The sequence below is a fragment of the Wenxinia saemankumensis genome (assembly GCF_900141735.1).
Lineage (GTDB): Bacteria > Pseudomonadota > Alphaproteobacteria > Rhodobacterales > Rhodobacteraceae > Wenxinia > Wenxinia saemankumensis.
The window spans coordinates 560,902-672,831 of the sequence record NZ_FQYO01000001.1 but is presented as its reverse complement, the minus strand read 5'-3'; the positions used below and the strand labels follow the sequence as shown (position 1 = coordinate 672,831).

Below are 111,930 nucleotides of genomic sequence, written 5' to 3'. Positions count from 1 at the left end.
CGGGCGCGGTGGCCGGGTCTCCTCCCCCTTGGCCGCGCCCCGTCGCATGCGGGGCGGACCCCGCGCGGATCCAGCATCGGGGCAGGCGGGGTCGTTCTCAACAAGCGGTTCCCCCGTCACGGTTTTTCTGTAAATCTGTCGACAAGTGTAGCGGTAAATCCGTCAATCCGTTTTCCCGCACCTGCAGCATTCGCGAGGCTCCGCCCAATGGTCGCTAGGGATCGAACCTCTGCCGCATCGCCGCGCAACCGGCTCGCCGGAACGCGGATCCGCGCGCGGCGGATCGACCGCGGCATGACCCAGGCGGCCCTGGCCGAGGCGGCGGGCATCTCGCCCTCCTATCTGAACCTGATCGAGCACAATCGCCGCCGCATCGGCGGCCGGCTGCTGCTGCGGATCGCGGCCCTGCTCGAGGCGCCCCCCGCCGCCCTGACCGAAGGGGTGGGCACGCAGCTGCTCGACGCCCTCGTCGCAGCCGGGGCCGGGACAGGGGACGGGACGGGGGCCGGGACCGGGGCCGGGACGGGGGCCGGAACGGAGGGCGGAGCGGGCGGCGACACGGGCGAGGCCCCCGAGATCGACCGGGCCGAGGAGCTGGCCCAGGCCTGGCCGGGCTGGGCCGGGCTGATCGTCGCCCAGGCAGAGCGGATCGCCGCGCTCCGGGCCGAGATCGCCGCCCTCACCGATCGGCTGGGCCACGACCCCCGGCTCGCCGCCTCGCTGCACGAGGTGGTCTCGACCGTGACCGCGATCCGCTCCACCGCCGCAATCCTCGACGGGGGAGAGCCGCTGGACGGCGACTGGCTGCGCCGTTTCCATCGCAACATCCATGCCGACAGCGTGCGCCTGGCCGAGGCGAGCCGGACGCTCGCCGAGGCGGTCGCGCCGGAGGGCGGCGACGCGGGGACCAGCGGGGCCGACGCCTTCGCCGTCCATCTTGACCGGATCGGGCATCACGTCGCCGAACTCGAAGGGGACCGGCCCGCCGCGCCGGAGGCCCTGGCCGCGGCCGTGCCCGGCCTCGGTCCGCGGGCGCGCCCGCTCGCCGCCGCCTGGTTCGCCCGCTACCGGGCGGACGCGGCCTCGCTGCCGCTCGGCCCCTTCGCGGCGGCCGCGCGGGACTGCGGTCACGATCCCGCCGCGCTCGCCCGCCGCTTCGACGCGCCGCTGGCGCGGGTGCTGCGGCGTCTGGGCGCCCTGCCGCCATCGGCGGGGCACCCGGCCTTCGGCCTCGCCCTCTGCGACGGGGCGGGGGCGCTGCTGTCGCTGCGCGCGCTGCCGGGGCTGGCGCTGCCCCGGACCGGGGCCGGATGCCCGGTCTGGCCGCTCTACGCCGCGCTCGCCGCGCCGGGCCGGGGGATCGCCGGCATCGTCGATCTGCCGACCCACGGCACGCCCCGCTTCGCCGTCCACGCCGTCGCCGAGCGGTCGGGGCCCGCCGGGTTCGGCGGCCCCGAACTGCTGCTCTCGACCATGCTGGTGCGCGCCGCGCCGGCGGGCGCCGCCCCGACCCATCCCGCCGGGCCCGGCTGCCGGATCTGTCCCCGGGCGGACTGCCCGGCCCGGCGCGAGGCTTCGGTCCTGCCCGAGGCGTGAGCGGCGGCTTTCCCAGCCCGGACCCCCGTGCTAGGGGGCGCGCGCAAACCGCAGGCGGCGGCCCGACCGGCCGGCCCCGATCCACCATCCGAGGAGCCCAACATGGCCACCGAACGCACCCTGTCGATCATCAAGCCCGACGCCACCCGCCGCAACCTGACCGGCGCCGTCGTCAAGAAATTCGAGGATGCGGGCCTGCGCGTCGTCGCCTCCAAGCGCATCCACCTGAGCAAGGCGCAGGCCGGCGAGTTCTACAAGGTCCATGCCGAGCGTCCCTTCTACGACGAGCTGACCACCTTCATGGCCTCCGAGCCGGTCGTGGTGCAGGTCCTCGAGGGCGAGGGCGCGATCCAGAAGAACCGTGACGTGATGGGCGCGACCAACCCCGCCGATGCCGCGCCGGGTACGATCCGCGCCGAATTCGCCGAGAGCGTGGGCGAGAACTCGGTCCACGGCTCCGACTCGCCCGAGGCCGCGAAGGAGGAGATCGCGTTCTTCTTCTCGGGGCTCGAGCTGGTCGGCTGAGCGCCGCCCCGACCGCCGGAACGTGAAAGGGGCCCCGCGGGGCCTCTTTTTCGTCGTCACGAGGTGTCTGCGCGGGATCAGCCGCGGCGACGCCGGCCGCCCGTGCGCCGCGCGGGGCCCGGATCGTCGCCCGTCCCGTCGCTGGCCGAGGAGAACGCGCCGAGCGCCTGCGTGATGCGGTCCAGCGTCGGGCGCTCGCCCTTCGGCCGCGTCTCGAGCGCCTCGCGCATCTTCACCAGGTGCTCGGGCGTGGTGCCGCAGCAGCCGCCGATGATCGTCGCGCCCGCATCCCGCGCCATCGCCGCGTAATCGGCCATCAGCTCGGGCGTGCCGTCGTAATGGATGTGCCCGCCCTGGTATTTCGGGATGCCCGCATTGCCCTTCGAGATGATGGGCCAGTCCGGCCCGGCGGCGGCGAAGCCGAGCACGGTGCGCAGGATGTCCGAGGCGCCGGTGCCGCAATTGGCGCCGAAGGCGAGGGGGGCCTGCCCCTTCGCGGCCAGCTTGCCGACCAGCTTGACCATGTCGGTCGAGGTGACGCCCATCATCGTGCGGCCCGCCGTGTCGAAGCTCATCGTGCCGCACCAGGGCATCCCGGCGAGGGAGAAGGCCTCGGCCGCGGCGCGGAATTCCTCGGGCGCGCTGATCGTCTCGACCCAGAGCACGTCGGCGCCGCCCTCCTTCAGGCCCTCGGCCTGTTCGTGGAACATCTCGACCGCCGCCTCGTGGGTCAGCGGGCCCATCGGGGCGAAGATCTCGCCCGTCGGCCCGACCGAGCCCGCGACGATCACGTCGCGGCCCGAGGCGTCGGCCACCTCGCGGCCGAGCGCGGCCCCGACGCGGTTGAGGTCGCGCACGCGGTCCTGCGCGTCGTGCAGCTTCAGCCGCGCGGCGTTCCCGCCGAAGGTGTTGGTGAGGAACAGGTCGCTCCCCGCCTCGACCGAGCCGTGGTAGAGGGCGCGGATCTTGTCGGGCTCGTCGACGTTCCACAGCTCGGGCGCGTCGCCCGATTGCAGGCCCATGTTGAAGAGGTTGGTCCCCGTCGCCCCGTCGGCGAGGAGCCAGCCGCGGGTCGCGAGCAGGCGGCTGAGGGCGTCGTCGGACATGGGCGTCGCTTTCTGCGGCAAGGGGCGGACACGGCGCGGGCCATGCCATGAGGGCGGGCCAAGATCAAACCGAAACGCGCCGGTGCACTTTGTCCCCGGCAATGTCGCTGGCGGGGCCGCCCCCCTTCGCGCCGGCTCGCCCGAGCCGGTGGGGCGACGCTTCTGCAGGGGGGCACCGCGCCGGAAGGGGCGCGACGGGCCCTGCCGCGCCTCCGGATCGCATCGCGAGGGTCGTGACCGCCCCGGGGGGCAGCCGGCCCGGCCAGCGGATCGCCTGGGTCAGCCGCGCGAGCCCGAGGGCGAGGGCGATCCGGTTCGGCGCGGCGGCATGGACCGGCCGCCAGTCGGGGCCGAAGGACGCCTTGAACTGGTGCAGGCCCGTGCGTGTCCGCCGGGTGAGGGCGCGGACCAGGCGCCCCTCGGGATCGGGGAGGGTCGAGAGGGACATCGTCCGCGCCCCGGCCCGCCCCGCCGCCTCGATCGCGGCGACGACGAGGCCCTGCATCGTGCCGGGGGGAACGTCCGCGCGCTGCCGCATGAGGTCGAGACCCCAGATCACGTCGGTGACGAGGAAGCTGGCGAAGGCGACGAGGCGTTCGTCCTGCCAGCCGAGCGCGACGCTCTGCGTGGTGAAGAGATCGGGGGCGAAGCGGCCCATGACCAGCCCGCGCTCGAACCGGCGGCCGGCCTCCCATTCCCGGTGGATGGCCTCCATCGCCTCCAGCGGAAGGGGCGCGCCGGGGGGGCGGATCTCGACCCGCAGGCCGGCCTTGCGCGCGGCGGCGACCTTGCGGCGCAGCTGCCGGCGCTCGGGGCCGTCGAGACGCCATGCGGGCAGGTCGATCCGCGCCTCGCGCCCGACCCGCACGACCGCCCAGCCCAGCTGTCGTATCCGGGCCGCCGCGCGCGGCGGCAGGCGGTAGAGCAGCGGCGTGGTCCCCTCGTCCTCGGCCGCGCGCCGGAGGGCGGCGAGGTCCGCGGGGCCCGGCAGACGCGACGGCGCGCCGAGGGTCATCAGCAGGCCCGCGCAGACCCGGCGATGCCACGCGATGCCTCCGCCCGGGGCGACGATGCCGCCGCCCTGCGCGATCAGGGCCCAGTCGGGATCGTCCATCCGCCGCGAGAGGGCGCGGGCGGCCGAAGCGGGCAGGGGGGCGAGGTCCTCCCCGGGGCGCGGGCGGATCAGGGCGAGCGGCGCGAGGATGGCGGGCAGCGCGAAGAGGACCAGCCGCCAGACCAGCAGCGCCGCGACGAGGTCGGCCGTCGCGCCCCCCGGCAGCATCGCGATCATCGCGGCCTCGAACACGCCGAGCCCGCCGGGCGACTGGCTGACGAGTCCGGTCCAGAAGGCGAGCACGAAGATCGCGTAGAAGGCGGTGAAGGACAGCCCGCTGGCCGGGCCGCCCCCCCAGAGCAGCCAGAGCGCGGCCGCCGCCAGCGCCGTGTCGAGCGCGGTGGTCCAGAGCGCGGCCCAGGCCGGCCGGACGAGACCGGCGCGCAGCAGGGCGCCCCCGACCAGCGCCAGCCCGACCAGCGGCAGCACCTCGCCCGCGCCGAGCGCCCGCGCGGCGAGCGCGAGTGCCGCGGCCGCGGCGAGGAAGGAGAGCGAGGCGAAGGCGGTGACGTGCCCGACGGCGAGCGGTGCCGCCCCCGGCAAAGCGCGCCACCGGGCGAGGCCGCCGGTGACCAGGCCGAATCCCGCAGTCTGGCTGATCGCGACCGCCACGGTCGCCGCCCGCGCGGCGCGGGCCGGCGCGATCCCGGTTCCCAGCGCCCGGTGCATCGCGGCGTCGAGCCGCCCCATCGCCCAGAGCCCGGCGGCGGCGGCCAGCAGCGCCATGCCGTAACCGGCGGGCGGCACCCGACCGAGCGCCCCGCGCAGGTCGCCGAGATCGAGGTCCTGCCCGATGCGCCCCAGCAACCACAGGCCCAGCGCGAGACCCGCGAGCCCCGCCGCCATGCGCCATGACCCGCGCCGCGCGCCGCCTGCCGCGATCCCGACCGCCATCATCCGACCCTTCCCGGTTGTCCCGGGGGGCGGTCTAGGGGCGGGGTCTCAACGGCGCGTTAAGGCGGGGCGGGTCGCGATCAGTTCTCGTCGGCGAGCTGGCCCTTCGCCTCGACCAGGCATTCGTCGAGCTTGGCGCGGACCTCGTCCTCGGTCGCCTTGCCTTGCAGGTCGGCGGCGACCTTGCGCACCACGTCCTCGGACCCCGCCTCCTCGAAATCGGCGCGGATGACCTCCTTGACGTAGGCCTCGGCCTCGTCGCCGGTCTTGCCCAGCTTTCCGGCGGCCCATTGGCCGAGCAGGCGGTTGCGCCGCGCCTCGGCCTTGAACTGCATCTCGGAATCGTGGGCGAACTTCGCCTCGAAGCCTTTCTGACGGTCGTCGAACTGGGCCATCTGCATTCTCCTCGGCAAGCTGCTGTCTCCGGGGGAGGATATGACCAGCGCCCGGCTTGCCCGCAAGGGGGCCTTGCCGTAAGAGGCCGCAAGGCCCTGCCCCTCCCGGCGGGGCAGCGGAGTATTGTCGATGGCGCGTCGCAAGAAAGTCTACGAGGGCAAGGCGAAGATCCTCTACGAAGGGCCGGAGCCGGGCACGCTCGTGCAGTACTTCAAGGACGACGCGACCGCCGGAAACGGCGCCAAGAAGGACGTGATCGACGGCAAGGGCGTGCTGAACAACCGCCTGAGCGAGTTCTTCATGACCGGCCTCGGCGCGATCGGCGTGCCGACCCATTTCATCCGCCGCCTCAACATGCGCGAGCAGCTGATCCGCCAGGTCGAGATCATCCCGCTCGAGGTGATCGTGCGCAACTTCGCCGCCGGATCCATGGCCAAGCGGCTGGGGCTGGAGGAGGGCACGGCGCTGCCCCGCCCGATCGTCGAGTTCTGCTACAAGGACGACGCGCTGGGCGATCCGCTCGTCCCCGAGGAATACGTCATCGCCTTCGGCTGGGCGTCGCAGCAGGACATGGACGACATGGTCGCCCTCGCGCTGCGGGTGAACGACTTCATGGCCGGGGTGATGCACGGTGTCGGGATCAAGCTGGTCGATTTCAAGATCGAGATCGGCCGGATCTGGGAGAACGACTATCCCCGACTCGTCGTCGCCGACGAGATCAGCCCCGACAGCTGCCGCCTGTGGGACATCGAGAGCGGGCAGAAGCTGGACAAGGACGTGTTCCGCCGCGATCTCGGCAGCCTCGCCGATGCCTATACCGAGGTCGCCCGGCGGCTGGGCGTCCTGCCGTCCAACGTCACCCACCGGCCCAAGCCGACGCTCATCAACTGAAGCGTCCGGCCGAGGTATTTGTGATCCCTGCGAAGAGGGAAGGGGAGCGCCCATGAAAGCCCGTGTCACCGTGATGCTGAAGGACGGCGTGCTCGACCCGCAGGGAGAGGCGATCCGCCACGCGCTGGGCGCGCTGGGCTTCGACGGGGTCGGCGGCGTGCGGCAGGGCAAGGTGATCGAGCTCGACCTCGCCGACGGCACCGGCGAGGCGGAGGTGCGCGCCATGTGCGAGCGGCTCCTCGCCAACACCGTGATCGAGAGCTACCGGGTCGAGCTGGCCTGATGCGGGCGGCGATCCTGCGGGAATACCGCGCGCCGCTGCAGATCGAGACCGCGCCGGACCCGGCGTGCCCCGAGGACGGGGTGGTGCTGAAGGTGCTGGCCTGCGGCGTCTGCCGGTCGGACTGGCATGCCTGGACGGGAGAGCATCCGCGGGTGAAGCCCGGCGCGATCCTCGGCCACGAATATTGCGGCGAGGTGGTGGAGGCGGGGCCCCGCGCCGGCTGGGCCGCGGGCGAGGTGGTGGTCGCGCCGTTCCTGGTGTCCTGCGGGCAATGCCCGGCCTGCCGTGCGGGGCAGGAGCATACCTGCCCCGACATGGTCTATCCCGGCCTCGGCGCGCCGGGCGCGTTCGCCGACTACGTGGCGGTGCCGCGGGCGGCGCAGAACCTGCACCGGCTGCCGGACTTCCTCGACCCCGTCACCGCGGCCGGCCTCGGCTGCCGGGTGATGACGGCCTACCACGCGCTGACGGACCGCGCCGCCCTCGCCCCCGGCGAATGGCTGGCGATCCACGGCACGGGGGGCGTCGGCCTTGCCGCGCTGCTGATCGGCCGGGCGATGGGGGCGCGGGTCGTGGCCGTGGACGTGGTGGACGAGAAGCTGGACTTCGCCCGCGCGCACGGCGCCGAGGCGGCGGTGAACGCGCGGGGTCCGGACGCGGTCGAGCGGATCCGCGAGATCACCGGCGGCGGCGCCCATGTCAGCGTCGAGGCGGTGGGGATCGAGCCCACGCTCAACGCCTCGCTCGCCTGTCTGCGGCCGCTGGGTCGGCACGTGCAATGCGGCATGCCGATCGGCCATACCGCGCGGATGGAGATCGATCTCAACGCCGTCTTCATGAAGAACCTCGCCCTCTACGGCTCGAAGGGGATGCCGGCGCATCGCTATCCCTCGCTCTTCTCGCTGATCGCGGGCGGCGCGGTGGATTTCGCGCCGATGATCGGGCAGCGGATCGACCTCGCGGGCGTCTCGGACGCGCTCGCCGCCTTCGACGGACCGACGGCTCCGGGCGTGCCCGTGATGACGGGGACCGGGGCATGAGGATCGCGGTCGACATGGACGAGGTGATCGCCGACACCCTGGCCGGCAAGCGCGAGGCGATCCGCCGCGCCTGCGGGGTCGAGGTGGTCGACGCCGAGATGGACGGGCGGAAGTTCAAGGACGTGATCCCGCCCGAGGCGGCCGAGGCGCTGGAGGAGGAGCTGCGGCGCGGGGCGATCTACGGCACCTTCGCCGTGATGCCGGGCGCGGCCGAGGCGCTGCGCGCGCTGCATGCGCGGCACGATCTCTTCATCGCGACGGCCGCGATGGACTACCCGATGTCGCTGGCCCACAAGTTCGAGTGGCTGAGGGATCACTTTCCCTTCCTCGACGTGCAGAACTTCGTCTTCTGCGGCGACAAGAGCGTGATCGCCGCCGACCTGCTCATCGACGATTCGCTCCGCCATTTCGCCAGGTTCGCCGGGCGCGGCATCCTGTTCGACGCGCCGCACAACCGCCTGTCGGACTGGCCCTTCCGCCTGACCGGCTGGACCGGGGACGAGGACGGCGACGCGGTCGAGGCGATCGAGCGCATGGCCCGCGCGCCCGGTCCCGGCGCGGGGCGGATCGCGGCCCGGTGATGGGCCCGCGCCGCCCCAGCCGCCGGCCGTCCGGGGGCGCCGCGGCGTGGCGCCCGACCTGGCGGGGACGGATGGCGATCGTGATCTGGGCGGGGCCGGTCCTGTTCGCGCTGGCGACGCTGGGCTTCCTCGCCGCGGACGGGCTCTGGTACCTGCGCTCGGTCCCGGTGAACGGCACGGTGGCCGAACTCCACGAACGTCCGGGCGAGACGCTCTTCGACGCGGGCGTCACGAATTACGAGCCGATCTTCACTTACCAGCTGGGGGGCGAGACCCGCCGGGCCAGCATCGGCCCGGCCCATGGCGCGTCCGACCTGGCGGTCGGCGAGACCGCCCCGATCCGCGCGCTCCCCGGCGGGACCGGCGACGTGCGGATGGACACGTGGCGGGGGCTGTGGTTCATCCCCGCCATGCTGGCGCTGTTCACGCTGGGCTTCACAATCGTCGCGTTGCCGACCTGGGCCGCGCTCGACCGCTTCGTCTTCGGAAAGGGACGCACATGAAAGCCGCCGTCACCGTCTTTCCCGGCTCGAACTGCGACCGCGACATCGCCGTGGCGCTGCGCCGCGCAGGGGCAGAGGTCACGATGGTCTGGCACAAGGAGGATCGCCTGCCGGACGGGATCGACCTCGTCGCGGTGCCGGGCGGCTTCTCCTACGGGGATTACCTGCGCTGCGGCGCCATCGCGGCGCAATCGCCGATCGCGCGGGCCGTGTCGGACCACGCGGTGCGGGGCGGCTACGTGCTGGGCGTGTGCAACGGCTTCCAGGTGCTGACAGAGCTCAAGCTTCTGCCGGGCGCGCTGCTGCGGAACGCGGGGCTGAAATACATCTGCCGGACCGTCACCCTGCGGGTGGAGTCGCAGGACAACCTCTTCGCGCGCGGTTACGCGCTGGGGCAGCGGATCGAGATCCCCATCGCCCATCACGACGGCAATTACTACGCCGACGGCGCCACGCTGGACCGGCTGGAAGGGGAGGGGCGCGTCGCGTTCCGCTACCTCGGCAATCCGAACGGCTCGCAGCGGGACATCGCCGGTATCCTGTCCGAGAACGGGCGCGTCCTGGGGATGATGCCGCATCCCGAGCGCGCCGCCGATCCGGGCCATGGCGGCACCGATGGCGCCGCCTTCTTCGACGGGATGGTGACCGCGCTGGCCCACGCGTGACTTGAGCGCGGGGCGAGGCGGCCCTAACTTGCCGGAATGGCGGAGGACCCCATCGATGGCGGCGCCCGGGCCGAGGCCTGGCGGACCTGGATCGCGCGCGGCGCGACCCTCGCCTTCTGCGTGCTCGCCGTCGCTGTCGTCTGGTTCACCAACCAGTACCTCACCGAACGCTTCACCGAGACGACGCGCAACCGCGCCGAGGTCCGGCTGACCCTCAACGTGGGCACGCTGGTGGCCGAGCTGCAGCGCAGCTCGACCGTGCCGCAGCTGCTGGCCCGCGACCCCGAGCTGATCGGGGCGCTCAACAGCGCCGATTACTCGCGCTCCACCCAGCGGCTGCTGACATTCGTGGACGAGATCGGCGCCGCCTCGATCGTGCTCTACGACCGGCAGGGGCGCATCGTCGCCGCGACCGACCGCTCGCGGCTGGGCGAGACGCACCGGCAGGGCGCGTTCTTCGTCGACGCGCTGCGCGCCTCGACCACCGTCTTCACCAGCTGGCGGCGGGAATCGGGGGCCTACGCCTTCTCCTATTCCCGCAAGATCGAGAGCGGAGGCAACGTGCTCGGCGTGATCTCGGTCGAGGTCGACCTCGCCAAGCTGGAGCGGAGCTGGGCCGGGACGTCGGACGCGGTGATCGTGACCGACAGCGAGGGGACGATCATCCTGTCGACCGAGCCGCGCTGGCGCGGCCTGACCGAGACCGAGGCGCTCGCCGTGACCGATCCCCCCTCGGCGATCGAGCGCGCCTTCCGCCAGAGCCGCGACTGGACCGCGCTGCCCTTCGAGGCCTATTTCCGCGGCGAGGCGGTGATGCGGCAGGAACTGCGCGTGCCGTTCCAGGGGTGGAAGATCGTCGGCTACACGACCTACACCTCGGTCCGCGAGCGCGTGAACGGAGTTCTCGCGCTCGAGATCATGGGCTTTGCCATCCTGCTCGCGGCGGGCTTCTGGCTGTCCTCGCGCAAGACGGCGTCGCGGCTGGTCCTCTTCCAGCGGGAATCGGCCGAGCTGCGGGCCCTGAACGCGCGCCTGCAGAGCGAGATCGCCGAACGCGAACGGGCGGAGGCGAACCTGCAGGTGGCCGAGCAGTCGCTGCAGCAATCCTCGAAACTGGCGGTGCTGGGCGAGATGTCGGCGAGCGTGAGCCACGAGCTGAACCAGCCGCTCGCCGCGATGAAGACCTATCTGGCCGGCGCGCGGCTGCTGCTGCAGCGCAAGCGCCCGGACGAGGCGCTGTCGAGCTTCCAGCGGATCGACGACCTGATCGACCGGATGGGAGCGATCACGCGGCAGCTGAAATCCTATGCCCGCAAGGGGCAGGATGCCTTTGCCCCGGTCGATGCGCGGGCGGCCGTGTCCAGCGCGCTGTCGATGATGGAGCCGCAGCTCAAGACCCGGACGATCCGGATCGACCGCACGCTGCCCGCCCATTCGGTGATGATCCTCGGCGACCGGCTGCGGCTGGAACAGGTGATCATCAATCTTCTGCGAAACGCGATCGACGCGACCAAGGACGTCGCGGCACCGCGGATTGAAATCCTTCTGGCGGCAGGCGAGACGATGCGCCTGACCGTGCGCGACAACGGCCCCGGGATCGACGATCTCGAGAAGCTGTTCGAGCCGTTCTACACCACCAAGGAGGCGGGCGAGGGCGTCGGCCTCGGACTCGCGATCTCCTCGGGGATCGTCGCCGATCTCGGCGGGCGGCTCACCGCCCGGAACTCGCCCGACGGGGGGGCCGTTTTCGAACTGCAATTGCCGATCATGGAGGTGTCCCGTCAGGCCGCGGAATAGCGGGGCGGGCCCTTCCGGCACCAAGGAGGGCAATCGATGGCCAAGACGATGAAGGTCGCGATCGTCGACGACGAGAAGGACATGCGCCAGTCCATAGGACAATGGCTGGCCCTATCGGGCTTCGACACCGAGGTCTTCGCCTCGGCCGAGGACGCGCTCAAGGGCGTGGGCCCGGATTATCCCGGCATCGTGGTGACCGACATCCGCATGCCCGGCATGGACGGGATGCAGCTGCTCAAGAAGCTCAAGGGCGTCGACAGCTCGCTGCCGGTCATCATGATCACCGGCCACGGCGACGTGCCGATGGCGGTGGAGGCGATGCGGATCGGCGCCTTCGACTTCCTCGAGAAGCCGTTCAATCCGGACCGGATGACCGAACTGGCGAAGAAGGCCACCAATGCCCGCCGCCTCGCCCTCGACAACCGGGCGCTGCGGCGCGAGCTCTCGGACGGCTCGGCCCTGATGAAGAAGCTGATCGGCTCCTCCCCGGCGATGGAGCGGCTCAAGGAGGACATCCTCGACCTCGGCCAGGCCGACGGCCACGTCCTCATCGAGGGCGAGACGGGGACCGGCAAGACGCTCGTCGCCCACGCCCTGCATGCCGTCGGTGCCCGGGCATCCAAGAAGTTCGTCATCGTCTCCTGCGGGGCCTATTCCGAAGAGGCGCTGACCACCCGCCTCTTCGGCCCCGCCGGCGAGGACGACCCGATCCCGGCGATCGAGGAAGCGCGGGGCGGCACGCTCGTCCTCGAGGACATCGAGACGCTGTCGACCCAGACCCAGGCCCGCCTGCTGACGGCGATCAACGACCAGGGCACCCCGGCAGAGACCCGGATCGTCGCGATCTGCAACCTCCAGGACGAGGGCAAGACCTGCGAGAGCCAGATGCGGCCCGACGTCTACTACCGCCTCGCCGCCCTTCGGATCGTCGTGCCGCCGCTGCGCCAGCGGGGCGAGGACATCCTCACGCTCTTCACCCGGCTGGGCGAGCAATATGCCGACGAATACGGCTGCGAGCCGCCCGAGGTCACCGCGCAGGAGGCGGCGCAACTGCTGCAGGCGCCCTGGCCCGGCAACGTGCGCCAGCTCATCAACGTGGCCGAGCGCGCGGTGCTGCAGAACCGGCGCGGCACGGGGTCGATCGCCTCGCTCCTGATGGCCGATACCGAGGAGGCCCGGCCCGCCATGACGACCGAGGGCAAGCCCCTCAAGGAATTCGTCGAGGCCTTCGAGCGCATGCTGATCGACAACACGATGCGCCGGCACAAGGGCTCGATCGTGAGCGTGATGGAGGAACTCCAGCTGCCGCGCCGGACGCTGAACGAGAAGATGGCGAAATACGGCCTGCAGCGGGCGGATTACCTCTGAAAGGTCATCGTTTCGCCATCTGCGTGCGAACCTGTCTTCGGAATTATCGAGCGTAAACATGGGATTAGTGCAAAAAGGTCACGCCGGCTGACGTTCCGTGCCCGATACGGTTGGCCTCTCGGGAGTCATCCGGTCAGGGTCCGCTCACGATCATGTGAGTAAGGAATATCGAATGAACAGCTTGGTTTGCCGCACGACCCTCATGCTTGCGCTCGCGGCCCTCACGGCCTGCGGCGGGATCGAGGGGATGGCCGGGGGCGGCGTCGGCGACGGCGAATTCGGCCGCGCCCAGGGCCGCCTCTACGATCTCGACGTCGCCGCCCGGCAGCTGGCGCCGACCGACCCCTCCGCCCTCCCGGCCGCGGGAACCGCGACCTACGAGGGCGCGGCGGGCTTCTCGACGGTCGAGGACATCCGCAGCAACCATTTCAATGACGACATTTCGGTCTATTCCGATCTGCGCGTCGATGTCGGGTTCGACGACGGCTCGGTGACCGGACGGCTGGACAACTTCGTCTATGGCGACCCCGACGAGGAGGTCTACGAGTCCGGCTCCGGCGGGATCGCGATCACCAACGGGACACTCGCGGACGGCGCGCTCGACGGGGATGTGACGGGCACCGTCGCCTTCGAGTCGGGCGACGCGCAGCTCGACCTCGACATGGCCGGGTTCTTCCGGGGTGCCGATGCGGGCACCGCCGAGCTCCAGTTCGACGGAACGGCGATCATGGGCGGCGAGACCGAGCAGGTCTACGGCTTCGGCATCGCGGAGCGGTAGCGGTCCGTCATGCACTGGCGGGGCAGGGATCCGCCCCGACCGGCCCCGACCGGCCCCAACCGGCCGCCACCGGCCCCGGGGGCCCGCCTTCGCAGGCGGGCCCCCTTCGTGTCGGAAGGGGCGTCCGTCCTCGCGGGCCGGGCCTGCGACCCCCGGCCGGAGTTTTCCGATTGTCAATTCGGCATCTCTTCCCGTATACCCGTCTCACGGATCGAAGGGCGAATGCGCCCTTGCCGATGCGGATGGAATTTCTGAACGGGACGATCGCCGGCCGCACCATTGCCGGTGCCCGTTCAGACTGGTTCGGCCCAGCGATGGGCCGCTGAACTGCCCCGGTGCAGGCGTGCCGCATTCCCCCAGGGGACCGGCGCCGCGACGGGGATTGGAACGGGCGCGGGCCCGACCAGCCGCCCAGGGCGGCATGAGCGATCCCCCGCGTCGGAGAAGAAACGCGATGCTTCGCGCGCCGACAGTGACAGAGCGGTCAGGGCCCCTGAGGGGCCTCGCTCCGGTCGCGCCGGACCTCGCCCCTGACAGTCACGCCCCCGTGCCCCGCCGGTCCCCGGACCCGCGGGCATGCGCGCGTGCGAATGGTTCAAATGGCAAAGAAAATGCTTATCGATGCCACCCACCCGGAAGAGACCCGGGTCGTGGTGGTGGACGGAAACAAGGTCGAGGAGTTTGATTTCGAGAGCGCCGCGAAGCGGCAGCTCGCCGGGAACATCTACCTCGCCAAGGTGACGCGGGTCGAACCGTCGCTGCAGGCGGCCTTTGTCGATTACGGCGGCAACCGCCACGGCTTCCTGGCCTTCTCGGAGATCCACCCCGACTACTACCAGATCCCGGTCGCCGACCGCGAGGCGCTGCTCGCCGAGGAACGCGCCTACGCCGAGAACCAGCGTTCGGAAGAGGGCGAGGACGAGGGCGAGGACAAGCCGCGCGGCCGCAGCCGCTCGCGCTCGCGCTCGGCCCGCGCGAAGACCGACGAGACCGCGACGAAATCCCCCGAGGGGATGGAGACGATCGACCTCGACGAGGACGAGGGGGCCGAGGAAGGCGCCTCTCCGATGGAGACCGTGGCCGAGACCCCGGTCGACACGCCCGCCGCGGACGAGGACGACCACGACGAGGGCGAGGGCGATGCCCGCGACGAGATCGAATCCGTCGCCGACGAGGACGACACCGAGGAGGTGCGCCCGGTCCGCAAGCCGCGCCTGCGCAAGTACAAGATCCAGGAAGTGGTGAAGGTCCGGCAGATCATGCTGGTCCAGGTCGTCAAGGAAGAGCGCGGCAACAAGGGCGCCGCCCTGACCACCTATCTCTCGCTCGCCGGTCGCTACTGCGTCCTGATGCCGAACACCGCCCGGGGCGGCGGCATCTCCCGCAAGATCACGAACGCGGCCGACCGCAAGAAGCTCAAGGAGATCGCGGGCGCGATGGAGGTGCCGCTGGGCGCGGGGCTCATCATTCGCACCGCTGGCTCCCAGCGGACCCGGACCGAGATCAAGCGCGACTACGAATACCTGCAGCGCATGTGGGAGCAGATCCGCGAGCTGACGCTCAAGAGCATCGCTCCGGCCAAGATCTACGAGGAGGGCGACCTCATCAAGCGGTCGATCCGTGACCTCTACAGCCGCGAGATCGACGAGGTCATCGTCGAGGGGGCCGAGGGCTACCGGACGGCCAAGGACTTCATGAAGATGATCATGCCGTCCCACGCCAAGAACGTGAAACCCTATACCGACCCGATGCCGCTCTATGCCCGCCACCAGGTGGAGAGCACGCTGGGCGCGATGTTCAACCCGGTCGTGCAGCTGCCCTCCGGCGGCTACATCGTGATCGGCGTGACCGAGGCGCTGGTCGCGATCGACGTGAACTCCGGCCGGGCCACCAAGGAGGGCTCGATCGAGCAGACGGCGCTCAAGACCAATCTCGAGGCCGCCGACGAGGTGGCCCGCCAGCTGCGGCTGCGCGATCTCGCCGGTCTGATCGTCATCGACTTCATCGACATGGACGAGCGGCGCAACAACACCGCCGTCGAGAAGCGCCTGAAGGACAAGCTCAAGACCGACCGCGCCCGGATCCAGGTCGGCCGCATCTCGGGCTTCGGCCTGATGGAGATGTCGCGCCAGCGCCTGCGGCCGGGCATGCTCGAGGCGACGACCCAGCCCTGTCCGCATTGCCACGGCACGGGCCTGCTGCGGTCCGACGACAACGTCGCGCTCGGCATCCTGCGCCAGCTGGAAGAGGAGGGGACGCGCGGCCGCACCCGCGAGGTGCTCGTCCGCGCCCCGGTCGGGATCGTGAACTACATCTTCAATCACAAGCGCGAGCATCTCGCCCAGATCGAGATGCGCTTCGGCATGGCGGTGCGGATGGAGGCGGACCTGACGCTCGTCTCGCCCGATTTCGCGATCGAGAAGTTCAAGACCGCGACCCGCGCCGTGCCCGAGGCGACCGCCTTCATCCAGGCCGATCCCAAGCTGATGCCCGTCGAGGAGGAGGAGGACGACGTCGCCGACCTGCCCGACGAGGACGAGGACGAGGATCGGGACGAGGCGCCCGCCGCCGCCGAGGCGCGGAGCGAGCCCCGGTCCGGGGCGTCGGAGGACGACGACAAGCCCAAGAAGCGCCGTCGGCGCCGCCGCCGCCGGGGCAAGGGCCGCGGCGAGGACGAGGGGCAGGAGAACGGGCAGGATTCGGGCGACGGCTCGCCCGAGGACGAGGGCGAGACCGAGGAGGCCCCGGCCGACGAGGCGCCCGTCGCCGCCTCCGCTTCGCCGGACGAGACTGCCGGCGACGACGCGGCCGAGAAGCCCAAGCGCCGCCGCCGCTCGCGCCGCAAGTCCGGCGACGACACCGCGTCGGAGGCCGCACCGGAGGCCGGGGAGGCCGCGCCCGCGGACGCGGCCGCGTCCAAGGAGGAGGCGCCCAAGCCGCGTCGCCGCCGCCGGTCGCGCAAGGCCGAGGAGGCCGCCGCCGAGGACGCGCCGGCCACCCCGGCGACCGAGCCGGAGGCCGAGGCCGCGCCCGAACCCGCCCCGGAGCCGACCCTGATGCCGCAGGCCGTCCCGGCCGAGGAGGCTGCCGCCGATACGCCGGCCGCCCCCGAAGTGCCCGCCGCCGAGTCGGCGGAGCAGGCGGCTCCGGCCCCGGAGGCCGGGCCGGCGGAGCAGGCCGAGACGCCCGTCGAGCCGGCCGCCGATCCCGCGACCGACGAGGCGCCGGCCGAGCCGGAGCCCGAGGAGGCGGACGAGCCCGCCATGGCCGAGGCCGACGAGCCGTCGAAGCCGAAGCGCCGGGGCTGGTGGTCCATCGGCCGCTGAGCGGAAAGTCCGATCGTGATGTGACGAGGGAAAGGCCGGGCGCGGAGCCCGGCCTTTCCCGTTCCGGGGCCGGGCACCGCACCGGGCAGGACCGGCCGGCAAGGTGCGGAATGGCGGGGGGCGGCCTCACCCGGGGCGCGCGGTCACCCCGCGCCGCGGCGCAGTCGGTAGAGCGTCGCCCCGTCCCCGTCCTCGCGGCTCTCGACCAGCGCGTGCCCGGCCTCGCGAGCGAAGACCGGCAGGTCGATCGCGGCCATCGGGTCGTCGGCGACGATCTCCAGCTCCGCCCCCGGCGCCATATCGCCCAGCAGCTTGCGCGCGCGCAGGACGGGCAGGGGACAGCGCAGGCCGCGCGCGTCGTAGCGGTGCGTCGTCACCTGCCGCCCCCGGGCGGAATGTCGAAGCCCGGCGGCGCCAGCTCGAACCCGTCGAACCGGAAGGCGGGCGAGACGGTGCAGCCGACCAGGGTCCAGTCCCCCGTGCTCTCGGCCGCCTGCCACCACCCGGCGGGGACGATGCGCTGCGGCATCTCCGCGCCGTCCAGGCCCGGCCCGAGGGGCAGGGCTTCCGCGGGGCCGTCCGCGCTTTCGGCCAGCTGCAGGATCAGCGGGGCGCCGGCATAGAAATGCCAGATCTCCGTCGCGTCGACCCGGTGCCAGTGGCTCCGCTCCCCCGCCCGCAGAAGGAAGTAGATGCAGGTCCCGGCCGGGCGCGTCCCGTCCTTCGCCGCGGCTATCCAGGTCTGGCAGAACCAGCCGCCCTCGGGATGCGGGGCGAGGTCGAGGCGGTCGATCAGGGTCTCGGCGTCCATGGCGCGGCACGCTACCGGCCGCGGCAGGCTACGTCCAGCGCGGGGCCGGAACCGCGCCACGCGGCGGGACGTTCGCCCCTCGACGTGTCACGCTCACGAAAGGTTCATCCATGCCCCGCATGCCCCTCGTCGCCTTCATCGCCCTCATGCCCGGCGCCGCCCTCGCGCAGGATGCCGTCTCGGTCGATCCGGCCGAACTCGACGCCACCGAAGTCGCGCCCGAGACGATGCCGGCGGCCGGCCCCTATATCGAGGCGGACGACGTGCAGGACGCGCGCGTCTACACGATCGGCGACGCCTACGATTCCTCGTTCTGGGACAGCGGCCAGCCCCTCGGCCCGATCGCGGCGGACTGGGGCGATATCGGCGAGGTCGAGGACCTGCTGATCGACAACCAGGGCGCGGTGATCGGTGTCACGGTCGAGGTCGGCGGGTTTCTCGGTCTCGGCGAGAAGACCGTGCTGATCCCGCTGGAGGACATGCGTCTGGTCCAGCGTCCGGACGACGACGACGACTTCTACGTCGTCACGCGCATGTCGGCGGAGCAGCTCGAAGAAGCCGAGGAGATCGAGAACGTCGTCGGCGACGATTGACGCCGCGATCCGGGCCGAACGACGAGGGCCGCCCCGAGGGGCGGCCCTTCCTGTTCCGCAGCGGCCGGATCAGCCGCGCAGGATCGAGCGGCCGGCATATTCGGCCGTCTCGCCCAGCATCTCCTCGATGCGGATCAGCTGATTGTACTTCGCCAGCCGGTCCGACCGGGCGAGCGAGCCGGTCTTGATCTGCCCGCAATTCGTCGCGACGGCGAGGTCGGCAATGGTCGCGTCCTCGGTCTCGCCCGAGCGGTGGGACATGACGCAGGTATAGCGGGCGCGATGCGCCATATCGACCGCCTGCAGCGTCTCGGTCAGGGTGCCGATCTGGTTGACCTTGACCAGCAGCGAGTTGGCGGTGCCCTTCTCGATCCCGGTCCTGAGCCGCGCGGGATTGGTGACGAAGAGATCGTCGCCCACCAGCTGGACCCTGTTGCCCAGCTTGGCCGTCAGCGCGGCCCAGCCCTCCCAGTCGTCCTCGCTCATGCCGTCCTCGATCGAGATGATCGGGTAGGCGTCGACCAGCGCGGCGAGGTAATCGGCATTCTCGGCCGAGGACAGCTTCTTGCCCTCGCCCTTCATGTCGTAGATTCCGTCCTTGAAGTATTCGGTCGCGGCGCAGTCGAGGGCGAGGAAGATGTCCTCGCCGGGCTTGTAGCCGGCCTTCTCGATCGACTTGAGGATGAAGTCGAGCGCGTCGCGGGTCGAGCCGAGGTTCGGCGCGAAGCCGCCCTCGTCGCCGAGGCCCGTCGCCATGCCGGCGTCGCTCAGCTCCTTCTTCAGCGTGTGGAACACTTCCGAGCCCATGCGGACCGCCTCGCGGATGTTCTCCGCGGCGACCGGCATGATCATGAATTCCTGGATGTCGATCGGATTGTCGGCATGTTCGCCGCCATTGATGATATTCATCATCGGCACCGGCAGGACCCGGGCCGAGGTGCCCCCGACATAGCGGTAGAGCGGCTGGCCGCAGAAATCGGCCGCCGCCTTGGCGACCGCCATGCTGACGCCGAGGATCGCGTTGGCGCCGAGCCGGCCCTTGTTCTCGGTGCCGTCGAGCTCGATCATCATGCGGTCGATCTCGACCTGCTCGGTCGCGTCCATGCCGACGACGTTCTCGCCCAGCTCGCCGTTGACGGCCGCGACCGCCTCGAGCACGCCCTTGCCCTTGTAACGGGACTTGTCGCCGTCGCGCTTCTCCACCGCTTCGTAGGCGCCGGTCGACGCGCCGGAAGGAACGGCGGCGCGGCCCATCGTGCCGTCCTCGAGCGTCACGTCGACCTCGACCGTGGGATTGCCGCGGCTGTCGAGGATCTCGCGCGCGTGGATGTCGATGATGGTGCTCATGGGGGTCTCCCTTGGCGTTGTTAGCGCAAACGTCGCTTGTATCGGGCCCGTCTTAGCGCGGCGGCGGAGGCCGGGGAAGGGCGGTCGGGCCCGGCGGCGGGCGCCGGCGTCGTTGCCAAGCCGGGCCCGCAGCCGCTATTGCCCTGTCGACGCGACCAGCCGGAGCACGGACATGAACCAGACCCGCACTGAAACAGACAGCTTCGGCCCGCTCGAGGTCGCCGCCGACCGCTACTGGGGCGCGCAGACGCAGCGCAGCCTGATGAACTTCCCCATCGGATGGGAGAAGCAGCCGGTCGCCATCGTCCGCGCCCTCGGCGTGATCAAGCAGGCCTGCGCCGAGGCCAACGTCGCGCGGGGCAAGCTGGACGGAATCGGCGAGGCGATGATCGCCGCGGCGGCCGAGGTGGTCGAGGGCAAGCTCGACGACCACTTCCCGCTGGTCGTCTGGCAGACGGGGTCGGGCACGCAGTCCAACATGAACGCGAACGAGGTCATCTCGAACCGCGCGATCGAGTTGCTGGGCGGCGAGATGGGGTCGAAGTCCCCGGTCCACCCGAACGATCACGTCAACATGGGGCAGAGCTCCAACGACACCTTCCCCACGGCGATGCATATCGCGGTTGCGATGACCGCCCGCGACGTGACCCTGCCGGGGCTGCGGCACCTCGCCGAGGCGCTGGAGACGAAGGCGCGGGCCTGGGAGGGGATCATCAAGATCGGCCGCACCCACACGATGGACGCCACCCCCCTGACGCTAGGGCAGGAATTCGGCGGCTATGCCTGGCAGGTCCGCAAGGCGATCGAGCGGATCGAGCACGCGCTGAACGACATCCACGAGCTTGCGCAGGGCGGCACCGCCGTGGGCACCGGCCTCAACTCGCCCGAGGGCTGGGGCGAGACGGTCGCGGCCAACATGGCCCGGATCACGGGCCTGCCCTTCGTCACCGCCCCGAACAAGTTCGAGGCGCTGGCCGCGCATGACGCGATGGTCGCGATGTCGGGGGCGCTCAAGGCGGCGGCGGCCGGGATCTTCAAGATCGCGAACGATATCCGCCTGCTGGGGTCCGGTCCGCGCTGCGGCCTGGGCGAGCTGAAGCTGCCCGAGAACGAACCCGGCTCGTCGATCATGCCCGGCAAGGTGAACCCGACCCAGGTCGAGGCGATCACCCAGGTCTGCGCCCATGTCATCGGCAACGACGCCGCCGTCGGCTTCGCCGGATCGCAGGGACATTTCGAGCTGAACGTCTACAAGCCGATGATCGCCTACAACGTGCTGCAATCCATGCAGCTGCTGGGCGACGCGGCCGTGGCCTTCACCGACAATTGCGTCGCCGGGATCGAGGCCGACGAGGAGCGCATCGGCCGGCTGATGCGCGAGAGCCTGATGCTCGTCACCGCGCTCGCGCCCACGATCGGCTACGACAACGCCACCACGGTCGCCAAGACGGCGCACAAGAACGGCACCACGCTGAAGGAGGAGGCCGTCAATCTCGGCTTCGTGGACGAGGCGACCTTCGACAGGGTCGTGCGCCCCGAGGAGATGATCGGGCCGAAGTGATGCGCGGGCGGGCGCGCATCGCCGCGCCCCTCGCCCCCGGGGCTGGAACATCGGCCGGGCCCCCCGTGTTTTCGAGCACCTGATCCGAAAGGAGTTCGATCATGACGTCCACCGATGTCGATACCGGGGGCCGCGCGCCCAACTCGCTCGTCCCGTCGACCGCCGTCGACGGAACAGATGTCTATTCGCCGAATGGCGACAAGGTCGGCCACATCGACCACCTGATGATCGACAAGCAGTCGGGCAACGTGGCCTATGCCGTCATGCATTTCGGCGGTTTCCTGGGGATGGGCGAGGAGGAGCAGACGATTCCCTGGCGCAAGCTTAGCTACGACACCTCGCGCGACGGGTTCGTGACCGACATCACGAAGGAGCAGCTCGACACCGCGCCGGCCCGCGGCGATTCCGGGGTGGCCGACCGGGATTACGAGATGCGGCTCCACGACTATTACGGGATGAATCCCTACTGGATCTGAGAATCCCGTCCGGGGGGCGAGGAACGGGCCGGCAGCGTCGCTGCCGGCCCTTCTCGTCGGGCGGCGCCCGCCCCGGGGCCATGGACCGCCCTTGCCGGCCCCCGCGCCGGCATCGCAACATGGGACCGACGCTGCAGAAGGGGGACGACATGGCCGACGCGCCGATCAACCTGAACAAGGCCCGCAAGGCGCGGGCCCGGGCCGAGGACCGCGCGCGGGCGGACGCCAATGCCGCCCGGTTCGGCAGGACCAGATCGCAGAAGGCGCGCGACGAGGAGGATGCCGCGAAGGCCGTCGCCCGGCTGGAGGCCCATCGCCGCGACCCCGACGCGCCGTGAAGGGCCCCGAGAAGCATTCCCTGACCCTGCGCGGGCATCGCACCAGCGTCACGCTCGAGCCGGAATTCTGGGCGGCCTTCCGTGCCCTGGCGGCCCGTCGCGGTGTGGCGGTGAACGAGCTCGCCGCGCAGGTCGACGAGGGGCGGGGCGAGGTCGGCCTCGCCTCGGCGATCCGCGTCTTCGTCCTGGGCGAGATGCAGGCCGCCGCGGCCGGCCGCGCCGCCGGCGGCTGAGCCCCCGTCGGGCCAGCGCCTCCGGCCCCATGCCCCCTTGGGGGCCGACCGATGGCAGGGGCGGCTCGGCCCGATTTCCGGAACGTCCCCCGCGTCTGTCCGCCACGATGAGGCGGGCCGGCCTGCGGTCCGAAGGCGGCCCGGAAGTGGCCCGCTCACGGGATCCTGTCCCGGGGCGCCCCGATGCCGGGGGGCAGGGGCACGGTCGGCCCTATACAGCGCCGCCGCGTTGCGATAGGTGCCCGCGCTTCCCCCTCTCCCGCGGGCGGGACGCGCGCCGCCGGCGCCGCGTCGCCATCCGCCCACAGAACGGCTCCCACAGATGATCCAGGCCCTTTCCGATGCGCTCGCCGAGCGCGGTTACGACACGCTCACCCCCGTGCAGGAGGCGGTGACGGCCGAGGGGCTGGAGGCATCCGATCTCCTCGTCTCGGCCCAGACCGGCTCGGGCAAGACGGTGGGCTTCGGTCTCGCCATCGCGCCGACGATCCTCGGCGAGGGCGGCGCCTTCGGCCCGGCCGCCGCGCCGCTCGCCCTCGTCGTCGCGCCGACGCGCGAGCTGGCCTTCCAGGTGAAGCGCGAGCTCGACTGGCTCTATGCCGGAGCGGGGGCGCGGATCGCGTCCTGCGTGGGTGGCATGGACATGCGGGACGAGCGGCGCACGCTCGAGCGCGGGGCGCATGTCGTCGTCGGCACGCCGGGGCGCCTGCGCGACCACATCCAGCGGGGCTCGCTCGATCTCGGCGACGTGCGGGCCGTGGTGCTGGACGAGGCGGACGAGATGCTGGACCTCGGCTTCCGCGAGGATCTGGAATTCATGCTGGATGCCGCGCCCGAGGGGCGGCGCACGCTGATGTTCTCGGCCACGGTGCCGCCGATGATCGTGACGCTGGCGAAGCGCTACCAGCGCGACGCGGTCCGCGTGACCACGCTGTCCGAGCGCAGCCAGCACACCGACATCGCCTACCAGGCGCTGCGGGTCTCCCAGCAGGATGCCGAGACGGCGATCATCAACGTCCTGCGCTTCCACGAGGCGCAGAACGCCATCGTCTTCGCCAATACCCGCGCGGCGGTGAACCGGCTGACCGCCCGCTTCGCCAATCGCGGCTTCTCGGTCGTCTCGCTCTCGGGCGAGCTCAGCCAGGCCGAGCGGACCCACGCCCTGCAGGCGATGCGGGACGGACGCGCGCGGGTCTGCGTGGCGACCGATGTCGCGGCCCGGGGGATCGACCTGCCGAATCTCGAGCTCGTCGTCCATGCCGAGCTGCCGAGCAATGCCGAGACGCTGCTGCACCGGTCGGGTCGCACCGGCCGGGCCGGGCGCAAGGGCACCTCGGCCCTGATCGTTCCGCCCAAGGCCGCGAAGAAGGCCGAGCGCCTGCTGAAGACCGCGCGCGTCACCGCCGAATGGATGGCCGCGCCCGGCGCGGACGAGATCCTGCGCCGCGACGAGGAACGGCTGCTGGCCGATCCGGTCTGGGACGAGGCGCCCGGCGGCGACGAGGCGGCCTTCGCCGCGCGCCTGCTGGCCGAGAAATCGCCCGAGCAGATCGCCGCCGCCTATCTGCGTCTCTACCGGCAGTCCCATTCCGCGCCCGAGGACCTCGCCGATCCCGAAATGCGCCCCGCCCCCAAGGAGCGGGCGCCCTTCGGACCCAGCGTATGGTTCGCCCTGTCCGTCGGCCGGGCCGAGCGGGCCGAGCCGCGCTGGCTGCTGCCGCTGCTGTGCCGGGCGGGCGACCTGACCCCGGACGCGATCGGCGCGATCCGGGTCCAGGGGGCCGAGACCTACGTGCAGATCGCCGAGGGGCGGGCGGCCGGGTTCGAGGCGGCGCTCGGCGCGGGCGGTCAGCTCGAGGAAGGGGTCAATGCCCGCCGGATGGAGGGAGAGCCCGATCTCGGCCCCGCGTCGCGCGGCGGCCCGCCGCGCCGCCCCGGCGGCAAGCCCCCGCACCGGGGCGACCGGCCGGCCCCGCAGGGGGCGGCCCCTGAGGGGGACCGTCCGCGGGGCAAGGGTCCTGGAAAGGGACGCCCGGGGCGGGCCAATGACGCGGAAGCGGATCGGGACGGGGCGACCCGCCCCTACAAGCCCCGGGGGCCCAAATCCGGGGGCCCAAAGCACGCGGGACCGAAGGTCGGGGGCCCGAAGGCGGGCGGCAAGCCGGGCCGCGACGGCGGGCCGAAACGCGGCCCGGGCGGCCCCCGCAGGCCGAAGGGCTGAGGCGGGCGCGCCGTCCCCGGACGGCGCGTCGGGGCGGACCGCACAGCCGCGGCGCGGGACCGCCCATATGCCGGGCGACCCGCACGGGCCGGGGGCAGGGACGCTGCCCCTTCCTCTTCCTGTCCCGAGCGGATCACCCGCCGGATCAGGGCGCCCGGGGGCGACTACGGCGGAAGCGGCAGCCGCCGGGCTCGCTCCGAGCCGGATCCGCGGACGCGGGGCCCGATGGCCGCCCTCGTCACGCCCCTCCCGTCACGGTTGTCGCGGCGTGAGCACCAGCCGGATGCCGTCGGCCGAGCGGACCGTCAGATGCGCCACCGGACGCGGCGGCGGGCCGGGGGCGGGGGCGATCCGGTAGGCGCCGACGATGGCGGAGAGCAGGATGACCCCCTCGGCCATCGCGAAACCCGCCCCGGTGCAGACGCGCGGCCCGGCGGAGAAGGGCATATAGGCACGGCGCCGGCTCTCGGCGCTGGCGGGATCGGCCCAGCGACCGGGATCGAAGGCGTCGGGATCGTCCCAGAGGCGCTCGTGCCGGTGCAGGTGCCAGGGCGAGAGCACGACCTGCGCCCCGGGCGGCGCGGCGCGGCCGCGGAAGGTCTCGGCGCGCGCCGTCTGGCGCACCATCATCGGCACCGGCGGGTAGAGCCGCAGCGTCTCGCGGAAGACGTCGCGGGTGATCCGCAGCCGCGACAGCGAGGCGAACTGGTCCGTCAGGTCCGGCGCCTCGGCCGCGACCCGGTCCTGCCATTCGGGATGCGTCGCCAGCAGCCACAGCGCCCAGCCGAGGGCGGAGGCCGAGGTTTCGTGTCCGGCGAGGAAGAAGATCGCCACCTGGTCGACCATCTCGGCCGGGGCGAAGGTCCGGCCCGTCACGGGATCGCGCGTCGTCATGATCTTGGTCGCGAGATCGTCCGGCGCGGTGCCGGCCGCGATCTCGGCCGCCCGCGCCTCGGTCATCGCGGCGATCAGCGCCCGGATCCGCCGCGCGGTGGCCCGCGTCCGGCGCGAATGCAGCCGCGGCAGACCGCGTAGCGGCAGGAAGGCGGCGAGGTTCAGGATCGGCTGGCCGCGCTGATGGTCGCGAAAGGCGGCGAAGGTCTCGGCCGCGACGCGGTCCTCGATGGTGCGCGAGAAGAGCGTGCGGAAGATCACGTCCGCGGCGGCGTGGCTCGTCTCGGCCTCGATCTCGACCGGCCGCCCGGTCCGCGACGCGAGGCGCCCCACCGCCGCCGCGGCCGCGCCGCGTATCGCGGGGTAGGTGTTGCGCAGCCGTCCCCCCTCGAAGGCGGGGTCGATGATCCGCCGCTGACGCTCCCACGTGGCGCCGTTGGTGAGGAAGACGGACTCGCCCAGCAGCGGGCGGAGCCCGGCGCCGATCCGGTCCGACTTGGGAAAGTCGCGCGGCCGCTCCTTCAGGACGAGATCGAGCAGCGCCGGGTCGTTCACCAGGTAGGACCGGAAGAACGGCGTGCGGAACTCGGCCATCCAGGCGCGGTAGAGCCGCTCGGGCTGGGCCGAGAGGATGTCGGCCCGGAACAGGCGCAGGTAGCGCCAGAGCGAGACCCGGCCCGGCCGCGAGGCGGGTTTCGGCGGCAGGGGACGGTCGGGCGGCAGGGCGCTCACGCGGCGACGGAGGTGTATTTGGACGCGGGCACGTCGATGCGGCTGACGCTCTGCGGGCGGCCCTCGAACCGTTCGGCCAGGGTGCGCGGCCCGGCCGTGACGCGGAAATAGTCGTAATCGGACGGGCTGCCCGGCAGCGCGTCGAAGGCGCAGAGATACTGGAAATGCAGCCGGAAGAAGCGCCAGCGCAGCGCCTTCCAGGTCTCGGGCCGCAGGGTCTGCGTGAAGGCGGCCGAGTAGACGCGCGGCCAGCGCGCGCCTGCGGGCTGCACGCCCGACACCGCGACGGGATCGCAGAGCGCAAAGGCGCAGCCGTCGCCGGGCGCGGTCACGTCGATCCAGGCGAGTTCGGCGCGCATGGAGAGGAAGGCGAGGTCGGCCCGCAGGCGATGCGCGTCCGGCAGGAAGGACATCATCGGCACCACCTGTCCCAGCGAGAGGAAGGACAGGGCCGGCCCGTTGGCGGGCACGCGGCCCGCCCGGATCAGGTCGGCGAGGACCGAGATGCCCAGATGCGCGCCCGAGGAATGGCCGACGACCAGCACCTCGTCGTAGGCCTCGCCCAGCGCCGCCGCGACCTGCGCGCCGAACGCGTCCATCCGCGCCTCGAGCGCGGGCGGGTTCGCCCCCCGCCAGCGGGCGGAGAAGGCGTAGTCGTGCATCAGGTAATAGGCGTAGAACCGTCCGTCCCGGCGCTTGAACCAGCGCAGGACCAGAGCGGCGAGCGCCGCGCCCGCGGCGAGGCCGGCCAGCGCGGGAACCGGGCCGCCGGCCGGTCCGGCCAGTCCGGCGAGGGCGAACGCCGCCGCCACGGCCGCGGTCAGCGCCCACCAGGCGGCGGCCCCGGCGGCGCAGGCCAGCGCCAGTTGCAGCAGCAGCGCCCCCACCGGATAGAGCGCGGCGATCACCGGCCCCTTGCGCAGCCACATCAGCCGCCGCAGCGCACCGGTCGAGATGTAGGTCCAGGCGGTGCGGACGAGCTGCGCGTAGGTCGCGGGGATGGAGCCCGGCATCGAGCCGCGGACGATGTCGGACCAGACCAGCACCTCGACATCGGTCTCGCAGCTTCGCCCCTCCATCCGGCCGGTGACGTGCCAGCCATAGGCCCCGCTGCCCGGCGCCTTGGGCGCCAGAGCGATCCCGTAGCCCGACAGGGCGGCCTGCGCGGCGCCTTCCTTGCGGTAGAGCTCGCGGTAGCGGCGCGGATGGATCGGGTCGTAGCCGGGGATGTAGAACACCTTGCGCCGGAACGGGGCGGGATCTGTCGTCATGGCGGGCTCTCGGCGGTCGGTCCTCCGCCGCAGGCTAGCGGAGGATTCGGGCCGGATTAAGCCGCCGCGCGCCCCGTTCCGGGACGGGGCGTCAGTAGAGCGCGCCGAGCCGCCCCTCCGCCAGCGAGGGCAGGACGCGCACCGTGGCGCCGTGGGGCGTGCGCTCCTCGAGGTCGATCACGTCCTGATCGAGCATCCGGATGCAGCCCGACGAGACGGCACGGCCCAGATATTGCGGCTCGCAGGCGCCGTGGATGCGGTAGAGCGTATCCTCGCCGTTCTGGAAGAGATAGAGCGCCCGCGCGCCGAGCGGGTTGTCGGGGCCGGGCGGCATGCCGCCATTGGCGACGCTGTAGGGCTCCAGCTCGGGGCGGCGGGCGATCATCTCGTCGGGCACGCGCCAGGTCGGCCAGGCCCGGGTGAACTGCACGCGCGCATCGCCGTTCCAGGCGAAGCCCGCCCCGCCCACGCCGACACCGTAGCGCAGGGCGCGTCCGCCGGGCTCGATCAGGAACAGGTAGCCGCGATCGGGATCGACGAGGATGCTGCCGGCCGCGAGCGTCGGATCGGGCGTCTCGACCTCCTGCCGCCAGAGGCGCGGATCGACCACCCCCTCCGGCACGGCGGGGACGGGGAAGGGCTCGTCCGGGATCGCGCCGTAGCGGGCGGGCAGGGGCGGCGCGTCCGGCACCGCGGGGGCGGGGTCGGTCGGGCGCAGGGCGGGGGCGGGCGCCGGCGTCACGGGGGCGAAGGCCATCTCGGCGGCGGGCCGGGCACAGGCGGCGAGCGGGGCCGCGGCCAGCGCGGCGAGGAATCGGCGACGGATCATCATCGGATCGTCCTCCAGGGCATGAGAAGGGGGGCCGCCCGGTCGGGGCGGTCGCGGGGTCTCAGGCCGGAAGACGGGGCGGGCGGCGCGGGCCCGGCGGGGCGCGCCCGTCGGCCCAGGACCGGCCGGCCTGCAGCGAGAGCCGCGTTCCCGGCGAGGCGGGCCTATGGGCCGCCTCGGGCAGGACGGCGTGGTCGGGATGACAGACCTGGCCGGGCAGTGCCGGGCCGCGGCAGGGCAGCGCCCGCGAGACGCTGGCCGGCGCGGGCGCCAGCGCCGGACCGGTCGCCGCCTCGACCGCGATCACCACCCGGGCGGCCTGCAGGGCCGCCAGGTCCGCCGCCTGATGCGCGCGCACGGCCGTGCCCCACGGCAGCACCGCGACGGCGAGCAGAAGGGCGAGGAGGGCACGGGGCGACATCGGGCGGGCCTGTTCGGGCGACGGTTTCCTGCGACGGCACGACCCTGCGGTCGGGAGGGCCCGCGGGCAACGCCGCGCGGGTCACGCTTGCGCGAGGCGGCAGCGGCCGCCGCGCCGCGTCCGGCGGAAATCCGCTTGTCCTCAGGCGCATGTGCGATATCTGGCCGGAATGCGTCGCTTTCGGCGCATCCAGTGCCGCCCGCGGTTCCCGCCCACGGGCGTGAGGTTGCGAGGCTCACCCTGCGGCAAGCTGTCCGCGGACCAGAAGCCGGCCCGACCCCAACCTGGCCGGCGACCCGAAGAAGAAGAACGGAGGGACGATGACCGACCAGACACAGGAAACCTCGCCGGGGATCCCGGAGCCGGACGGACGGGCCGGCCTGATCGAGACGGATTACGAGATCGGCCAGCAGAACATCGACGGATCGCTCGGCCGGTTCGCCTTTGACATCCATAACCCGGTCTTCGTGATCTCGGGCATCGCGATCGTGCTCTTCGTGTTCTACACGCTGGCCCTGCCGGACCAGGCGGCGAGCTTCTTCGCGTCGATGTTCGCCTTCACCACGACGACATTCGACTGGTTCCTGATCGGCGCGGCCGACATCGTGGTGATCTTCGCCCTGTTCCTCGTCGTCTCGCCCTACGGCAAGATCCGCCTCGGCGGGCAGGACGCGACGCCGGACTACACCTATACCGGCTGGTTCGCGATGCTCTTCGCCGCCGGGATGGGCATCGGCCTGATGTTCTACGGCGTGTCCGAACCGCTGACCCACTTCTCCACCGCCACGACCGGCCCCGGCTATTCGGTCGTCTATACCGGCCCGGAGGTCGGCGAGGACGAGGTTCCCCCGGGCTTCGAGAGCCGGGCCCAATGGGACAACGTGAACGGGTTGACGGCGCCGAATGCAGGCGCCCTGACGGCGCAGCTCGACGAGGCGGTGCAGGGCGATGCGCGCGCATTGTTCGGACCCTCCGAGGGCCGCAGCGACTGGTCCCCGCTCGGCGGGGCGACGGCAAACGAGCGGGCGGCGATCGAACTGGGCATGGCGGCGACCATCTTCCACTGGGCGCTGCATCCCTGGGCGGTCTACGGGGTCGTGGCCCTCGCGCTGGCGCTGTTCAGCTACAACAAGGGCCTGCCGCTGACGATCCGCTCGGCCTTCTATCCGATCCTCGGGGACCGGATCTGGGGCTGGCCGGGGCACATCGTCGACATCATCGCGGTCTTCGCGACGCTGTTCGGCCTCGCCACCTCGCTCGGCCTCGGCGCGACCCAGGCCAATGCCGGTCTGAACGCGCTGTTCGGGATCCCGGTCGGCACCACGACCGAGATCGTGCTGATCTCGCTCATCACCGCCGTGGCGCTCGTCTCGGTGGTGCGCGGCCTCGACGGCGGCGTGAAGGTGCTGTCGGAGGTCAACATGGGCCTCGCCGCCCTGCTGGCGCTGTTCGTGCTGATCGTCGGCCCGACCGTGTTCCTGCTGAAGTTCTTCGGCGAGAGCCTGCTTTCCTATGCGGTGCACCTGCCGGCGCTGTCGAACCCGTTCGGCCGCGAGGACGTGAACTTCAGCCAGGGCTGGACGGCGTTCTACTGGGCGTGGTGGATTTCCTGGTCGCCCTTCGTAGGCATGTTCATCGCCCGCGTCAGCCGGGGCCGGTCGGTGCGTGAGTTCATCACCTGCGTGCTGATCATTCCCAGCTTCGTCTGCGTGTTCTGGATGTCGATCTTCGGCGGCACCGCGATCAACCAGGTCGTGGCCGACGGCTATACCGCCGCGCAGGACGCGCCGCTGGAACTCCAGCTCTTCTCGATGCTCGACGCGCTGCCGCTGGCCGCGATCACGTCCTTCGTCGGGATCGTGCTGGTGATCGTGTTCTTCGTCACCTCGTCGGACAGCGGCTCCCTCGTGATCGACACGATCACGGCGGGCGGCAAGGTCGACGCCCCGGTGCCGCAGCGGGTCTTCTGGTGCGTCTTCGAGGGTGCGGTCGCGATCGCCCTGCTGATCGGCGGCGGGCTGGGATCGCTGCAATCGATGGTCATCTCGACCGGGCTGCTCTTCACGCTGGTGCTGCTCGCAATGTGCTGGGCCATCTTCAAGGGGCTCCAGTCCGAGCGCGCGATCCTGCGCTAGGCGCAGGGCGCAAGCCGGAATCAGGGGGGCCGGGCCGAAAGGTCCGGCCCCTTTCGCGTGGGCGCGCGACATGCACCGCGCCCGGGAGGGATGCGCAGAGGATCGGCTCGCGGGCCCCGGGTTCAGGGGGGCGCGCGACGCCGGTGGCTGGACCCGGCCCCGTGCGCCCTAGATTGCCGGCCACACGACCGCCGGAGGCCAGATGACCGATCCCGACAAGACCCCGATCCTGCTCTGGCTGCGGCGCGACCTGCGCCTCTCCGACCATCCCGCCCTGGCAGAGGCCTGCGGGGCGGGGCGCCCGGTGATCCCGGTCTTCGTCCATGACGAGATGGTGGCCGCGGCCGGCGCCGCGCCGCGCTGGCGCTGGGCCCGGTCCGTCGCCTCTCTCGCCGCCGCGCTGGAGGACAAGGGCTCGCGCCTGATCCTGCGCCGCGGGGACGCGCTGCCGACGCTCCGCAAGCTGGTGAAGGAGACCGGCGCCGGCGCCGTCTGGTGGACCCGGCTCTACGATGCCGAGGCGCGCCGGATCGCCGAGGGCGTCAAGGCGGGCCTGCGCGAGGACGGGACCGAGGCCAGGAGCTTTCCCGGCCATGTCCTCTTCGAGCCCTGGACGGTCGAGACCGGCTCGGGCGGCTATTACAAGGTCTATACCCCCTTCTGGAAGAACGTGCGCAGCCGCGACCCCGGCTCGACCTGTCCCACGCCGGGCAAGGTGCCGGCGCCGGAGAGCTGGCCGGCCTCCGACAAGCTCGAGGAGTGGGGCATGGGCGACGCGATGGATCGCGGCGCCGCCGTGATCGAGCCGCACGCCACCGTGGGAGAGAGCGCGGCCTCGCACCGGCTCGGCGCCTTCATGGCGCATGGGGTGCAGGATTACGCGACCGCCCGCGACCTGCCGGGGCAGGAGGGCACGTCGGGCCTGAGCGAGAACCTGACCTACGGAGAGATCTCGATCCGCTCCTGCTGGGACAGCGGCCGGCGCGCGATGGAGGAGGGCAAGAAAGGCGCCGAGACCTGGGTGGGCGAGCTGGTCTGGCGCGACTTCGCCCATCATCTCGCCTTCCACACGCCGCGCCTGACGACCGCGAACTGGCGGCAGGACTGGGACGCCTTCCCCTGGAACGAGGATGCCCGGCTCAAGGAGGTGCGCGACTGGAAGCGGGGCGTGACCGGCATGACCTTCGTCGACGCCGCCATGCGCGAGATGTACGTCACCGGCCGGATGCACAATCGCGGCCGGATGATCGTCGCCAGCTACCTGACGAAGCATCTCATGACCCATTGGCGGATCGGCTGCGACTGGTTCGCCGACTGCCTGATCGACTGGGATCCGGCCAACAACGCGATGGGCTGGCAATGGTCGGCCGGGTCCGGGCCGGACGCGACCCCGTTCTTCCGCGTCTTCAACCCCGAGACGCAGGTCGAGAAGTTCGACAAGGACGGCGCCTATCGCCGCGCCTGGATCGCCGAGCTGTCGGACGATCCGCCGGATACCGCGCTGTCCTATTTCGACGCGATCCCCCGCCACTGGGCGATGGACCCGGGCGACGCCTACCCGGACGAGCCGCTGGTGCCCGCCGGCGAGGGGCGCAGGCGCGCGTTGGAGGCCTACGAGAAGCGCGACTTCTGACGCAGCGGCAACAGGGAGGCGCCCATCGTCAACCATTCCCCGCGGGGGCGTCGAATGGCCCCGATCCGGCCACAATGGACTGGCAGGGCGATCGGACGTCCCATCGAAGAGTCCGCCGATGCCCACAGCAGCCCGCCTCTCCGGCGCCGTCACGTTCCTGATCCTCGCCTTTCTCGCGACGCAGGCGATGCTGCCGCTCTTCCCCGAGAATGCCGCGCCGCGCAACTTTCTCGCGGTGAACCTAGGGGCGGCCGCGATCGCGGGGTGGGTGACCGTCGGCAGCCGGGCCGGACGCGGCTACATCCCCGCCTTCGGATTGGGGGTGACGGGGCTGTCCGTCTTCCTGTTCTGGATGCTTCTGGTCCACGGCTTCGACGAGATGCTGGCGAACGCCTTCCGCAAGTATTACGATGGCCCGGTCGAGGCGCTGGTCGCGATGGTGGGCGAGATGATCGATCTCGGGACGCGGGTCCTGGTCGCCGACACGGTCGTCCTGCTCTTCGTCGGGAGCATCCTGGCCGCGCTCGTCACGGAATATTTCGGTCGGAACTACCGCTAGGGGCCCACTTGCTGCTCTTTCTCTACGGCACGCTGCGGGATCCCGTTCTGCGCGCCCGCGTCGCCGGTCGCCCTCTGGACGGCCGCGCTGCAATCCTGCCCGGTCACGAGGTCCGCACGGGGGCGGAGCATCTGCCGCTGCTGGCGGAAGGCGGGTCCGGGGTCGAGGGGCTGCTGGTCGAGGCCGGCGGCGAGGTGCTGGCCCGGCTCGACGCCTACGAGGTGCCCTTCGGCTACGTGCGGGCCGAACGGCCCGCGCGGGTCGATGGCGAGGTCGTGTCGGCGCAGGTCTATCTGCCGCCCGCACCGCCGCCCGATGACGCGCCCCCCTGGGACCTGGCGACATGGGAGGCGGCGGACGGGCCGCTGAGCCGCGAGGCCGCGAAGGAGTTCGACATCAGCGTATGCGCCATGCCGGCCGAGGCGCTGGCGCGGAACTGGCACATGGTGCGGGCCCGCGCGGCCGCGCGGCTCGCGGCTTCGGCCGAAGCCGCGCCTGCCGAGCTGCGGACCGATCCCGCCCCGGACGCGGTCGTCCCCGGGGGGCCGCCCGAGCTGGCGGGCGGCTTCTTCCGCCTCGCCCGGCTGGACCTGCGGCACCGCACCTTCTCCGGCGGGACCAGCCCGGTCCTCTCGCGCGAGGTGCTGGTCGGGGTCGACGCCGCGCTCGTCCTGCCCTGGGATCCCGCGACCGACCGCGTGCTGCTGATCGAGCAGATGCGCGTCGGCCCCTTCCTCCGCGGCGCGTCCAACCCCTGGACGCTGGAGCCCGTGGCCGGAATCGTCGATGCCGGCGAGAGCGTCGAGGCCGCCGCCCTGCGCGAGACGGCGGAGGAGGCGGGCCTGACCGGCATCCGGCTGACGCGCATGTTCGCCTTCTACCCGTCGCCCGGATCCTCGACCGACTACTTCCACGCCTTCGCGGCGACCGCCGACCTTTCGGCGCATGACGGGCATCTGGGCGGTCTCGACAGCGAGGCCGAGGATCTGCGCGCCCACGTGATCCCGCTGGCCCGGGCCCTCGATCTCGTCGATACCGGCGAGATCTCGGCCGGCCCGCTGATCGCGATGCTGCTCTGGCTCGAGCGGAACCGCCACCGGCTGAGGGCCGCTCCCGCGGGGTCGTGAGGCCGCCTCTCCTTGAACCCCGCGGGGGCGGGCCATAGGACATTGCGAAGAGGCGCGTTGCGGCGAAGGGACGGATCCATGGACTTCAGGACGAATCTGGCGGACGCCATCGGGAACACGCCGCTGATCAAGCTGCGCCGCGCGTCGGAAGAGACGGGCTGCACCATCCTCGGCAAGGCCGAGTTCCTGAACCCCGGTCAGTCGGTCAAGGACCGCGCCGCGCTCTACATCATCAAGGATGCGATCGCGCGGGGCGAGCTGAAGCCGGGCGGGACGATCGTCGAAGGCACGGCCGGCAATACCGGCATCGGCCTCGCCCTCGTCGGGGCGTCGATGGGCTTTCGCACCGTGATCGTCATCCCCGAGACGCAGAGCGAGGAGAAGAAGGACATGCTCCGCCTCGCCGGGGCCGAGCTCGTCCAGGTGCCCGCCGCGCCCTACAAGAACCCGAACAACTACGTCCGCTATTCCGGCCGTCTCGCCGAGGAGCTGGCCAAGGACAGCCCGGCGGGGGTGATCTGGGCGAACCAGTTCGACAACACGGCCAATCGGCAGGCCCATGTCGAGACGACGGGACCGGAGGTCTGGACCCAGACCGACGGCAAGGTCGACGGCTTCGTCTGCGCCGTCGGCTCGGGCGGCACGCTGGCGGGCGTGGCCGAGGTGCTGCAGCCGAAGGGCGTGAAGATCGGGCTCGCCGATCCCGAGGGGGCGGGCCTGTTCCAGATCTATACCGGACAGGAGAACCCGGGCGATTCCATCACGGAAGGGATCGGGCAGGGGCGCATCACCGCCAATCTCGAGGGGTTCACCCCCGATTTCGCGTGGCGCATTCCCGATGCCGAGGCACTGCCGATCTGCTTCGACCTCCTGAGCGAGGAGGGGCTCTGCCTCGGCGGATCGTCGGGCGTGAACGTCGCGGGCGCGATGCGCATGGCGAAGGAGATGGGTCCGGGCCACACGATCGTGACGATCCTGTGCGATTACGGCACGCGCTACCAGTCGAAGCTCTACAATCCGGACTTCCTGCGCGGGCGGAACCTGCCGGTGCCGTCCTGGATGACGGACGGCCCCCGGTCCATTCCCGGCGTCTTCGAGGATTCATGACCCGCGCGCCCGCGGCGGCGCTGGGCGCCGTCCTCGCCCTGGCGCTCGGCTGGGCGGCGTCGGCCGTGCCGGCGCAGCAGACAACGGAGACGCCGGGTGCCGAACCCGCGCCGGCCGAGTCGCCCGTCGAGTCGATCGTCGACGAGATCGTCGATGCCGTGCCCGAGGTCGGACCGACCGACACGGCCGAAGAGGCGGGCGCGGGCGATGGGGCGGACGGGGGCGAGGCCGAGGGGGAGAGTCCCGGGGAAGAGCCCGCGGACGGGTCGGTGCCCGCACCGACCTTCGCCGCGACGGAGGGGGCTGCGGAGGGGGCGGGCGTGCCGCAGATCTCTTCCGGCGTGCTCGATGCCGAGGATTACGCCGACTGGGCGCGCACCGTCGAGCGGGCCGAGACGATGGTCTCGGGCAGCGCGGGGTCGAATTTCGGGCTCGACCGGCTGCGCAGCGAGCTGGTGACCTGGCGCGACCGGTTCCTCGCCGCGGAGAACACCAATGCGGGTCGGATCGAGACGGTGCAGGACCGGCTCGCCGCGCTCGACCCCGCGCCCGAGGATGCCGCGACCGAGGCGGAGGCGGTGACCGAGCTGCGCGAGGCGCTGAAGGCCGAGATCGCCCAGCTGTCGATGCCGGCCGTCTTCGCCGCCGAGGCGCGCGCCCAGGCCGGTGGATTGATCACCGAGATCGACACGATCCTGCGCCAGCGCGAGATGGACCGTCTCGCCACGCGCTCGCTCTCGCCGCTGCTGCCCTCGACCTGGCAGGCGGCGGGGCATCTGGTGGCCGAGAGCGGCCGGCAGATCGCGGCGGAGGTCCGGCACACGGCCGGGGTGGTCGCGTCGGGCCAGCACGGGGAAGAGGTCGTCACCGCGATGGCGCTGATCGCGCTCGGCGCGGTGCTGCTGACGCTGCTGCGCCTGCCGGGCAGCCGGCTGATCCGGCGTCTCTCGGTCAGCGACCGGCGGGCCGCGCCGGCGCTGCTGTTCCTCGTCTCGCTGGGCTTCATCGTCTGGCCCGTGCTGGGCGTCGTCCTGCTGGCCGTGGCGGCCGAGGTGCTGCTGGTGCAGGCGCCCGTCCTGACCGCCCTGGCCGGGGCCGCGCCGACCGCCGCGATCGGCCTGTTCGTGGCGAGCTGGATCGGCGGCCATCTCTTCGGCAGCATCCCGCCCCCGCCGGTCCCGCTCGACTTCGCCGATCCCGTGCGACGCAAGGCGCGCCGGCTGATCCTGCGGCTGGGGATCGGATCCGCCGCCCTCTTCATGCTCGACGGGCTGCTGCGCGGCCTCGGCGAGCAGGCCAGCACCGACGGCGAGGTCGTCCTGAGGCTGGTGCTGAACCTCGTCATCGCGGTGACCCTCTACCGACTGGGCAAGCTCTTCGCGCAATCGGGCACCGGTACGGGCGAGGACACCGTCGACGACGTCTCGGAAAGCTCGTTCCGGCACGCCCTGCTCGCCAATCTCGGGCGGGCCGCGATGGCGGTGGCGATCGTGGCCACGATCGCGGGCCTCCTCGGCTATGCGACCGCCGCGGGCGCCGCGATCCGCGCCGCCATCGGCACGCTGGAGGTGCTGGCGGTCCTCGTCGTGCTGCAACGGCTGGTCTTCAGCCTCTACACGATCTTCACCCGCGGCCAGCGCGGGGTCGAGGAGGCGCTGCTGCCCGTCCTCGCCGCGACGATCCTGTTCTTCCTGTCGATCCCGCTGCTCGCCCTCGTCTGGGGCGCCCGGCCCGAGGACCTGTGGGAGATCTGGTCCCGGTTCCAGGCCGGGCTCTCGCTGGGCGAGACCCGGATCTCGCCCTCCGACTTCGTGTTCTTCCTCGTCGTCTTCGTCGCGGGCTACGTCCTGACGCGGATGCTGCAATCTCTGCTGCGCTCGACCATCCTGCCGCGCACGCGGCTCGACGTGGGGGCGCGGACGGCCATCGTCTCGGGTCTCGGCTATGTCGGCATCTTCCTGGCCGCGCTCGTCGCGATCGTCAGCGCCGGGATCGACCTCTCCTCGCTCGCCATCGTGGCGGGGGCGCTGTCGGTCGGGATCGGCTTCGGCCTGCAGAACATCGTGTCGAACTTCGTCAGCGGGATCATCCTGCTGATCGAGCGCCCGATCAGCGAGGGCGACTGGATCGAGGTGGGCGGCCAGATGGGCTATGTGCGCGACATCTCGGTCCGGTCCACCCGGATCGAGACCTTCGACCGCACGGACGTGATCGTGCCGAACGCCGATCTCGTCTCGGGCCAGGTGACGAACTGGACGCGGGGCAACAATGTCGGCCGGGTCATCGTGCCGGTGGGCGTGGCCTACGGCTCGGACACCGACAGGGTCGCCAGCGTGCTGCGCGAGGTGGCCGAGGGGCATCCGATGGTCGTGCTGACCCCTCCGCCGGCCGTGCTCTTCCGCGGTTTCGGCGCCTCGTCGCTCGATTTCGAGATCCGGGCGATCCTGCGGGACGTCAACTTCGTCCTGAACGTGCAATCCGAGATGAATTTCGAGATCGCCAAGAAGTTCGCCGAGGCGGGGATCGAGATCCCCTTCCCGCAGCAGGATCTGTGGCTGCGCAATCCCGAAACGCTCCGCCAGCCGGTCTCGCACGGGACGCCCGCGGCCGCATCGTCCAGCCCGGCGCAGGGCCAGCCGGAGGAGGGCGAGGGCGAGGCGACCTGACCTTCCCTCGCGCGCCGCTCCCGCCCCCTTCGCGTGCCTATTCCGCGGCGATCGTCGGCGGGACCGGGCGCTGTTCCACCGCCGGGGCCGGCGGCGCGGGCGTCCCGGCCCGGGCGGCGGGCGGCAGCTCGATCGCGGGGAAGTCCACCGGGCCGGCCGGGGCATCCCGTCCGGCGATGGCGCGGTCGTAGAGCGCCTCGTAGGCGTCGATCATCGCGGCGAGCGAGAACCGCGCCTCGACCCGGGCGCGCGCCGCCTCGCGCGGCAGGGCCAGCGCCTGGCGCAGGGCCAGGGCCAGGGCCGGGGCATCGTCCGGCGGGGCATAGGCCCCGCTCTCGCCGATCACCTCGCGCACCGCGCCCATCTCGGTCGCGGCGACGGGCAGACCGCAGGCCATCGCCTCGATCGCGGCGAGGCCGAAGGGCTCGTCCCAGTGGGGCGTGAACATCAGCGCCGAGGCGCGGCCGAATTCCCGCGCGAGATCGGCCCCCGAAAGATGACCACCATAGCGCACGTCGCCGCGCAGGAAGGGGCGCACCTCGCCCTCGAAATAGTCGCGATGCTCGATCGCGCCGAAGATCGTCAGCGGCACGCCCGCGATCTGCGCCGCCTCGGCGGCGAGAGCGGTGCCCTTGTTGGGGGTGATGCGGCCCGCCCAGACCGCCCTGCCGTCGCCGGCGGGCGAGAACGGCCAGTCGGCGAGGTCGATGCCGTTGCCGACGACATGCGCCGCCTCGGGCGCGCCCTCCGGCCACCAGACCTGCCGCTGCCGCTCGGAGCAGACGGTGAAGCGCGACCAGGGCGCGGCGCTGGCATGGACCGCGCGGCGCAGGGCGTCGAAGGGCGGGACATGCAGCGAGGTCAGCGTCGGCACCCGGTCCCGCCGGGCGAGGCGCGGCAGGTAGCGGTGCAGCGTGTTGTTGTGGACCACGTCGTAGGCCCCGGACCCGATCTCGGGCAGCGCGGCCGCGAAGGCATCGTCGAGCACCCGGTTCAGCGTGTCGGTGCCGTGGAACTCGTGCCAGGGATAGGCGCGGTCGTAATGCTCGGCGACGACTGGCCGCAGCGTGACACCCGCATCGCTGTCGCCCGCCGCGAACAGCGTGACCTCGTGCCCGCGCGCGGCCAGCCCGCGCGCGAGATGCCAGGAATGCGCCTCCATCCCGCCCATGAACGGGGCCCGGATCGGATGCCGGATATGGCTGACAAGGGCGATGGAGAGGGGGCGCATGTCAGCTCACTCCGCCGCGATGCCGAGGAGGGCGGACTGCTCGCGCTCCACCTCCTTCTCGCGCTCCACCGTCGCGACCCGCTCGGGCTCGATCCGCTGCAGCTTGTCGAGCACGCGGCGGGTATTGGCATAGGGCATGTTCCCGGTCTGCCGGCAGAGCGCGAAATCCGCCTCGTTCGGCTCGCGCAGGATCCGCAGGCCCGACGCCGTCGGCTCGATCAGCCCCATCAGGCGGAACCCGTAGAGCCAGTGTTCCATCGTCCGGTGCCCCCAGCGGGTCGCGAAATATTCCGCGTTGCGGATCACGCTGGCGACCTGATGGATCGGCGGCATGCAATGGGCGTGATACTGGTGGTAGACGCGCGCGCCCCTGGTCCACCAGATGTCGATGTCGCGGTCGTCGAGCACCCGGCCGAAATCGGTATCCTCGCCACCATAACCGTAATAGCCCTCGTCGAAGCCGCCCGAGCGGCTCCAGTCCTCCCGGTGCATGGCGAAGTTCAGCGACCAGAAGCAGCGGTAATCCTCGCAGGCCTTCAGCCCGTGATCGGGCGGTCCCTGCCGGTCGGAATGGCGCACGCCCTCGGCCGCGAAGCGCTCGAAATCGAGCCCCTGCGCCGTTGCCCCCTCGCGCAGGTAGAGCACCTCGCCCATCACCAGGCCGCGCCCGTCGGAGCAGGCCTCGGCATAGTCGGCGACCAGGGTCGGGGCGGGAATGCAGTCGACATCGACGAAGGCCAGCACCTCGCCGCTCGCGGCGGCGGCGACCGCGTTCCGCGCCGCGGCCAGGGGCAGCTCGCCCCGCACCTTGCGGACGAGGATCTGCCGGACCGGGAAGGGCGCCTCGGGCAGCGCCTCGTAGGGCGCGTCCTGCATGACGCCGACGATCAGCTCGACCGGCGGCTGGGTCTGGGCGGCGAAACCGCGCACCACATTGGCGAGATGCGCATCGCGGCCGGCGGCGATGGTCAGGGCGGAAACGGATCTCATTGTAGCTCCTTCTCGAAGGCTTTGGCGGTGTCGGGTCGGGGAGACGGGGCGGCGGCGGGACGCCAGAGCCGCCCGATCAGCCCCTCGATCCAGTCGGCGGTCTCGGCGGCCGCGCGCGGCGCGACGAGGGCGCGCTGGCGGTGCGGATCATGGTCGGCGCGGGCCCGCGCCACGGCGGCCTGCCAGGCATGGGCCGAGGCGGGCAGGTGGGGCAGGTGCGTCGCGGCGCCGGCCGCCTGCAGGGCGCGGGCCTTCTCGATTTGCTCGTCGAAGTAGCGCCATTCGGGCACGGCGAGCCACGGCTTGCCGGCGGCAAGGACCTGGTGGCAGGTCGTGTTCCCGGTCGAGGCGACGACGAGGTCCGCGGCGGCGATCCAGTCGGCCGCGTTGTCGACCCAGCCGGGCAGCGACAGGTTGGCGGGCAGCGTGGCGTGCCAGTCGCGCTGGACCGCGCCGATCACCACCCAGTCCATGTCGGGAAAGGTCCGGGCGGCGACGCCGAGCGGCGCCTCGGCCACCCCGTTGCCGCCGCCGCCCGACACGACGAGGGCCAGCGGGCGATCCCCGGTCCGGCCGAGCCGCGCGCGGGCAGCCGCCGCGTCCGGCATCCCGGCGTCGATGCCGAGGCCGGGGGCGAAATGGATCTTGCCCCGCATCGCCGCATCCCAGCCGGGCTGGGCCAGCGCCTCGTGGAACGGGGCGAGCAGGCCCGCCGCCCCGTCATAGGCGGCGCGGTGGCCGGGATCGCTCCGGTCGCCGTGCTGCAGCACCTTGACATGGGGGACCGAGCAGATGCGGGCCAGCTGCGCGACCTCGGCGCTCACGTCCGAGATCATCAGCGCGGGATCGGCGGCATCGAACCAGGCGGTCATCGTCGCCATCGCCCGCCGGATCGACCCCCAGCCGAGCGGGGCGCAATGCAGCGTCTGCGGCGTCGCGACCCAGTCCATCTCGGCGGCGTCCTCGGGGCGCTCGAAGAGCGAGGGGATCCGCTCGATCCGCGCGCCCCTCCGGAGCGGGGGGAATATGTCGTCCCGCGCGCAGAAGATCGTCACCGGGCGATCCTCGGGCAGGGCGTTGACGAGGGCCGCGCAGCGCTCGGCATGGCCGCGGCCCTGGTGATGGACGAAATAGCCGACAGGGCGGGCCGGGCTGCCGGGCAGGTCGATCGTGTCACGCATCGGATCGGCTCCTTCTCGGGATCATTCGGCGGCAACGACGCCCCGGCGGGGAGGGCGGGCGGCGGGGGCGAGGCCGAGCCGCGCCAGCCCGTCGAGCACGCCGTCCGCATGGGGACGGCCTGCGCGCCAGGCGGTCCGGGCCGGGGCGGTCTCGGGCGAGGCGTTCGCCGGCAGGATGCCGGCAAAGGCCTGCAGCATGTCGAGGTCGTTGCCGCTGTCGCCAGCCACCGCGACCCGGTCCTCTGCGAGGCCCAGGCGGCGCGCCTCGAAGCGGACGGCGGCGGCCTTTCCCGTATGCGGGGCGAGCACGTCGAGCAGGCGGTCGTGGGAATGGACGACGAGGGCCGGCAGCCCGGCCGCGTCCAGCGCATGCCGCGCGGCCTGCGCGCCGGAGGCGTCGGCGACGAAGCTCAGCTTCCAGCGCCGCTGGTCGTGCGCCGCCTGCGGCCGAAGCCCGATCGGCGCGAGCGACGCGGCGATTTCCGCCTGGTCCCAGTCCCGGTCCGCCTCTGCCTGCCAGTCGGGGCAGAGCGCGAAGGCGCCCGAGCGCAGGGGGCGCCAGATCTCCGTCCCGACGGAGGAGAGGAACAGGTCGGGCATCGGCAGGTCCCATTCGGCGAGGACGCGGCGCGCCTCGGGCAGGGATCGGCCGGTGGCGATGGCGAAATGCAGTCCCGCCGGGCGGTTCCGGTGCCAGCCGGCGAAGCGCGCGGCGGCCGCCCGGTCGCCGGTCAGCGTCCCGTCGAGATCGGAGGCGAAGAGATGGCGCGCGATCCCGGGCCGCGGCGCCCGGGCATGGAGCGATGCCGCGATCCCCTCCACCCGCGCGGCCCAGCCTTGCCAGCTGTAGAGGCGCCGGGCTCGGCTTCCGGCCCTGCGCGCGCGGTCGCGGGCCTGCGGATCCTCGAGCACGGCACGGATGCCGCGGGCGATGTCGGCGGGATCGGCCGGGTCGACCAGTTCGCCCGAGCCGAGATTGCGCAGGATGTCGACCGGCCCGCCGTTCCGGGTCGCCACGACCGGAACGTCGGCCTGCGCCGCCTCGATCAGCGTCAGGCCGAAGGGCTCGTGATGCGCGGGATTGACGAAGACCCCGCCCCGCGCCGCGAGGGCGTAGAGCGCGGCGATGTCGGCGCCGTCGTGATGCGGCGGCAGCGCGACCCGCCCGCGCAGGCCCAGCCGCTCGACCGCGGCGGCGAGCGCGGCGTGGATGCGGGCTGCCTCGTCGGTGGCGTCGGGCGCGGCATGGAGGCCCGCCACGATGACGAGGTTGGACCGCGCGACGAGGTCCGGATCCGCGCCCCAGCCCTCGACCAGCGCGCCGAGGTTCTTCTTGGCGATGGGCCGCGCGACGGCGAGGACGACGGGCTTGTCCGGATCGTCCAGATGCGGCGCGAGAAGGGCGCGGGCCCGGTCGGGATCGCCCACCTCGCGGGTCGCGACGCCGGGGCTGACGCGGTGGATCCGCCCCTCGGCCCCGGGGTCGGCGACGACCAGCTGGCGTTCGGCCTCGTCCCGGGACGAGGCGACGATCGCGCCCGCGCCGGCGATGGCCGCGTCCTCGCGCGCGATGCGCCGGGCGAGGCCGCCCTCGGCCGGCAGCCCGGCCTGGGATTTCTCGCGTCCCAGCGAATGGCTGTGGTAGATCCAGGGGATCCCGAACCGCGCCTCGGCCGCCCGTGCCAGCACGGCGGCATCGGCGAAATGGGCGTGGATCACGTCGGGGCGGGGGCCCTCCGCCAGCATCGCCAGGAAAGCGTCTGACAGGGCCGGGATCTCGGCCTCGAGGGCCTCCTTGCTGAGGTAGTCGCGACGCGCCGTCCGGAGCCGGCGGATACGGCAGCGCGGCGCGACCTCCTCGACCGGCTCGGCGTGGCAGGCGCCGAGCGCGGGCGCGTCGAAGGCACGGGTCACGATCTCCACCATCCGGGTGCCGGGCCGCTCGGCCTGGGCCATCGCGGCGCCGAGGACATAGGCGATGTGACCGCCGGTATCTTCCGTCAGGCCATAGGCGACGGGCGGCCGCCGGAGGCAACCGCCGAGGGCGACGTGGATGACGTGCATCACACCTCCTCTGGCAAAATCATCGATGTCGGGAGACCGCTTCGGGCGCTCGCAGTTGGGCAGATAACCTCCCCCCCCCTCCACGGGTTCCGAAGAGTCTCGGAACCCGTCGCGGCAGGGGAAGCTTGAGCCGGAAAGGAGGGCCGCCATGACCCCGTCATCGTCACGCGCCGACCGGCCGGAGCCCCGTCCACGCTGGGTTTTCGTCGGCGGGCTGCATCGGTCGGGGACCTCTCTGCTGACCCGGCTCATCTCCGCCCATCCCGCGGTCTCGGGGATCGAGGGCGCCCCCGTGCCCGAGAACGAGGGCGTCTTCCTGCAGGGCGCGATCCCGCATACCGCGCTCAGCGGGATTCCCGGCGCCTTCGCCCGCGACGCCGACCAGCATCTGGTGGAGGGCAGCCGCCACGACACGCTGGAGACGGCCCTGCGGCTGGAGCGGGACTGGGCGCCGTGGTTCGCCCCGGGCGCGGCGTGGCGGATCGAGAAGTCGCCGGTGAACCTGCTGCGGACCCGGCTCTACCAGCAGCTCTTTCCGGGCGCGCATTTCATCCTCATCACCCGTCATCCGGGCCCTTCGGTCGCGGCAGTGGCGAAGTGGAGCGACGAGGGACCGGCGCGGCTGGCCGAACACTGGGACATCGCCCACCGGCTGGTCCTCGGCGATCTGCCCTACCTGCATGCCTGCCTGATCCTGCGATACGAGGATCTGGTCGCGGACACGGCCGGCCAGCTCACGGCGGCGCTCGCCTTTCTCGGTCTGTCCACGGACGGCATCGCGCCGCCCGAGGCGGTGCGGGACGGCAATGCAGATTACCCGGCCGAGGGGGACGCTCCGGTCTCCGAGGTCGCGGCCCGGTTCGGCTACGGCCCCCGGTCCGGCCCGCAGGTCGGCCTGCCGAAGGACCTGCGCTGCCGTCATCCGCTGCGGGAGGTGCGCGAGGCGGTCGCGGCGGTGGACGTGCTGCGCCGGTGAGGATCCACCGCCCGGAGGCGATGGACGGGGCCTAGTCGCGGAGCCGTCCGGCCCGACCGCCGCGCCGCGTCGCCACGACCCGGTTCGGCAGATCGTCGAGCACCGCCTGCCGCGCCGCGGCATCCATCCGGCCCCAGGCGGCGATCTCGTCGATGGTGCGCTTGCAGCCGGTGCAGAGCCGGGATTGCGGATGGATCACGCAGATCTTCACGCAGGGACTCTGCGGCTCGGGCCGCGTCCAGACGGCATCATTCATCGCGCGCCCCCCAGACGGGCCAGCCGGTCGAGGCAGCCCTGCAGGATCAGCCCCGCCGCGACCTGGTCGATCACCTCGGCCCGGCGCCGGCGCGAGGTATCCGCCTCGATCAGCGCGCGCTCGGCCGCGACGGTCGAGAGGCGCTCGTCCCAGAAGGCGATGGGCAGGTCGGTCAGCCGCGAGAGGTTGCGGGCGAAGGCGCGGGTCGACTGGGCGCGCGGCCCCTCGCTTCCGTCCATGTTGCGCGGAAGGCCGAGGACGATCCCGCCCGCCTCGCGCGTCTCGGCCAGCGCGATCAGGCGCTCCGCCTCGGCGGTGAACTTGCTGCGCCGGATCGTCTCGACCGCGCTGGCGATCGTCCGCAACCGGTCCGACGCCGCGACGCCGATCGTCTTCGTCCCGAGATCCAGCCCCAGCAGCCCGCGCATCGGGGGCAGGGCAGCGGCGAAGTCCCCGATCTCTTCGTGGATCATCCGTCCAGCCCCGCCTGTTCCGCCGCCGCGTCGATGATCGCCATGTCCCGCTCGGAGGCGGCGAAGACCTCGCGCGCCTCGCCCAGGATCGCGGCGGCCCGCTCGGTCTCGCCCAGCACGGCCAGCGAGGTGACGAGCCGGGCCCAGTCCTCGGCCGGTCCGCCTTCCTCGGCGAGCCGGGTGGAGAGTTGCGCCACCATCCCCTCGACCATCGCCTGCCGCGACCCGGGATCCATCCCCTCGGCCGCCGCGATGTCGGCGGCGCTCGGCCCGCGCTGCGCCGGCGGGGCGTAGTCGATCCCGGCCGCCTGCGCGGCGAGGGGGATCTGGTCGCGGGCCAGCCGGGTATGGATCGACGCCGGATCGCCGCCTTCCGCGACGGGCCGCCAGAGCTCGAAGGCGAGGTCCGGCCGGTCGGTCTGCGCGTAGAGCAGGCCAAGCGTGTAGCGCGCCGCCGGCTCGTCCGAATCCTCGGCCAGCACGGCGCGCACCAGCGCCTCGGCCTCGGGCGAGACATAGCCGGAGGCGGCGGCGACGTAGAGATCGGCCAGCAGCGTCCGGTCGGCGATGCCGGCCTCGTCCCCCCGCAGGCGGAGCACCTCTTCCTGCGCGCGGGCGGCCGCGGCATAATTGCCGAGCTGCCCCTCGTGCCGGGCCAGCAGGCGCCAGCCCTCGATGTCGTCCGGTCGGGTGGGCGCGATCTGCCGCAGCCGCTCGATCAGGGCGGCATAATCCTCGGGGATCTCGGGGGCGGGGGGCTGCGGCATCGCGGCCGCCTCGGCCTCGGCGGCGGTCTGGTCCATCCGCCCGTCCCGCATCGCGGCTGACGCGGCGATCCGCTCGGCCCGCGGCAGGTCGCCCGCGCCCGGCGCGCCGATCACGGCATAGAGCGACAGCCCCCCGGCCAGGACCACCAGGCCCGCCAGCGCGGCCGGCCAGCGGGCCGGCCCCTCGGTCGCGCGCGCGGCCCCGGCCCGGTCGGCGGCGATAAGGCGGCGGGCGATCTCGGCCCGCGCGCGCTCGGCCTCCTCGGCGCCGATCGTGCCGCGGGCCAGGTCGCGATCGACCTCCTCCAGCTGCGCCCGGTAGAGCGCGACATCGGACCGCACCTCCGTCTCGCGGCGACCGGCGGACAGCAGCGGACGGGCGACATAGGCCGCCACGAGCAGGGCGAGCAGCGCGAAGACGGCCCATGACAGCATGGCGGGACGGCCCCTTTCGGCCCTGGATCGGATCGCAACCGTTCCTACCGGCCGCGCCGCCGCGGCGGAAGGGCCGATCACGCCCCCGCGACCCCGGGCCGCGCCTCCGCCGTGCTCTCCGAGGCGCGTGTCGTTTTCGCCCATCGAGGCGCCGCCTGCGGTCCGATGCCGCGCTTGCGTCCGGGGCAATGAGGCGCGAGGAGACGCCCCGTCGCCACCGCCTGCAGGAGTGCCCGCCCGATGACGCGCTATTCCGTCTTCGCCATCGCCCGCGAGGCGCTGCGCCACCACGAAGGGTGGGAGCGGGCGTGGAGATCGCCGGCCCCCAAGGCGCGGTACGACGTCGTCGTCGTCGGCGCGGGCGGTCACGGCCTCGCCACGGCGTATTACCTCGGCAGGAATTTCGGCATCACCAATGTGGCGGTGATCGAGAAGGGCTGGCTCGGCGGCGGCAATACCGGCCGGAACACGACGATCATCCGCTCGAACTACCTGCAGGACCCCTCGGCCGCGATCTACGAGAAGTCGCGCTCGCTCTACGAGACGATGAGCCAGGACCTGAACTACAACGTCATGTTCTCGCCCCGCGGCGTGATGATGCTGGCCCAGACCGAGCACGAGGTGCGCGGCTACAAGCGCACCGCCCATGCCAACGCGCTGCAGGGCGTCGAGACGCAGTTCATCGGTCCCGAGCGCGTCAAGGAACTCTGCCCGATCATCCATATCGAGGGGCCGCGCTACCCGGTGCTGGGCGCGCTCTGGCAGCCGCGCGGCGGCACGGCCCGCCACGATGCCGTCGCCTGGGGCTATGCCCGCGCCTGCAGCGCCATGGGCATGGACATCATCCAGCAATGCGAGGTCACGGCGATCCACCGGAACGGCGAGGGCGGCGCGGTCAGCGGCATCTCCACAACGAAGGGAGAGATCGCCTGCGGCAAGCTCGCCATCGTCGTCGCCGGGCATACGGGCCAAGTCTGCGGCCTTGCCGGTTTCCGCATGCCGATCGAGGCGCTGCCGCTGCAGGCGCTGGTGTCGGAGCCGATCAAGCCCTGCATGGACGTGGTCGTCATGGCCAACACGGTGCACGGCTACATGAGCCAGTCCGACAAGGGCGAGATGGTGATCGGCGGCGGCACGGACGGCTACAACGCCTTCACCCAGCGCGGCTCGTTCCACCATATCGAGGAGACGGGCCGCGCCCTGGTCGAGACCTTCCCGATGATCTCGCGGCTGAAGATGCTGCGGCAATGGGGCGGGATCGTCGACATGACGGGCGACCGCTCGCCCATCCTGTCGAAGACGCCGGTGCCGAACGTCTTCGTCAATTGCGGCTGGGGCACGGGGGGATTCAAGGCGATCCCGGGATCGGGCTGGGCGATGGCGGAGCTGGTGGCCAAGGGCGAGCCCGGGCCCCTGACGGCCGCCTTCGGCATGGATCGCTTCCGCGAGGGGCGCTTCATCGACGAGAGCGTCGCGGCCGGTGTGGCGCATTGACCACGATGCGTGACATTCCGGCCCCGGGGCCCGCACCGGCGACGCTTGGCCGAGTGGCCGCGCGGCGCTCGGCTGCCGGGCGCCGAGCGTCGACGGGGGGGCTTTCGCCCGCCCCGCGGCGGGTGCATCGGGGCGGGGCTGTCAGCCCGGAGGTTCCGACATGGTCGATTACGTCTCGAATCGCGCATCGCGCGGAAGTGCCGGCGGGGGCATCGCCCTCTTCGTCGTCGCCGGGATCGCCTCGATGGTGGTCGGTCTCGCCGTGCTCGACGGCCTGTCCGGCTGGCCCGAGGACGATTCCGTCACCGTGGCCGAATGATCGCGGTTCGGCGAAAGAACGCGCATCGCGCGCACGGAATCACATAATCGGGAACGGGTGGGAACTCTCCTACGTTGGGCGGTCAATCGAAGACCCCAAGGAGACCTTCCCATGGCCGATCCGAACCGCCCCAACGACCCGGCGCGCACAAACGCCTCGTCCTCGTCCACGACCGTCAAGAAGTCTGGCGGAGGCGGGACGATCGCCTTCATCCTGGCGGCGGTCGTCATCGTCGTCATCGTCCTGTTCTGGCTCTTCAGCGGTGACGCCGACACGGCCGTCGAGCAGGATGCCGAAGCCGCCGCTGCCGGCGCCGAGGCCGAGATCGACGAGGAGGCCGCGGATGTCGGCGCCGAGATCGACGACGCCGCGGCCGGTGCCGATGCCGCGCTCGACGATGCTGCCGCCGAGACCGAGGAAGCCGTCGACGATGCCGGCGCCGCGATCGATGATGCGGCCGCCGATGCCGAGGCTGCCGTCGACGACGCTGCCGCCGACACTGCCGATGCCGTCGAGGATGCCGGCGACGCGGTCGAGGGCGCTGCCGACGACGCTGCGGCCGAGATCGACGCCGAGGTTGGCCCCGCCGCCGATGGCGACGAAGAGGTCGACGCCGAAGTCGTGGACGAAACGGCCAACTGATCCGGTCGCGGGCGCGGTCGCGCCCCGCTCCGCCATTGCCGCCGCGGCCCGTCCGGGCCGCGGCACGTTCCATCCCGGGCCCGCAGGCGCTTGCCGCCCTGCGGGCCCGTTCTCGTGCGTGGAGGCCCCGACGTGCTGACCCTCACCTGTCCCTGCTGCGGCACGACCGCCGAGGAGACCGAATTCGCTCCCGGCGGCGAGGCGCATCTCAAGCGCGTCGGGCCGGGGTCGGACGATGCGGCCTTCGAGGAATACATGTTCCTCCGCGAGAATCCGAAGGGCGTCCATTTCGAGCGCTGGCGTCACGCCTATGGCTGCGGCAAGTGGTTCCACGCCGCCCGCTGCACCGTCACGATGGATGTGTTCGGCACCTATTCCGCGCAGGTGACCGAGCCCCCGCAGGAGATCCGGGACCGCATCTCGGCCAGACGGCCAGGCTGGAGCTGGAGGGAATTCGCATGAGCACGCGCCTGTCCCGCGGAGGGCGGAAGATCGAGCGCCGCCGCGCCGTCTCCTTCACCTTCGACGGCCGGAAGATGACGGGGTTCGAGGGCGACACGCTGGCCTCGGCCCTGCTGGCGAACGGCCAGACGGTCGTCGGCCGGTCGTTCAAGTATCACCGTCCGCGCGGCATCGTCGCCTCGGGCGCCGAGGAGCCGAACGCGCTGATGAATCTCGGCGAGGGGGGCCGGTTCGAGCCGAACCAGCGCGCCACCACGCAGGAGCTCTATGACGGGCTGACGGCCGAGAGCCAGAACCGCTGGCCCAATCTCGACTTCGATGTGGGCGCGATCAACGCGCGACTCTCGCGCTTCCTGCCCGCGGGCTTCTACTACAAGATGTTCATCCATCCGCGCCCGCTGTGGAAGCACGTCTACGAGCCGTTCATCCGCAGGTCGGCCGGCCTCGGCAAGGCGCCGAAGCATCGCGACGCCGACACCTACGAGCATCTCTACGCCTATGCCGACGTGCTGGTGGCGGGCGGCGGCATCGCGGGCCTGCAGGCGGCGCTGAGCGCGGCCGAAGCGGGCGCCCGCGTGCTACTGGTCGAGCAGACCGCCCATTGGGGCGGCCGCGCGCCGCTCGACGCGCCCGACATCGACGGCATCCCGGCCGGGAGCTGGGTCCGGCAGGCCGTCGATCGGCTGGAGGCGATGGAGAACGTCACGCTGCGCCTGCGGACCATGGCCGCCGGGCTCTACGATCACGGCTACGCGTTGCTCTACGAGCGACTGGGCGACCACATGGCGGTGCCGGACGGGCCGCGCCATCGGCTCTGGCGGGTGCGCGCCGCGCAGACGATCGTGGCTACCGGCGCGATCGAGCGGCCGCTCTCCTTCGCCGGGAACGACCTGCCGGGCGTGATGCTCGCCTCGGCCGTGCGCGACTATGTCGTCGATTACGGCGTTTCCCCCGGGGACCGCACCGTGATCGTCACGAACAACGACGACGCCTACCGCACCGCCATCGCGCTGCATGAGGCCGGCCTGGTCGTGCCGGCAATCCTCGACGCCCGGCCGGAGGCGCGGGGCGCGCTGCCCGAGAGGGTCCGGGCCCTCGGGATCCGGGTCGAGACCGGGCGCGGCATCGCCTCGGCCAAGGGCGGCAAAGGCGTGAAGTCGGTCTCGGTCTGCCTTCAGGCCGGCGAGGGCGCGTCGCTGGAGGAGATCGCCTGCGACGCGGTCGCCATGTCCGGCGGCTGGTCGCCGGTGGTTCATCTCTGGTCCCATGTCGGCGGCAAGCTGCTCTGGGACGAGGGGGCCGCGATGTTCCGCCCCGACGGGGCGAAGCCCCCGACCGGAGCGGACGGCGCCGCGATGGCCATCTGCGCCGGCGCCGCCAATGGCGCGCTGCTCACCGGGGCCGTCCTGTCGGACGCCGCCGAGGCCGGCCGCCGCGCGGCGGCGGCATCGGGGCACGAGGCGGGCGAGGGGCCGGTCCCCGGCGTCGAGGAGGTGCCGGAGCAGCCCCTCGTGCCCGTCTGGCTGATGCCGCAGGGCGCCGGCCGCGACAAGCGCGCGAAGATGTGGCTCGACTACCAGAACGACGTGAAGGTGTCGGACGTGCGCCTCGCCGCGCAGGAGGGCTACGAGAGCGTCGAGCACACCAAGCGCTACACCACGCTCGGCATGGCGACCGACCAGGGCAAGCTGAGCAACATCAACGGCCTCGCGATCCTGTCGAACGCGCTGAACGCGCCGATCCCGCAGGTCGGCACCACGACGTTCCGCCCGCCCTATACGCCCATCTCGATGGGCGCGATCGCAGGCGCGGCGCGGGACGAAGTGTTCCAGCCGGTGCGCCGTACCCCGATCCACGCCTGGCACGAGGCGCATGGCGCCGACTGGGAGCCGGTGGGCCAGTGGCGGCGGCCCTACTGCTACCGCCGCGGATCCGAGAGCCGGGAGGAGGCGGTGCGCCGCGAGGTGCTGAACACCCGCCAGAAGCTGGGGCTGCTCGACGCCTCCACCCTCGGCAAGATCGTGGTGAAGGGGCCGGATGCCGGCCGCTTCCTCGACATGCTCTACACGAACATGATGAGCACCCTGCCCATCGGCAAATGCCGATACGGCCTGATGTGCAACGAGCAGGGCTTCCTGATCGACGACGGCGTGGTCGCGCGCCTGTCCGAGGACAGCTGGCTCTGCCATACCACGACCGGCGGCGCGGACCGGATCCATGCCCATATGGAGGAATGGCTCCAGACCGAATGGTGGGACTGGAAGGTCTACGTCGCCAACGTGACCGAGGCCTATGCCCAGATCGCCGTCGTCGGCCCCCATGCCCGCGACGTGCTCGAAAAGCTCGGCGGGATGGATGTCGGCCGGGAGGCGCTGCCCTTCATGCACTGGGCGGAGGGCGAGATCGCGGGCATTCCGGCGCGGGTCTTCCGCATCTCGTTCTCGGGCGAGCTCTCCTACGAGATCGCCGTTCCCGCCAGCCGGGGGCAGGAGCTGTGGGACCGGCTGATCGAGGCGGGGGCGGAGTTCGGCGCGATGCCCTACGGCACCGAATGCCTGCACGTCCTGCGGGCCGAAAAGGGGTTCATCATGGTCGGGGACGAGAGCGACGGCACCATCTCGCCGCGCGACCTGAATCTCGACTGGGCCCTGTCGAAGAAGAAGGACGACTACATCGGCAAGCGCGGGATGGAGCGGTCCTTCCTCGCCGATCCCGAGCGGTGGAAGCTGGTCGGGCTGCAATCGACCGACGGGTCGGTCCTGCCGGAGGGTGGCTACGCCGTCGCCTCGGGGCAGAACGCGAACGGGCAGCGCAATGTCGAGGGGCGGATCACCTCGACCTACTACTCGCCCACGCTCGATCGGGGAATCGCGATGGCGCTCATCCGGCGCGGAACCGAGCGGATGGGCGAGACGGTGCGGATCGGCACGCTCGACGGCGGCGCGGTCGCCGCGCGGATCGTCGACCCGGTGGTCTACGACAAGGACGGGGAGAAGCTGCATGGCTGAGGCGACGATCCGGGAGGCCGGGCCCGTCGGCATGGTGACCTTCCGCGGCGACCTGGGCGCGGAACCCGTGCAGCGCGCGCTGGGCGAGGTGGCGGGCCTGGACCTGCCGGAGCGGGGCCGTGCCGCGATCGGCGCGCGCACGCTGCTCTGGATGTCGCCGGACGAGCTGATGCTGGTCTGCGACCGGGGAGAGGCCGGCGCATTGGCGGCGGATCTCTCCGCCCGGCTGGACGGAGTCCATCACCTCGCGCTCGACATCTCGGACGCGCGGACGGTCCTCGTCGTCGAGGGCGCGGTGCGCGAGGTTCTGGCCAAGCTGGCGCCGGTGGACCTTCATCCTTCGGTCTTCCCGGTCGGCGCCTTCCGCCGCACCCGGCTGAACCAGGTGGCGGCGGCATTCTGGCTGGTGTCCGAGACCGAGGCGCGGGTGATCTGCTTCCGCTCTGTGGCGGAGTACGTCCGCAAGCTGCTGGACATCTCGGCCGAGGCGCCGGTGGCGGGCCTCTACGACTGAGCGGGGAAGGGGGCCGCGCGCCCCCTGTCCCCGCGGCAGCGGCGCTTCCGGCGTCCCGCCCCGAGACGGGTCGGGATTTCGGCCATGTACTTCCGTCCGGCCGCGGCATCGCCGGCGGGGGGCCGGGGGCCGCGCGCTCAGATCTCGACGCTCTCCATCACCTTCGGCGTCCTGACATCGACACCCGGCAGCTTCTCCACCAGCTCCTGCGGGGACTGGGCGAGGGCGTCGAACGTGCCGTAATGGCAGGGGATGACGGTCCTGAAGTCGAAATACCGCTTCGCCGCCCAGGCCGCCTTGTCCATGTCCATGGTGAAGTGCCCGCCGCAGCACAGGATGCCGATATCGGGGGCGTAGTATTCGCCGAACCAGCCCATATCCGCCATGATGTCGGTGTCGCCCGTGGCGTAGATCGTGTGACCCTCGCCCGCGATCATGAAGCCGGCCTCGGATCCCGCCGGCTCCAGACCCTTGCCGCGCCAGTCGACAGAGGCCGAGTGGACGGCGTTGACCATGCTGACCTTCACCGCGCCGATGGCGACCGTGCCGCCCTTGCCGAAGGGCCGCAGTTCCGCCTCGCCGAAATAGCCGGATTCGCCCAGCTCGAAGATGCAGTAGACCGGCACGCCGAGCTCGGTGGCGATCCTGCCGACCTCGCTGGCATGGTCGCCGTGGCCATGCGTCAGCAGGATCGCCGTCGCGCCCCCGATCGCCTCCTCCCGATGCGCGTCGGGAAAGGAGGGATTCCCGTCGAGCCAGGGGTCCAGCAGCAGGACCTGGTCCTCGATCTCGATCCGGAAACTCGCATGACCCAGCCAGGTGATCTTCAACTTTCCGCTCCCGCGCATGTAGGTTGGCCGGGCAGGTAGGACCGGGGAGGGGCGTTGCCAGTGGACTGGACCGCGCAAGTGGACGGCTATTGCGAACGCGTGGGGCCGGGTCTCTGGGCCGAACCGGTCAACGCGGTGACGAACCTCGCCTTCCTCTTCGTCGCGGTTCTGGCCTGGCGCGCCGCGCGCGAGCCGGGCGGCTGGACGCTGTCGGCCATGCTGGGCGTGATCGGGGTGGCGAGCGGGCTGTTCCACACGGCCGCGACCGTCGCGACCGGGGCACTCGACTCGCTGTCCATCGCCGTCTTCGCCTTCACCTATCTCTGGCTGGCGACGGGCGATTTCCTCGGCCTGCACGGAAAGCTGCGGGCGGGAGTCTTCGCCGGGTTCGTCCTGCTTCTGGTCGCGGCGGTCCGCTACGCGGTCATCACCGCCCCCGTCCTGGGGGAGAACGCCGCCTATCTGGGGATCTGGGCGCTGATCCTCGGCTGGGGGCTGGGGCTGCGGGGCATGGGACTCGCCGCGGGGCGGGGCCTGCTGATCGCGGCGGTGATCCTCGGCCTGTCGATCCTGCTGCGCGCGCTGGACGGCCGGCTGTGCGGGAGCCTGTCGATCGGGACCCACTGGCTCTGGCACCTGCTGAATGCCGCCGCGCTCTGGTGGATGATCGAGGTGCGGCGGCGGCACCTTGGGGGGGCGGCGCGTGCTTGAAGGCCGGGGGGCGGGGCGGTAAAGCCCGGCCTGACCCCAAACCGACGAGGGCCCCATGTCCATCGACACAGAGACCGCCGCCCGCGTGGCCCATCTCGCCCGGATCCGGGTCGAGGAGGACCGACTTCCCGCGCTGGCGCAGGAGTTCAACACGATCCTCGGCTTCATCGAGCAGCTGAACGAGGTCGATGTCGAGGGGGTGGAGCCGATGACCTCGGTCACGCCGATGCGGCTGAAGCGCCGGGACGACGTGGTGACCGATGGCGGCCAGCAGGACGCGGTGCTGAAGAACGCGCCCGATGCCCGCGAGGGCTTCTTCGCCGTGCCCAAGGTGGTGGAGTAACCCCATGTCCGAGCTGAGCCGCCTGACCATCCACGCCGCCCGCGACGCGCTGGCGAAGGGCGAGACGACCGCCGCCGACCTGACCGAGGCCTGCCTGACCGAGATCGAGGGGGCGGGGGCGCTGAACGGCTTCGTCCACCACACGCCCGAGATCGCCCGCGACCAGGCCCGGGCCGCCGATGCGCGGCGCGGCGCGGACGCGCCCGCGCTGAACGGCATACCCCTCGGGATCAAGGACCTGTTCTGCACGAAGGGCGTGCCGAGCCAGGCCGCCAGCCGGATCCTGAGCGGCTTCCGCCCCGAATACGAGAGCACCGTCACCCGCAAGCTGTTCGAGAGCGGCGCGGTCATGCTGGGCAAGCTCAACATGGACGAGTTCGCCATGGGCTCGTCGAACGAGACCAGCACCTATGGCGACGCGGTGAACCCCTGGAGGACGGATGACCGCAAGCTGACGCCGGGCGGCTCCTCCGGCGGGTCGGCCAGCGCCGTGGCGGCGGATCTCTGCCTCGCGGCGACGGGCACCGATACCGGCGGGTCGATCCGCCAGCCCGCCGCCTTCACCGGCATCACAGGGATCAAGCCGACCTATGGCCGCGTCAGCCGCTGGGGCATCATCGCATTCGCTTCCTCGCTCGACCAGGCGGGACCGATGACGAAGGACGTGCGCGACGCGGCGATCCTGCTGCGCGAGATGTGCGGGCACGATCCGCTCGACAGCACCTCGGCCGACCTCGCCGTGCCAGATTTCGAGGCCGCGCTGACGGGCGACATCCGGGGCAAGACGATCGGTATCCCCCGCGAATACCGGATGGACGGGATGCCGGAGGAAATCGAGGCGCTGTGGACCCGCGGGCGCGAGATGCTGGCCGATGCCGGCGCCAGGATCGTCGACATCTCCCTGCCGCACACGAAATACGCCCTGCCGGCCTATTACGTCATCGCCCCGGCGGAGGCGTCGTCCAACCTCGCCCGCTACGACGGGGTGCGCTTCGGCCACCGGGCGAAGCTGGCGCAGGGCGACGGCATCGCGGACATGTACGAGAAGACCCGGGCCGAGGGTTTCGGGGACGAGGTGCAGCGCCGCGTGATGGTCGGGACCTACGTCCTCTCGGCCGGCTTCTACGACGCCTACTACAACCGCGCCCGCAAGGTCCGCACGCTGATCAAGCGCGATTTCGAGCAGGTCTTCGCGGAGGGCGTGGACGCGATCCTGACGCCCGCCACCCCGTCCGCCGCCTTCGGGCTGGGCGAGATGGCGCATGCCGATCCGGTGCAGATGTATCTGAACGACGTCTTCACGGTGACGGTGAACCTCGCCGGCCTGCCGGGCATCTCGGTGCCTGCGGGCCTCGACGGCAAGGGACTTCCCCTCGGCCTGCAGCTGATCGGCCGGCCGTGGGAGGAGGGCGATCTGCTGAACACCGCCTATGCGCTCGAGCGGGCCGCCGGATTTGTGGCCAAGCCCGAAAAGTGGTGGTAACTGGGGCGATCCCCTCGACCGGAGCCGTTCGATGCTGCGTCCCCTTCTGCTGACCGCCGCCCTTGCCGGCCTCGCCGCCTGCGCCGGGCAGGTGCCCGATAGCGGGCGTGGCGTCGGCACGTCGGATTATTCGCTCTACGAGCTGGAGCGCGCGCAGCGCGAGGCGGCGCTGCGCGGTCTGCCGACCGGCACGCCGATCGTGCCGCCCTCCGGGCCCGCGGGTGTCGCGGCGCCGGGCGTCAGCGCCACCGATCTGGCCGCGGCCGGGATCGGCCCGGCCGCCCCCGTCGCGACCGCGCCCCTCGGCGCGCCGGCCGCCGCCCCCATGGCCCCGGCGGGGGCCGTGCCGACCGCGCCCTCGACCCCCTACGACCCGGACCGGACGATGGGCGTGCAGGCCTCGCCCTCGAACGCCGCGATCTCGGACGAGCAGAACTTCGACGCCGTCGCCTCGCGCGAGAGCATCGAATCGGATGCGCAGCGGATGGCCCAGAACGCCGCCGCCTATCAGGTCGTGCAGCCGACAGCGCTGCCGCAGCGGACGCAGACCGGCCCGAACATCGTCGAATACGCGTTGAACGCGCCGAACCGGCGCGGGCAGGAATGGTATTCCCGCTCGATCCTCGCCACCCAGGGCCGGTTCGAGCGGAACTGCGCGGCCTATCGCAGCCCCGACGAGGCGCAGCGCGACTTTCTCGCCCGCGGCGGGCCCGAGCGTGACCGTCTGGGCCTCGACCCCGACGGGGATGGCTTCGCCTGCGGCTGGGATCCCGCGCCCTTCCTCGCTGCCGTGGGGCGCAGCTGACGCATCGCCTTTCGCCCTCCCCGAATCACGGGGAGAGACGGGACGGCGCGCGCCCGCGTTTCGTCGTGATCCACTACACCGCGATGGCGAGTTGCGCCGCCGCCGAGGCGCGGCTGCGCGACCCCGCCTTCGAGGTCTCGGCCCATTGGCTGATCGGCCGGGACGGCGAGGTGATCTCTCTCGTCCCCGAGGAGAGGCGCGCTTGGCATGCCGGCGCGGGGGAGTGGCGCGGCTGCCGCGACATCAATTCCGCCTCGATCGGGATCGAGCTCGACAATGACGGACGCTCGGCGTTTCCCGGGGCGCAGATCGCCGCGCTCGAGGCGGTGCTGCGGGGTATCCGGACCCGGTGGCAGATCGGCGCGGACGGGGTCATCGGCCATGCCGACATGGCCTACCTGCGCAAGTCCGACCCCGGCCCGCTTTTCCCCTGGGGGCGCCTGCACAAGGCGGGCCTCGCCGTCGCGCCGCCGCCCGTGATCCCCGCCAGGGGCCGGCCGCTCTCCCTCGCCGAGGTGATCGGCCGGCTCTGCCGCTTCGGCTACCGCCGGCCGGAGGGCGCGGACGAGAGCCGGGCGATGCTGATCGCGGTCAAGGACCGCTTCCTCCCCTTCTGGCGCGACGCCCCCCTGCTGCCGGAGCGAGGGGCGGACGAGCCGCATCTCGTCGAACTCTCCGGTCTGGCCCTTGCGCTGGGCGGGGCGCCGCGCCCGGGCGATTGACCGGCCCGGCGGCGGCGCGTAAGGGCGGGGCTCGCGCGGAGGGCCGGACGGCCGCGACGCCCCGCAAGGGGTATCGAGGAAAGTCCGGACTCCCGTCGGACACGGTGCCGGGTAACGCCCGGCCGGGGCAACCCGAGGGACAGCGCCACAGAGAACAGACCGCCGTCCTCCGGGGCGGCAAGGGTGAAACGGTGGGGTAAGAGCCCACCGGGGGACGGGCAACCGGACCCGCATGGCAAGCCCCACCGGGAGCAATGCCGAATAGGGGCCTCGTGCCCGGCGCGAGCCGGGGCAGGGACGTCCGACCCCGAGAGGCCCGGGTAGGCAGCTGGAGGCGCGCGGCGACGCGCGCCCGAGAGGAATGGTCGTCGCCCCGACCCGTGCCCCCCCGGGGCGTGGCGCCGGGGACACAGAATCCGGCTTACAGGCCCTCCGCGCGACTTGCGCCGTGTTTCCGCGGCGTTAACGATTTTTCCACAGGATGGCCCGGCCTGTCGCCGGAGCAGCAACCCGGGGAAGAGACGCCGTGACATCACCCGACCGTGCCGCCTTCGACGCGCTGGGGATGGAGAACGTGCCGGCCTTCACCCTGGCCTTCCTGCGCTCCTCCGCCGACGGGGTGCTGCTGCTCAATTCCGACGATCGCGTCTCGTTCGTCAGCGAACGCGGGCAGGTCCTGCTCGAGCTGGGCTCTCCCGGGCCGATCACCGCCCGTCCCTGGTGGGAGCTCTGGCCGGAGGAGGAGCAGGTCCGCCTGCGGGCCGCGCTGGACCGGGCCCGCGACGGCGCGACGGAGCGGCTGCGCGGCCATTGCGAGACGCTGGCAGGCCGGTTGCGGCACTGGGACGTGACCGTCAGCCCGGTGACCAACCGCGCCGGCGAGGTCGAGAGCCTGATGGTGATCCTGCGCCCGCTGGATTGAGCCGGCCGCCGGCCGGTCCCCGTTGACAGCCCTCCGCGCATCGGTAAAAGGCAGGCTTCGAGAGATTCACGCGGGCGCGCCTCGTCGCCCGGGACCGTCTGGCCCGGATCGGGGCAGGGTCCAGCGAGCAGGAGACAGTCCATGGCGAAGCCGACGACCATCAAGATCCGCCTCAACTCGTCCGCCGGGACGGGCCATTTCTACGTGACCAAGAAGAACGCGCGCACCATGACCGAGAAGATGGCCGTACGAAAGTACGACCCGGTCGCGCGCAAGCACGTGGAATACAAGGAAGGCAAGATCAAGTAAGTCGCCTTCCAGACTTCCAAATGCCGGGCCGCGCGAGACACCCTCGCGCGGCCCTTTTCGTTTTCCGATCCCCTTCGTCATCCGCCAACAGGAGTGCCCCGATGACCCGTGCCGCCGATCGCCGTTTCCCTCGCAACGTGACCGCGCCGGCAAAGGCCGTGGCCCCGCTCCTGTCCGTCGGCTGCGGATGGAGGCGCTGTCATGGCGAGCCCGGACTTTGACGCCCCGCCGCTGACGCTCCGCCGCGCGTCCCTAACCGATCTCGCCGCGCTGGACGACCTTCTGGCGCGCGCCTATGGCAGCCAGCTCGCCGTCGACTACCCGCCCTCGCTGTTGGTGACGGCCGTGCCGCTGATCGCCCGGGCGCAGCCGCGCCTTCTCACCTCCGGCAGCTATTTCGTGGTCGAGGATGCCGAGGGCGTGCTGCGGGGCGCGGGCGGCTGGACCGCCACACTGCCGGGGCAGGACCGCCGCATCATGCGGGGGCGGGGCAACGTGCGCCACGTCGTCACCGACACCGCCTGGACCCGCCGCGGCATCGGCCGGCGCATCGTCGAGCGGGCGATGGAGGGGGCGCGAAAGGCCGGGATGACCTGGATGCACTGCACCGCGACCCGGACGGCGGTGCCGTTCTACACCGCGCTCGGCTTTCGCGCCCTGCGCGGCGTCACCGTCCCGCTGGCCCCCGGAATCGCCTTCCCGGCGATCGAGATGCGGGCGGAACTCCAGCCGGGGCCCTGAAACGAAAGGGGCCGCCCCGAGGGGCGGCCCGATCCGTCGTCCTGCGCGCGCGGTTACTCGCGGTTGCCGAAGAGCTGCAGCAGGAACATGAACATGTTGATGAAGTCGAGGTAGAGGTTCAGCGCCCCCATGATCGCCGACTTCGCCAGCCATTCGCCGTCGCCGTGCCGGGCATGGGCGAGGTACTGGTTCTTGATGTTCTGCGTGTCGTAGGCCGTCAGGCCCGCGAAGAGCAGCACGCCGATCACCGAGATCGCGAACATGGTCGCCGGCGAGGCGAGGAAGATGTTCACGATCGAGGCGACGATCAGGCCGATCACGCCCATGATCAGGAAGCTGCCCCAGCCCGAGATGTCCTTCTTCGTCGTGTAGCCCCAGAGGCTGAGGCCGGCGAAGGAGATCGCGGTGATCAGGAACACCTGCACGATCGAGAAGCCCGTGAAGACCATGAAGATCCACGAGATCGACACGCCCATCGCCAGAGCGAAGGTGTAGAAGAACAGCTGCGCGCCCGCGGCGGAGATGCGGTTGATCAGGGCCCCGAAGGCGAAGACCATGATCAGCGGCAGGAACATCACGACCCAGCGGAGCGGCGAGGCGTAGAGCGCGTATCCGAACTCGGTCAGGTAGGTGCCGTCGCCCATCGCATAGGCGGTCGGGGCATCCGACACGGCCAGCCCGGACATGGCCCAGGCGGCGAGCGCCGTGATCACCATGCCCACGGACATCGTGCCGTAGACCTTGTTCATATGCGCGCGCAGGCCCTCGTCGATCTGCGCCGTCCGTGCGCCTGCGCGGGCGCGGATGGTGTTGAGTTCCGCCATTCGTATCCTCCGGGGTTCCAACGTCTCCGCCCAGGATCGGGCGGGGTCCCGAGGAATATCGGCACGATACATCAGCGATTCAAGACATATCGGACCGGCCCCGGCGCGATGTCGCAACCGGGACGAAAAAGGCCCCCGGGTCGGAGGGACCGGACCCGGGGGCAGGGGGAACTGGAGAGGCGACAGAAAGGACGGGGAAGGGGGGCAGGATCAGGCGCGCCAGCCGGCGGGGACGTCCCAGATCGGCCGCGTCGCCTCGATCTCGGCCTCGCGGCGGGACAGGCCGATATCGGCCAGCGCGCGCGTGTCGAGCCGGGCGAGGGCGCGGCGCTGCGCCCAGAGGGCGAGGTAGCCGAGCGCGCGCGGCCGGCGCGGGGCGGCGGCGGGGGCAAGAAGCGGGGTGGCGATGCGGGCGGTCATGGGCGGGTGTCCTTGTCGATCTGAACGCTGTTTCTCGTGATGCTTTCGGCGCTGGTCATTCCGATGGTTGATATATGGGCGGGGCGCCGGCATATTGAAAACGAATGTTTCGAATGCCGATCATCAGGATCCGTGATGCCCCGCAATCTCGATCTCACCGCCCTCCGGTCCTTTGCGACGGTCGCCGAAAGCGGCGGGGTGACCCGGGCCGCCGGCCTGCTTAACCTGACGCAGTCGGCGGTCTCGATGCAGGTCAAGCGGCTCGAGGAGGCGCTGGACGTCTCCCTCTTCGACCGGACCGGGCGGGGCGTGACCCTGACCGCCGAGGGCGAGCAGCTGCTGACCTATGCCACGCGGATGCTGGCCCTGAACGACGAGGTCTGGGCCCGCCTCACATCGGATGTCTACGAGGGCGAGATCCGTCTCGGCGCGCCGCATGACATCATCCACCCCGCCCTGCCGCGCGCGCTCAAGCGCTTCTCGGCCGAGTTCCCGCGGGTGCAGGTCACCCTGATCTCCGAGCCGACGCGGCGGCTGCGGGCGATGTTCGCCCGCGGCGAGGTCGACGCGATCCTGACGACCGAGGCGGAATGCGGCGCGGGGGGCGAGACGCTGTGCGAACGGCCCCTTGTCTGGATCGGGGCCGAGGAGGGCGCCGCCTGGCGGCAGCGCCCGCTTCCCCTCGCCTTCTGCAGCAGCTGCATCTTCCGTCCCGGCGCCCTGCGCGCCCTCGACGCGGCGGGGATCGACTGGACGCTGACGGTCGAGACCGCCTCTGACAACGCGGCCGACGCCGCGGTGGCGGCCGATCTCGGGATCGCCGCCTCGATCGCCACCGGCCTGCCGATGGGGACGGAGCTGGTCGAGCATGGCGGCCTGCTGCCCGATCTGGGCGTTCAGAAGATCAACCTCTATCTTCATTCGGGGGGCGGGCTGCCCGTCACCCATCTGGCCGAGGAACTGCGGCAATCCTACCGGGCGATCCGCGACGGCTATCCCCGGCCACGGTCCGCCGCCCGCGTCGCGGCGGAATAGGCGCGGCGCGAGGGCGCAGGAGCGCTTCCGGTTGCATCTGGGGGTCTTCTCCCCCCTCTTCCGGGCCGCGACCGTTCGCTGCGAGGGATCTCGCAAGTCCTTGATAGGCTGGCGGAAACACCGCGTCTTCCCCAGCGTCAAATCACCTGCCCAAAAGGGCAGGCTGACAAATTCAACCCCTGCGTGTTTCCCTCTCGCCAATTCGACGCCAGTCGTGGGGGCGTGGGACGGGACCGGCCAGCATGTGGCGCCGGGCCGATGACCATTCGCAGAGCGAGGACGATTTGAGATGAAGCATCCCGTGGACGTGCATGTCGGCAAGCGGATCCGTCACCGGCGCTGGATGACGGGCGTGACGCAGCAGCAGCTCGCGGATCGTGTCGGCATCAAGTTCCAGCAGATCCAGAAATACGAGACCGGCATGAACCGCGTCAGCGCCTCGCGCCTGTGGGACATCGCCCATGCGCTGACCGTCCCGGTGACGTTCTTCTTCGAAGGGATCGACGAGGCCGAGCGCAGCGCCGAGATGGCGCCCCCCGCCCAGCAGAACGACATGCTGAGCGACCGCGAGGCGCAGGAGCTGCTGCGGTCCTACTACGCGATCCCCGAACAGCAGCGCCGCCGCCTGTTCGATCTGGCGCGCTCTCTCAGCGACGCCGCCTGAAAGGGTCAGGGGGACGACGCCCCCGGCTTGACCCCGTCGGGGCCCTCGCCCAATCAGGGCCGATGACCGACATGCCCGACCTCGACGCTCTCCTCGCCGTCGCCCATCGCCTCGCCGATGCGGCCCGGCCGGAGACGCTGCGCCACTTCCGCGCGACCGGCCTCGCCGTCGAGGACAAGGGCGGGACCGGCGACCGCCCCGGCTTCGACCCCGTGACCGAGGCGGACCGCGCGGCCGAGCGGGCGATCCGCGACCTGCTGGCCGAACTGCGCCCGCACGACGCGATCCTGGGCGAGGAATACGGCGAGAGCCCCGGGACGAGCGGGATCACCTGGATACTCGATCCGATCGACGGGACCCGCGGCTACATGAGCGGCACGCCCACCTGGGGCACCCTCATCGCCGCCAGCCGGGACGGGCGGCCGATCCTCGGCCTCGTCGACCAGCCCTTCATCGGAGAGCGGTTCACCGGCGGGGGCGGGCAGGCGCGCTATGACGGGCCGCATGGCACGGGCCCACTCAGGACCGCCGCGCCGCGCGAGCTGTCCCGTGCCACGCTCTTCACCACCTTTCCCGAGATCGGGACCGAGGCGGACCGAGCCGCCTTCGCCCGCGTCTCGGGCGCGGCGCGGCTCACCCGCTACGGGATGGACTGCTACGCCTATGCGCTGGTCGCCGCGGGCCAGGCGGATCTGGTGATCGAGGCCGGCCTCGCCCCCTACGACATCGCAGCCCCCCTCGCTCTGGTCGAGGCGGCGGGCGGCATCGTCACCGACTGGTCGGGCGGCGACGCGGCCGGCGGCGGGCGGGTGATCGCGGCGGCGAACGCGCAGGTCCACGCGGCCGCGCTGGCGCTGCTGCGCGGCTGAGCGGCTCAGGCGGGCCGCAGGCCGAGGATCGCGCGCGCCTCGTCCACGCCGGCCACCCGGCGGCCGTGGCGGCGCACCGCCTCTGCCGCCCGCTCGACCAGCGCCGCGTTCGACGGGGCGAGCGTGGTCCTGTCGAGCCGGACATTGTCCTCGAGCCCGGTCCGCAGATGCCCCCCGAGTTCGGCCGCCCAGTCGTTCAGCTCGGCCTGGTGGCGGCCGATCCCGGCCGCGCACCAGGGCGCGTCGTCGCCGAAGAGCCGGTGCACGGTCTCCACGTAGAACTCGAAGACCCGCCGGTCGGCGGGCATGGCGTTGCGCACCCCCATGACGACCTGCACGTAGGGACGGGCGGCAAGGGCGCCGTCCTGCCACATCGCGTGGGCGCGGAAGATGTGGCTGAGGTCGAAGGCCTCGATCTCGGGCGTGACCCCATGGGTCCGCATCTCGGCGGCGAGCCAGTCGACGAGATCCGGCGGGTTCTCGTAGACCCGGGTCGGGAAGTTGTTCGACCCGACCGAGAGCGAGGCCATGTCGGGCGCGAGTCCCAGCATCCCGCCGCGAGCGCGCCCGGCGCCCGACCGCCCGCCGGTCGAGAGCTGGACGATCATGCCGGGACAGGCCGCCTCGATCCCCGCCTTCAGCGCCGCGAAGCGGGCGGGGTCGGAGCTGGGCTTTCCCGCCCCGTCCCGGACATGGCAATGGGCGATGGTCGCCCCGGCCTCGAACGCCGCGCGGGTGGAGGCGATCTGCTCCTCGACGGTCAGGGGCACCGCGGGATTGTCGGCCTTCGTGGGCAGGCTGCCGGTGATCGCGACGCAGATGATGGCCGGGCTGTCCATCGGATCCTCCTCCCTCGTCCTGCCGCCGATATGGCGGGCGGGGCCGGCCGGCGTCAACGCGTCGGGCGGCGGCGGCGCCCGACGCGCCGGGGGGATTGCAACGGGGGCCGGGATTGCCCAGCGTGGGGCGACCCGCCCGGATCGGACGATGCCGATGGAAGCCGCCGCCCCCCTGACCGATCGCCTGCGCGCCGAGATCGCCGCCCGCCGGGACGAGATCGTCGCGCTCACCCGGGACCTGATCCGGGTGCCGACGCTCAATCCGCCGGGGCAGGATTACCGCGCGATCTGCGAACTGGTCGGGACCCGCCTCGCCGCGCGGGGCTTCGAGATCCGTCATGAGCGGGCGTTGGGCGCCCCCGGCGACAGCGACCTCTATCCCCGGTGGAACGTGATCGCGCGGCGCGAGGGACGGGCCCCCGGCGAGTGCGTGCACTTCAACTCGCATCACGACGTCGTCGAGGTCGGCCGTGGCTGGACCCGCGACCCCTTCGGCGGCGAAGTGGCGGAGGGCCGCGTCTATGGACGCGGCGCCTGCGACATGAAGGGGGGGCTGGCGGCGTCGATCGTCGCCGCCGAGGTCTTCGTCGATCTGTGTCCCGGCTTCGCCGGCGCGGTCGAGATCAGCGCGACGGCGGACGAGGAATCGGGCGGCTATGGCGGAGTCGCGTATCTGGCCGAGCGCGGATGGTTCGACCCCGCCCGCGTGCAGCACGTCATCATCCCCGAGCCGCTGCAGAAGGACCGGATCTGCCTCGGCCATCGCGGCGGCTGGTGGGCCGAGATCGAGACGGCGGGCGAGATTGCGCATGGCTCCATGCCGTTCCTCGGCGATTGCGCGGTGCGTCACATGGGGGCCGTGCTCGACGCCTTCGAGCGCGATCTCTTTCCGGCCATGGCCGCGCGCAGGACGGACATGCCGGTCGTGCCCGAGGGCGCGCGCTCCTCGACGATGAACATCAATTCGATCCACGGGGGCCAGGCCGAGCCGGGCCCCGGCGACACCTCGCTGCCCTCGCATTGCGTGCCCGACAGCTGCCGGATCGTGATCGACCGCCGCTACCTGGTGGAGGAGAGCCACGAGGACGTGCGGGCCGAGATCGTGGACCTGCTCGAGGGGCTGAAGGCCTCCCGCCCCCGCTTCGACTACCGGATCCGCGAACTCAACCACGTCGCCCCGTCGATGACCGACCGGCAGGCGCCGATCGTCACCACCGTCGCGCGGGCGATCACGGAGGTGATGGGGCAGGAGGCGACCTTCGTCGCCTCGCCCGGCACCTACGACCAGAAGCATATCGACCGGATCGGGCGGCTGAAGAACTGCATTGCCTACGGGCCCGGCTTGCTGGAACTTGCCCACAAGCCCGACGAATGGATCGGCATCGACGACATGGTCCAGAGCGCGGAGGTGATGGCGCTGAGCCTCGCCCGGCTGCTGGGCCCGGACAGGGAGGGACGACGATGACCAGGATGATGACGGCCAGCCTGCTGGCCCTGATGGCGACCGGGGCGCTGGCGCAGGACCACCTGTCGATCGGCATCCAGCTGGAACCGCCGCATCTCGACCCGACGGCGGGCGCCGCGGGGGCGATCGACGACATCACCTACGCCAACATCTTCGAGGGGCTCACCCGCTTCGCCGAGGACGGCTCGGTCGTGCCCGCGCTCGCCGAGAGCTGGGAGGTGAGCGAGGACGGCACCGTCTACACCTTCGCGCTGCGGCAGGGCGTCACCTTCCACGACGGCTCGACCTTCGACGCCGAGGACGTGAAGTTCAGCCTCGACCGGGCGCGGGCCGAGGATTCGACCAACGCGCAGAAGGCGCTCTTCGAGGGGATCGAGGCGGTCAACGTGATCGACCCCGCGACGGTCGAAATCGTCCTCTCGGCCACCGACGGCAACTTTCCCTTCAACCTCGCCTGGGGCGACGCCGCCATCGTGGCGCCCGAGACGGCGGAGGGGAACATGCAGCAGCCCGTCGGCACCGGCGCCTTCACCTTCGAGGCCTGGGTGCAGGGCGACCGGATCGAGCTGGCCCGCTACGACGGATACTGGGGCGAGCCGGCCGCGCTGGAGAGCGCGACCTTCCGCTTCATCACCGACCCCACCGCCGCCTTCGCCGCGATGATGGCCGAGGATCTCGACGCCTTTTCCGCGTTCCCCGCGCCCGAGAACGTCGTCCAGTTCGAGGCCGATCCCCGGTTCCAGGTGCTGGTCGGCTCGACCGAGGGCGAGACGATCCTCGCCATCAACAACCGTACTGTGAGCGATCCGCGCGTGCGCGAGGCCATAGCCCATGCCATCGACCGGCAGGCGCTGATCGACGGGGTCCAGTTCGGCTACGGCACGCCCATCGGCACGCATTTCGCGCCCCACAACCCCGCCTATCTCGACCTGACCGGGCTCAGCGCCTACGACCCGGACCGCGCGCGCGAACTGCTGGCCGAGGCGGGGGCCGAGGACCTGACCCTCTCGCTCAAGCTGCCGCCGCCCTCCTACGCCCGGCGCGGGGGCGAGATCATCGCCGCCCAGCTGCGCGAGGTGGGGATCGAGACCGAGATCGAGAACCAGGATTGGGCGCAATGGCTCGAGACGACCTTCGCGGGCTCGGGGTTCGACCTGACCGTCATCAGCCATACCGAGCCGATGGACATCAACATCTACGCCAATCCCGACTACTACTTCGGCTACGACAATCCCGAGCTGCAGGCGCTGATGACCGAGCTCGGCGCGATGACCGACCAGGAGACGCGCACCGATCTGCTGCAGCAGGCGCAGACGATCATCGCGGAGGATTTCGTCAACGCCTATCTGTTCCAGCTGCCCCGGATCACCATCGCCAAGGCCGGGATCGAGGGGCTGTGGGTGGATGCGCCGACGCAGGCGGTCGACCTGACCGGCGTGTCCTGGACGGAATGACGGCCCGGGGCGGCGCGACTGCACCGGCCCGCCGCGCCTGCGGCCCCTGCGGAAGGTATCTGCGATCCCCGCGACGGGGGGGACCGGGCGCCCGGCCCGCCCGGCCGTCGCCCGGATGGGGGGCGGGGCGCGCCCGACGATGATGCGCTATCTCCTCCGCCGGACCGCGATCCTGATCGCCTCTCTCGCCGTGGCGTCGGTCCTGATCTTCGCCGTGATCGAGATCGTGCCGGGCGATCCGGCCACGACGATGCTGGGGATCAATGCCCGGCCCGACACGGTCGCGGCCCTGCGCGAGGAGCTGGGGCTGGGGCGGTCCGCGCCGGTCCGCTATCTCGACTGGGTCGGTGGGATGCTGCGGGGCGATTTCGGCACGTCCTACACCTACCGCACGCCGGTGGCCGGGATGATCGCCGACCGGCTCTGGGTGTCGCTGCCGCTGGCGCTGATCGCGCTGGCCCTCTCGACCGCCATCGCCTTTCCGGCCGGGATCTACGCCGCCGCGCGCCGGGGCCGGGCCGGGGATGCGGGCGTGACGCTGGCGACGCAGGCGGGGATCGCGGTGCCGAACTTCTGGTTCGCGATGATCCTGGTGCTGGTCTTCTCGATCAATCTCGGCTGGTTCGGCGCGGGCGGCTTTCCGGGCTGGGGGGCGGGACCCTGGCCCGCGCTGAAGGCGCTGGTCCTGCCGGCGGTGGCGCTCGCCCTGCCGCAGGCGGCGATCCTGACTCGCGTCATGCGCTCGGCCCTGATCGAGACGCTGGGCGAGGATTACATCCGCACGGCCCGGGCCAAGGGGCTGACGCGCGGCCAGGCGATCCGGCGCCACGCGCTGCGCAACGCGTTGATCCCGGTGCTGACCATCCTCGGCCTGCAGTTCGCCTTCCTGCTGGCGGGGGGGATCATCATCGAGCAGGTCTTCTACCTGCCGGGTCTGGGGCGGCTGATCTTCCAGGCGATCTCGGCCCGCGACCTGATCGTGGTCGAGAGCGTGGTGATGCTGCTGGTCTTCGCCGTCATCCTCGTCAACTTCCTCGTCGATCTGGCCTATGCGGCGGTCGATCCGCGCTTGCGGGCGCGATGAGGGGCGGGCGCTTTATCGCGGGGGCGGTCCTGTTCGGCCTCTTCGCCGGGCTGGCGCTGCTGTCCTTCCTCTGGACGCCCCACAGCGTCGAGGCGATGGACATCCCGGCCAAGCTGCAGGGCCCGTCCGCCGCGCACTGGCTGGGGACCGACCATTTCGGGCGCGACATCCTGTCGATGGTCATGGTGGGCGCGCGGACCTCGATCGCCGTCGCCATCGTCGCGGTGGGGATCGGGATGGGCTTCGGCGTGCCGCTCGGCCTTGCCGCCGCCGCCTATGCGGGGGGCTGGATCGACGAGATCATCATGCGGGGCAACGACCTGGCCTTCGCCTTTCCCGCCCTCGTCATCGCGATCCTGATCACCGCCGTCTTCGGCCCCTCGGCGGTCAACGCGATCCTCGCCATCGGCATCTTCAACATTCCCGTCTTCGCCCGGATCACGCGGGGCGGGGCGCTGCCGCTCTGGCGGCGCGAGTTCATCCTGGCGGCGCGGGTTGCGGGCAAGGGGCGGGCGCGCATCAGTGCCGAGCACATCCTGCCCAACATCGCCGCGCTGCTGATCGTGCAGGGCACGATCCAGTTCAGCCTCGGCATCCTGGCCGAGGCCGCGCTCAGCTATGTCGGCCTCGGCGCGCAGCCGCCCGTGCCCTCCTGGGGGCGGATGCTGGCGGATGCGCAGACGCTGGTGGCGCTGGCGCCCCACGTCGCGCTGATCCCGGGTTTCGCCATCGTGCTCACGGTGCTGGGGCTCAACCTGCTGGGCGACGGGCTGCGCGACGCGCTCGACCCCCGGCTGCGGGTGGTGCGGGCATGAGCGGGCTGGCGGTAGAGGGCCTCTGCGTCGAGGGGCCGGCAGGCCCGATCCTGCAGGACGTGTCCTTCGCCGTGGGGCCGGGCGAGATCGTCGCGCTGACCGGCGAGAGCGGGTCGGGCAAGTCGATGACCGCGCTGTCTCTGATGCGGCTGCTGCCCGAGGGGCTGCAACAGAAGGCGGGCCGCGTCACGCTGGGCGGGACGGACCTCGGCGCGCTGACGGAGCGGCAGATGTGCCGCGTCCGGGGCGCGCGGATCGGCATGGTCTTCCAGGAGCCCATGACGGCGCTCAACCCCGTCCAGACGATCGGCGCCCAGGTGACCGAGACGCTGCGCCTCCATGCCGGGGTGCGCCGGGACGAGGCGGAGGCAAAGGCGCGCGACATGCTGGCCCGCGTCGGCCTGCCGGAAGAGCGCTTCCCCCTGACGCGCTACCCGCACGAGCTGTCGGGCGGGCAGCGTCAGCGCGTCGTGATCGCCCTCGCCATCTGCCAGAGGCCGGAGGTGCTGATCGCGGACGAGCCGACCACGGCGCTCGACGTCACGACCCAGGCGCAGATCCTCGACCTGCTCCGCGCGCTGGTGGCGGAGTTCGGGATGGGCCTGATCCTCATCACCCACGACCTCGCCGTCGTCGCCGGGATGGCGGATCGGCTGGTGGTGATGAAGGACGGGGGCGTGGTCGAGCAGGGGGCGACGGCCGAGGTGCTGCGGACCCCGCGCGAGGGTTATACCCGCGCGCTGCTCGCCGCGTCGTCCCACCGGCCCGCCGCCCCGCCCGCGCGGCAGGGGACGCCGCTCCTGCAGGTGCGGGACGTGGTGCGGACCTATCCCGGGGCGCGGGCCGGGCTGTTCGGCGCGCGGCGCCCCGTGACGGCGGTGGACGGCGTGTCCCTGACGATCGGTCAGGGCGAGCGCGTCGGCCTGGTGGGAGAGAGCGGCTGCGGCAAGTCGACGCTGACCCGCGCGATCCTGGGACTCGAGCCGGTGCAGGCCGGGTCGATCGCGCTGGACGGGCAGCCGGTGGAGGCGGTGCGGGGGCGGATCCAGGTCGTCTTCCAGGACCCCTATGGCAGCTTCAACCCGCGCCACCGGGTGCGGCGACTGGTCTCGGAGCCGTTCCACCTGCTGCCCCGGAGGCCCGGCACCCGCGAAGGGGCGGCACGGGTGGCCGAGGCGCTGGAGGCGGTCGGGCTGCGCGCGTCCGATTCGGGCCGCTACATCCACGAATTCTCGGGCGGGCAGCGCCAGCGCATCGCCATGGCCCGGGCGCTGATCCTGCGCCCGGACCTCATCGTGCTGGACGAGGCGGTGAGCGCGCTCGATGTGAGCGTCCGCGCGCGGATCCTCGACCTGCTGTCGGACCTGTCGGCGCGGCTGGGCCTCGCCTACCTCTTCATCAGCCACGACCTCGCCGTGGTGCGCGGCGTGACCGAGCGGGTGCTGGTGATGAAGGCGGGCCGCATCGTCGAGGAAGGGGCGACGGAGGCGGTCTTCGCCGCGCCGCGCCACCCTTACACGGCCGAACTGATCGCCGCGGCGCCGGTCCTTCCGGACTGGACGGCGCGGGAGGAGAGCGCATGAGCGACATCGGGTTCGAGACGCGGCACTGCCTGATCGGGGACGGCTGGCGCCCGGCGGAAGGCGGAACGCTGCCGCTCGGCAATCCCTCCGACGGGACCTGTCTGGCCGAGATCGCGGCGGGCGGGCCGGCGGAGGTGGACGCGGCCGTCGCCGCGGCGCGGGCGGCGGCGGAGGGCGAATGGGGCCGCAGCACGGCGGCGGAGCGGGGACGGCTGCTGGCGCGGCTCGGCCGGCTGGTCGAGGCCCGGGCGGAGGAATTGGCCCGGCTCGAGGCGCTGGACGTGGGCAAGCCGCTGTCGCAGGCGCGGGCCGACGCGCTGGCGCTTGCCCGCTACCTCGAATTCTACGGTGGCGCGGCTGACAAGGTGATGGGCGAGACCATCCCCTTCGAGCGGGGCTACACCGTCTGGACCCTGCGCGAGCCGTACGGGGTGACGGCCCATATCGTGCCCTGGAACTACCCGATGCAGATCATCGGCCGCTCGGTCGGGGCGGCACTGGCGATGGGCAATGCCTGCGTGCTGAAGCCGGCGGAGGAGGCCTGCCTCACCGCGCTCGCCTTCGCCCGGCTGGCGCAGGAGGCCGGCCTGCCGGCCGGCGCGCTGAACGTGGTGCCGGGGACGGGCCGCGATGCCGGGGCGGCGCTGGCGGGGCATCCGGGCGTCGATCACATCAGCTTCACCGGGTCGGTGACGACGGGCGAAGCGGTGCAGATCGCCGCGGCGCACAATGTCCGGCCGGTGACGCTGGAACTCGGGGGGAAATCGCCGCAGGTGGTCTTCGCCGATGCCGATCTCGATCGGGCGCTGCCCTTCCTCGTCCGGGCGGGGATCCAGAATGCGGGGCAGACCTGCTCCGCCGCCGCGCGCATCCTGGTCGAGCGGGCGGTGCTGGACGAGGTGACGGGGCGCATGTCGGCCGCCTACCGGGCGCTGCGCCTCGGCCCCGCGCTGTCCGATCCCGATGTCGGCCCGCTGATCAGCGCGCGGCAGAAGGCGCTCGTCGAGGGCCACCTCGCCCGGGGCGGCGACGTGCTGGCCGAGGCGCGGGCGGAGGGGCTGCCGGAGGGCGGGCACTACGTTCCGCCGCGCCTGCTGGGCGGCGTGCCCCCGGACCACGCCCTCGCGCAGGAGGAGATCTTCGGCCCCGTCCAGGTCATCCTGCCCTTCGACGGCGAGGACGAGGCCGTGCGCATCGCCAACGGCACCGAATACGGGCTGGTGGCGGGGGTCTGGACCCGCGACGGCGGGCGGCAGCTGCGCATGGCGCGCGCCCTGCGGGCGGGGCAGGTCTTTCTCAACAATTACGGCGCCGGGGGCGGGGTCGAGCTGCCCTTCGGCGGGATCGGGAAATCGGGGCACGGGCGGGAGAAGGGGTTCGAGGCGCTCTACGGCTTCTCGACGCTCAAGACCGTCGCGGCCTGGCACGGATAGGGGGACGGCATGAGGCTGCAGGGCAGGCGGGCGGTGGTGACGGGCGCAGCGTCGGGCTTCGGCGCGGGGATCGCGCGCCGTTTCGCGCAGGAAGGGGCCGACGTGCTGGTCGCCGACCTGAGCGGGGCGGGGGCGCGCGAGGTCGCGGCCGGGATCGGTGGGCGCTGGGCCGAGGTCGATGTGGGGGACCGTGCCTCGGTCGGCGCGCTGGCGGAGGCGGCGGGAGAGACCGACATCCTGGTCAACAATGCCGGCATCACCCACCTGCCGGGCCCGCTGGAGGACGTGGAGGAGGAGGTCTTCGACCGGGTGCTGCGGGTGAACGCGAAATCCGTCTACCTGACCGCGCGGGCCTTCGTTCCGGGAATGAAGGCGCGGGGGACCGGCGCGATCTGCAACATCGCCTCGACCGCCGGGGTGAGCCCGCGGCCGAACCTGAGCTGGTACAACGCCTCGAAGGGCTGGATGATCACCGCGACGAAGGCGATGGCGGTGGAACTGGCGCCCTTCGGCGTGCGGGTCAACGCGGTGAACCCGGTCGCGGGCGAGACGCCGCTGCTGAAGAGCTTCATGGGCGAGGACACGCCGCAGATGCGCGCGAGGTTCCTCTCCACCATCCCGATCGGGCGCTTCTCCACCCCCGCCGACATCGCCGCGGCGGCGCTGTTCCTGTGCTCGGACGAGGCCTCGATGGTCACCGGGGTGGCGATGGAGGTCGACGGGGGGCGCTGCATCTGACGGCGGGGTCGGGGCGGCCCGGAGCGCCCTGTCAGCGCCCCGTTCTGAAGCGTCTCTCCATGTGGATCGGGAGCGCCGGAGTATTTATCGGCAAGATAAGGACAGGGGGCCGGCGCCGTGCGGTTCTGACGGCGCCCTGCGCCGGCCGCCGGGCCCGACTGCCGGGCCCGACTGCCGGGATGGGCGCGCGGGGCCGGGCGGGCGGTCCGGGTGGCCGCGTCCTCGAGCCGGGGGGGACCGGGGGCGCGTCCCCCGCGATCCTTCCCCGGGAGGGCGAGGCCCGGCCGGCTTCCCCCGCCTCCTCAGCCGTCCTCGTAGGCGGCCATCACCTCGTCGGACGCCTCGAAATTCGTCGTGACGTTCTGCACGTCGTCGTCGTCCTCGAGCGTCTCGACGAGTTTCATCAGCGTCTTCAGCGTATCGAGATCGACCGGGGTGGTGGTCTGCGGCTTCCAGACCAGCTTGGCGGTCTCGCTCTCGCCGAGCTCGGCCTCGAGCGCGTTCGCCACCTCGCTGAGATCGGTGTCGGCGCAGGTGATCCAGTGGCCGTCCGCGTCGCTCTCGACATCCTCGGCGCCGGCCTCGATCGCGGCCATCATCACCGTGTCGGAATCACCGGCCGAGGCCGGGTAGAAGATCTCGCCCTTGCGGTCGAACATGAAGCTGACCGAGCCCGTCTCGCCGAGATTGCCGCCGTTCTTGCCGAAGGTGGAGCGGACGGAGGAGGCGGTGCGGTTGAGGTTGTCCGTCATCGCCTCGACGATGATCGCGACCCCGTTCGGCCCGTAACCCTCGTATCGGATCTCCTTGTAATCCTCGCCGCCGGCGGCCTGCGACTTGTCGATGGCGCGCTGGATCACGTCCTTCGGCACCGATTGCGACTTCGCCTCCTTCACCGCGAGGCGCAGGCGCGGATTCTTGTCGGGATCGGGATCGCCCATCTTGGCGGCGACGGTGATCTCCTTCGCCAGCTTGGAGAAGAGCTTGGAGCGCGCGGCGTCCTGCCGGCCCTTGCGATGCTGGATGTTCGCCCATTTGGAATGGCCGGCCATGTCGTACCTCTGCCTGTCACGGATTGGCGGCCATATAGGCCGGCGCGCGGGGGCCGATCAAGGTGCGGCGCGGGACGGCGGGCCGGGGAGGGGGCGCCGCCCCCGCTGCCTGCGGCAGCCCCCCGGAGTATTTCAAGCAAGATAAGGGGCGGGCGCCGGCCCGTCGCTCAGAGCGGAAAGAAGACCGGGATCACGAGCGCGGCGACCACGGCCGTCAGGACGTTGAGCGGCACGCCCACGCGCAGGAAGTCGGTGAAGCGGTAGCCGCCGGGCCCGTAGACGAGCGTGTTCGTCTGGTAGCCGATCGGGGTGGCGAAGGCGGCGGAAGCGCCGAACATCACCGCCACGACGAGCGGGCGCGGGTCGATCCCGAGCGAGGCGCCGAGGCCGAGGGCGACCGGCGTCAGGATCACCGCCACGGCATTGTTCGAGACGATCTCGGTCAGGATCGAGGTCAGTGCGTAGACGCAGAAGACCAGCAGGAAGGGGGGCAGGTCCGCCAGCCAGGGGGTGAGCCAGTCGACGAGGATCTGCACCGCTCCCGACCGGTCCAGCGCGGCGCCGACCACCAGCATGGCGAAGATCAGCGCCAGGAGCCGACCCTCGACGAAGCCGAAGGCCTCGTCCGCGTCGATGCAGCGCGCGGCGAAGACGATGGCGACGCCGATGAAGGCGAGCGTGCCGATCGGCGCGATCCCGAGCGCGCTGAGCACCACGATGGCGGCCAGGACCGCGATCACGATCGGGGCCTGCGCCCGGCGATACGCCTTCTCGGTGGGCTGGGTGACGTCGACGAGGTTCATCTCGGCCGCGAGGCGCTGGATGTCGGCCGGCGCGCCCTCGAGCAGGAGGGTGTCGCCGACGCGGACCACCAGATCCTCGATCTGGCGCCCGATGTTCCGGTCGCGCCGGTGGACCGCGATCGGGTAGACGCCGAAGCGCCGCCGCAGCCGCAGATCGCCCAGGCGGCGGCCGATCATCTTGCAATCGGGCGAGATCAGCGTCTCGACCGTCGTCGTCTCGACCGCCGAGACCTGGTCCACGCGCTTGAGGTCCTTGTTGGCCTGGAGCGAGAGCAGCTCGGTCATCGCGGTGCGCAGCACGATCCGGTCGCCGACCTGCAGCTCGACCCCCGCGAGGTTGCGGCGGAGCGAGGCGTCGCCCCGGATCACGTCGATCAGCCGCACGCCGTCGCGCCGGAACAGCTGGACGCCCGTCACCTCGCGTCCGATCAGGTTGCTTTCGGGGGGGATCACCGCCTCGGTGAAGTAGCGCATCCGGCTCTTGTCCGAGAGCAGGCCCGCCATCGAGTCGCGGTCCGGCAGCAGGTGCCGGCCGAACAGGCCGAGATAGGTGGCGGCCACCGCGGCGAGGATCAGCCCGGGGCCGGTGATCTCGAAGATGCCGAAGGGCGCCTGTCCCGCCTGCCGCACGATCCCGTCGACGAGCAGGTTCGTCGATGTGCCGATCAGCGTGATCATCCCGCCGAAGATCGCGAAGTAGCTGAGCGGGATCAGCACCTTGGAGGGCGAGAGCTTCAGCTGCTTCGCCAGCCGCACGAAGATCGGGATCATCACCACCACGATGGGTGTGTTGTTGATGAAGGCCGACATGAAGAGCACCGTCACGACGAGACCGACGAGCGTCGATCTGGGACGTTTCTCCACCCGGGCCGCAGCCCGGCCCGAGATCCAGGCCAGCGCGCCGGTGCGCACCAGCGCGCCGACGATGATGAAGAGCGCGGCGATGGTCCAGGGCGCGGGGTTGGCGAAGACCTCGATCGCATCCGCTTGCGGGATGAGGCCGAGCACGATCATCGCGATCGCGCCGAAGATCGCGACTACCTCGACGGGGTAGGTCTCGCGCACGAAGCCGATGAGCATCGCGAGGATGACGAGGGAAGCCGCCAGCGGCTGCCAGTCGGGGGGAACGGTCAGTCCGAACACGTCGGGCGGTGGCCTTCGATTGATGGATCGGGGATCCGGGCCGGGAAGACATATCCCGAAGCGCGCGCGGCGCGGAAGGGGGCGCCCGGTCCGGCCCGGGCACGCGAGGACGGGGCGGTGCCGACCGTGGCGGGATTGCCGCGTCCGGGCCGCCCGGGCAGGGGGCGGCGCGGCGCCGGGGCGGGCGCCGCGAGCCGGTCCGGGCAGGATGGCGGGGGCGGCCGTGGCCCGGCATCGAGCCGGCCGCTTCCGGGGCCGGTTCCGGGGTCGGTTCCGGGGCCGGGATCGAGGGCCGGGATCAGGCCGCGGCGTCGGGGCCCGATGGGGCGAGCCGACCGCCCTGCCGCACGGCGAGGGCGCGCATCGCCCGGCCGGTGCGGTCGTCGGTCTCGACATAGAGGCCCGAGAGCGTCGCCTCGCCGAGCGCAGGGGTGAACCGGTCCTTCGGCATGCCGGTGACGAAGCGGCGCAGCGGCTCGGCCGGGTCCATGCCGATCACCGAGAGGTAGTCGCCGCACATGCCGGCATCGGTCATGTAGGCACATCCCTTCGGCAGGATCTGCACGTCGCCCGTGGGGACGTGGGTATGGGTACCGACGACCATGCTGGCGCGCCCGTCGCACCAATGGCCGAGGCCCATCTTCTCGCTCGTCGCCTCGGCATGGATGTCGATCAGGCTGGCCTGGACGAGGCCGCCGGGGGGATGCGCCTTCAGCACCGGGTCGAGCGCCGAGAACGGGTCGTCGAAGGGCCGCTTCATGAAGACCTGGCCCAGCACCTGCGCCACCAGCACCTTGCGGCCGCGCCCCGCCTCGAACACGCCGTGCCCGCGGCCCGGCGCGGCCTTCGAGAAGTTCAGCGGGCGCAGGATCCGCGGCTCGGTCTCGATGAAGCGCAGCATGTCCTTCTGGTCGAAGGCATGGTCACCGAGCGTCAGCACGTCGGCCCCCGCCTCGAGCAGGCCCTTCGCGTGATCGGCGGACAGACCGGCCCCGGAGGTCGCGTTCTCGCCGTTGACCACGACGAAGTCGAGTTTCCAGTCGCGCCGGAGGGCGGGCAGGCCCTCCGCGATGGCGGACCGGCCCGCGCGGCCCATGACGTCGCCGAGGAAGAGGATACGCATGGGACGGGGCTAGTCCGGGGCGCGGCCGGGGGCAAGTCCCGGCGGGGCCGGGGCAAGGCCGGACCAGGCCAAGGTGGGGGGCCGGAGGCGGCGGGCGGATCGGGCCGGGGGCGAGCCAGGGCGGCGGCCCGGGCGGGCCGGATCGCCCGGGATCGGCGCCGGCCGGGCGGCGCCGATCCCGGTGTGGGCCCGCCGGGGTCGCCCATGGCACTAGCGCAGCACGCTCAAAGGCGGAGAGCCCGCAGGCCGGACCGAACCGGCCGGGCGGCCTTGCGCTGCGGACGGGCCCGGTCGGACCGGATCGGGGCGCCGGCATCGGCAGGTCACGGGCGGGGGCCCGGGCGGCGGCGCGCCCCTCGCCATTCCGGCGGGGCGGGTGTAGCCATCCCCGGCCGCAGGGAGCCCGACCATGTCCACCGCCCTTGCCGGGTTCACGCTCGGCCTGTCCCTGATCCTCGCAATCGGCGCGCAGAACGCCTTCGTCCTGCGGCAGGGGATCCGGCGCGCCCATGTCCTGCCGGTCGTGCTGACCTGCGCGCTGTCGGACGCGGTGCTGATCGCGGCCGGGGTCGCGGGATTCGGCGCGCTCGCCGAGGCGGCGCCCTGGCTCGAGAAGGTGATGCGCTATGGCGGCGCCGCCTTCCTGGTCGTCTACGGGGCCCGCGCGATCCTGTCGGCCTGGCGGGGGGGCGAAGCGCTGCGGGCGGCGGGGCAGGGCGAGCAGTCGCGGCGCGCGGCGATCCTGACCTGCCTCGCCCTGACCTGGCTGAACCCGCATGTCTATCTCGACACGGTGGTCCTGCTCGGTTCGGTGGCGGCGGGGCTGGAGGGCAGCCGCCTCGCCTTCGGGCTCGGCGCGACCTCGGCCTCGTTCGCGTTCTTCTTCGCGCTCGGCTACGGGGCGCGGGCGCTGGCACCGCTCTTTGCCCGGCCGGCGACATGGCGGCTGCTGGACCTCTTCGTCGGGCTGCTGATGTGGAGCATCGCCGCCGGGCTCCTCTTCGCCGATCACTGAAGGAGTCCGACATGTCGCAACACGATGCCGCAATCGCCCCGCCGCCCGCGAGCGAGGGCAATCCCACCATCGGGATCCTGTGGATGGTCGCCTCGGGCCTCTGCTTCGTGGCGCTGACGGCGACGGTGAAGGTGGTGGGCGATGCCGTGCCGCCGGCCGAGAGCGCCTTCCTGCGCTACGCCCTCGCCCTGCCGATCCTGATCCCGATGATCGGCCCCCTGCGCCGCGCGCATCTCAGCCGCCGCCAGCTGGGCCTCTTCGGCGCGCGGGGGCTGGCGCACACGCTGGGCGTCATCACCTGGTTCTACGCCATGACGCGGATCCCGCTGGCCGAGGTGACGGCGCTCAACTACCTGAATCCCGTCTACGTCTCGATCGGCGCGGCCCTGTTCCTGGGCGAGACGATGGCCTGGCGGCGGATGCTGGCCATCGCGGTCGCGCTGGCGGGGGCCCTGGTCATCCTGCGGCCCGGCGCGCGCGAGCTCGATCCCGGCCATTTCGCCATGCTCTTCACCGCCGCGTCCTTCGCCGCGGGCTACCTGATCGCCAAGCAGCTGTCCGGAGAGGTCTCGGCCACGGTCGTGGTGGGGATGCTGCAGCTGACGGTGACGATCGGCCTGCTGCCCTTCGCATTGCTCGACTGGGTGGCGCCCGACCTCGCCACCCTCGGCCTCCTCGCCCTCGCCGCAATCTTCGCCACGCTGGGGCATTACGCGATGACCTATGCCTTCGCCGCCGCCCCGCTGACGGTGACGCAGCCGGTCACCTTCCTGCAGCTCGTCTGGGCCGTGACGCTGGGGGCGGTCTTCTTTGCCGAGCGGGTGGACGGGTGGGTGATCCTGGGCGGCCTGACCATCGTCGGCGCGATCAGCGTGCTGACCCTGCGCGAGGCGCGGGCGCGGCGTTTGCGCTCGGCCAAGGGGCAGGGCGCGCGGCTCTGACGCCTCAGATCAGGAACCAGACGGCCGCCGCGACCGAGGCCGCCGAGGCGAGCCAGGCGATCAGGATGGCGATGCCGTCATGGACGGTCAGCGCGACGCCGGTGATCGCGATGGCGGCGAAGGGGATCGCCGCTCCGAAGGGCACGACCTCCAGCGGGGGGACAAGCAGGCAGAGCGCCGCGCAGATCGAGCCCGAGACCCGCACGCCCGCCTCGCCGGTCAGCGCGGTCAGCCGCTCGCCGAAATGCCGGTCGAGCCAGTGCGCGGGGCCGCGCAGCTTGTCGGTGATCCTGTGGATCTTGTCGGTCGAGACCTCGCGGCACTCGATGAAGCCCGGCAGCCAGTAGCGGTCGCGGCCCATCGCGATCTGAACCGCCAGGATCAGCGTGCACACGGCGATCAGGGTGGGTACGGTGGGAATCGCGCCGATGGGCGAGATCCCGATCAGCGCCGGGATCACCAGGAACGCCCCCGACCCGCGCGAACCGAAGGCGTCCATCAGATCCTCGATCCTCGTCGTCTCGTCCGATCCGGCCGCCTCGTCCAGCTCGTCGATCAGGTCCTGCGCCGCGCCTGCCATCTCTCACCTCGCGTTTGCGGCAGAACGGGGCGCGGCGGGGGCGGGTTCCCCTCAGCCCCGCGGATCGAGCAGCCGGGCCAGCACGCTTCCCTCCGTCACCGCGCCGATCACCCGGCCGTCCTCGGCGACCGGGATCGGGCCGCCGCCCGCCCGGATCCGCTCCATCACCGCGCGGATGTCCGTCGCGGCGGGGACCGGCTCGCCCGGGGCCGGACCCGCGTCGGGGTCGATCACGTCGCGGGCACAGAGCACGCCGAGCGGGTTCATGTGGGCGACGAACTCGGCCACGTAATCGTTGGCCGGGTCGGTGTAGATCTGCCGCGGCGTGCCGCATTGCACGATGCGCCCGCCCTCCATGATCGCGATCCGCCCGCCGATCTTGAACGCCTCGTCGAGGTCGTGGCTGACGAAGATGATCGTGCGCTTCAGCTCGCGCTGCAGGTCGAGAAGCTCGTCCTGCAGGCGGCCCCGGATCAGCGGGTCGAGCGCGCTGAAGGGCTCGTCCATCAGCAGGATCGACGCGTCGGTGGCGAAGGCGCGGGCGAGGCCGACGCGCTGCTGCATGCCGCCCGACAGCTCGCCCACCAGCGCCTCGGCCCGGTCCTCCAGCCCGACGAGGGCGAGCTGCGCGTCGACCTTCTCGCGGCGCGCGGCCTTGCCCATGCCCGACAGCTCGAGCCCGAGGCCGACATTGTCGCGCACGCTGCGCCAGGGCAGCAGGCCGAACTGCTGGAAGACCATCGCGATCTCGTGCCGGCGGACGCGCCGCAGCTCGGCGCCCCTGGCCCGTGTCACGTTGACCTTGCCCTCGCGCGTGCGGACCGTCACGTCGCCGCGCACCACGGGATTGAGGCCATTCACCGCGCGCAGCAGCGTCGACTTGCCCGAGCCCGAGAGGCCCATCAGGACGAGGATCTCGCCCTCCTGCACCTCCAGCGAGCAATCGTGCACGCCGAGGACCTGGTCCGTCCGGCGCTGGATCTCGGCCCGGTCCAGCCCCTCGTCCATCAGGGGCAGCGCGCTGGCGGGCGCGTCGCCGAACACGATGGACACCCGGTCGAAGGTCACGGCCGCCCCGCTCACCGGTTCACCCGCAGCATCCGGTCGAGCACGATGGCCACGACGACGATCACGATCCCGCTCTCGAAGCCGAGCGAGGTGTTGACCGAGTTCAGCGCGCGCACCACCGGCACGCCGAGCCCTGCCGCCCCGACGAGGGCGGCGATCACGACCATGCTGAGCGACAGCATGATCGTCTGGTTCAGCCCCGCCATGATCTGCGGGAAGGCGCTGGGCAGTTCGACCTTCCACAGCAGCTGCCGGGGCGTGGCGCCGAAGGCCTGCCCCGCCTCGACCAGCGCCACGGGCGTGCGACTGATCCCGAGATGCGTCAGCCGGATCGGCGCGGGCAGGACGAAGATCACCGTCGCGATCAGCCCCGGCACCATGCCGATGCCGAAGAAGACGATGGCCGGGATCAGGTAGACGAAGGTCGGCAGCGTCTGCATCAGGTCGAGCACCGGCGCCATCCAGGCATAGACCCGCGGCCGGTGCGCCGCCCAGATCCCGACCGGCACGCCGATCCCCATGCAGACGACGCAGGCCGACAGGACGAGCGTCAGGCTCTCCGTCGTCTCCTCCCAGTAGCCCTGGTTCACGATGAAGAGAAAGCCGAGCGCGACCAGAAGCGGCGTCTGCCAGCGCCGCTGCAGCACCCATGCGAACAGGGTGAAGGCGCCGATCACCACGAGCTCCGGCGGGGCCTGCAGCAGCCAGAGGATCGCGTCGATCATCGTCTCGAGCCAGAGCGAGATGGTGTCGAACACGATCCCGCCCGAGCTTTCCAGCCAGTCGAAGCCGTCCGCCGCGAGGCGCCCGACGGGGATCTTGGTCTCGGTCAGCCAGTCCAGCATGGCGCCTCCGGGGAATGGGTGCCGCGGAAGCTAGGTGAGGCGGCCCCGCATGGAAAGTCGAAAGGGCCTGGTAGTGGATCCGGTGGTGTGCGGAGCGCGAACGGCCCCGGCGGAGATCGCTCCGCCGGGGCCGGTGGCCTCGAGTCCGACCGGACTCAGAACCGGTAGGAGACGCGGGCCTGGATCACGTGGAAGTCGAAATCGTCTTCCGAGCCGAATGCGTCGACGCCGGCGCCGAACGGACCGCCGGGCGCACCCGGACCGCTCAGCGTGGTGTTGAAGTCGCTCTCGCCCAGATTGACGTACTGGTACTCCACACCGAACGAGAACGAGTCGGTCAGCATCGTCTCCATCCCGGCGCCGACGACGTAGCCGGTCTCGCCGTCCCCGTCCCCGGAGGTCGTGACCGTCGCCGGAGTGTTGGTGTCGAAGCGGTAATCGACATCACCGTAGGCCAGCCCGCCGTGGACGTAGAACAGGCCGCGCTCGAACACCGGGACGCCGACCCGGCCACGCAGCGTGGCATAGTAGTCGAGCGATCGGACCTCGCGGTAGAATGCGGGCGTGGCGCTGTCGCCGCCCTGCGTTTCGGTCACGTCGAGCGCGCTGATATCCGCGATCCCGCCCAGCACGAAGCCGCCGAACTGGCGGTCGTAGCCGACATGGACGCCGCCGGAGAAACCGGAATCGAAGGCGCCGTAGAAGTTGTCGCCGAACGCCGCGGCGGGCGGAGCCGAGGGCGCGGCCTCCAGCGACAGCACCCCCGTCTCGTCATCGAACGCTCCGCCGAGTTGAGCGCCGGCATAGAAGCCGTCCCAGCTGAGGCGCGGAGCGGGCTGGGCCACCGGCATGACGGGCGCCGGCTCCATCACGGGGGAGTCCATCCCGGCGGCAAGGGCTGGCCCGGCCAGCAGCACGAGAGGGAGGCAGAGATGCAGTTTCACAAGAGATCCTTCCAGCAAGAGCGATCGCCACCGGGCATCGGTGGGATCGCCTTCCACAGATGGATCGCGGTTCCTCGCGGCAACTCACGTTGTCTTGACCGGTCGCCGTCGCCGCGCGGCGGGCTGTGGCCGGTTCCCCCGGGCGGGACGTCGATCCCGCCCGAGGAAGGAGGCGCCGCCTAGTTCAGCGCTGCCGTCACCGCCCCGGCCGCGTCGCCGCCATCGAGCGTGGTCACGCCGTCGAGCCAGCCGGACCAGGCGTCGGGATTGGCCGCGAGCCAGGCCTTCGCCGCCTCGGTCGGGTCCTGCCCGTCATCGAGGATCGCGCCCATGATCTCGTTCTCCATCTCGAGCGAGAAGGTGAGGTTCTCGAGCAGGGCCTGCACGTTCGGGCAGTCCTCGGCGAAGCCGGCGCGGGTGTTCGTGTAGACCTCGGCGCCGCCGAGATTCGGGCCGAACCATTCGTCGCCGCCCTCGAGATAGGTCAGCTCGTAATTGGCGTTCATCGGGTGCGGCTCCCAGCCGAGGAACACGACCGGCTCGTCCCGGCCCGTGGCGCGGTCGACCTGCGCGAGCATCCCCTGCTCGGAGCTCTCGATCACCTCGAACTCCGCCAGGCCGAAGGCGTCGGCCTCGATCATGTCGAGGATCAGGCGGTTGCCGTCATTGCCCGGCTCGATCCCGTAGATCTCGGCGTCCAGCGCCTCGGCATTGGCGGCGATGTCCTCGAAGCTGGTGATGCCGAGCGCGGCGCCGGCCGAATTGGTGGCGAGCGTGTATTTCGCGCCCTCGAGGTTGCGGCCCACGGTCACGACGCTGCCGTCCTCGCGGTAGGGGGCGATGTCGGCCTCCATCGTGGGCATCCAGTTGCCGAGGAAGACGTCGACATCGCCTTCGGCCATCGAGGTGTAGGTGACGGGCACCGACAGCACGAGCGTCTCGGTCTCGTAGCCGAGCGCGTCGAGAAGGAAGGTCGTGGTCGCGGTGGTCGCGGTGATGTCGGTCCAGCCGACATCCGAGAAGGTCACGCTCTCGCAGGCATCCTGCGCGAGCGCGGCGGTGCCGGCGGCGGTCAAGGCCGTGGCGGCGAGGATCTGTCGAAGGGGCATGTGGTGTCTCCCTGGGTTCTTGATTGACGAGTCAATAAACGGAAGCCTATGCAGGATCCCGTCCCGACGCAAAGGATAGGGGGGACCGCGCGAAATGCCAAAGATCGGAATGGAGCCGCAGCGGAAGGCGGCGCTCATCGACGCCGCGATCCACGAGATCGGGGCGCGCGGATCGCTCGAGGTGACGGTGGCGCAGATCGCGCGCCGCGCGGGCGTGTCGAGCGCGCTGGCGCATCATTATTTCGGCGGCAAGGAGGATCTCTTCCTCGCCGCGATGCGCCATGTCCTGCGGGAATTCGGCCGCGCCGTGCGCAGCGAACTGTCGGCGGCGCAGGGGCCGCGCGGGCGGGCCGAGGGCATCCTGCGGGCCAGCTTCGCGCCGGTGAACTTCCGGGCCGAGACGGTCTCGGCCTGGCTGAACTTCTACGTCCTCGCGCTGACGAATGCCGAGGCGCGGCGGATGCTGCGCGCCTACCAGCAGCGGCTTCGGTCGAACCTGCGGCACGCCCTGCGCCCGCTGGCCGGGGCCGGCGCGCCCGCGGCGGCCGAGAGGCTCGCGGCGGGGATCGACGGCCTCTACCTGCGCGAGGGGCTGTCCGGCACCGCCCCCGACGGCGCCCGTGCGACCGCCGAGATGCTCGAAAGCCTTGCGAGGGAGATGCTGCAATGAATGCCCCGAATATCCTGGTCCTGATGGTGGATCAGCTGAACGGCACCCTGTTCCCGGACGGGCCGGCCGATTTCCTGCACGCGCCGAACCTGAGGCGCCTCGCCGAGCGGTCGACCCGCTTCGCCCACGCCTATACGCCCTCGCCCCTCTGCGCGCCGGCGCGGGCGGCGGTGATGGCGGGGCAGATGCCCTACCGCACGCGCGTCTATGACAATGCCGCCGAATTCGCCTCGGCGATCCCGACCTTCGCGCATCACCTGAGGAATGCCGGCTATCATACCGCCCTGTCGGGAAAGATGCACTTCGTCGGCCCCGACCAGCTGCACGGCTTCGAGGAGCGGCTGACGACCGATGTCTATCCCGCCGACTTCGGCTGGACCCCGGACTGGCGAAAGCCGGGCGAACGGATCGACTGGTGGTATCACAATTTCGGCTCGGTCACCGGGGCCGGCGTGGCCGAGATCACGAACCAGCTCGAATACGACGACGACGTCGCCTTCCAGGCGATGCAGAAGCTCTACGACCTCTCGCGCGGGCATGACGGGCGGCCCTGGTGCCTGACGGTCAGCTTCACCCATCCGCACGATCCTTTCGTCGCGCGGCGCAGGTACTGGGATCTCTACGAGGACGGCCCGCTCGACCCCGAGCTCCCCGAGATCCCCTATGCCGAGCTGGACCCCCATTCGCAGCGCCTGATGGATGCCTCGAACCGGCGGGAATTCGAGATCGGGCGCGAGGACGTGCGCCGCTCGCGCCGCGCTTATTTCGCCAACATTTCGTATGTCGACGACAAGATCGGCGAGATCCTCGACGTGCTGGAACGGACCCGGCAGGAGGCGACCATCGTCTTCCTCTCCGACCACGGCGAGATGCTGGGCGAGGGCGGTCTCTGGTTCAAGATGAGCTTCCGCGAGGGCTCGTCCCGGGTCCCGCTGATGATCGCGGGCGATGGATGGGCACCGGGTCGGGTCGAGACGCCGGTCTCTACCGTGGATCTGGCGCCGACGCTCGCCGCCATCGGCGGGGCCGACATGGCGGGCGTCACGCCCTGGACCGACGGCGTGGACCTCGCCCCCGTCGCCGCGGGCGGCGAGCGGCCCCCGGTCGGTATCGAATACGCCGCCGAGGGATCCGTCGCGCCGATGGTCTGCCTCGTCGAGGGGCGGTGGAAATACACCGCCTGCCCGGTCGATCCCGAGGAGCTCTACGATCTGCAGAACGACCCGTGGGAGAGGGATAACCTCGCCGGCGCGCCGGGGTACGAAGGGCGGCTCAAGCATTTCCGCGACCTCGCCGCCGCCCGCTGGGATCTGGGACGGACCGATGACGAGGTGCGCGCCAGCCAAGCCGCGCGCTGGGTCGTCTACCCCGCGCTGCGCCAGGGGGGCTACTACCCCTGGGACTGGCAGCCCCTGCGCAACGCCTCCGAGCGGTACATGCGCAACCACATGGACCTCAACGTGCTGGAGGAGAACCAGCGCTTTCCGCGAGGGGAATGACATGAGCTACGACCCGCAACCTGCCGCCAGCCATCACGTTTCCGGTGAATACCTTGAGGATGCCGGGGGCGAGGCGCTGCCCGTCATCTATCCCGCCACCGGCGAGGAGATCGCGCGCCTGCACATGGCGACGCCCGAGGTGATCGACCGCGCCTTCACCGCCGCCGAGGCCGCGCAGCGGGACTGGGCCCGTCTGCCGGGGGTGGAGCGGGGCCGGGTCCTGCGCCGCGCCGCCGACCTGATCCGCGCCCGCAACCGCGAGCTCAGCGAACTCGAAACCCGCGACACCGGAAAGCCGCTGCAGGAGACGCTGGTCGCCGACGCCACCTCCGCCGCCGATGCGCTGGAATATTTTGGCGGTCTCGCCGCGACGCTGACGGGCGAGCATATCCCGCTCGGGGCCGACTGGGCCTACACGATCCGCGAGCCGCTCGGCGTCTGCGTCGGCCTCGGCGCGTGGAACTACCCGACCCAGATCGCCGCCTGGAAGGCCGCCCCCGCGCTCGCCTGCGGCAATGCGATGGTCTTCAAGCCGTCCGAGACGACGCCGCTCTGCGCGCTGAAGCTGGCCGAGATCCTGACCGAGGCGGGCGCGCCGGCCGGCCTCTTCAACGTGGTGCAGGGCGCGGGCGCCGTGGGCGAGGCGCTGGTGACCGACCCTCGCGCGGCGAAGGTGTCGCTCACCGGCTCCGCCCGCACCGGGAAACACGTCTATGCCCTCGCCGCGCGCGGAATGAAGCACGTGACGATGGAGCTGGGGGGCAAGTCGCCCTTGGTGATCTTCGACGATGCCGATGTCGAGAACGCGGTCTCGGCGGCGATCAACGGCAACTTCTACTCGTCCGGTCAGATCTGCTCCAACGGCACCCGCGTCTTCGTCCAGAAGGGGATCGAGGCGGCGTTCCTCGCCCGGCTGACCGCGCGCATGTCGTCGGGCATCGTCATGGGCGACCCGCTGGACGAGGCGACCAATATCGGACCGCTCGTCTCGGAGCGGCAGATGGGGCAGGTCCTCGGCTTCATCGACCGCGCGAAGAAGGGCGGCGCGCGGCTGGTGATTGGCGGCGCCCGCGCGGACCGGCCGGGCTGGTTCGTCGAGCCGGCGGTCTTCACCGACGTGACCGACGGGATGGAGATCGCCCGCGAGGAGGTGTTCGGCCCCGTCATGTCCGTCCTGACCTTCGAGGACGAGGCGGAGGCGGTGACCCGCGCGAACGCGACGGAATACGGGCTGGCCGCCGGGGTGTTCACCGCCGATCTCGCCCGCGCGCACCGCGTCGTCTCGGCCTTCCGCGCCGGGACCTGCTGGATCAACACCTACAACCTGACGCCGGTCGAGATGCCGTTCGGCGGCGTCAAGGCCAGCGGGCTGGGGCGCGAGAATGCCCGCGCCGCGATCGAGCATTACAGCCAGCTCAAGAGCGTCTACGTCGCGATGGGGGGCGTCGATGCCCCGTTCTGACCCCCCCGCGATGGAGGCCGACTACGTCATCGTCGGCGCCGGCAGCGCGGGCTGCGCGATGGCCTGGCGGCTGACCGAGGCGGGAAGATCCGTCATTGTGGTCGAGTTCGGCGGCTCGGATGCCGGCCCCTTCATCGGGATGCCGGGCGCGCTCAGCTACCCGATGAACATGCGCCGCTACGACTGGGGCTTCGTCACCGAGCCCGAGCCGCATCTGGGGGGCCGCGTCCTCGCCTGTCCGCGGGGCAAGGTGGTCGGCGGCTCCTCCTCGATCAACGGTATGGTCTACGTGCGCGGCCATGCGCGCGACTTCGATCATTGGGACGAGGCGGGCGCGACCGGCTGGGCCTATGCGGACGTGCTGCCCTATTTCAAGCGGATGGAGGACTGGCATCCGGGCCTGCACGGGGGCGACCCCGATTGGCGGGGCAAGGACGGCCCGCTGCACGTCACGCGCGGGGCGCGGTCGAACCCGCTGACCCGCGCCTTCGTCGCGGCGGGCGAGGCGGCGGGCTACGGCGCGACCGCCGATTACAACGGCCACCGGCAGGAAGGCTTCGGTCCCAAGGACGCGACGATCTGGAAGGGCGGCCGCTGGTCGGCGGCCGAGGCCTATCTCAAGCCCGCCCTGCGGGGCGGCCGGGCGATTCTGGTCCGCGGCCTCGCCAGCCGGATCGTGATCGAGGAGGGACGCGCGCGCGGCGTCGAGATCCGGCGCAGCGGCCGGACCGAGATCCTGAAGGCCCGCGCCGAGGTCATCGTCGCGGCGAGCGCCATCAACTCGCCCAAGCTGCTCAAGCTCTCGGGCATCGGGCCGGGGGCCGAGCTGGCGGCGCACGGGATCGACGTGGTGGCCGACCGTCCCGGCGTGGGCGAGAACCTGCAGGACCATCTGGAGATGTACATCCAGATGACCAGTGCCCGGCCGGTCAGCCTCTACCGGTACTGGAACCTCTTCGGGAAGGGTTATGTCGGCGCGCGCTGGCTGCTGACCCGGTCCGGTCCCGGCGCGTCGAACCAGTTCGAGAGCGCGGGCTTCATCCGCTCGCGTGCGGGGGTGGAATATCCCGACATCCAGTTCCACTTCCTGCCGCTCGCGGTGCGCTACGACGGGCGTTCGGCCGTGAAGGGCCACGGCTTCCAGGCCCATGTGGGGCCGATGCGCTCGCCCTCTCGCGGACATGTCCGCCTGCGCTCGGCCGATCCGGCCGAGGCGCCCTCGATCCTGTTCAACTACATGTCCCACGACGAGGACTGGCGCGATTTCCGCACCGCGATCCGGCTCACGCGCGAGATCTTCGCGCAGGCGCCGTTCGACGAGTTCCGAGGGGTGGAGATCCAGCCGGGGCAGGGCGTCCGGACCGACGACGAGATCGACGCCGCCGTGCGCGAGCATGCCGAGAGCGCCTACCATCCCTGCGGCACCTGCCGGATGGGCCGGGCGGACGATCCCGGCGCCGTGGTCGATCCCGAGACCCGCGTCATCGGGGTGGAGGGGCTGCGCGTCGCCGACAGTTCGATCTTCCCGCGCATCACCAACGGAAACCTCAACGCGCCCTCGATCATGGTGGGGGAGAAGGCGGCAGACCACGTGCTGGGCCGGGGCATGCTGCCGCGCGAGAATGCCGAGCCGTGGATCCACCCGGACTGGCGGACGGCACAGAGGTGAGGGGCAGATGATTTTTCCGCCCTCGTGTTAACCTGATCTTAACCTTTTTGTTGTCGGCGCCGCGGGGGCGGGCATAGTGACGGGATGTTCGATCTACGTTCCGTGCCCGCCGCCGCCCTCCTCCTCTCCCTTCTCGCCGCGCCCGCCGTGGCCGCGCCCGATGGCCGGCTTTCGGTCGTCGATGCCGACACGATCGACGTCGGCGGCGCCAGGGTGCGTCTCTTCGGGATCGACGCGCCGGAGCTGTCCCAGATCTGCGGCGAGAGCGGCGCCACCTGGGCCTGCGGCACCTGGGCCGCCTCGGAGGCGCGCCGCCGCTGGGAAGGGCAGGAGGCACGCTGCGAGCCGCTCGATACCGATCGTTACGGGCGGATCGTCGCCCGCTGCCATGTCGGCAGCGACGACATCGCCCGGGTGATGGTGGCGGAGGGGATCGCGCTCGCCTATCGCGACTATTCCTGGGATTACGATCTGGAAGAGAAACAGGCCGCCACGCTCGGCCGCGGGCTCTGGAGCGGCGCGTTCGAGAGCCCGGCCGAGTACCGCGCCGGGCAGGCGGCCGCGCAGGAGGCCATGCCGCAGGGCGCTTCCGGCGATTGCGCGATCAAGGGCAACATCTCGTCCAACGGCCGCATCTACCACATGCCGGGACAGGACCATTACGACCGCACCCGGATCGACGAGGGGGCGGGGGAACGGTGGTTCTGCTCGGCGGCCGAGGCCGAGGCGGCGGGCTGGCGCGCGGCCCGGCGCTAGGGCCGGGCGCGCGCGGCGGGGCGTCAGGCCGCGCCGCTCTCCTTCACGCCGGCCCCTTCCACGATGTCCTTGAAGGTCTCGAAGAACTGGTCGGCCATCTTCTTGGCGAAGCCGCCGACGATGCGGTTGCCGAGCTGCGCGAGCTTGCCGCCCACCTGCGCCTCGACGTTGTAGGCCAGCTCCGTGCCCTCCTCCACGTCGGTGAGGTTCACGATCGCCGCGCCCTTGGCAAAGCCCGCGACGCCCCCCTTGCCCTCGCCGACGATGCGGTAGCTGTCGGGCGCGTTCACGTCCTCCAGCGTCACGGCGCCCTTGAACGTGGCCGAGACGGGGCCGACCTTCTGCTTCACCACGGCCTCGAACCCCTCCTCGGGTGAGCCGGTGAGCTCCTGGCAGCCGGGGATGCAGGCCTTGAGCGTCTCGGGGTCGTTCAGATGCGCCCAGACCGTCCGGCGGTCGGCGGCGATGGTTCTTGTGCCGTTGAGTTCCATGTCGCTCCTCCCTCGGGCGTTTCGCCGCACCTTGGTCGCTGGAACGGCCGGACGCAATGCGACCATCGGCGACCATCGCCGGGGCCGCCCCGCCCGGCCGATGGGCTCAGCCCCGCGCGGCGACCGCGCGGGCGCGCGCCATCACCCACAGGATCGCGACGCCGGCCAGGAGCGAGGTGACCAGCATGATGACCTGGAGCGGCAGGATCCCCGTCTCCTCGGTCAGCCAGGTGCCCGCGAGGGCGGAGAGCACCGCCCCGCCGCCGATCATGATCGTCCCGCCGAGGCCCGAGGCGCTGCCCGCCAGTTCCGGCACGACCGAGAGCGAGCCGGCGATGGCGTTCGGCATCAGCAGCCCGTTGCCGAGTCCGAGGAAGGTGCAGAGGCCGAAGAACACCCAGGCCGAGTCGACGCCCGCCAGCGACAGGACCAGCGACAGCCCCATCCCGAACGAGCTCACCGCCGCCCCGATCAGCGCCAGCCGGTCGATTCCCGCCCGCACCGCGTAGCGCCCCGAGATCCCGTTGCCGGCCATGTAGCCCACCGCCGGCGCACCGAGCGCGATCCCGGTCGCCAGCGGCGACAGGCCGAACACCCCCTGCGCCACGAAGGAGGCGCCGCCCAGAAGCGCGAAGAAGGCGCCCGACCCCATCGCGGCGCAGAGCGAGTAGCCCCAGAACCGCTGCGAGGTCAGCAGGCGCGGATAGGCCCGGATCTGCGCCACGAGGCCGCGGCCCATGCCGGTCGCCGTCTCGCCCTGGTCGCGCCAGGCGAGGAGCAGCACGCCCGCTCCCGCCAGCGCGAGGAAGGTGAACGAGGCCCGCCAGCCCGCCAGCTGGTCGAGCGCGCCGCCGATCATCGGGCCGACCATCGGCACCAGCGACATGCCCATGGTGACGTAGCCGATCATCGAGGCGCTCTCGGCCGCGGGGACGATGTCGCGCACCACGGCGCGGCTGAGGACCATGCCCGCCACGACCGCCGATTGCAGGAAGCGGAAGGCGAGAAAGGTGCCGGTATTTGGCGCGAGAAGACAGCCGATCGTGGCCAGGACGAAGATCGCCAGCGCCCCCAGCACCACCGGCCGCCGCCCGAACTGGTCCGAGAGCGGGCCGATCACGAGCTGCAGCAGCGCCGTCGCCGCCAGATAGCCCGACACGGCGAACTGCATCACCGCGTAATCGGCGCCGAAATGATCGGCCATCCCCTGAAGCGAGGGCAGGAAGATCGACATGTTGAGCGCCGAGATCCCCGCCAGCAGGATCAGCGTCGCGATATGCGGCGGCGTGGCGGGGTCGAGGAAACGGGATGCGGGGCGCGGCGGCGTCCCCGCCGGGCCGAGGGGAGAGGCGAGGGTCATGGCGCGTCAGGTAGGCCGGGAGCGGAACGGTGTCCATATTGTCGGACATTCGGGCCCGCGCCTGCGGGATCGCGGCCCGGCATCCGCCCTCCCCGAGGCCGGCCGCTCCGGCCGTGACTTGCCCGGGGGCGCCCTGGCCGCACCTCGCGCGGGCGGACGGGTCCGGGCCGCGGTATTTGGGAACCCTGCGAAGGAGGGGGTGGGGCGCGCCGCCCGCACCCGGGCCCCCGTGGAGCGGCCCGGGCCGAGGTATCTGAGATCCCTGCGAAGGGGGAACGGGCGCGCCGGCCGGAGCTTGCGCGGGCGATCTGGCGGGCCGCGGGATCCGGGATCCCCGCGAGCGAGGGGAAGGGGGGCGCCCCTTCCGGTCCGCGCGCTTGCGGCGGGGGCGCGCATTTTGCATAGCTTTGCGGATGGCCGGCTATGCGGGAGGACGGGAGATGCGCGACATCCTGACGGAGCTCGAGGATCGCCGCGCCGAGGCGGCGCTCGGCGGCGGGGACCGGCGGATCGAGGCGCAGCACGCCAAGGGCAAGCTGACCGCGCGCGAGCGGATCGACCTGCTGCTCGACCAGGGCAGCTTCGAGGAATTCGACATGTTCGTCCGTCACCGCGGCACCGAGTTCGGCGTGGATGCCGAGCGTCCGGCCGGCGACGGCGTCGTGACGGGCTGGGGCACGATCAACGGCCGGATGGTCTATGTCTACAGCCAGGACTTCACCGTCTTCGGCGGCTCGCTCTCCGAGACCCATGCCGAGAAGATCTGCAAGATCATGGACATGGCGATGCAGAACGGCGCGCCGGTGATCGGGCTGAACGATTCGGGCGGCGCGCGGATCCAGGAGGGCGTGGCATCCCTCGCCGGCTATGCCGAGGTCTTCCAGCGCAACATCATGGCCAGCGGCGTGGTGCCGCAGATCTCCGTCATCATGGGACCCTGCGCGGGCGGGGCGGTCTATTCGCCGGCCATCACCGATTTCATCTTCATGGTGAAGGGCACCTCCTACATGTTCGTCACCGGCCCAGACGTGGTGAAGACGGTCACGAACGAGGTGGTGACGGCCGAGGAACTGGGCGGGGCCGTGACCCATACGCGCAAGTCTTCGGTCGCCGATGCCGCCTTCGAGAACGATGTCGAGGCGCTGATCGAGGTGCGCCGCCTCGTCGACCTGCTGCCGCTGTCGAACCGCGAGAAGCCGCCCGTCCGCCCCTTCTTCGACGATGTCGACCGCATCGAGCCGGCGCTCGACAAGCTGATCCCCGTCAACCCCAACATGCCCTACGACATGAAGGAGCTGATCGCGGCGGTCGCCGACGAGGGCGATTTCTACGAGATCCAGCAGGAGTTCGCGAAGAACATCGTCACCGGCTTCGTTCGGCTCGAGGGGCAGACGGTCGGCGTGGTGGCGAACCAGCCGATGGTGCTGGCCGGGTGCCTCGACATCGACAGCTCGCGCAAGGCGGCGCGGTTCGTGCGGTTCTGCGACGCGTTCGAGATCCCGATCCTGACGCTGGTCGACGTGCCGGGCTTCCTGCCCGGGACGGGCCAGGAATACGGCGGCGTCATCAAGCACGGGGCGAAGCTGCTCTTCGCCTATGGCGAGGCGACGGTGCCGAAGGTCACGCTGATCACCCGCAAGGCCTATGGGGGCGCCTACGACGTGATGGCGTCCAAGCACCTGCGGGGCGATTTCAACTATGCCTGGCCCACGGCCGAGATCGCGGTGATGGGGGCGAAGGGCGCGACCGAGATCCTGCACCGCTCCGAGCTGGGGGATCCCGAGAGGATCGCGCAGCGCACGCGCGACTACGAGGACCGCTTCGCCAATCCCTTCGTCGCGGCCGAGCGCGGCTTCATCGACGAGGTGATCATGCCCCGCTCGACCCGCCGGCGGGTCTGCCGGGCCTTCGCCTCGCTCCGGGGCAAGCGGCAGTCGAACCCGTGGAAGAAGCACGACAACATCCCCCTCTGACCCCTTCCTACCAACCGTCCCTGACCGAAGGCGCCTTCCGCATGCGCATCCTGACCGCCCTCTGCCTGATCCTGGCGCCGCTCGCCGCGCCGGGGCAGGGTATTCCCGAGGGCTGGAGCCTCGGCGCCATCGGCTACGAGGACCGGATGAACCGGCTCCAGGCGCGGCCCGATTTCCCCGGCGCGCCCAAGATCGCGCGGTTCCTCTGGACCGGCGAGGGGGACGCGCCGAACCCGCGCACCTTCCCCTTCTACGCCGCCTGCCGCGAGCTCGCCGCCTTTCACGAACGGCTGGGCGAGACGCTGTTCGACCTGCGGATCTCGGCCGGGGTCTCGAGCGGGGGCGTGATCACCCTGTCCCGGTCCGTCACCCGCGAGTTCGAGGTGGTGGACGGGCGCTGCCTGTCGGATGCGGGGACCGAGCTGTGAGGGCCGCGATCATCCTCGCGCTTCTCGCCGCGCCGCTCGCCGCGCCCGCGCAGGAGATCGACGCCCCGTCCGGGCTGCACCTCGTGCTGCAGGACGTGATCTGGGAGGCCGAAACCGCGACGGTGCGCCTGCGATTCGTCGCCCCCGCGCTGGGCGGGACGGGCGAGGACGGCGCGCCGATGGCCTTCTCGGAGGTGTCGGGCGACTTCCAGTGGCTCTGCGACGTCCATGGCGTGCCCGCAATCGTCGCCAACGACCTCGCCGCGCGGCAGGTCGTCATCTCCATCGCCGACCGCGAGATCCCGTTCGGCCAGATGGACCCCGACGCCGTCCAGTTCTTCGAGGGCTACTCGATCGCCGCGGACGGCACCTGCCAGTGGGAGCCCTATTGATGCCACGCGAGGACATGGTGAAGCATCGCGGCTTTCCCGGCCGCCTGCCCGGATCGGACTACCAGTTCGTGATCCGCCGCGCGAACCCGAAGGGCGTGACCCCGCTGACGGAGAGGCCGCGCTTCAAGGACCGCCGGCAGGCGGACAGGATCGCCGACGAGGCCTTCCTCGCCGCGCTCTGGGAGCATTTCGGGGAGGAGCCCTTCGTTCGCGGCAACCTCGATGCGGGGCGACTCAGCTGGCTCTTCGGGCGCGAGGTGATCCCCGCCGAGGAGCCGTTCGACCCGGCCTCCTACGACGCGATGCTGAGGATCGACGTCGATCGGGCGGCCGCGTCCTTTCCGGAGGTCTTCGCATGAGCGTCTTCCCGCCGGCTCGCCCTGCGGTTGCGCGGACCGCCGCCGAGACGGCGGGGCGGGGCGAGTTCGCGATGGATCGGGCGACGTCGGCGTGTCATGTTCGGGATGTGGACGGGGGGTCCAGCAAGTCCCCGGCCACACGACGTCAAGACCGTTACCCTTCCCCTACCGGGCGACCCGTCTTCCTTTCGGAAGGCGGGTCGTCTTTATTCGAGGGGGGGCTGTCCGCGTTCGGCGGGGAACCGCCCCGCGGGGCCGAGCGTTCTTGCCACCGGCACGGACCCGTGCAACCGACGCACACGACTGGGGCAGTCACGACAGGAGAAACGTCATGGGCATCAAGTTTGCCGCCATCGCAGGCCTCATGGGCCTCACCGCTCTTTCCGCCTGCGGCCAGACCGCTGCGGAATGCGCCGCCACCGGGGGCGTCCTCGGCGCCGCCGCCGCCCGCGTCACGGGCGAGGATGTGGGTTCGGGCGCGCTGCTCGGCGCCGCGGCCGGCCTCGGCGCGCGTCAGGCGACCTACGGCGACGGCTGCTACTAAGCCGATCGCGCACCGGCCCCCGGGCCGGACCGGACAGGGCCGTCCGGGGCAGATCGCCCCGGCGGCCCTTTTCGTTTGCGCGGCGGGACGACGGGGGAGGGGGGACGCATGATCCGAAAGCTGCTCATCGCGAACCGGGGCGAGATCGCCTGCCGGGTCATCAGGACCGCGCGCCGCATGGGGATCGCGACCGTCGCGGTTCATTCCGAGGCGGATGCCGGCGCGCTGCATGTCCGCCTCGCCGACGAGGCGGTGGCGATCGGCCCCGCGCCCGCCGCCCAGTCCTACATCGCCATCGACCGGGTCATGGAGGCGATCCGCGCCTCCGGCGCCGATGCCGTCCATCCCGGCTACGGCTTCCTCTCCGAGAATCCGCGATTCGCCGAGGCGCTCCAGGCGGAGGGCATCGCCTTCGTCGGCCCGCCGGTGAAGGCGATCGAGGCGATGGGCGACAAGATCACGTCCAAGAAGATCGCGGCCGAGGCGGGGGTCAGCACGGTTCCGGGCTACATGGGCCTGATCGGCGACGCGGACGAGGCGGCCCGGATCGCAGGCGAGATCGGCTACCCGGTGATGATCAAGGCCAGCGCCGGCGGCGGCGGCAAGGGCATGCGGATCGCCTGGGACGAGGCCGAGGCGCGCGAGGGGTTCGAAAGCAGCCGCAGCGAGGCGGCCAGTTCCTTCGGCGACGACCGCATCTTCATCGAGAAGTTCGTCACCCAGCCCCGCCATATCGAGATCCAGGTGCTGGCCGATACGCATGGCACCTGCCTCTATCTCGGCGAGCGGGAATGCTCGATCCAGCGCCGCAACCAGAAGGTGGTGGAGGAGGCGCCGTCTCCTTTCCTCGACGCCGCCACCCGCAAGGCGATGGGCGAGCAGGCCGTCGCGCTGGCGCAGGCCGTCGGCTATGCCAGCGCCGGGACGGTCGAGTTCATCGTCGACGGGGACCGCAACTTCTACTTCCTCGAGATGAACACCCGCCTGCAGGTCGAGCATCCGGTGACCGAGCTCGTCACCGGCATCGACCTCGTCGAGCAGATGATCCGCGTCGCGGCGGGCGAGCGGCTCTCCTTCGGGCAGGAGGACGTAAGGCTGACCGGCTGGGCCATCGAGAACCGCCTCTATGCCGAGGACCCGTATCGCGGCTTCCTGCCCTCGATCGGGCGGCTCACCCGCTACCGCCCCCCGGCGGAACGCGCGGCGGGGCCGATGCTGGACGCGGGAACCTGGCACGGCGAGGCGGGGACCGGAGAGACCGCGATCCGCAACGATACCGGCGTGTTCGAGGGCGGCGAGATCAGCATGTTCTACGACCCGATGATCGCCAAGCTCTGCAGCTGGGGCCCGGACCGCGCCAGCGCCATCGAGACGATGCGCGGCGCGCTCGACGCCTTCGAGGTGGAGGGGATCGGGCACAACCTGCCGTTCCTCGCGGCGGTCATGGATCACCCCCGTTTCGTCTCGGGCGAGCTGACGACCGCGTTCATCGCCGAGGAATGGCCGGACGGGTTCGACGGCGTCGCCCTGCCGGAGGGCGAGCTGCGCCGCGTCGCCGCCGCCGCGGCCGCGATGAACCGCGTGGCCGAGATCCGGCGGACCCGCGTCTCGGGTCGCCTGGGAAACCACGAACGCAAGGTTGGCGACGACTGGGTGGTGGTGATCGACCGGGCGGAATGGCCGGTGCGGGTGGCCGCCGGGCCGGGCGGGGCCGACGTGACCTTCGACGGGGGCGTCACGCTGCGGGTCGAGGGGGACTGGACGCCGGGTCAATCGCTCGCGCGGCTGGTGGTGGACGGCGCGCCGCTGGTGCTGAAGGTCGGCAAGGCGACGGGGGGCTTTCGCCTGCGCAGCCGGGGCGCGGATCTGCGCGTCCATGTCTACACCCCCCGCCAGGCTGAACTCGCGCGGCTGATGCCCGAGAAGATCGCGCCCGACACGTCGCGGCAGCTGCTGTGCCCGATGCCGGGCATGCTGGTGAAGCTGAATGTCGGGCCGGGCGACGAGGTGCAGGAGGGGCAGGCCCTCTGCATCGTCGAGGCGATGAAGATGGAGAACATGTTGCGCGCCGAGCGGCAGGGCGTCGTGGCGGCGGTTAATGCCGCACCCGGCGACAGCCTCGCGGTGGACGAGGTGATCCTGGAATTCGAGTGATCCCGTGCCGGCCGCGTCGCCCCTTCTCTGGCTCGTCGGCGCGATCCTCTCCGCGCTGATCCTCTACGGTGCGCTCTTCGCGACGCGGCAATCGGCGGCGGTGCGCGGGCTCTTCGCCCAGTTCTTCCTGCTGGCCTTCCTGCCGCTGCTCGTGCTGCTCGGCGTGCCGCTCGCCCTGCTGTCGCTGCTGGTCGAGATGGACGAGAGGGTCTGGCAGGCGCTGATCGCGGGCGTGGTGATCGTCGCGGGGTGGCTCACCACCGCGATCTTCGACCGGCTGGCGCGGGCGCGGGACAAGGCCGAGCGGCTTCGCGACACGCACAAGGCGCTCTTCGCCGAGATCCGCAGCGCGCTCTCGGCCATCCATGGCGGAGGCGAGGGCGGCCGCTGGGGTGCGGAGGTGCTGGACCGGATGCGGCGCGAGCCGGACTTCGTCCCCTTCGTCCCGGCCGAGAGCCACGACCAGATCTTCGACGCCGTGGTCGGAACGCTCGACGTGCTGCCGCGGGTGACGATCGACCCGACCGTCGCTTTCTACAAGCAGATCAAGGATGTGGGGCGCATGGCCGAGGATCTGCGCTCGCCCCGGTTCATCGCCCTGCCGCAGCAGCGCCGGATCGCGATGTTCGCCGATTTCCTGCAGATGCGGCAGGTGGCCTTCACGCTGGGGGAATACGCGCTGTCGCTGATCGCCGCCTTTGCCGAGGGCGGAACGCCGGCGGCCGAGCGGGCCGCCGAACGATTCAGTAGCCGGGCCGGGGGCCCGTCTGACCCTTCACCGGGATCGGCGTGAGCGGGATGTCGGTCTGACGTTCCATGGTGCGCCTCCTGTCCTCGTGATTTCGATATAGGGCCGCCGGCCCCCCCGCGCAATCGCGAGGGGGGCACGACGCGCTCAGCCGCCCTCGCGGATCTCCTGCTGTCGCAGGGGCATCTTGTCGATGGCCCGCCCGATCTCGCGCACGGTGAAGGGGTCCGGCTTGCGCTGCGCGATCCGCCCGTCCTTCGAGATGAGCACGATCCCGAACCCGCGCGGCCGGAGCTGCGCGCGTGCATCCGATTCCGCCGACGGGTCGGAATCCAGGATCACGACCACGTCGCGGACGACGAGCTGGCCCAGATCCGCCTCGAGCATCGCCACCTGCTCGGCGAAGCGGGGATCGTTCGGGCTGTCGGCGAAGACGATCACGGGCCGGGCGATGTAGAGGAAATCGGCCAGGGTCACGTCGGCGGCGTCGAGGAAGACGCCGGGATCCATCTCCCAGCGCTCCACCGCGCTCAGCTCGCTCGCATCGCTGACGGCCGGCGCCTCGGTCGAGGCGAGGCTCTCCTGCGCGAGGGCCGGCGCGGCGGCGGCGCAGAGGGCGAGGGCGGCGGCGATCTGTCGGGCATGTCCCATGCCTCCGAAGATAGGGGTCCGGCAGGCCGATGCGAAGGGCGACCCGTTGCCGCTGACGAAGATTTGGGCCCGGGGAGCCACGCCCCGCGATACGGGGTCCGCGACACGGGGCCCGTGACACGGGGGCCGCGACACGGGGCCCGTGACACGGGGGCCGCGACACCGGGCCGCGACGCGGGACCCGCGACACCGGGCCGCGACACGGGGCCCCGACACCGGGCCGCTACCCGCCGCGCCCGCTTGCCCTCGCCCCCCCGGGCGGGCCAAAATCGCGCCGGAGCGGCGACACCGCGAGGGAAGGAGAGGCACGATGGCCGACAAGACCGCCTGGGCCGACCGCGCCCGCAAGGAACTGAAGGGCCGCGATCCCGAGGACCTGACCTGGCGCACGCTCGAGGGGATCGAGATCCGCCCGCTCTACACCGAGGACGACATCGCCGGGCTGGACCACCTTGGCACCATCCCCGGCGCGCCGCCCTACCTGCGGGGACCGCGCGCCACGATGTATGCCGGCCGGCCCTGGACGATCCGGCAATATGCCGGCTTCTCCACCGCGGAGGAGAGCAACGCCTTCTACCGGCGGGCGCTGGCGGGCGGGCAGCAGGGCGTCTCCGTCGCCTTTGACCTCGCCACCCATCGCGGCTACGACAGCGACCATCCCCGGGTCGAGGGGGATGTCGGCAAGGCGGGCGTGGCGATCGACAGCGTCGAGGACATGAAGATCCTCTTCGACGGCATCCCGCTGGGCGAGATCAGCGTCTCGATGACGATGAACGGCGCGGTGATCCCAATCCTGGCGAGCTTCATCGTCGCGGGAGAGGAGCAGGGCGTGGACCGCGCGTCCCTTTCCGGGACCATCCAGAACGACATCCTCAAGGAGTTCATGGTCCGCAACACCTACGTCTACCCGCCCGAGCCCTCGATGCGGATCGTCGCCGACATCATCGAATACACGTCGGCCGAGATGCCGCGCTTCAACTCGATCTCGATCTCCGGCTACCACATGCAGGAGGCCGGGGCGAACCTGGTGCAGGAGCTGGCCTTCACGCTCGCCGACGGGCGCGAATACGTCCGCGCCGCCATCGCGCGGGGGATGGACGTGGACGCCTTCGCCGGGCGGCTGTCCTTCTTCTTCGCCATCGGCATGAACTTCTTCATGGAGGCGGCGAAGCTGCGCGCCGCGCGTCTGCTCTGGCACCGGATCATGTCGGAGTTCGCGCCGAAGAAGGAAGGCTCGCTGATGCTGCGCACGCATTGCCAGACCAGCGGCGTCTCCCTGCAGGAGCAGGATCCCTACAACAACGTCATCCGCACCGCCTACGAGGCGATGAGCGCGGTGCTCGGCGGCACGCAGAGCCTGCACACGAATGCGCTGGACGAGGCGATCGCCCTGCCGACCGATTTCTCCGCCCGGATCGCGAGGAATACCCAACTCATCCTGCAGGAGGAGACGGGCGTGACCCATGTCGTCGATCCGCTGGCGGGCAGCTACTACGTCGAGAGCCTGACCGCGGAGCTGGCCGAGAAGGCCTGGGCCCTGATCGAGGAGGTGGAGGCGCTGGGCGGCATGACCAGGGCGGTGGCGAGCGGCATGCCGAAGCTGCGCATCGAGGAGAGCGCGGCCCGGCGGCAGGCGCTGATCGACCGGGGCGAGGACGTGATCGTCGGCGTCAACAAGTACCGCAAGGACAGGGAGGATCCGATCGACATCCTCGACGTCGACAATGTCAGGGTGCGCGACAGCCAGATCGCCCGGCTTGGGCGGATCCGCGCCGGCCGCGACCAGGCCGCCTGCGATGCCGCCCTTGCCGCGCTGGAAGAGGCCGCGCGGGGGGACGGGAACCTGCTCGCCGCGGCGGTGGAGGCGGCGCGCGCCCGTGCCAGCGTCGGAGAGATCAGCATGGCGATGGAGAAGGTGTTCGGCCGCCACCGGGCCGAGGTGAAGACCCTCGCCGGCGTGTACGGCGCCGCCTATGCCGGCGACGAGGGGTTCGCGGCGATCCAGAAGGACGTCGAGGCCTTCGCCGAGGAGGAGGGTCGCCGGCCGCGCATGCTGGTGGTCAAGATGGGTCAGGACGGCCATGACCGGGGGGCGAAGGTGATCGCCACCGCCTTTGCCGATATCGGCTTCGACGTGGACATGGGCCCGCTGTTCCAGACGCCCGAGGAGGCGGCGCAGGACGCGGTCGACAACGACGTCCACGTCGTCGGCATCTCGTCCCAGGCGGCCGGGCACAGGACGCTCGCGCCCAAGCTGGTGCAGGCCCTCAAGGACCAGGGCGCGGAGGAGATCATCGTGGTCTGCGGCGGGGTGATCCCGCAGCAGGACTACGCCTTCCTGCGCGAGGCGGGGGTGAAGGCGATCTTCGGCCCCGGCACCAACATCCCCGAGGCGGCGCGCGGCATCCTCGACCTCATCCGGCAGGCGCGGGACTGAGTGCCGCCCCCGGGATGGCCCCCGGGCCGCCCCGGTTGCACGCCGGGTCCGCCCCCGAAGATCCTTCGGCGCAGCCGCGCCAGCCGGTCAGCATGCGCCGGAGGCCCGGGGGCTGGCGGGGCCGGGTCCCGGGCGTCCGCGCTTCGCCCGCGCGGCCCCGTCACGCTCCCGCCCCGCGACGCCTCGGGGGCCGGGCGATCCGCCCGGGCTTCCTTCCGGCCCCGAAACCCGGCCCGTCGCCGCTCGGCGCGCTTGAACCTTTCCCTCCCAGGTGGTCTCTCGGTTCCGTGATGCCGCCCGGCGCCCGGAAACGCGGCGCGGGGGGCGATCCGCCACGAGACCGGCGCCTGCGAGGAGACCCGCCCCCGTGAAACTCGATCATCTTGCCGTCGTCTGCGCGGATCTCGATACCGGTGCGGCCTGGGCGGAGGACCGTCTCGGCGTGCCGCTGCGCGCCGGAGGGCGGCATGCCCGGTTCGGGACCTGGAACCGGCTGGTCCGGCTCGGCTCCGGCGAATATCTCGAGGTGATCGCCCCCGATCCCGGTGCGTCGCCCCCCGCGGGGCCGCGCTGGTTCGATCTCGACCGGGCGCCGGACGAGCCGCGCCTCGGCAACTGGATCTGCGCCGTGCCCGACCTCGACGCCGAGACGCCGGTCGCGGGTCTCCCGCTCGATCTCGCCCGCGAAGACCTGACCTGGCGGATCGCCGTGCCCGCCGATGGCGGCCTGCCCCTGCAGGGCGGGCATCCGACCCTGATCGAATGGGGGACCGGCACGCACCCGGCCGCGCGCCTGCCCGATGACGGCCTCTCGCTCGTCGCCCTCGAGATCCGCCACCCGGAGGCGGAGGCGCTGTCCCGCCGCCTGTCGCCGCGCCTCGCCGATCCGCGCATCGCCTTCGTCCCGGCCGCGGTTCCGGGCCTGAAGGCCCGCATCGCCACCCCCGCCGGCGAGGCGATCCTGTGATTCGCCGCGCCGGGCCGGGCGATGCCGGGGCCGTCGCCGCGATCTGGAACCACTACATCCGCGAGACGATCGTCACCTTCCTCCCCGACGAGAAGACGGAAGAGGATGTGCGCCGCGCGATGGGGGCCGATCACGGCTTCTGGGTCGCGGGGGATCCGGCGATCGGCTTCGCCCGCTGCTTTCCGTTCCGCTCAGGCCGGGGCTATGCCCGCACGGCCGAGCATACCGTTCTGCTGTCGCCGGGGCAGGGCGGCCGCGGCCTCGGCCGCGCCCTGATGGCGGCGCTGCAGGACGATGCCCGCCACCGGGGGATCCATGCCCTCATGGCAGGGGTCTCCGGCGAGAACGCCGCCGGCCTCGCCTTCCACCGCGCGATCGGCTTTCACGAGGTGGCGCGCCTGCCGCGGGTGGGGTGGAAGTTCGACCGACCGCACGATCTCTTGCTCCTGCAGAAATTCCTCTGACCGCCGCGCCGCGGCGCGCTACACTCCCGGCCATGTCGCAGACCTCTCCGCCGAACCGGCCCAGCCCGAACGCCCCGCCCAGGGAGTCCCTGTCGCTGTGGTCCCGCATCGCAGACGCGCTCGCCGCCCTCGCCAAGGGCGAGGGGCTGGCGGCCGTCTTCGACATCCTGCGCGGCCCGCGCGAGCGCAGCGTCGCCTTCGCCATCGCGGTGATCGCGCTCGGCGCCAAGATGGCCAAGGCCGACGGCCTCGTCACCCGGGCCGAGGTCATGGCCTTCCGCGAGGTCTTCCACATCCCCCCCGAGGAAGAGGCGCAGGCCGCCCGGGTCTTCGACCTCGCCCGGCAGGACGTGGCGGGCTTCGACACCTATGCCCGCCGCATCGCCCGGATGTTCGAGGACGCGTCCGAGACCCTGTCCGACCTCCTGGAGGGGCTGTTCCACATCGCCGTCGCCGATGGCGGCTACCATCCGTCGGAGGACGCGTTCCTGCGCGAGGTGGCGACGATCTTCGGCTTCGACGAACGCGCCTTCCGCGGCATCCGCGGCCGCTTCGTGCCCGAGGCCGAGCGCGACCCCTACGACGTGCTCGGCGTGGCGCCCGATACCCCGCGGGACGAGATCCGCGCCGCCTGGCGCCGCCTCGTGCGCGAGAGCCATCCCGACCGGATGATCGCGCGCGGCGTGCCGGAAGAGGCGGTGAAGCTGGCCGAGAAGCGGCTCGTCGCGGTCAACCGGGCCTGGGAAGAGATCGAGGGCAGGGCGGCCTGACATGTCCGGGGCCAGCGCGTCCGGGGCCGGGATCCCCGCGCAGGCGGCGCCGGGGCGCCCGATCCGGCTCGCCACCTGGAACGTCGAATGGTTCGATCACCTCTTCGACGATCGCGGACGGCTGCGCCCGGACGGGCCGTCGGGCCGCGACGGGATCGGCCGCGCCGAGCAGGGGTGGGCGATCGCCCGCGTGCTCGCCGCGCTCGATGCCGACGCGGTCCTGATCGTCGAGGCGCCCGACATCTCGCGCCGCCGCAACGGCGCGGCCGCGCTGGAGGCGTTCGCCGCCCGCGCCGGGATCCGGGCGCGGGCCGTGCTCGCCGGCCCCGGCAACGACACCCAGCAGGAGATCCTGCTGCTCCACGATCCCGGCCGCCTGCAGGCCCGCCACGCCCCGATGTCCGGCCCCTCGCCGCCCTTCGACGGTAACGGCCCCGGGCTGGTCGAGGGCCGGCCGGTCCGCTGGTCCAAGCCCCCGCTCGAGGCGGCGCTGACCCTGCCGGACGGACGCGCGCTCCGCCTGATCGGGGTGCATCTGAAGTCCAAGGCCCCGATCGGCGCCGAGGACGCGGCCGATGCGCGGCGTTTGGCGCGGCGCAACCTGGCCAAGCAGCGCGCCCAGGCCGCCTGGCTGCGCGCCCGGGTGGACGAGGTGCTTGCGCGGGGCGAGGCGCTGGTGGTGCTGGGGGATTTCAACGACGGCCCGGCGGCGGGGGCGACCGGCGACGGGCCGGGCCCGTCCTCGCTGTCCATCGTCGTCGGCCCGCCCGGGCCGGCCCGGCTGCACGATCCCTCGGCAGAGCTCGCCCTGGCCGGGCCCACCATTGCCCAGCCCGCCACGGCGCGGTTCCGCCTGCCGGGCGGGCGGGGCTGGCTGTCCGCTCTGCTCGATTACGCGATGGTCTCGCCGGACCTCGCCGCGACCGCGCCGACCTGGACGATCTGGCACCCGTTCGACAATTCCGCCGCCTGGGGCGATCCCGGCCTGCGGCAGGCGCTGCTGCACGCCTCGGACCATTTCCCGGTCACGCTGGACCTGCCCGCCGCGCCCGCTACCTGAAGCGGCATGAAACAGATCGCCCTTCCGCTCGCCCTCGCGCTCCTCGCCCCGCTCGCCGCCCCCGCCCAGGAGGCGGAGGGGGAGGACGGCTTCAACCTGATGGAGGAGGGCGCCCGCACCTTCCTGCGCGGCCTGATGAACGAGGCGCAGCCGACGATGGACGAGTTCCAGGGGCTCGCCCAGGACTTCGCCCCCGCCTTCCGCGATTTCGCCCGGGGCCTGGGGGACGGCTTCGTCGAGATGATGGGCACGCTCGACGACATCCGCAATTACGAGGCGCCGGTCATCCTCGACAACGGCGACATCCTGATCCGCCGGCGCGAGGACGCGCCCGCCTGGGTTCCGCCGGATCTCCGCGGCGAGGGCGAGGAGGACAGCGAGCCCGCCATGCCCGAGGCGCCCGGGGCGCCGGCCGACGACCTGCCCGGTCCCGAGGACATCGTCCCCGGGGAGGAAGTCGAACTCTAGGCCCGCCCCCCGTGCGTCGGTCCGCCCCTGCCCCGGGGCATTCCACGCGAGCGGCCCGGGCCGCCCGCCTGCCCGGGCGGCACTCCGGGGTTCGGGATCGGGTCGCGCCGGTCCGCGCCGGCGCGCCCGACAGAACCGGTCTCCCCCATCCGATCCGTTCGGTCGCCGCCCGAGAACCCGCCCGCCCCCGGAAGGTTCGTGCCGTCAGTCCCGCACGCTCGCAGGTCCCGGTTCCGCAGCCCGCGCCCGCCCCGGTCCGACGCGCCCCGCTCCCCCCTTCGCAGGGTTCACAAATACCGTCCGCACGTGCCGCCCGCGCCACCGCCGGGCCGAAGCGCCGCCCCCGGCCCCCGCCACGCGACGACGGAGGCCGATCCCCCGGGACGCGCCCGCCCCGGTTCGGCGCGCCCCGCTCCCCCCTTCGCAGGGTTCCCAGATACCGTCCGCACGCGCCGCCCGCGCCACCGCCGGGGCGGAGCGCCGCCCCCGGCCCTTGGCACGCGACGACCGAGGTCGATCTCCCGCGCCCGCGCCCGCCCCGGTCCGGCGCGCCCAACTCCCCCTTGGCAGGGTTTCCAAATACCGTCCGCACGCGTCGCTCGCGCCACCGCCGGGACGGGGCGAGGATCCCGCGCGCCGTCGGAGGCCGGCGGCGCCGTTCAGCGCGAGACGGTGCCCTCGGCCCCCATCGCCGCGGCGAGGGCCTGGAACCGTTTCTCGGCGACCTCGCCGAACAGTGCGCCGGCGGCGGGGCTGACCTTGCAGTCGAGCACCTTCTTCTTGGGGTGCCAGGAAAGCTTCGCCGGCACCGCCTCGGCGCCGAGCCAGAGCATGGCGCCGAGGCGCATCGCCCGGCCGAGGACTTCGGCCTCGCGGATCTCGTCCTCTTCCAGCAGGCCGAGCAGCGCCTCGATGCGGGTGCCTTCGCGCTTGGAGGCATAGCGGTGCAGGAGGGCGAGGCCGAGATAGACCCGCTCGCGGTGCTTCAGCCCGCCCAGGTTGGCGCGGGTGGCGTTGTCGAAGCAGACCTCGGCCCGGTAGTCGGGATGGGCGCGCCAGCTGACATCGTGCAGCAGGCAGGCGGCATGGATGATGCGCCGCTTCTGCCAGTCCGCCCGGGTGAAGAGCGGGGCGACGAAATCGTAGAGCCGGTCGCCGAAGCCGGGCAGGCGCGCATCCTTCGCCTCGGCGAAGCGTGCCGCCTCGATCAGGGGGTCGCGGGTGCGCAGCCCGTCATCCATCGCCTCGTAGAGCAGCCCCTCGCGGATGCCGTAGGACGAGACGGTGATGTCCTTGGGCCGGAAGGTCCGGACCACGTTGTCGAGCACGTGGATCGCGTAGGGCACGAGGCTCATCCGCTCCGAGCTGATCGACAGCCGGCCCCGCAGGTCCTCGAGGTCGCTCTCCTCGATGAAGTCACGGGTGGCGCTGACGGCCCGCGAGGTCATGCGGTATTCGTGCAGGACGTGCAGTGGGTAGCCCCGGCGCTCCATGTCGATCCGGGCGATGGCGCGCCAGGATCCGCCGACGAGGAACAGGCGCATCCCCGTCTCCTCGCCCATGTTCTGGTGCAGCGTCTGCACGACGCCGCGCACATGCGCCTTCAGACCCTTCTTGCCCCCCGGCACCTCGCGCAGCTTGAGCGGCCCGAGCGGCGAGGTCAGGCGCCGCCCCACCTCGCCGTCCGAGAGGTCCGCCAGTTCCATCGACGAGCCGCCGATGTCGCAGACCAGGCCGTAGGAGCCGGGCCAGCCCAGCAGCACGCCCTGCGCCGAGAGGCGCGCCTCCTCGTCGCCGTCGATGACCTTTACGTCGAGGCCCGTCAGCTCCTTCACCTCGCGGCAGAAATCGGGACCGTCCGACGCCTCGCGCACGGCCGCCGTGGCGACGATGGAGAGGGGCGGCAGCTTCATCCCCTCGGCCAGCATCGCGAAGCGGGCGAGGGCGGCGAGGGCGCGCGCGCGCCCCTCGGGCGACAGGTGTCCGGTCTCGGACAGCCCGGCGCCGAGGGCGCACATGATCTTCTCGTTGTAGAAATAGGCGGGGCTGCGCGCCGCCCCGTCGAAGACCACCATCCGCACCGAGTTCGACCCGACATCGACCACGCCGATATGGGTGAGCGTCTGGGTCTCGTCGGGGATCGAGGCGGTCGGCTTGAAGACGGCCCGCCGGACGGCGCCGGTGTCGGAGATCATGTCCATCGCATCCCGCAAGGTCGTGCCGGTCGGCGGGACCATGTAAGTCGGGGTCGCACGAGTCAACGCGCAGGACGCGCGCCGCCCCAGCGTCACCCGGGGCCGCCCGGTGCGGCGGCGTGCCCCACCGTGGGCTGGCGCGCGCCTGCCCGGTCGCTGCGCCCGAAGCCCGCTCGTCCCGCCATGCGGGGCCGAGGCGGCCGGGGCGGGGCGGCGCATCCAGGTCCGACCGCTGCCGAGGCATCCCCGCGCGGGAGTCCGGGCGCAGGACCGGTCGACGGCCCATTCGCCCGGCTGCCGCCGGTTTCGTCGCGGGGACGCGGCCCGGTCGGGGCCGGGCGGCGCGTCCGGGCCGAGGTTTCCCCTCAGTCGTCGTGGCTGTGGGTCAGGTGCGGCACGTCCTCGGCCCCGGCCGAACCGCGGCCCGAGAGCGAGGGGTTCTCCATGAAGAAGCGGTGGCACGAGAAGGGGCGCCCGTCCGCGTCGTCCTCGGCCCGGACGAAGGTGCCGTCGGGCTGCATCAGCCAGGACTGCGCCACGTCGGCGAGGTTGGCGGCCATGATCTGCTCGACGATCTGCGCCTTCACCGTGGGGTTGGTCGCCTCGATCAGCGTCTCGACCCGGCGGTTGAGGTTGCGGCCCATCCAGTCCGCCGACGAGATGAAGACCCGCGCCCGTGTCGAGGGCAGGCCGAGCCCGCCGCCGAAGCAGACGATGCGCGAATGTTCCAGGAACCGGCCGATGATCGACTTCACCCGGATGTTCTCGCTCAGGCCCTTCACGCCCGGCCGCAACCCGCAGATGCCGCGGATGACGAGGCTGATCTGCACGCCCTCCTGGCTGGCGCGGTAGAGCGCCTCGATGATGTCCTGCTCGATGAGCGAGTTCATCTTGGCCCAGATGACCGCCGGCCGCCCCGCGCGCGCATGCTCGATCTCGCGCTCGATGAAGTCCATCAGGCGCGGCTTCAGCGTCTTGGGCGACAGGGCGAGGTTCTCCAGCCCCATCGGCTCGGCATAGCCGCCGACATAGTTGAACACCTTCGTCGCGTCCCGCCCGAGTGCCGGCGAGCAGGTGAAGAGCGACAGGTCCGTGTAGATCCGTGCGGTGATCGGGTGGTAGTTTCCGGTGCCGAAATGCGAATAGGTCACCAGCCGGTCGCCCTCGCGCCGGACGACGACGCTGACCTTGGCGTGGGTCTTGTACTGGGTGAAACCGTAGACGACATGCGCGCCCGCCCGTTCCAGCCGGCGGGACTGGCGGATGTTCGCGGCCTCGTCGAACCGGGCCTTCAGCTCGACCAGCGCGGTGACCGACTTGCCGTCCTCCGCCGCCTCGCACAGCGCCTCGACCACGGGCGAATTGCGCGAGGTGCGGTAGAGCGTCTGTTTGATCGCCACCACGTCGGGATCGGCGGCGGCCTGCCGGATGAAGCGCACCACCATGTCGAAGGTCTCGTAGGGGTGGTGCAGCAGCATGTCCTTCTGGCGGATGGCGGCGAACATGTCGCCGTCATGGTCCTGCACCCGCTCCGGCACGCGGGGGGTGAAGGGCGGCCAGAGCAGGTCGGGCCGGCGGTCTGTGACGAGTTCCGAAAGATCGCCGATGCCGATCAGCCCCTCGACCTCGACCACCTCGCGCTCTGTGATGTGGACCTGTTCCACGATGACCCTGCGCAGCCCCGCGGGCGCGCCCGAGGACAGCTTCAGCCGGACCACCTCGCCCCGGCGGCGGCGCTTCAGCGCGGTCTCGAACTCGCGGACGAGATCCTCGGCCTCCTCCTCGACCTCGAGGTCGCTGTCGCGCAGCACGCGGAAGATGCAGTGCCCCTTCAGGCGGTAGCCCGGGAAGAGCTGACCGAGAAAGAGCAGGCAAAGCTCCTCCAGCGGCAGGACGCGCCGTCCGTCGCCCGAGGGCGAGACGTCGTGGAACCGCGCGATCTGTCGCGGCACGGGCAGCAGGGCGCGCAGGCTGCGCCGCTCCTCCTCGTGCTCGAGCTGCAGCGCCAGCGCCAGCCCCTCGTTCGGGATGAAGGGGAAGGGGTGGGCGGGGTCGATCGCGAGGGGCGAGAGGACGGGAAACACCTCGTCGAGGAAGACCTCGGTCAGGTGCGCGCGCTCCTCCGGCGTGACCTCCTCGCGCGTGAGGACACGGATCCCCTCCTGCGCCATCAGGGCCAGCAGCTCCGACAGCACCTCCTGCTGCCGGGTCATCAGCGCGCGGGCATTCTCGTCGATCAGCGTCAGCTGCTCGGCCGGGGTGAGCCCGTCGAAGGACGGGGTGAGGTTGCCCGCCATCGCCAGCTCGCGCAGGCCCGCCACGCGGACGGTGTAGAACTCGTCGAGATTGCTGGCCGAGATCGACAGGAATCGCAGCCGTTCGAGCAGCGGCACGCGCGGGTTCTCGGCCTCGCCGAGGACGCGCCAGTTGAAGCCGAGCCAGGACAGCTCGCGGTTGAAGAAGCGCGCCGGTCCCTCCGGCACCTCGCCGAGGTCGACCGGGTCGGGAAAGGGCGCGTCGAGGAAGTTCGCCAGGCTCATGGAGAGCGGCGATACGGGCGGCTCGTGACGGGGCGATGACATTCGGGGGGCGGGCAGGTCGTCGGGCATGGCCCGATCATCGCGCCCCCGGGCCCCCGCTGTCCAGATCGCCCGAGAGCCAGGCGCGGGCCAGCGGCACGGTGACGGCGGATTTGCGCGCGAGCGAGGCCGCGTCGAGCGCGGCCACCGCCTCGGCCGCCGCCGCGTGTGACCGGCCGATCCGCGCGGCGAGGTAGGACAGCACGCCCGGCGCGGGGGCCAGACCGCGATCGGAGAAGAGCTTGGCCAGCAGCGCCAGGGTCAGCATCTCGTCCGGGTCGCCGATCCCCGCGGCGAGCGTGCCCTGCAGCCGGCTGGCGAGGTCGGGCAGGGCGACGGCGAGGCGCGCGGCCGGCCGGTCGGCGGTCATCAGCAGACGGCCGCCCCCCTGGCGGAGGCGGTTGTGCAGGTGGAAGAGCGCCACCTCGCCGTCCGGCGTCAGGCGCTGGAGATCCTCGACCGCCACCGCGGCATCGTCCGGGGGGCGGGGCGCGTCCTCGATCCGGCGCGCGTCGATCCGCGCGCCGCCCACGCTCTCCAGCCAGAGGCGGGCGAGGTGGCTCTTGCCCGCGCCGGCGGGCCCGTGCACCAGCAGCTTGCCCTCGGGCCAGGGGGCGGGGCCCGTCACCAGCTCGTAGGCGGCGCGGTTGGGCGCCCCGACGAAGAAGTCGGCCGCCCCCAGCCGGACGTCCGGCGGCAGGTGCAGGGGAAGCTGCCGGGCCATCGTCAGGGGGCGGGCGGGCCCGAGTGGGCGACGACGGGGGCCGGGCCGGTGGTGGGACCTGTGGCGGGACCGGTTTCGGGCGTGCCGGTATAGAGCTGCGAGTCCTTGTAGCGGTCGACCCCGAACCGGGCGATCACGCCGATCACCGCCGCCACGGGCACCGCGGCCAGCAATCCGACGAAGCCGAACAGCGCGCCGAAGACCGACAGCGCGAAGAGCAGCCAGACCGGGTGCAGCCCGACGCTCGATCCCACCAGCTTGGGCGTCAGGATGTTGCCCTCGACGAACTGGCCGGACTGGAAGATCGCCCAGACGACCAGGATCCACACCCAGTCGCCCCAGAACTGGACCAGCGCCATCCCGATGGCGAGGCCGCCGCCGACCAGCGCGCCGACATAGGGGATGAAGGTCAGGAAGCCCGCGACCGCCCCGATCACCAGGCCGAAATTCAGTCCCACCAGGGCGAGCGCGATGGCGTACCAGGTCCCCAGGATCAGGCAGACGAGGCCCTGGCCCCGGATGAAGGAGGCGAGGGTGGTGTCGATCTCGCGTCCCAGCCGCCGGATCGTCGGCGCATGCTCGCGCGGCAGCAGCTCGTCGACCTTGGCGACCATCCGGTCCCAGTCGACCAGCAGGTAGACGCTGACGACCGGCACCACGACGAGCAGCAGGACGACGTTCAGCAGGCCCGAGACCGAGGAGAACAGCGCCGCGATCAGCGCGCCGCCCCTCTCCTGGATGGCGGCGCCGATCGTGGCCAGCTGCTCCTGCACCGCGCCCCCCTCGGCCATCAGCTCGGGGAAGCGGGTGTCGAGCGCGCCGTAGACCCGGGCAAAGAGCTCGGGCGCGAATTCGACGAGATTGGTGGCCTGCTGCACCAGCGTCGGGATCACCAGCAGGATCAGCAGCACGAAGACGAGGATCGAGAAGACGGTGATGACCGCGACCGAGGCGGCCCGGCTCAGCCCCAGCCGCTCCAGCCGGTCGGCCAGCGGGTCGAGGATGTAGGCGATGGCCCCGCCCAGCACGAAGGGCAGGATCACGTCCCCCAGCAGCCAGAGCAGCAGGACGAGGATCGCCGCCGCGATTCCCCAGTATTTCAGCTGTTGCGAGACCTGAAGCGCCATGCCGCCTGTTTGGGCCAGCAGCCGGCGGCGATCAAGCGCCAAGCGGGTCCGATCGCATCGGGTGCGGCGCGGCCGTGCCCGCGGGCAGGGCATGCGCCGCCGCCGCCTCCTCCGCGACGAGGTCGCGGAACCAGCGATGGGCCGACGCCTCGTTGTGCCGGCGGTGCCAGACGAGGCAGAGGTCGAGCGGATGGAGCGGGATCGGTGCGCCCCAGAGGTCGATCCGGCCCAGGGCCGCCTCCCGCAGGCCGATCAGTTCGGGAAGGACGGCGAGGCAGTCCGTGCCCGCCACCATGGCGGTCAGCGGGCTGAATCCCGGCGCCGTGGCGACGATCCGGCGGCGGCGGCCCAGGCGCTCCAGTTCCGCGTCCTCGTTGCCGAGACGGGCGATGGCCCCCCGGTCGAAGCCGAACCGGACCTGCGGGATCTCGCAGAAGAGGTCGAGCGGCAGCGTGTCGCCGGGCGCAAGCCCCGCGCGGGCGAGGGCCGGATGGCCCGGACGCGACGCCACGACGAAGCGCGAGGTGAAGGCGACGCGGCTTTCCAGGTCGTCCGGAAAGGGGAATCTCGGCACGACGAGGACGTCGATCTCCTCTTCCCGCATCCGGTCGAGCGAATGCTCGAAAATCTCGTCCACGATGG

General features: G+C 71.8%; 106 protein-coding genes and 1 other RNA gene (1 of these 107 only partly in view). 70 read left to right on the top strand and 37 right to left on the bottom strand.

Translation table 11 applies throughout. From position 1 onward, the window contains the following. Positions 1 to 207: 207 nt before the first annotated feature. Positions 208 to 1,596 (top strand): helix-turn-helix domain-containing protein, encoded by a 1,389-nt coding sequence (locus BUE30_RS03085; protein WP_073326360.1) that lies wholly within the window; start codon positions 208 to 210, stop codon positions 1,594 to 1,596. A 102-nt stretch (positions 1,597 to 1,698) separates the two neighbouring features. Beyond that, positions 1,699 to 2,121 (top strand): nucleoside-diphosphate kinase, encoded by a 423-nt coding sequence (gene ndk, locus BUE30_RS03080; protein ID WP_073326359.1) that lies wholly within the window; start codon positions 1,699 to 1,701, stop codon positions 2,119 to 2,121. Positions 2,122 to 2,198: 77 nt separating this feature from the next. On the opposite strand, the gene bmt is transcribed toward ndk, so the two are convergent. The 3 genes from bmt to BUE30_RS03065 form a co-directional block, all read right to left on the bottom strand. After that, positions 2,199 to 3,227: a betaine--homocysteine S-methyltransferase gene (gene bmt / locus BUE30_RS03075; RefSeq protein ID WP_073326358.1), complete on the bottom strand. Its 1,029-nt coding sequence runs from the start codon at positions 3,225 to 3,227 to the stop codon at positions 2,199 to 2,201. 64 nt (positions 3,228 to 3,291) lie between these two features. Next, positions 3,292 to 5,235, bottom strand: coding sequence for a DUF2156 domain-containing protein (locus tag BUE30_RS03070; RefSeq protein WP_139300453.1), 1,944 nt, complete (start codon positions 5,233 to 5,235; stop codon positions 3,292 to 3,294). Between the two features lie 80 nt (positions 5,236 to 5,315). Continuing rightward, entirely contained in the window at positions 5,316 to 5,630 is a 315-nt protein-coding gene (locus BUE30_RS03065; RefSeq protein WP_073326356.1) for a DUF1476 domain-containing protein, read from the bottom strand. Positions 5,631 to 5,760: 130 nt separating this feature from the next. On the opposite strand from BUE30_RS03065, the gene purC reads away from it, so the two are divergent. The 10 genes from purC to BUE30_RS03015 all read left to right on the top strand — a co-directional run bounded on the left by purC (position 5,761) and on the right by BUE30_RS03015 (position 16,863). After that, entirely contained in the window at positions 5,761 to 6,522 is a 762-nt protein-coding gene (gene purC, locus BUE30_RS03060; protein WP_073326355.1) for a phosphoribosylaminoimidazolesuccinocarboxamide synthase, read from the top strand. Positions 6,523 to 6,574: 52 nt separating this feature from the next. Next, the gene (gene purS / locus BUE30_RS03055) at positions 6,575 to 6,805 is read left to right on the top strand and encodes a phosphoribosylformylglycinamidine synthase subunit PurS (RefSeq protein WP_073326354.1); all 231 of its coding nucleotides are present in this window, start codon (positions 6,575 to 6,577) and stop codon (positions 6,803 to 6,805) included. Further along, complete coding sequence (locus tag BUE30_RS03050; protein ID WP_073326353.1) at positions 6,805 to 7,845, top strand: zinc-binding dehydrogenase; 1,041 nt, start codon at positions 6,805 to 6,807, stop codon at positions 7,843 to 7,845. Before purS ends, BUE30_RS03050 begins: the two co-directional genes overlap by 1 nt. Further along, on the top strand, positions 7,842 to 8,426 hold the full coding sequence (locus BUE30_RS03045) for a 5' nucleotidase, NT5C type (protein ID WP_073326352.1): 585 nt from the start codon (positions 7,842 to 7,844) through the stop codon (positions 8,424 to 8,426). The genes BUE30_RS03050 and BUE30_RS03045 overlap by 4 nt, the downstream gene beginning before the upstream one ends. Positions 8,427 to 8,497: 71 nt before the next feature. Further along, a complete protein-coding gene (locus BUE30_RS03040) occupies positions 8,498 to 8,929 on the top strand; it encodes a DUF3592 domain-containing protein (protein ID WP_139300452.1) in 432 nt (143 codons plus the stop codon). Next, positions 8,926 to 9,594: a phosphoribosylformylglycinamidine synthase subunit PurQ gene (gene purQ, locus BUE30_RS03035; protein ID WP_073326350.1), complete on the top strand. Its 669-nt coding sequence runs from the start codon at positions 8,926 to 8,928 to the stop codon at positions 9,592 to 9,594. The genes BUE30_RS03040 and purQ overlap by 4 nt, the downstream gene beginning before the upstream one ends. A 36-nt stretch (positions 9,595 to 9,630) precedes the next feature. Then, positions 9,631 to 11,391, top strand: a complete 1,761-nt coding sequence (locus BUE30_RS03030; protein ID WP_073326349.1) for a sensor histidine kinase — start codon at positions 9,631 to 9,633, stop codon at positions 11,389 to 11,391. A gap of 36 nt (positions 11,392 to 11,427) precedes the next feature. Next, positions 11,428 to 12,759 carry a sigma-54-dependent transcriptional regulator gene (locus BUE30_RS03025; RefSeq protein ID WP_073326348.1) on the top strand — a complete coding sequence of 444 codons (1,332 nt, stop codon included), beginning with the start codon at positions 11,428 to 11,430 and terminating at the stop codon, positions 12,757 to 12,759. 172 nt (positions 12,760 to 12,931) lie between these two features. Beyond that, on the top strand, positions 12,932 to 13,537 hold the full coding sequence (locus tag BUE30_RS03020) for a hypothetical protein (protein WP_139300451.1): 606 nt from the start codon (positions 12,932 to 12,934) through the stop codon (positions 13,535 to 13,537). 599 nt (positions 13,538 to 14,136) lie between these two features. Continuing rightward, the gene (locus tag BUE30_RS03015) at positions 14,137 to 16,863 is read left to right on the top strand and encodes an Rne/Rng family ribonuclease (protein ID WP_073326346.1); all 2,727 of its coding nucleotides are present in this window, start codon (positions 14,137 to 14,139) and stop codon (positions 16,861 to 16,863) included. Positions 16,864 to 17,006: 143 nt separating this feature from the next. Here the strand turns inward: BUE30_RS03015 and BUE30_RS03010 are convergent, their stop codons facing one another. Together BUE30_RS03010 and BUE30_RS03005 are read right to left on the bottom strand one after the other, a co-directional pair. Beyond that, on the bottom strand, positions 17,007 to 17,240 hold the full coding sequence (locus tag BUE30_RS03010) for a sulfurtransferase TusA family protein (RefSeq protein ID WP_073326345.1): 234 nt from the start codon (positions 17,238 to 17,240) through the stop codon (positions 17,007 to 17,009). Continuing rightward, positions 17,237 to 17,674, bottom strand: coding sequence for a cupin domain-containing protein (locus tag BUE30_RS03005; RefSeq protein WP_073326344.1), 438 nt, complete (start codon positions 17,672 to 17,674; stop codon positions 17,237 to 17,239). Before BUE30_RS03005 ends, BUE30_RS03010 begins: the two co-directional genes overlap by 4 nt. 110 nt (positions 17,675 to 17,784) lie before the next feature. On the opposite strand from BUE30_RS03005, the gene BUE30_RS03000 reads away from it, so the two are divergent. Next, positions 17,785 to 18,267: a PRC-barrel domain-containing protein gene (locus BUE30_RS03000; RefSeq protein ID WP_073326343.1), complete on the top strand. Its 483-nt coding sequence runs from the start codon at positions 17,785 to 17,787 to the stop codon at positions 18,265 to 18,267. A gap of 69 nt (positions 18,268 to 18,336) precedes the next feature. Here the strand turns inward: BUE30_RS03000 and eno are convergent, their stop codons facing one another. After that, the gene (eno, locus tag BUE30_RS02995; RefSeq protein ID WP_073326342.1) at positions 18,337 to 19,614 is read right to left on the bottom strand and encodes a phosphopyruvate hydratase; all 1,278 of its coding nucleotides are present in this window, start codon (positions 19,612 to 19,614) and stop codon (positions 18,337 to 18,339) included. A 172-nt stretch (positions 19,615 to 19,786) separates the two neighbouring features. Between eno and fumC the strand changes: the two genes are divergently transcribed. The 5 genes from fumC to BUE30_RS02970 all read left to right on the top strand — a co-directional run bounded on the left by fumC (position 19,787) and on the right by BUE30_RS02970 (position 24,443). Continuing rightward, the gene (fumC, locus tag BUE30_RS02990; protein ID WP_073326341.1) at positions 19,787 to 21,175 is read left to right on the top strand and encodes a class II fumarate hydratase; all 1,389 of its coding nucleotides are present in this window, start codon (positions 19,787 to 19,789) and stop codon (positions 21,173 to 21,175) included. Between the two features lie 101 nt (positions 21,176 to 21,276). Then, entirely contained in the window at positions 21,277 to 21,651 is a 375-nt protein-coding gene (locus BUE30_RS02985; protein ID WP_073326340.1) for a PRC-barrel domain-containing protein, read from the top strand. 119 nt (positions 21,652 to 21,770) lie between these two features. Beyond that, positions 21,771 to 21,989, top strand: coding sequence for a DUF4169 family protein (locus BUE30_RS02980; RefSeq protein WP_244526254.1), 219 nt, complete (start codon positions 21,771 to 21,773; stop codon positions 21,987 to 21,989). Beyond that, entirely contained in the window at positions 21,986 to 22,222 is a 237-nt protein-coding gene (locus BUE30_RS02975; protein WP_073326339.1) for a ribbon-helix-helix domain-containing protein, read from the top strand. Before BUE30_RS02980 ends, BUE30_RS02975 begins: the two co-directional genes overlap by 4 nt. 322 nt (positions 22,223 to 22,544) lie before the next feature. Then, a complete protein-coding gene (locus BUE30_RS02970; protein ID WP_083601048.1) occupies positions 22,545 to 24,443 on the top strand; it encodes a DEAD/DEAH box helicase in 1,899 nt (632 codons plus the stop codon). Between the two features lie 252 nt (positions 24,444 to 24,695). Here BUE30_RS02970 and BUE30_RS02965 read toward each other — a convergent pair whose 3' ends face one another. From BUE30_RS02965 to BUE30_RS02950, 4 genes are all read right to left on the bottom strand, one after another. Then, on the bottom strand, positions 24,696 to 26,069 hold the full coding sequence (locus BUE30_RS02965; protein WP_425303917.1) for a cytochrome P450: 1,374 nt from the start codon (positions 26,067 to 26,069) through the stop codon (positions 24,696 to 24,698). After that, positions 26,066 to 27,340: a hypothetical protein gene (locus BUE30_RS02960; RefSeq protein WP_073326338.1), complete on the bottom strand. Its 1,275-nt coding sequence runs from the start codon at positions 27,338 to 27,340 to the stop codon at positions 26,066 to 26,068. Before BUE30_RS02960 ends, BUE30_RS02965 begins: the two co-directional genes overlap by 4 nt. Positions 27,341 to 27,431: 91 nt before the next feature. Continuing rightward, positions 27,432 to 28,172: a L,D-transpeptidase gene (locus BUE30_RS02955; protein ID WP_073326337.1), complete on the bottom strand. Its 741-nt coding sequence runs from the start codon at positions 28,170 to 28,172 to the stop codon at positions 27,432 to 27,434. Between the two features lie 58 nt (positions 28,173 to 28,230). Next, the gene (locus BUE30_RS02950; RefSeq protein WP_073326336.1) at positions 28,231 to 28,590 is read right to left on the bottom strand and encodes a hypothetical protein; all 360 of its coding nucleotides are present in this window, start codon (positions 28,588 to 28,590) and stop codon (positions 28,231 to 28,233) included. Between the two features lie 320 nt (positions 28,591 to 28,910). Here BUE30_RS02950 and BUE30_RS02945 point away from each other — a divergent pair, with 320 nt between their 5' ends. From BUE30_RS02945 to BUE30_RS02920, 6 genes are all read left to right on the top strand, one after another. Continuing rightward, complete coding sequence (locus tag BUE30_RS02945; protein ID WP_083601046.1) at positions 28,911 to 30,725, top strand: BCCT family transporter; 1,815 nt, start codon at positions 28,911 to 28,913, stop codon at positions 30,723 to 30,725. Between the two features lie 202 nt (positions 30,726 to 30,927). Next, positions 30,928 to 32,358 carry a cryptochrome/photolyase family protein gene (locus BUE30_RS02940; RefSeq protein ID WP_073326335.1) on the top strand — a complete coding sequence of 477 codons (1,431 nt, stop codon included), beginning with the start codon at positions 30,928 to 30,930 and terminating at the stop codon, positions 32,356 to 32,358. 118 nt (positions 32,359 to 32,476) lie between these two features. After that, on the top strand, positions 32,477 to 32,917 hold the full coding sequence (locus BUE30_RS17450; protein WP_073326334.1) for a TrgA family protein: 441 nt from the start codon (positions 32,477 to 32,479) through the stop codon (positions 32,915 to 32,917). An 8-nt stretch (positions 32,918 to 32,925) separates the two neighbouring features. Continuing rightward, the gene (locus BUE30_RS02930) at positions 32,926 to 34,044 is read left to right on the top strand and encodes a gamma-glutamylcyclotransferase (protein ID WP_073326333.1); all 1,119 of its coding nucleotides are present in this window, start codon (positions 32,926 to 32,928) and stop codon (positions 34,042 to 34,044) included. 78 nt (positions 34,045 to 34,122) lie between these two features. Beyond that, positions 34,123 to 35,151, top strand: coding sequence for a cysteine synthase A (locus tag BUE30_RS02925; RefSeq protein ID WP_073326332.1), 1,029 nt, complete (start codon positions 34,123 to 34,125; stop codon positions 35,149 to 35,151). Further along, complete coding sequence (locus tag BUE30_RS02920) at positions 35,148 to 37,817, top strand: DUF3772 domain-containing protein (RefSeq protein ID WP_073326331.1); 2,670 nt, start codon at positions 35,148 to 35,150, stop codon at positions 37,815 to 37,817. Before BUE30_RS02925 ends, BUE30_RS02920 begins: the two co-directional genes overlap by 4 nt. A 37-nt stretch (positions 37,818 to 37,854) precedes the next feature. Here BUE30_RS02920 and BUE30_RS02915 read toward each other — a convergent pair whose 3' ends face one another. Genes BUE30_RS02915 through BUE30_RS02900 form a run of 4 tightly spaced genes read right to left on the bottom strand, consistent with a single transcriptional unit; the run spans position 37,855 to position 43,283 of the window. Beyond that, positions 37,855 to 39,048: a glycosyltransferase gene (locus BUE30_RS02915; protein WP_073326330.1), complete on the bottom strand. Its 1,194-nt coding sequence runs from the start codon at positions 39,046 to 39,048 to the stop codon at positions 37,855 to 37,857. Positions 39,049 to 39,054: 6 nt separating this feature from the next. Beyond that, the gene (locus tag BUE30_RS02910; RefSeq protein ID WP_073326329.1) at positions 39,055 to 40,038 is read right to left on the bottom strand and encodes a glycosyltransferase family 2 protein; all 984 of its coding nucleotides are present in this window, start codon (positions 40,036 to 40,038) and stop codon (positions 39,055 to 39,057) included. Continuing rightward, positions 40,035 to 41,219, bottom strand: a complete 1,185-nt coding sequence (locus BUE30_RS02905) for a glycosyltransferase (protein ID WP_073326328.1) — start codon at positions 41,217 to 41,219, stop codon at positions 40,035 to 40,037. The genes BUE30_RS02910 and BUE30_RS02905 overlap by 4 nt, the downstream gene beginning before the upstream one ends. A 21-nt stretch (positions 41,220 to 41,240) precedes the next feature. Further along, a complete protein-coding gene (locus tag BUE30_RS02900) occupies positions 41,241 to 43,283 on the bottom strand; it encodes an HAD-IIB family hydrolase (protein ID WP_073326327.1) in 2,043 nt (680 codons plus the stop codon). 148 nt (positions 43,284 to 43,431) lie between these two features. Between BUE30_RS02900 and BUE30_RS02895 the strand changes: the two genes are divergently transcribed. After that, positions 43,432 to 44,259, top strand: a complete 828-nt coding sequence (locus BUE30_RS02895; RefSeq protein WP_073326326.1) for a sulfotransferase family protein — start codon at positions 43,432 to 43,434, stop codon at positions 44,257 to 44,259. A 31-nt stretch (positions 44,260 to 44,290) separates the two neighbouring features. Here the strand turns inward: BUE30_RS02895 and BUE30_RS02890 are convergent, their stop codons facing one another. The 3 genes from BUE30_RS02890 to ccmI are packed head-to-tail and all read right to left on the bottom strand — an operon-like array spanning position 44,291 to position 46,190. Continuing rightward, complete coding sequence (locus tag BUE30_RS02890; protein WP_073326325.1) at positions 44,291 to 44,515, bottom strand: DUF1289 domain-containing protein; 225 nt, start codon at positions 44,513 to 44,515, stop codon at positions 44,291 to 44,293. Further along, the gene (gene ruvX / locus BUE30_RS02885; RefSeq protein ID WP_073326324.1) at positions 44,512 to 44,988 is read right to left on the bottom strand and encodes a Holliday junction resolvase RuvX; all 477 of its coding nucleotides are present in this window, start codon (positions 44,986 to 44,988) and stop codon (positions 44,512 to 44,514) included. Before ruvX ends, BUE30_RS02890 begins: the two co-directional genes overlap by 4 nt. After that, positions 44,985 to 46,190 (bottom strand): c-type cytochrome biogenesis protein CcmI, encoded by a 1,206-nt coding sequence (gene ccmI, locus BUE30_RS02880; RefSeq protein WP_073326323.1) that lies wholly within the window; start codon positions 46,188 to 46,190, stop codon positions 44,985 to 44,987. Before ccmI ends, ruvX begins: the two co-directional genes overlap by 4 nt. A 240-nt stretch (positions 46,191 to 46,430) precedes the next feature. Between ccmI and BUE30_RS02875 the strand changes: the two genes are divergently transcribed. From BUE30_RS02875 to BUE30_RS02855, 6 genes are all read left to right on the top strand, one after another. Then, positions 46,431 to 47,684, top strand: a complete 1,254-nt coding sequence (locus tag BUE30_RS02875) for a sarcosine oxidase subunit beta family protein (protein ID WP_073326322.1) — start codon at positions 46,431 to 46,433, stop codon at positions 47,682 to 47,684. 160 nt (positions 47,685 to 47,844) lie between these two features. Further along, complete coding sequence (locus BUE30_RS17715) at positions 47,845 to 48,003, top strand: hypothetical protein (RefSeq protein ID WP_170865604.1); 159 nt, start codon at positions 47,845 to 47,847, stop codon at positions 48,001 to 48,003. Positions 48,004 to 48,114: 111 nt separating this feature from the next. Beyond that, the gene (locus BUE30_RS17445) at positions 48,115 to 48,645 is read left to right on the top strand and encodes a hypothetical protein (protein WP_139300450.1); all 531 of its coding nucleotides are present in this window, start codon (positions 48,115 to 48,117) and stop codon (positions 48,643 to 48,645) included. 132 nt (positions 48,646 to 48,777) lie between these two features. Further along, positions 48,778 to 49,107, top strand: a complete 330-nt coding sequence (locus tag BUE30_RS02865) for a sarcosine oxidase subunit delta (protein WP_073326321.1) — start codon at positions 48,778 to 48,780, stop codon at positions 49,105 to 49,107. Then, on the top strand, positions 49,104 to 52,115 hold the full coding sequence (locus BUE30_RS02860) for a sarcosine oxidase subunit alpha family protein (protein ID WP_073326320.1): 3,012 nt from the start codon (positions 49,104 to 49,106) through the stop codon (positions 52,113 to 52,115). The genes BUE30_RS02865 and BUE30_RS02860 overlap by 4 nt, the downstream gene beginning before the upstream one ends. Then, positions 52,108 to 52,629 carry a sarcosine oxidase subunit gamma gene (locus tag BUE30_RS02855; protein WP_073326319.1) on the top strand — a complete coding sequence of 174 codons (522 nt, stop codon included), beginning with the start codon at positions 52,108 to 52,110 and terminating at the stop codon, positions 52,627 to 52,629. Before BUE30_RS02860 ends, BUE30_RS02855 begins: the two co-directional genes overlap by 8 nt. A 137-nt stretch (positions 52,630 to 52,766) precedes the next feature. Here BUE30_RS02855 and BUE30_RS02850 read toward each other — a convergent pair whose 3' ends face one another. Next, entirely contained in the window at positions 52,767 to 53,459 is a 693-nt protein-coding gene (locus tag BUE30_RS02850; RefSeq protein WP_073326318.1) for a metal-dependent hydrolase, read from the bottom strand. Positions 53,460 to 53,519: 60 nt separating this feature from the next. Here BUE30_RS02850 and BUE30_RS02845 point away from each other — a divergent pair, with 60 nt between their 5' ends. The 9 genes from BUE30_RS02845 to BUE30_RS02805 all read left to right on the top strand — a co-directional run bounded on the left by BUE30_RS02845 (position 53,520) and on the right by BUE30_RS02805 (position 59,495). Then, a complete protein-coding gene (locus BUE30_RS02845) occupies positions 53,520 to 54,170 on the top strand; it encodes a ceramidase domain-containing protein (protein WP_073326317.1) in 651 nt (216 codons plus the stop codon). 55 nt (positions 54,171 to 54,225) lie between these two features. Further along, positions 54,226 to 54,513 carry an Asp-tRNA(Asn)/Glu-tRNA(Gln) amidotransferase subunit GatC gene (gene gatC / locus BUE30_RS02840; RefSeq protein ID WP_073326316.1) on the top strand — a complete coding sequence of 96 codons (288 nt, stop codon included), beginning with the start codon at positions 54,226 to 54,228 and terminating at the stop codon, positions 54,511 to 54,513. A 4-nt stretch (positions 54,514 to 54,517) separates the two neighbouring features. Further along, positions 54,518 to 55,996: an Asp-tRNA(Asn)/Glu-tRNA(Gln) amidotransferase subunit GatA gene (gene gatA, locus BUE30_RS02835; RefSeq protein ID WP_073326315.1), complete on the top strand. Its 1,479-nt coding sequence runs from the start codon at positions 54,518 to 54,520 to the stop codon at positions 55,994 to 55,996. A gap of 31 nt (positions 55,997 to 56,027) precedes the next feature. Then, positions 56,028 to 56,801 carry a hypothetical protein gene (locus BUE30_RS02830; RefSeq protein ID WP_073326314.1) on the top strand — a complete coding sequence of 258 codons (774 nt, stop codon included), beginning with the start codon at positions 56,028 to 56,030 and terminating at the stop codon, positions 56,799 to 56,801. Continuing rightward, positions 56,753 to 57,523, top strand: a complete 771-nt coding sequence (locus BUE30_RS02825) for an N-acetylmuramoyl-L-alanine amidase (protein ID WP_342068323.1) — start codon at positions 56,753 to 56,755, stop codon at positions 57,521 to 57,523. Before BUE30_RS02830 ends, BUE30_RS02825 begins: the two co-directional genes overlap by 49 nt. Positions 57,524 to 57,558: 35 nt before the next feature. Next, an RNA gene (gene rnpB, locus BUE30_RS02820) (RNase P RNA component class A) lies at positions 57,559 to 57,963 on the top strand. 86 nt (positions 57,964 to 58,049) lie between these two features. Beyond that, the gene (locus BUE30_RS02815; protein ID WP_073326312.1) at positions 58,050 to 58,445 is read left to right on the top strand and encodes a PAS domain-containing protein; all 396 of its coding nucleotides are present in this window, start codon (positions 58,050 to 58,052) and stop codon (positions 58,443 to 58,445) included. A gap of 141 nt (positions 58,446 to 58,586) precedes the next feature. Beyond that, positions 58,587 to 58,754: a 50S ribosomal protein L33 gene (gene rpmG, locus BUE30_RS02810; protein ID WP_073326311.1), complete on the top strand. Its 168-nt coding sequence runs from the start codon at positions 58,587 to 58,589 to the stop codon at positions 58,752 to 58,754. A 201-nt stretch (positions 58,755 to 58,955) separates the two neighbouring features. Next, positions 58,956 to 59,495 carry a GNAT family N-acetyltransferase gene (locus tag BUE30_RS02805; protein ID WP_073326310.1) on the top strand — a complete coding sequence of 180 codons (540 nt, stop codon included), beginning with the start codon at positions 58,956 to 58,958 and terminating at the stop codon, positions 59,493 to 59,495. Positions 59,496 to 59,548: 53 nt separating this feature from the next. On the opposite strand, the gene BUE30_RS02800 is transcribed toward BUE30_RS02805, so the two are convergent. Together BUE30_RS02800 and BUE30_RS02795 are read right to left on the bottom strand one after the other, a co-directional pair. Then, on the bottom strand, positions 59,549 to 60,319 hold the full coding sequence (locus tag BUE30_RS02800) for a Bax inhibitor-1/YccA family protein (RefSeq protein ID WP_073326309.1): 771 nt from the start codon (positions 60,317 to 60,319) through the stop codon (positions 59,549 to 59,551). Positions 60,320 to 60,529: 210 nt separating this feature from the next. Beyond that, on the bottom strand, positions 60,530 to 60,739 hold the full coding sequence (locus BUE30_RS02795; protein ID WP_073326308.1) for a DUF1127 domain-containing protein: 210 nt from the start codon (positions 60,737 to 60,739) through the stop codon (positions 60,530 to 60,532). Positions 60,740 to 60,874: 135 nt separating this feature from the next. Here BUE30_RS02795 and BUE30_RS02790 point away from each other — a divergent pair, with 135 nt between their 5' ends. From BUE30_RS02790 to hisN, 3 genes are all read left to right on the top strand, one after another. Further along, positions 60,875 to 61,774 carry a LysR family transcriptional regulator gene (locus BUE30_RS02790; RefSeq protein WP_073326307.1) on the top strand — a complete coding sequence of 300 codons (900 nt, stop codon included), beginning with the start codon at positions 60,875 to 60,877 and terminating at the stop codon, positions 61,772 to 61,774. A gap of 289 nt (positions 61,775 to 62,063) precedes the next feature. Then, complete coding sequence (locus BUE30_RS02785; protein WP_073326306.1) at positions 62,064 to 62,438, top strand: helix-turn-helix domain-containing protein; 375 nt, start codon at positions 62,064 to 62,066, stop codon at positions 62,436 to 62,438. Between the two features lie 62 nt (positions 62,439 to 62,500). Further along, entirely contained in the window at positions 62,501 to 63,307 is an 807-nt protein-coding gene (gene hisN / locus BUE30_RS02780) for a histidinol-phosphatase (RefSeq protein ID WP_073326305.1), read from the top strand. Between the two features lie 5 nt (positions 63,308 to 63,312). Here the strand turns inward: hisN and BUE30_RS02775 are convergent, their stop codons facing one another. Then, positions 63,313 to 64,146 carry a 3-oxoadipate:acetyl-CoA acetyltransferase gene (locus BUE30_RS02775; protein WP_073326304.1) on the bottom strand — a complete coding sequence of 278 codons (834 nt, stop codon included), beginning with the start codon at positions 64,144 to 64,146 and terminating at the stop codon, positions 63,313 to 63,315. 148 nt (positions 64,147 to 64,294) lie between these two features. On the opposite strand from BUE30_RS02775, the gene BUE30_RS02770 reads away from it, so the two are divergent. The 7 genes from BUE30_RS02770 to BUE30_RS02740 all read left to right on the top strand — a co-directional run bounded on the left by BUE30_RS02770 (position 64,295) and on the right by BUE30_RS02740 (position 72,718). Continuing rightward, entirely contained in the window at positions 64,295 to 65,611 is a 1,317-nt protein-coding gene (locus BUE30_RS02770) for an acetylornithine deacetylase/succinyl-diaminopimelate desuccinylase family protein (RefSeq protein ID WP_244526252.1), read from the top strand. Then, positions 65,608 to 67,065: an ABC transporter substrate-binding protein gene (locus tag BUE30_RS02765; RefSeq protein ID WP_073326303.1), complete on the top strand. Its 1,458-nt coding sequence runs from the start codon at positions 65,608 to 65,610 to the stop codon at positions 67,063 to 67,065. Before BUE30_RS02770 ends, BUE30_RS02765 begins: the two co-directional genes overlap by 4 nt. Positions 67,066 to 67,204: 139 nt before the next feature. Next, positions 67,205 to 68,149: an ABC transporter permease gene (locus BUE30_RS02760; RefSeq protein ID WP_073326530.1), complete on the top strand. Its 945-nt coding sequence runs from the start codon at positions 67,205 to 67,207 to the stop codon at positions 68,147 to 68,149. Further along, on the top strand, positions 68,146 to 68,964 hold the full coding sequence (locus tag BUE30_RS02755; RefSeq protein ID WP_073326302.1) for an ABC transporter permease: 819 nt from the start codon (positions 68,146 to 68,148) through the stop codon (positions 68,962 to 68,964). The genes BUE30_RS02760 and BUE30_RS02755 overlap by 4 nt, the downstream gene beginning before the upstream one ends. Then, positions 68,961 to 70,547, top strand: a complete 1,587-nt coding sequence (locus tag BUE30_RS02750; protein WP_073326301.1) for an ABC transporter ATP-binding protein — start codon at positions 68,961 to 68,963, stop codon at positions 70,545 to 70,547. The genes BUE30_RS02755 and BUE30_RS02750 overlap by 4 nt, the downstream gene beginning before the upstream one ends. Continuing rightward, on the top strand, positions 70,544 to 71,980 hold the full coding sequence (locus BUE30_RS02745; RefSeq protein WP_073326300.1) for an aldehyde dehydrogenase family protein: 1,437 nt from the start codon (positions 70,544 to 70,546) through the stop codon (positions 71,978 to 71,980). Before BUE30_RS02750 ends, BUE30_RS02745 begins: the two co-directional genes overlap by 4 nt. Positions 71,981 to 71,989: 9 nt before the next feature. Continuing rightward, on the top strand, positions 71,990 to 72,718 hold the full coding sequence (locus BUE30_RS02740) for a glucose 1-dehydrogenase (RefSeq protein ID WP_073326299.1): 729 nt from the start codon (positions 71,990 to 71,992) through the stop codon (positions 72,716 to 72,718). A gap of 302 nt (positions 72,719 to 73,020) precedes the next feature. Here the strand turns inward: BUE30_RS02740 and BUE30_RS02735 are convergent, their stop codons facing one another. The 3 genes from BUE30_RS02735 to BUE30_RS02725 all read right to left on the bottom strand — a co-directional run bounded on the left by BUE30_RS02735 (position 73,021) and on the right by BUE30_RS02725 (position 76,839). After that, positions 73,021 to 73,770 carry a YebC/PmpR family DNA-binding transcriptional regulator gene (locus BUE30_RS02735; protein ID WP_073326298.1) on the bottom strand — a complete coding sequence of 250 codons (750 nt, stop codon included), beginning with the start codon at positions 73,768 to 73,770 and terminating at the stop codon, positions 73,021 to 73,023. Between the two features lie 167 nt (positions 73,771 to 73,937). After that, the gene (locus BUE30_RS02730) at positions 73,938 to 75,716 is read right to left on the bottom strand and encodes an SLC13 family permease (RefSeq protein WP_073326297.1); all 1,779 of its coding nucleotides are present in this window, start codon (positions 75,714 to 75,716) and stop codon (positions 73,938 to 73,940) included. A gap of 298 nt (positions 75,717 to 76,014) precedes the next feature. Beyond that, positions 76,015 to 76,839: a TIGR00282 family metallophosphoesterase gene (locus tag BUE30_RS02725; RefSeq protein ID WP_073326296.1), complete on the bottom strand. Its 825-nt coding sequence runs from the start codon at positions 76,837 to 76,839 to the stop codon at positions 76,015 to 76,017. A gap of 409 nt (positions 76,840 to 77,248) precedes the next feature. Here BUE30_RS02725 and BUE30_RS02720 point away from each other — a divergent pair, with 409 nt between their 5' ends. Continuing rightward, the gene (locus BUE30_RS02720; protein WP_073326295.1) at positions 77,249 to 77,854 is read left to right on the top strand and encodes a LysE/ArgO family amino acid transporter; all 606 of its coding nucleotides are present in this window, start codon (positions 77,249 to 77,251) and stop codon (positions 77,852 to 77,854) included. Positions 77,855 to 77,865: 11 nt separating this feature from the next. Beyond that, positions 77,866 to 78,795 (top strand): DMT family transporter, encoded by a 930-nt coding sequence (locus tag BUE30_RS02715; protein WP_073326294.1) that lies wholly within the window; start codon positions 77,866 to 77,868, stop codon positions 78,793 to 78,795. Between the two features lie 4 nt (positions 78,796 to 78,799). Here BUE30_RS02715 and BUE30_RS02710 read toward each other — a convergent pair whose 3' ends face one another. From BUE30_RS02710 to choX, 5 genes are all read right to left on the bottom strand, one after another. Then, complete coding sequence (locus tag BUE30_RS02710; protein ID WP_073326293.1) at positions 78,800 to 79,375, bottom strand: exopolysaccharide biosynthesis protein; 576 nt, start codon at positions 79,373 to 79,375, stop codon at positions 78,800 to 78,802. A 51-nt stretch (positions 79,376 to 79,426) separates the two neighbouring features. Continuing rightward, a complete protein-coding gene (gene choV, locus BUE30_RS02705) occupies positions 79,427 to 80,458 on the bottom strand; it encodes a choline ABC transporter ATP-binding protein (protein ID WP_073326292.1) in 1,032 nt (343 codons plus the stop codon). Continuing rightward, the gene (gene choW / locus BUE30_RS02700; protein WP_073326529.1) at positions 80,455 to 81,285 is read right to left on the bottom strand and encodes a choline ABC transporter permease subunit; all 831 of its coding nucleotides are present in this window, start codon (positions 81,283 to 81,285) and stop codon (positions 80,455 to 80,457) included. The genes choV and choW overlap by 4 nt, the downstream gene beginning before the upstream one ends. A gap of 158 nt (positions 81,286 to 81,443) precedes the next feature. Further along, positions 81,444 to 82,232: an outer membrane protein gene (locus BUE30_RS02695; protein WP_083601040.1), complete on the bottom strand. Its 789-nt coding sequence runs from the start codon at positions 82,230 to 82,232 to the stop codon at positions 81,444 to 81,446. A 179-nt stretch (positions 82,233 to 82,411) separates the two neighbouring features. Next, positions 82,412 to 83,341, bottom strand: coding sequence for a choline ABC transporter substrate-binding protein (gene choX / locus BUE30_RS02690; protein WP_073326291.1), 930 nt, complete (start codon positions 83,339 to 83,341; stop codon positions 82,412 to 82,414). Between the two features lie 94 nt (positions 83,342 to 83,435). On the opposite strand from choX, the gene betI reads away from it, so the two are divergent. The 5 genes from betI (at position 83,436) to BUE30_RS02665 (ending at position 89,397) form a co-directional block, all read left to right on the top strand. Continuing rightward, positions 83,436 to 84,011, top strand: coding sequence for a choline-binding transcriptional repressor BetI (gene betI / locus BUE30_RS02685; protein WP_073326290.1), 576 nt, complete (start codon positions 83,436 to 83,438; stop codon positions 84,009 to 84,011). Beyond that, a complete protein-coding gene (betC, locus tag BUE30_RS02680; RefSeq protein ID WP_073326289.1) occupies positions 84,008 to 85,510 on the top strand; it encodes a choline-sulfatase in 1,503 nt (500 codons plus the stop codon). Before betI ends, betC begins: the two co-directional genes overlap by 4 nt. A gap of 1 nt (position 85,511) precedes the next feature. Beyond that, on the top strand, positions 85,512 to 86,972 hold the full coding sequence (gene betB / locus BUE30_RS02675) for a betaine-aldehyde dehydrogenase (RefSeq protein WP_073326288.1): 1,461 nt from the start codon (positions 85,512 to 85,514) through the stop codon (positions 86,970 to 86,972). Positions 86,973 to 86,982: 10 nt separating this feature from the next. Further along, the gene (betA, locus tag BUE30_RS02670) at positions 86,983 to 88,641 is read left to right on the top strand and encodes a choline dehydrogenase (protein ID WP_073326287.1); all 1,659 of its coding nucleotides are present in this window, start codon (positions 86,983 to 86,985) and stop codon (positions 88,639 to 88,641) included. A gap of 84 nt (positions 88,642 to 88,725) precedes the next feature. Continuing rightward, positions 88,726 to 89,397, top strand: a complete 672-nt coding sequence (locus tag BUE30_RS02665; protein ID WP_073326286.1) for a thermonuclease family protein — start codon at positions 88,726 to 88,728, stop codon at positions 89,395 to 89,397. 23 nt (positions 89,398 to 89,420) lie between these two features. On the opposite strand, the gene BUE30_RS02660 is transcribed toward BUE30_RS02665, so the two are convergent. Then, on the bottom strand, positions 89,421 to 89,888 hold the full coding sequence (locus BUE30_RS02660; RefSeq protein WP_073326285.1) for an SRPBCC family protein: 468 nt from the start codon (positions 89,886 to 89,888) through the stop codon (positions 89,421 to 89,423). A gap of 106 nt (positions 89,889 to 89,994) precedes the next feature. After that, complete coding sequence (locus BUE30_RS02655; RefSeq protein WP_073326284.1) at positions 89,995 to 91,248, bottom strand: multidrug effflux MFS transporter; 1,254 nt, start codon at positions 91,246 to 91,248, stop codon at positions 89,995 to 89,997. A gap of 440 nt (positions 91,249 to 91,688) precedes the next feature. Here BUE30_RS02655 and BUE30_RS02650 point away from each other — a divergent pair, with 440 nt between their 5' ends. From BUE30_RS02650 to BUE30_RS02620, 7 genes are all read left to right on the top strand, one after another. Further along, on the top strand, positions 91,689 to 93,221 hold the full coding sequence (locus tag BUE30_RS02650) for an acyl-CoA carboxylase subunit beta (protein WP_073326283.1): 1,533 nt from the start codon (positions 91,689 to 91,691) through the stop codon (positions 93,219 to 93,221). Positions 93,222 to 93,262: 41 nt separating this feature from the next. Next, positions 93,263 to 93,649, top strand: coding sequence for a hypothetical protein (locus BUE30_RS02645; protein ID WP_073326282.1), 387 nt, complete (start codon positions 93,263 to 93,265; stop codon positions 93,647 to 93,649). Further along, positions 93,646 to 94,041: a DUF6497 family protein gene (locus tag BUE30_RS02640; RefSeq protein WP_083601038.1), complete on the top strand. Its 396-nt coding sequence runs from the start codon at positions 93,646 to 93,648 to the stop codon at positions 94,039 to 94,041. The genes BUE30_RS02645 and BUE30_RS02640 overlap by 4 nt, the downstream gene beginning before the upstream one ends. Before the next feature lie 14 nt (positions 94,042 to 94,055). Beyond that, complete coding sequence (locus BUE30_RS02635) at positions 94,056 to 94,400, top strand: hypothetical protein (protein WP_073326526.1); 345 nt, start codon at positions 94,056 to 94,058, stop codon at positions 94,398 to 94,400. Positions 94,401 to 94,731: 331 nt separating this feature from the next. Further along, positions 94,732 to 94,944 carry a hypothetical protein gene (locus BUE30_RS02630; RefSeq protein WP_073326281.1) on the top strand — a complete coding sequence of 71 codons (213 nt, stop codon included), beginning with the start codon at positions 94,732 to 94,734 and terminating at the stop codon, positions 94,942 to 94,944. Between the two features lie 108 nt (positions 94,945 to 95,052). Continuing rightward, positions 95,053 to 97,098: an acetyl-CoA carboxylase biotin carboxylase subunit gene (locus tag BUE30_RS02625; protein WP_073326280.1), complete on the top strand. Its 2,046-nt coding sequence runs from the start codon at positions 95,053 to 95,055 to the stop codon at positions 97,096 to 97,098. Between the two features lie 4 nt (positions 97,099 to 97,102). Beyond that, entirely contained in the window at positions 97,103 to 97,891 is a 789-nt protein-coding gene (locus BUE30_RS02620) for a hypothetical protein (RefSeq protein WP_073326279.1), read from the top strand. 102 nt (positions 97,892 to 97,993) lie between these two features. Here the strand turns inward: BUE30_RS02620 and BUE30_RS02615 are convergent, their stop codons facing one another. Next, a complete protein-coding gene (locus BUE30_RS02615) occupies positions 97,994 to 98,497 on the bottom strand; it encodes a DUF4174 domain-containing protein (RefSeq protein WP_073326278.1) in 504 nt (167 codons plus the stop codon). Positions 98,498 to 98,807: 310 nt separating this feature from the next. Here BUE30_RS02615 and scpA point away from each other — a divergent pair, with 310 nt between their 5' ends. The 6 genes from scpA (at position 98,808) to BUE30_RS02585 (ending at position 104,663) form a co-directional block, all read left to right on the top strand. Further along, positions 98,808 to 100,934 carry a methylmalonyl-CoA mutase gene (gene scpA, locus BUE30_RS02610; RefSeq protein ID WP_073326277.1) on the top strand — a complete coding sequence of 709 codons (2,127 nt, stop codon included), beginning with the start codon at positions 98,808 to 98,810 and terminating at the stop codon, positions 100,932 to 100,934. A gap of 367 nt (positions 100,935 to 101,301) precedes the next feature. Next, positions 101,302 to 101,901, top strand: a complete 600-nt coding sequence (locus tag BUE30_RS02605) for a VOC family protein (RefSeq protein WP_073326276.1) — start codon at positions 101,302 to 101,304, stop codon at positions 101,899 to 101,901. Further along, a complete protein-coding gene (locus BUE30_RS02600) occupies positions 101,898 to 102,365 on the top strand; it encodes a GNAT family N-acetyltransferase (protein WP_073326275.1) in 468 nt (155 codons plus the stop codon). Before BUE30_RS02605 ends, BUE30_RS02600 begins: the two co-directional genes overlap by 4 nt. A gap of 89 nt (positions 102,366 to 102,454) precedes the next feature. Then, the gene (locus BUE30_RS02595; protein WP_073326525.1) at positions 102,455 to 103,135 is read left to right on the top strand and encodes a molecular chaperone DjiA; all 681 of its coding nucleotides are present in this window, start codon (positions 102,455 to 102,457) and stop codon (positions 103,133 to 103,135) included. Between the two features lies 1 nt (position 103,136). After that, a complete protein-coding gene (locus BUE30_RS02590; protein WP_083601036.1) occupies positions 103,137 to 104,195 on the top strand; it encodes an endonuclease/exonuclease/phosphatase family protein in 1,059 nt (352 codons plus the stop codon). A 6-nt stretch (positions 104,196 to 104,201) separates the two neighbouring features. Further along, positions 104,202 to 104,663 (top strand): hypothetical protein, encoded by a 462-nt coding sequence (locus BUE30_RS02585; protein ID WP_073326274.1) that lies wholly within the window; start codon positions 104,202 to 104,204, stop codon positions 104,661 to 104,663. 659 nt (positions 104,664 to 105,322) lie between these two features. Here the strand turns inward: BUE30_RS02585 and BUE30_RS02580 are convergent. The 5 genes from BUE30_RS02580 to BUE30_RS02560 form a co-directional block, all read right to left on the bottom strand. Then, complete coding sequence (locus BUE30_RS02580) at positions 105,323 to 106,858, bottom strand: Ppx/GppA family phosphatase (RefSeq protein WP_244526251.1); 1,536 nt, start codon at positions 106,856 to 106,858, stop codon at positions 105,323 to 105,325. A gap of 365 nt (positions 106,859 to 107,223) precedes the next feature. Next, entirely contained in the window at positions 107,224 to 109,398 is a 2,175-nt protein-coding gene (locus tag BUE30_RS02575) for an RNA degradosome polyphosphate kinase (RefSeq protein ID WP_073326272.1), read from the bottom strand. A gap of 76 nt (positions 109,399 to 109,474) precedes the next feature. Continuing rightward, a complete protein-coding gene (locus BUE30_RS02570; protein ID WP_073326271.1) occupies positions 109,475 to 110,161 on the bottom strand; it encodes an HdaA/DnaA family protein in 687 nt (228 codons plus the stop codon). 2 nt (positions 110,162 to 110,163) lie between these two features. Then, positions 110,164 to 111,288, bottom strand: coding sequence for an AI-2E family transporter (locus BUE30_RS02565; protein ID WP_073326270.1), 1,125 nt, complete (start codon positions 111,286 to 111,288; stop codon positions 110,164 to 110,166). 31 nt (positions 111,289 to 111,319) lie between these two features. Beyond that, positions 111,320 to 111,930, bottom strand: partial view of a LysR family transcriptional regulator gene (locus BUE30_RS02560; RefSeq protein ID WP_073326269.1) — the 3' portion only. Its footprint extends 385 nt past the window's final position; 611 of the gene's 996 nt are visible here — the last part of the coding sequence; its start codon lies beyond the right edge, outside the window — the gene reads right to left on this strand; it ends in the stop codon at positions 111,320 to 111,322.

Coding starts and splice junctions, on each gene's coding strand:
- BUE30_RS03085 (WP_073326360.1), top strand. CDS start 208: ATGGTCGCTAGGGATCGAACCTCTGCCGCATCGCCGCGCAACCGGCTC.
- ndk (WP_073326359.1), top strand. CDS start 1,699: ATGGCCACCGAACGCACCCTGTCGATCATCAAGCCCGACGCCACCCGC.
- bmt (WP_073326358.1), bottom strand. CDS start 3,227: ATGTCCGACGACGCCCTCAGCCGCCTGCTCGCGACCCGCGGCTGGCTC.
- BUE30_RS03070 (WP_139300453.1), bottom strand. CDS start 5,235: ATGGCGGTCGGGATCGCGGCAGGCGGCGCGCGGCGCGGGTCATGGCGC.
- BUE30_RS03065 (WP_073326356.1), bottom strand. CDS start 5,630: ATGGCCCAGTTCGACGACCGTCAGAAAGGCTTCGAGGCGAAGTTCGCC.
- purC (WP_073326355.1), top strand. CDS start 5,761: ATGGCGCGTCGCAAGAAAGTCTACGAGGGCAAGGCGAAGATCCTCTAC.
- purS (WP_073326354.1), top strand. CDS start 6,575: ATGAAAGCCCGTGTCACCGTGATGCTGAAGGACGGCGTGCTCGACCCG.
- BUE30_RS03050 (WP_073326353.1), top strand. CDS start 6,805: ATGCGGGCGGCGATCCTGCGGGAATACCGCGCGCCGCTGCAGATCGAG.
- BUE30_RS03045 (WP_073326352.1), top strand. CDS start 7,842: ATGAGGATCGCGGTCGACATGGACGAGGTGATCGCCGACACCCTGGCC.
- BUE30_RS03040 (WP_139300452.1), top strand. CDS start 8,498: ATGGCGATCGTGATCTGGGCGGGGCCGGTCCTGTTCGCGCTGGCGACG.
- purQ (WP_073326350.1), top strand. CDS start 8,926: ATGAAAGCCGCCGTCACCGTCTTTCCCGGCTCGAACTGCGACCGCGAC.
- BUE30_RS03030 (WP_073326349.1), top strand. CDS start 9,631: ATGGCGGAGGACCCCATCGATGGCGGCGCCCGGGCCGAGGCCTGGCGG.
- BUE30_RS03025 (WP_073326348.1), top strand. CDS start 11,428: ATGGCCAAGACGATGAAGGTCGCGATCGTCGACGACGAGAAGGACATG.
- BUE30_RS03020 (WP_139300451.1), top strand. CDS start 12,932: ATGAACAGCTTGGTTTGCCGCACGACCCTCATGCTTGCGCTCGCGGCC.
- BUE30_RS03015 (WP_073326346.1), top strand. CDS start 14,137: ATGGCAAAGAAAATGCTTATCGATGCCACCCACCCGGAAGAGACCCGG.
- BUE30_RS03005 (WP_073326344.1), bottom strand. CDS start 17,674: ATGGACGCCGAGACCCTGATCGACCGCCTCGACCTCGCCCCGCATCCC.
- BUE30_RS03000 (WP_073326343.1), top strand. CDS start 17,785: ATGCCCCGCATGCCCCTCGTCGCCTTCATCGCCCTCATGCCCGGCGCC.
- eno (WP_073326342.1), bottom strand. CDS start 19,614: ATGAGCACCATCATCGACATCCACGCGCGCGAGATCCTCGACAGCCGC.
- fumC (WP_073326341.1), top strand. CDS start 19,787: ATGAACCAGACCCGCACTGAAACAGACAGCTTCGGCCCGCTCGAGGTC.
- BUE30_RS02985 (WP_073326340.1), top strand. CDS start 21,277: ATGACGTCCACCGATGTCGATACCGGGGGCCGCGCGCCCAACTCGCTC.
- BUE30_RS02980 (WP_244526254.1), top strand. CDS start 21,771: ATGGGACCGACGCTGCAGAAGGGGGACGACATGGCCGACGCGCCGATC.
- BUE30_RS02970 (WP_083601048.1), top strand. CDS start 22,545: ATGATCCAGGCCCTTTCCGATGCGCTCGCCGAGCGCGGTTACGACACG.
- BUE30_RS02960 (WP_073326338.1), bottom strand. CDS start 27,340: ATGACGACAGATCCCGCCCCGTTCCGGCGCAAGGTGTTCTACATCCCC.
- BUE30_RS02955 (WP_073326337.1), bottom strand. CDS start 28,172: ATGATGATCCGTCGCCGATTCCTCGCCGCGCTGGCCGCGGCCCCGCTC.
- BUE30_RS02950 (WP_073326336.1), bottom strand. CDS start 28,590: ATGTCGCCCCGTGCCCTCCTCGCCCTTCTGCTCGCCGTCGCGGTGCTG.
- BUE30_RS02945 (WP_083601046.1), top strand. CDS start 28,911: ATGACCGACCAGACACAGGAAACCTCGCCGGGGATCCCGGAGCCGGAC.
- BUE30_RS02940 (WP_073326335.1), top strand. CDS start 30,928: ATGACCGATCCCGACAAGACCCCGATCCTGCTCTGGCTGCGGCGCGAC.
- BUE30_RS17450 (WP_073326334.1), top strand. CDS start 32,477: ATGCCCACAGCAGCCCGCCTCTCCGGCGCCGTCACGTTCCTGATCCTC.
- BUE30_RS02925 (WP_073326332.1), top strand. CDS start 34,123: ATGGACTTCAGGACGAATCTGGCGGACGCCATCGGGAACACGCCGCTG.
- BUE30_RS02920 (WP_073326331.1), top strand. CDS start 35,148: ATGACCCGCGCGCCCGCGGCGGCGCTGGGCGCCGTCCTCGCCCTGGCG.
- BUE30_RS02915 (WP_073326330.1), bottom strand. CDS start 39,048: ATGCGCCCCCTCTCCATCGCCCTTGTCAGCCATATCCGGCATCCGATC.
- BUE30_RS02910 (WP_073326329.1), bottom strand. CDS start 40,038: ATGAGATCCGTTTCCGCCCTGACCATCGCCGCCGGCCGCGATGCGCAT.
- BUE30_RS02905 (WP_073326328.1), bottom strand. CDS start 41,219: ATGCGTGACACGATCGACCTGCCCGGCAGCCCGGCCCGCCCTGTCGGC.
- BUE30_RS02900 (WP_073326327.1), bottom strand. CDS start 43,283: ATGCACGTCATCCACGTCGCCCTCGGCGGTTGCCTCCGGCGGCCGCCC.
- BUE30_RS02895 (WP_073326326.1), top strand. CDS start 43,432: ATGACCCCGTCATCGTCACGCGCCGACCGGCCGGAGCCCCGTCCACGC.
- BUE30_RS02890 (WP_073326325.1), bottom strand. CDS start 44,515: ATGAATGATGCCGTCTGGACGCGGCCCGAGCCGCAGAGTCCCTGCGTG.
- ruvX (WP_073326324.1), bottom strand. CDS start 44,988: ATGATCCACGAAGAGATCGGGGACTTCGCCGCTGCCCTGCCCCCGATG.
- ccmI (WP_073326323.1), bottom strand. CDS start 46,190: ATGCTGTCATGGGCCGTCTTCGCGCTGCTCGCCCTGCTCGTGGCGGCC.
- BUE30_RS02875 (WP_073326322.1), top strand. CDS start 46,431: ATGACGCGCTATTCCGTCTTCGCCATCGCCCGCGAGGCGCTGCGCCAC.
- BUE30_RS17715 (WP_170865604.1), top strand. CDS start 47,845: ATGGTCGATTACGTCTCGAATCGCGCATCGCGCGGAAGTGCCGGCGGG.
- BUE30_RS17445 (WP_139300450.1), top strand. CDS start 48,115: ATGGCCGATCCGAACCGCCCCAACGACCCGGCGCGCACAAACGCCTCG.
- BUE30_RS02860 (WP_073326320.1), top strand. CDS start 49,104: ATGAGCACGCGCCTGTCCCGCGGAGGGCGGAAGATCGAGCGCCGCCGC.
- BUE30_RS02855 (WP_073326319.1), top strand. CDS start 52,108: ATGGCTGAGGCGACGATCCGGGAGGCCGGGCCCGTCGGCATGGTGACC.
- gatC (WP_073326316.1), top strand. CDS start 54,226: ATGTCCATCGACACAGAGACCGCCGCCCGCGTGGCCCATCTCGCCCGG.
- gatA (WP_073326315.1), top strand. CDS start 54,518: ATGTCCGAGCTGAGCCGCCTGACCATCCACGCCGCCCGCGACGCGCTG.
- BUE30_RS02830 (WP_073326314.1), top strand. CDS start 56,028: ATGCTGCGTCCCCTTCTGCTGACCGCCGCCCTTGCCGGCCTCGCCGCC.
- rpmG (WP_073326311.1), top strand. CDS start 58,587: ATGGCGAAGCCGACGACCATCAAGATCCGCCTCAACTCGTCCGCCGGG.
- BUE30_RS02805 (WP_073326310.1), top strand. CDS start 58,956: ATGGCGAGCCCGGACTTTGACGCCCCGCCGCTGACGCTCCGCCGCGCG.
- BUE30_RS02800 (WP_073326309.1), bottom strand. CDS start 60,319: ATGGCGGAACTCAACACCATCCGCGCCCGCGCAGGCGCACGGACGGCG.
- BUE30_RS02795 (WP_073326308.1), bottom strand. CDS start 60,739: ATGACCGCCCGCATCGCCACCCCGCTTCTTGCCCCCGCCGCCGCCCCG.
- BUE30_RS02790 (WP_073326307.1), top strand. CDS start 60,875: ATGCCCCGCAATCTCGATCTCACCGCCCTCCGGTCCTTTGCGACGGTC.
- BUE30_RS02785 (WP_073326306.1), top strand. CDS start 62,064: ATGAAGCATCCCGTGGACGTGCATGTCGGCAAGCGGATCCGTCACCGG.
- hisN (WP_073326305.1), top strand. CDS start 62,501: ATGACCGACATGCCCGACCTCGACGCTCTCCTCGCCGTCGCCCATCGC.
- BUE30_RS02775 (WP_073326304.1), bottom strand. CDS start 64,146: ATGGACAGCCCGGCCATCATCTGCGTCGCGATCACCGGCAGCCTGCCC.
- BUE30_RS02770 (WP_244526252.1), top strand. CDS start 64,295: ATGCCGATGGAAGCCGCCGCCCCCCTGACCGATCGCCTGCGCGCCGAG.
- BUE30_RS02765 (WP_073326303.1), top strand. CDS start 65,608: ATGACCAGGATGATGACGGCCAGCCTGCTGGCCCTGATGGCGACCGGG.
- BUE30_RS02760 (WP_073326530.1), top strand. CDS start 67,205: ATGATGCGCTATCTCCTCCGCCGGACCGCGATCCTGATCGCCTCTCTC.
- BUE30_RS02755 (WP_073326302.1), top strand. CDS start 68,146: ATGAGGGGCGGGCGCTTTATCGCGGGGGCGGTCCTGTTCGGCCTCTTC.
- BUE30_RS02750 (WP_073326301.1), top strand. CDS start 68,961: ATGAGCGGGCTGGCGGTAGAGGGCCTCTGCGTCGAGGGGCCGGCAGGC.
- BUE30_RS02745 (WP_073326300.1), top strand. CDS start 70,544: ATGAGCGACATCGGGTTCGAGACGCGGCACTGCCTGATCGGGGACGGC.
- BUE30_RS02740 (WP_073326299.1), top strand. CDS start 71,990: ATGAGGCTGCAGGGCAGGCGGGCGGTGGTGACGGGCGCAGCGTCGGGC.
- BUE30_RS02735 (WP_073326298.1), bottom strand. CDS start 73,770: ATGGCCGGCCATTCCAAATGGGCGAACATCCAGCATCGCAAGGGCCGG.
- BUE30_RS02725 (WP_073326296.1), bottom strand. CDS start 76,839: ATGCGTATCCTCTTCCTCGGCGACGTCATGGGCCGCGCGGGCCGGTCC.
- BUE30_RS02720 (WP_073326295.1), top strand. CDS start 77,249: ATGTCCACCGCCCTTGCCGGGTTCACGCTCGGCCTGTCCCTGATCCTC.
- BUE30_RS02715 (WP_073326294.1), top strand. CDS start 77,866: ATGTCGCAACACGATGCCGCAATCGCCCCGCCGCCCGCGAGCGAGGGC.
- BUE30_RS02710 (WP_073326293.1), bottom strand. CDS start 79,375: ATGGCAGGCGCGGCGCAGGACCTGATCGACGAGCTGGACGAGGCGGCC.
- choX (WP_073326291.1), bottom strand. CDS start 83,341: ATGCCCCTTCGACAGATCCTCGCCGCCACGGCCTTGACCGCCGCCGGC.
- betI (WP_073326290.1), top strand. CDS start 83,436: ATGCCAAAGATCGGAATGGAGCCGCAGCGGAAGGCGGCGCTCATCGAC.
- betC (WP_073326289.1), top strand. CDS start 84,008: ATGAATGCCCCGAATATCCTGGTCCTGATGGTGGATCAGCTGAACGGC.
- betB (WP_073326288.1), top strand. CDS start 85,512: ATGAGCTACGACCCGCAACCTGCCGCCAGCCATCACGTTTCCGGTGAA.
- betA (WP_073326287.1), top strand. CDS start 86,983: ATGGAGGCCGACTACGTCATCGTCGGCGCCGGCAGCGCGGGCTGCGCG.
- BUE30_RS02665 (WP_073326286.1), top strand. CDS start 88,726: ATGTTCGATCTACGTTCCGTGCCCGCCGCCGCCCTCCTCCTCTCCCTT.
- BUE30_RS02660 (WP_073326285.1), bottom strand. CDS start 89,888: ATGGAACTCAACGGCACAAGAACCATCGCCGCCGACCGCCGGACGGTC.
- BUE30_RS02655 (WP_073326284.1), bottom strand. CDS start 91,248: ATGACCCTCGCCTCTCCCCTCGGCCCGGCGGGGACGCCGCCGCGCCCC.
- BUE30_RS02650 (WP_073326283.1), top strand. CDS start 91,689: ATGCGCGACATCCTGACGGAGCTCGAGGATCGCCGCGCCGAGGCGGCG.
- BUE30_RS02645 (WP_073326282.1), top strand. CDS start 93,263: ATGCGCATCCTGACCGCCCTCTGCCTGATCCTGGCGCCGCTCGCCGCG.
- BUE30_RS02635 (WP_073326526.1), top strand. CDS start 94,056: ATGGTGAAGCATCGCGGCTTTCCCGGCCGCCTGCCCGGATCGGACTAC.
- BUE30_RS02630 (WP_073326281.1), top strand. CDS start 94,732: ATGGGCATCAAGTTTGCCGCCATCGCAGGCCTCATGGGCCTCACCGCT.
- BUE30_RS02625 (WP_073326280.1), top strand. CDS start 95,053: ATGATCCGAAAGCTGCTCATCGCGAACCGGGGCGAGATCGCCTGCCGG.
- BUE30_RS02615 (WP_073326278.1), bottom strand. CDS start 98,497: ATGGGACATGCCCGACAGATCGCCGCCGCCCTCGCCCTCTGCGCCGCC.
- scpA (WP_073326277.1), top strand. CDS start 98,808: ATGGCCGACAAGACCGCCTGGGCCGACCGCGCCCGCAAGGAACTGAAG.
- BUE30_RS02590 (WP_083601036.1), top strand. CDS start 103,137: ATGTCCGGGGCCAGCGCGTCCGGGGCCGGGATCCCCGCGCAGGCGGCG.
- BUE30_RS02585 (WP_073326274.1), top strand. CDS start 104,202: ATGAAACAGATCGCCCTTCCGCTCGCCCTCGCGCTCCTCGCCCCGCTC.
- BUE30_RS02580 (WP_244526251.1), bottom strand. CDS start 106,858: ATGATCTCCGACACCGGCGCCGTCCGGCGGGCCGTCTTCAAGCCGACC.
- BUE30_RS02575 (WP_073326272.1), bottom strand. CDS start 109,398: ATGAGCCTGGCGAACTTCCTCGACGCGCCCTTTCCCGACCCGGTCGAC.
- BUE30_RS02570 (WP_073326271.1), bottom strand. CDS start 110,161: ATGGCCCGGCAGCTTCCCCTGCACCTGCCGCCGGACGTCCGGCTGGGG.
- BUE30_RS02565 (WP_073326270.1), bottom strand. CDS start 111,288: ATGGCGCTTCAGGTCTCGCAACAGCTGAAATACTGGGGAATCGCGGCG.